Raw genomic sequence first — 115,343 nt, 5'->3', positions numbered from 1 at the left:
AAGTTCTTTAAAATACTCCATAGGAAGAAGAGTAGCTGAAAATATTATAACTGATTTAAACCTATTCATTATACTTTTAAGTATCCTAGATGGATCTAAACAGTTAATTGATAATTCCAAGTTATTTCCATCTGATTTATACAAAGTAGTAAAATCTTCTCCATAATAAGAACATATATTTAAGAATTCATACACATTAAAATATAACTCTAAAAGATTTGAATTCTCTTCACTAGATTTACTCTCATAAATATCTACCTTTTCTAAAAAACCTCTTAAAATTCCATATAAATCACTTGGTTCTTCCTTTTCTACAAGACTTTTAGTTTCTAAATTTTCTAAAACCTTTCTTTTTTCTATTAAATATTTATTAGCCCTATCTAAAGAGTTATATATTCCCTTATCCTTACTTTTAAATTCTCTTTTTAGCTTTAAAAAATCATCTTTAAATATTTTGGAAGAATACATACTTCTTCCCCTATCTAAAAGATTATGAGATTCATCTATTAAAATTGTATAATCCTTGGCTTTTCCTTCTAATATTCCCTTTAAAGAAGCCTGAGGATCAAATATATAATTATAATCACATATTACTACATCACAAAAATTACTTAGCTCAAGAGAAAATTCAAAGGGACAAATATTATATTCCTCAGATAATTTGTTTATATATTCTAAATCATATTCTTCCTTATGCTTTAGTGCTTCCTTTAAAGCAATATTAACCCTATCAAAGTATCCATTAGCATAAGGGCAATATTCTGGAATACACTTTTTTTCTTCCATCTTGCAACATTTTTCCTTTGCAGTTATATTAACACTTCTTAGATTTAATCCTTTTTCTCTCATAATACGCAAAGTATTATTTGCAATTTCTCTTGTGGTAGTTTTAGCCGTTATATAAAAAATCTTGTTAGTTTCCTTAGCTCCTAAAGCTTTTACGGCAGGAAATAATATAGACATTGTTTTCCCCGTGCCAGTAGGTGCTTCTGCAAAACATTTTTTCCCCTCTGTAATAGCCTTATAAACTCTAATAGCTAGTTCTCTCTGCCCCTTCCTATAAGACTTAAAAGGGAAATTAAAACTTTCTATAGAATCATTTCTAAAGTCTATCCATTTTTTCTCTAAAAGTATCCACTCTTTATATTTTTCTATTAAATCATAGAAAAACTCTCTAAGTTCATGAAAACTATATTCTTTCCTTAAAAACTTTGTTCCAAAATCTTCAACATTGTAATAAGTTAACTGTACTATTATTGAGTCTAAATTTTTCTCTTTGCTGTATATATAAGCATATACTTTAGCCTGAGCCCAATGCAATTCATTAAAGTCATAATCTATATCCATTACGTTTTTTGTAGTAGTTTTTATTTCATCAATAATTATTTTTTTATTTTCCTCTAATATTCCATCTGCTCTACCTTCTACCCTTAAAGTAAAATCTTCAAAATCAATATCCTCTTTTAAGGTAACTTCAGCCCTATCCTTTTCAGAATAAGAACTCTGTATTTTCTTGTGTCCCTTTATTCCTTCTAAAGCTCTTACAGATGCTTTTATACGACTATCTATACTCCCTCTTCTTAAAACAAATTCAACTAAGTTTCTTATAGAAATCTTTATTAATTCATTTTTCACTTAAATCACCCATTTTCACTGTGTATATATAAACTCTATCACATAATTAATAAAAATAAAAAGCCTAAAAAAATTAAATTTCTCTAGACTTTTTGTTTTTATTAAGAATTTACTTTTATCTCTTCTTCTAAACCTTGTGATAAATGTTTTTTATAAAATACAATAAAGCATGTTACTGTTGATAGAGCTGCTATTATATCTGCAAAAGGTTCTGCCATAAGAACTCCCATAAGCTTGTTTTCAAAAATCATTGGAAGCACATATATAAATGGTATTAAAAGCACAATTTTTCTAAGTAAGGCTAAAATTAATGATATTTTTGCTTGTCCTAAAGCTAAAAAAGTTTGTTGACAAGCAACTTGTGCACCAAAAAGCAAAATACCTGCAAAGTATATTCTAATACTCCATGAGGTTATCTCCATTAATTGAGGATTATTGCTATTAAAAATCTTTACAAACACATCTGGTAAAATCATTAATGCACTCCACATAATTGTGGTAAATACCATTGATGATACTAAAAGTAATTTAAAGGCTTTTTTTACTCTATAGACTTTATTAGCCCCATAGTTATAACTTATTATAGGTTGTGCCCCTTGAGAAAGTCCCATTAATGGAAGTAATATTATTTGCATTACACTACTCATAATAGTCATTGCTCCAACGGCTAAGTCTCCACCATACTTTAATAAATTATTATTCATACTTATTATGACTAAACTTTCAGTAGCTTGCATTATAAATGGAGAGACTCCTAAAGCCATTATTGAAAATAATATTTTTAATTTTGGCTTTAAGAATTTTTTTCTTATTCTAAGAATACTTTGTTTTCCAAATAAAAAGTATAATACCCATATAGCAGAGGCGCATTGACCAATTATAGTTGCTAAAGCTGCTCCCTTAACTCCCATATTAAATCCAAAGATTAAAATAGGATCTAATACAATATTTATTACAGCTCCTACCATAACTGTTATCATTCCAACCTTAGCAAATCCTTGAGTATTTATAAAGGAATTCATTCCTAAGGCAATTTGAACAAATATAGTACCTATTAAATAAATACCTAAATAATCTAAAGCATATCCTATAGTTGCATCACTAGCCCCAAAGGCCCATAAAATTGGCTCCTTAGACATAAAGAAAAATACTGTTAAAAATAAAGCTAATCCTATAAGTGCAGAAAAACTATTTGTCATTATTTCTTCAGCATCTTCTTTTTTCTTTTCTCCCATTTTAATCGCTGCTAAAGGAGCTCCTCCCATACCAACTAAACCACTAAAAGCAGCGACTATCATTATAATTGGAAAGGCTACCCCAACTCCAGCCATAGCCATATCACCAGATTGCAATCTTCCTATAAACATTCTATCTACTATATTGTATAAAACATTAACAAGTTGAGCTATTATAGCTGGCATAGCTAGTTTAAAAAGGAGCTTTCCAATACTATCCCTTCCTAAATCTGTTTCTTTTTTGCTCATACTATTCACCATTCTTTCCCCTAATTTTATTTATGCTCATGATTTTTTATATGATTCATACAATAACATTTATTACTTCTACATTTTAAACAGTGTCTAAATTCCATATTAGGATTATCTAAATTTATAATGTTTTAAAGAATGACAAATATATTTTCATAAAAATAGGGTTTTTAAATGTATGAATATACTATCTTCTTCATATTGTCCATTTCTTTTTCCATATCAGAAACAAGCTTAAATTGATTTCTAGCTCTATCTAAGTTGTGATTTTCCCTATGTATTTTAAAGTAAACATCTCCATTTAAATAATCCATAAGAAATCTCATTCCACATTCAAAGGTCATAAGTTTAGCTGCAAAAGGTAAATATTCAATTTCCTCTTTTGTAAAGGCATCCCCTGCTGACTCTAAAAACCCTTTTGCAAAATGCTCATAAAAATTTAAATCAAAGTTTACCTTAGATAAATCCACTTCATCTTCTAAAGCAGTTGTAGCTCCAGAACGAATAGAATCTCCAAAATCATATAGTGATAGTCCTGGCATAACAGTATCTAAATCAATAACTGCAATTCCTTCTCCTGTTTCATCATCTATCATTATATTATTAAACTTTGTATCATTATGAGTAACTCTTAAAGGAAGTTTATTTTCTTTTATCATATTTACTAAAACTTTTGTATCTTCAGCACGGTTAATTACAAAATCTATTTCTTCTTTTACCTCCTTTGCCCTTCCTTTTTTATCTTCCCTTACAGCTTCCATAAATACCTCAAATCTCTTTTCTGTATTATGAAAATCAGGGATTGTATCATAAAGCATATCAACATTAAAATCTGATAATTGCTTTTGAAATTTTCCTAAAGCCTTACCAGCTGTATATAAATGCTCAGGTTTTTCAACTATTTGATAGGTACTAGCGCCATGTATGAAATTAAAAATTCTCCAATAATTTCCCTCTTTGCATTTATAGAAACTTTTACCTTCTTTTGTCTTCACTATATTTAAAGTTTCCCTTAAAGGGTCTCCATTTTCTTCTATAATTTTATTTTTTATATGTGAAGTAACATTTTCAATATTCTCCATTAGTTGCTCTGGATTTTTGAATATGTCAGAGTTTACTCTTTGAAGAACATATTTTATTTCTTTTCCATTTTCCCCTTCACAATTTATTATAAATGTATCATTTATATGGCCACAAACATGGCTATCTGATGTTTTTAGCTCTCCCTCTAAATTAAAATTTTCTGCTATGCTTTTAAAATCATAAGTCTTGTTCATTTTATTTAAACTCCTCCCACAAATCATCTGGATAAATTTTTTTAGATAAATTTTTTAAAGAATCCCTAACGCTTTCTTTATCATCTTTATAAGTAACTCCATACCATTGTTCATTTGTTTTTAAAACCTTAACTTTAACTTTATCTTCTTTTATAAGCTCATCTATTGCTGTAGGCAAATAAAACTCCTCTTTACATTTATCTATACTTTTATCTTTTAAAAAATTTAAAAATCTATATTCTAGTTCTGTAAATATGCTAGGTTTTAATCCCCAAATATTCATAGAAACTAAGGTGTTTTTAGGAATATTATAATAATTTCCATTCTCTTCATAGCATATACTATTTCCTTTTTTCATAATTTTTGTTTTTTCTTTAATAGAAATTAAGTCTCCCTTAGAATTCAAATCACATATTCCTCTAGATACACTTCCAAAGTCAGTTAATGTTTTTCCTACCCTAAACCCCACCATAAAGTATTCAGAATCACACTTACTTTTTTTAATTTCTTCACAAAGTACTTTATAAGTTTCTCTTCCATAAAAATCATCAGCATTTATAACTATGAAAGGTTCCTCTATAAAACCTTTGCAACATAAAATTGCATGTCCAGTTCCCCAAGGTTTAACTCTTTTAAATTTCCCTTTAAATTCTTTTTCTAAATTATCAACTTCTTGAAAAACATATTCAGTCTCTATTATATTTTCTATTTTAATCCCTATAGTTTCTCTAAATTTCTTAAAAATATCTTTTTTTATTATAAATACAACCTTTGTAACACCAGCTTTAATAGCATCATAAATGGAATATTCTATTATGGTCTCTCCCTTTGGCCCTATTTTATCAATTTGCTTTAACCCTCCATATCTACTTCCCATTCCTGCTGCCATTATTACTAAAGTAATCTTGTCCAATTTCATCCCCTCACTTTTTAATACTTTTCTCCCCTTAAACCATAAATAAATTTTATAAGTTATTTAACATAGTTAAATTTATTTTACTAAATTTTCTTTTATTTTTCTCTGAATTTTATAAAAAATTAAAATATTGTTAAATATTATACAATTCTATCTTAATAATCATACTATTTTATATAAAATAAAAAAATCTATTTATTTTAGTATTTTTTTTATAAAAATCTATAAGCTAATATAATAGGAAAGGATGTGATTATTTTTGTGGTACAAAAAATCAAAAAATGAAATACTACAGGAATTAGATGTAGATGAAAAAAATGGTCTTTCCTCTACTGAGGCATTAAGAAGACTTGAAAAGTATGGTAAGAATAAACTCGAAACTAAAAAGAAGAAAACTCTATTTAAACAGTTCTTATCTCAGCTTAAAGATGTAATGATTTATATACTAATCATAGCTGCAATAATATCTGCATTTTTAGGAGAAATAAGTGATGCTTTAATAATACTCTTAGTCATAATAATAAATGCAGTTATAGGAGTTATTCAAGAATCTAAAGCAGAAAAAGCCTTAGATGCTTTAAAGGAACTTTCCACTCCTAAAGCTCTTGTTAAAAGGGATGGTTCTTTAAAGAAAATTCTTTCAGAAGATATTGTACCAGGGGATATTGTAATAATAGATGCTGGTAGATATATTCCTGGTGATTTAAGATTAATTGATACAGCAAACTTAAAAATAGAGGAATCTGCTTTTACAGGTGAATCTGTTCCTTCTGAAAAAGATGCTTCCTTTTTACCAGATAAAGAAATTCCTATTGGAGACCAAAATAATATGGCCTTTATGTCTACTCTAGCTACATATGGTCGTGGAGTTGGAGTGGTTGTTGGTACTGGAATGAATACTGAAATTGGTAAAATAGCTAAAATGATAGAACAAGAAGAAAATGATGAGACTCCATTACAAAAAAAATTAAGCGAACTTGGAAAAATTCTAGGATTTTTAGCTGTAGGTATATGTATTCTAATTTTTATTATTTCATTTTTTCAAGGAAGAGATTTACTTGAAATGTTCTTAACTTCTATTTCTTTGGCTGTTGCCGCTATTCCAGAGGGATTGCCTGCCATAGTTGCTATAGTATTAGCACTAGGAGTTCAAAGAATGGTAAAAAAGAATGCAATAATAAGAAAGCTTCCTGCTGTGGAAACTCTTGGTTCTGTAAGTATAATATGTTCTGATAAGACAGGTACACTAACTCAAAATAAAATGACTGTAACCACTGTTTACACAAATGATTCTTATATAAAAGAGAGTGAATTTAATTTAAATGATAATGAATCTAAACTTTTAGTAGATTGTATGGTTCTTTGTAATGATGCCACATACTCAGAAAAAAGCCAAACTGGCGATCCTACTGAAATAGCACTTTTAGAGTCTCCTTTTAAACTTAATATACTAAAAGAAAAACTTGAAAAAGAATTTAAAAGAATAGATGAAATTCCTTTTGATTCTGATAGAAAGTTAATGACTACAGTAAACTTAGTAGATGACAAAAAAGCTCGTGTATTTACTAAGGGTGCCTTAGATTCTATACTTTCAATTTGTAATAAAATATCTGTTAATGGAAAATTACTAGACTTCTCAAAGGAATATAAAGCTAAAGTTTTAGAAAACTCTAATATAATGTCAGACAAAGCCTTAAGAGTTCTTGCCTTTGCGTATAAAGATATATCTAAAGAAAATATAGTTTTAGATTCTTTAGAAAAAGATTTAGTTTTCATTGGCATGGTTGGAATGATTGATCCACCTAGACTAGAGGTTAAAGATTCTATTAAACTATGTAAAAGTGCTGGAATAACTCCAGTTATGATAACTGGTGACCATAAAAATACAGCCTTTGCTATTGCAAATGAACTAGGAATAGCAGAAGATATTTCTCAAGCCATTACTGGTCATGAAATAGATAAATTTAAAGAAGAAGAGTTCAATGAAAAAATTATAAATTACAGAGTCTTTGCAAGAGTGTCTCCTGAACACAAAGTAAAAATAGTTAAAGCCTTTAAGTCTCATGGAAATATAGTTTCTATGACTGGAGATGGAGTTAATGATGCACCTTCCTTAAAGGCAGCTGATATAGGTGTAGCTATGGGCATAACAGGTACAGATGTATCTAAAGGAGCCTCAGATATGATTCTTACTGATGATAATTTTTCAACAATAGTTTCTGCTGTAGAAGAAGGAAGAAAAATCTATCTAAATATAAAAAAATCTATAGTATTTTTATTATCATGTAATTTAGGAGAAATACTAACACTATTTACAGCTATATTACTAAATTGGAATTCTCCTCTTCAACCAATACACATTCTTTGGGTTAATTTAATTACAGATAGTTTTCCAGCTCTAGCTTTAGGAGTTGATAAAACAAAGGAAGATGTTATGAATAACCCTCCTAGAAATCCTAAGGAAAGTATATTTATTAAGTCTGATAAAATTCAACTTATAATAAATGGAGTTTTAATAGGAGGAATAACCCTATTTGCATTTAAATTAGGTGAAAGACTTTATGCTGATTCCTTAATTCATGCCCAAACAATGGCCTTTGTTGTACTAAGTGTATCTCAATTATTTTTATCACTATCTCTAAGAAGTAATATTAAATCAGCGTTCTCCTTAGGAATATTTTCTAATAAATACTTAGTATATTCAATTTTACTTGGAATCTTCCTTCAAGTAATAATAATTTCAATAAGCTTTATTGCTAATATATTTAAGGTTACTCCTTTACTTTTATATGATTGGATTGTGGTTATACTTGTATCCTTAATTCCATTTGCAATAAATGAAATCTTAAAATTATTTAGAAAGTAAAAATAAAAAAGTAAGGTATCACACTATAGATACCTTACTTTTTATTATTTTATATTTTTTCTTAAAAATCTTGGCATAACTCTTAAAAGTTTAGGTGAAATTTCTTCTATATCTTCCTTTTTAATTCCTCCTAGAATTATAATAGCATGAAGATACATAAATGCACCTATAGCTATAATTACTAGTAATATAGCTATGCCTAATATTAAACTTAACTTATCAAAATCTATAAATAAAGATATTACATATTTGCTAAGTATTATTCCTATACCCATGTATATTGATGCTAATAAAGGTTTTAATGCATACTTTAACATTGATATTTTCATCTTTAATGTTTTTTTCATTCTAAAGTGATTAAGTACTAAAGAAATTACGAAAGCCACCATTCCAGAAATTACAGCTCCATAAATATTTATATCTGGATTTGCAACTAAAGTCATATTTAATGTAAACTTCACTACAATACTAAGAGCTAAGGTAAATAATACATAGTAAAATTGACTTACACTTTGAAGTATTACATTTTGCATAAGAACTATTGCCGTTAATGGTATCATAGCGGCACCTATTACCATCATCTTATATCCATTTGAATCTGCAAAAATATATCTATATATATTTTCACTTAATAAAGCTAATCCAAAGGCTGATGGTATTGATAAAAGATATGTAACTCTCATAGAGAAATTAATCTTACTTTTTATCTCTTTTTTATCTTTTAAAGCATATGCTCTTGATATTGCAGGTAATGCCATGTATCCTAAAGAAGTTATAAATACCATTGGAACATTTATTAAAATCTTATATCTTGTTGAAAAATATCCATAAAGTGCATTAGCATCACTTTGAGAAAAGTTAGCTGCATCAACAAGTCTATTACTTACAGTTAACATATCTATTATATTTCCTAAGTTTTGAAGTCCAGTACTAAGAGTTATTGGCAATCCATATTTAAATAAGGTTCTTGCTATTTTTTTACCTGTAATTCTTCTAACTCCAGGCTCTTGTTTTCTCTTAGCCTCTTTTTCAACTCCATATATATTATATATGTATATTAAATATAATACCGCCATTAAGGCTCCAGCAGAAGATCCTACAGTTCCTCCTGCAACCCCTAAAGATACACTTTTCTTTATAAGGAAATATGCACATAATAAACTTAAAAATACATTGGCAACCTGTTCAATAACCGTTGCTATAGCTATTGGTGTAGCTTGAGATCTTCCTTGGAAATATCCTTTATAAGTAACTAAGACTGTTGTTATCATAATTGTTGGTGCTAAGAAAATTATTGGATAAACCATTTGTGGAGTCTGACTCATACTTGCTATAAAATTAGCACTTAACATTAAAACTATAGTAAATATTGTACCAACTACAAGTAAAAATGCTCTTGAAATCTTAAATGCTCTTAAGGCATCTTTGTAATTGCCAACTGCATCTAACTCTGAAACATATTTTGATATGGCCGTTTGTAAACCTACATTTGTTAAAGCATACACAAAAACAAATATATCATAGGTTTTGCCATATATACCCATACCAACACTTCCTACAATTCTAGTAAGAAAAGGTACATAAATTAAAGATAATAATTTAGCAACTATGCTTGCAATAGAAAGTATTGCAAAGCCTTTAGTTATAGACTGCTCTTTCATAAAAATCTCCTATCTTAAAAACTAAATCCTAAATTTAAATACATCCTTCTTTATCTTTTTAAACATTGGAGGTAATCCCTGAGCTATAGTTTTATTTTTTAAGTAATCAAACTTTTCAGGAACCTCTTTAAATGTAACTTTATAAGCATAAAGGAATTGATATGTTAATCCAAACTTATTTTCAAAGAAGGAATTCATTTTATTATCACCATATTTAAAGTCTCCAACAATAGGATTTCCTAAATGAGCTAAATGAGCTCTTAACTGATGACTTCTTCCAGTTATAAGTTCTATTTCTAATAATGAAAAGGCACCATTAGTTTGTAGAACATTAACATCCATTTTTATTTTCTTTGTATCTGGTCTTTCAGTATCATAAACTGTTGACTTATTTAATTCATCATCTTTTGATATATATGCTTCATATTTTCCAGGCTGTATTTTTCCTTTTACTAAAGCACAGTAATACTTCTTAACTTTTCTTTCTCTTATCATCTCGTTAAGTAATTTTAATCCTTCAAAATTCTTACCGAAAAATACTATTCCTGAAGTATTTCTATCTAATCTGTTACAAGATGCAGGAGTAAAAGTTAATTCATTTTCTGGAACATAATCTCCTTTTCTGAATAAGTATGATAATACATAGTCAGTTAAGGTTGGAGCTCCATTCTTTTTATCTGAATGAACTAATACTCCTGGCCATTTCTCAACTAAAAGCATATTTTCATCTTCATATACCACTTGAAGTGATCCTGAATCAACCATTTGGAAATTAGGCTTTTTCTTCTCCTTAGTTACTACACTTTGAAGATATCTTATCTCTATAACATCTCCGTCTAAAAGAGAATACTTTTCTTTTTGCTTCTTTCCATTTACTCTTATATCACCCTTTCTTAGGGCTTTAAATATTGCACTTAGAGGTACATCCTTTAAATATTTTCTTAAGAACTTATCTAATCTCTGTCCCGCTTCATTCGTACCTATCTCTATTTTCAAATTGCTTCACTCCTAATTTAAATCATTTTATAATTACTATTCTATAGATTAATATTAATTTACTCCCTTGTCAAATAATTTAATGCTGCTTTACATTGAATTGAAACTCCAATTGGTAATAAATTCTCGTCTATATCGAATCTACTATTATGAGCTGAATAAATAATATTTCTTTCCTCATTTCTAGCTCCTAAGAAATAAAAAGCTGAATCTCTTTCTAGGGCAAAATATGCAAAGCTTTCAACTCCAAGCTTTGGTGCTTCTTGTTCCTTAACATTTTGAGACCCAATAATTTCTTTTGCAGCTTCAGTTACTAAATCTACAACGGAGCTATTATTATAAAGACATGGATAGCTTTCTTCTATATCTATTTCACATTCACCTCTCATGGCTGTGCAAATAGATGTAGCTATTTCTCTTAGTCTTTCTTTAGCGTAAGCTCTATCTTCTAGGGTCATTGTTCTTATAACACCTTTTAATATAACCTCATCTGGTATTATATTCTGAGCAGTTCCTCCATTTATACTTCCTACTGTAACAACTGCTGGATTTACAGGCTTTATTTCTCTACTTACTATTGTTTGTAATCCTAAAACAACTTGAGAAGCCATAACTATAGGGTCTATAGCCGTGTGAGGATAAGCTCCATGTCCTCCTCTTCCTTTTATTTTTATTGTGAAAGGATTAGATGCTGCATTAACTACTCCTTTTTTTATCATTATTTCTCCGGCATCTAAAGTTTCTTCGACATGAAGGCCTATTATTTTTTCTACTCTAGGATTTTCTAAAACTCCTTCTTCTATCATTATAGGAGCTCCGCCTGTTGTCTCCTCTGCTGGTTCAAAGAGTAACTTAACAGTACCACTAAACTTATCTCTATGTCTACTTAATAATTTAGCTGCACCTAATAATATTGTTGTGTGGGCATCATGTCCACAAGCATGCATTCTTCCTTTAACCTTTGATGAATATGAACAAGTCTTTTTATCATCCATAGGAAGACCATCAATATCAGCTCTTAAAGCTATGCATCTATCTTTTTTAGAGTCATCCTTTAGTGTGCCCTTTATTATGCCACATACTCCTGTTTTAGCAGTTTCTATATATTCAATACCTTCATTAGTTAAAAATTCCTTTATTTTTCCTGAAGTTCTCCACTCTTCAAAACCTAATTCAGGATTTTCATGAAAATCTCTTCTTAAAGCTACAAGTAAGTCTTTTATTTCTTGAGCTTCATCCATTAAATTTATATTCATTTTTAACACCTACTTTTCATTTATAAATAATATATTATATATACTATTTATTTTATATATTTTTGATTATATATTACTATGTTTTTTTCTTCAATTATATTTTATACTCATTTACGAGTATATTATTTAAGTGTATATTGTTTAAAATTATAGTAACAAAGAAAATTTTTCTTTAAAACCTCTAATTTCCTTTGTTACTACACATTTAAACCTCACAAATTATTTTTTCTATTAAATTATTTTCAATCAAAGTTCTTAAAGAAAATTTTTTATTTTCTCCTTGAATAAATTTAATTAAAATAGTATCCTTCTCTATTTTTAAAATTTCACCTATGCCAAAATAATTATGTCTTATGGCATCTCCTTCCTTTAATCCATAATCAGTTATATTACATTGGCTATCTAGATTTGTATTATTTAAAAATATAGATGGATCCTTAAATTTACCTCTTACACTTTTAGGTGCATAAAGATATAAATTATTTATGGCTCTAGTTATACCCACATAAAAAAGTCTTCTCTCCTCTTCTAAATTTTCCATACTATTTTTATGTGGTATTGTTTCATCAACTATATTTACAATATGAACATCATTAAACTGCATTCCCTTTACCCCATGCATGGTGCTTAATATAACAGAGTCTATATTTCCTTTAGAATTTAAGTTTTCTAAATTTTCTTCAACACTTTCTATGTGAGAAAGAAAAGTGATTATAGATTTAAATTCTATAGCTGAACTTTTAAATTCTTCTACGATATCTAATAAATCCTCTTGATTTTGTTTAAATTTAGAGGAATACTCTCTTATATACTGACTATACTCTAAATCACTTAATATAAAATCAATAGCACTATTTAAGGAAATTTTATTTAAATAAGCTATGTCACTTTTTAGCTCCTCAAACTTTCTCATTTGAAATGGATGTACGCCTTCCACATTCATTAATATATCAAAAACATTTTCTTTCTTCTTAGAATTCATCACTCCATAAATAGCGCTTTTTGAAACATATCTAAAGGGTTTGTTTATTATTTTATTAAAATCTTCTTTATTAAATGGATCTATTGAGAGTCTCAAATACGCAATTAAATCTCTACATATAAAATGATTAAAGAAATTATACTCTTTATCTAAAAGCTTAAAGGGAATCTTTTTTCTAATAAAGGCATCAATAAAACTTCTACTCTCCATATTTGTTCTATACAAAATAGCAGTATCAGAATATTTATTACCTAATCTTTTGCTTTCTTCTATTTTTAAAGCAATTATATTTGCTTCCTCAGACTCATTAAAGGGCTTTTTAAGCTCTATTTTCCCTTGATTTTCATTAAAAGCTATTATTTCTTTTTGGTATCTCTCTTTATTATGCTTTATAACATCCTTAGATACCTCCACAATATTTTTTAAGCTTCTATAATTATATTTTAAATAAACCTTCTCACTACCTTCAAAGTTCTCCTCAAAGTTTATCATACATTTAGGAGTTGCTCCTCTAAAGGAATATATACTTTGATCCTCATCTCCAACACAAAAAACTTCATTATTTATAAGTCTTAAAAATTCTAATTGAACTTCATCACAATCTTGAAACTCATCAACTAATATATATTTTATTAAATTTCTATAATATCCTAATATATGAGGATTTTCTTTTAAAAGAGTTACTGCTTTTATTTGTAAATCATCAAAATCTAAAAGTCCTCTCTCATTTTTAAAAGTTTCATATGCTTCATAGCATTTATCAAAAATATCATAAGTCATTGATATTTCTAAATCCTTAGAAGAAACTTTCTTTCTAGATATATTATTTAATACTTCTTTTATTTTTTCATCACTTACCTCTTCTATATAAGATGATAATACTTTCCTTATAATATTATAAGAATCCTTAGACTCTATAAGCCTTATTTCATCCTTATTTCTAAGTAAAATTTTATAAAAAAGTCCATGAAAGGTTCCAAAGAATGGAACAACGCCTTCCTTATGCATTTCTTTAAATCTACTTTTCATATTTTCTGCTGCCGCCTTAGTAAAAGTTATTACTATAACATGTATTCCTTTAACCTTTCTTTCTTCTAAAAGATATTTAATTCTATTTAATATTACTGTGGTCTTTCCTGCTCCTGGTGGAGCTATAACAAGGACACTTTTACTCCTTGCTCTTACAGCTTCATTTTGATATTTATCTAAATTAGACATTATAATTCTCCTAATGTTTAATAAAATTTATTTTAATTATTGACTAAAATTACTCTAGTAAACCATAATATTTATTAACATATATATTGTAATAATTCTAACTACTGGTTACAATAGTTATTGATAACTTATGAAAAGGAGATAATTTTTATATGGATTATAAGTTTGATGTAAAAAACCCTAGAAATCTTACAATGCTAGTTGATTTCTATGAACTTACTATGGCAAATGGATATTTTAAAAATGGCATAGAAAATAAAATTGCCTATTTTGATATGTATTTTAGAAGGGTACCTGATGGTGGCGGCTATTGTATAATGGCTGGTGTTGAGCAATTAATTGAATACCTATCAAATCTAAACTTTTCAGAAGATGATATAGCCTATTTAAAATCAAAGGAATTATTTTGTGATGAATTCTTAGACTTTTTAATAAATTTCAAGTTTACTTGTGATGTTTGGGCAATTCCAGAAGGAAATCCTGTCTTCCCAAATGAACCTTTAGTTATTGTTAAGGGTCCTGTAATACAAGCACAGTTTGTAGAAACTATGATACTTCTTACTATAAATCACCAAACACTTATAGCTACTAAGGCTAATAGAATATGTAGAGCAGCTAATGATAAGACTGTAATGGAATTTGGTTCTAGAAGAGCTCAAGGATATGATGGAGCTATTTATGGAGCAAGAGCTGCTGCCATAGGTGGTTGTGATTCTACAGCATGTACAATAGCTGATCAAATGTTTGATATACCTGCTATAGGAACTATGGCTCATAGTTGGATTCAACTTTTTGGAGACGAATATGAAGCCTTTAAGGCCTGGGCAGTGGCATATCCTGATAACTGTACATTATTAATAGATACTTATAACGTTTTAAAGTCTGGTGTTCCTAATGCTATTAAGGTATTTGATGAGGTTTTAAAACCTTTAGGAAAAAGGCCAAAAGGAATAAGAATAGATAGTGGTGATATAACTTATCTATCTAAAAAATGTAGACAGATGTTAGATGAAGCTGGATATCCAGATTGTAAAATAATAGTTTCAAATTCTCTAGATGAATATATAATAAGAGATGTATTAAGCCAAGGAGCTTCAATAGATGCCTTTGGAGTTGGAGAAAGACTTATAACAGCTAGATCAGAACCTGTTTTTGGTGGAGTTTATAAATTAGTTGCAGTAGAAGACGAAGAAGGTAATATAATTCCTAGAATAAAGATAAGTGAAAATGAAGAAAAAATAACAAACCCTGGATTTAAGAGAATAATAAGAATATTTGATAATAATACTCATACAGCCTTAGCTGATTTAATTCTTCTAAATGATGAAGAAATAGATACTACTAAACCATTAGAGATTTTTGATCCTATTCATGTTTGGAAAAGAAAAACATTAACTAATTATTACGTTAAAGATTTACTAGTTAAAATATTTGAATATGGAAAAGTATGCTACAAAAATCCAACAGTAATGGAAATTAGAGATTACGCTCAAAAAGAGTGTGAAAAACTTTGGCCAGAAATTTTAAGATTTGAAAATCCTCATACTTATTATGTGGATTTATCAAATGGTTTATGGAATTTAAAACATAATTTACTTCATAGATATTCTAGCATATATAAATAGCACTTATATTTTTAAAAAATAAGAGACGCTTCATTAATGTGAAGCGTCTCTTATTAATTTACTTGACTTAAAACTAGATTTGATTTTTCATAGTCATCCTCAAGTAAAAAACTTTTGTCTAAATACATAGAAAATACACACTCTTCTCCTGTGATTTTCTCATTCATTGGACATTCCTTATAACACTTAAATTTCTCCCTCTCATTTGACCAAAATGGACAATACGCCATATTATACTCTCAATCCCCTCTTAAATTAATTATAATATAGTCTTTAACCCTGAATTCTTTATAACTGTAATGTTTGTAAGCTCATTTTGGAAAGCTTTAAGTAAAGCCTTTTCTAAAACTTTTTCGTGATCAAAATTCTCAACGTTTTTACATACAGCAAAAACTTTGTTAGTCTCTCCCATAACATTTTTATAAGTTAATGTAACATTTGGTTTTTCATATAATACATCAACAATTTTTATACCCCATGATAAACAAGCAAAATCTCCATCTTTTTTTAAGAAGCTTAAATCTTTTAATTTTTTAGTTTCTTGATTAGGATCTGTAACAATAATTAATTCATCTCCAACTTTATACTTTGACATAATTAACCTCCTAAGTAATTTATTTATATAGTAAAGTTTACCACTCCTTTAACTTTAAGTAAAGTATTACAAGGTTCTATTTTTCTTTAATTTATTTACATATATTGCTTTTATTGTTTATTATGTATTGATTTTATTTGTAAAAATTTTATATTAATAATTTTTTTATTGAATTCCCCAAAAATTTTTTAAAAAATATAAGATTTTTATAACATATTAATATTAATTTTAATTTCTTTACTTGCAATTATCTTTTTATACAAGTAAAATAGTTAATAGCGTTTAAAAATATTTAAAATAAAATTCATTAAAATAAAAGTATTTTTAGATATATTAAAACTTTTAATACTTTTTATATAAAAAAAAGAACAGTAAAAACTGTTCTTAAAGGAAAATGAAATGAACATGGAAAAACTTTGTTAATTAATTAACAACCTTTAAATAAATTTTATCATAAAAAGGCTATTTTTACAAGTTTTTTTTATTAATTTTCTTAAATAATATTAAATAAAAATCAAGATTATTTCATGTGAAATAGTATTAAAAGATAATCTTTGACATATAATAATTATTATTATATAATATATTTAATTCTTATATATGATAGGGATGGTGGAAATGGACAATATAACTACTATTTTTAAAGAAAAAAAATTAAAACTAACTCCTCAAAGGATTGCTGTTTATAAATACTTAAAGGGTACGAAAGAACATCCGTCTGCTGAGACTATTTACAAGGCTTTACAGGAAGATTACCCTACAATGTCATTAGCTACAGTTTATAAAGCGTTAAAAACTCTTGTAGAAGTGGAATTAATACAAGAAATTAATGTTGGTGAAGGAAACTTTAGATATGATGGTAACTCAAATGATCACTGTCATGTTCAATGTTTAGCTTGTGGTAGAGTTGATGATCTTGAGAATTTAGATTATACTCATCTAAATGAAGAAGCCCAAAAACATTCAAACTATAGAATACTTTCAAACAAAATGTATTTCTATGGAATATGTGAAGAATGTCAAAATAAACATGAATAAAAAAGAGTGGTAATTTACCACTCTTTTTTATATTTAAATATTAATTTTTATAAAATCTATATTTTATAAAAATAAAATTATTTAGCTAATTCATATAAAGCTTTTGCATATATTTTGCTTATTAAAATTAAGTCATCTATTTTAATGTATTCATTTGGTTTATGAATAACATCTGGTTCTCCAGGGAATATTGGTCCAAATGCTACTATATTAGGCATTTCCTTAGCATATGTACCTCCTCCAATAGACATTAATTCTCCTTCTTTTCCAGTTTCCTCTTTATATACATTCTTTAAAGTCTTTATTAAAGGATGATCTGGAGAGAAATATAATGGTTTTTGATGTTCAAAGTTTTCTATTTCTATACCAGTACCTTTTATTCTTTCATTGAAAGGAGTCATCATATCATCTAAAGTCTTAGTTACAGGATATCTTAAGTTTAAAGTAAGTCTTCCTACTTTATCATTTAAATCAATTACTCCAACATTAAAGCTTAATTTTCCTGATGCTTCATCTTGTAATAAGATTCCAAATTTTTCTCCATAGACATCTTCACCTATGTTATCATTTAAGAATTTAACGAAAGCTTTTATATCTTCTTGTGCTAAATTTAATTCTGCTAAAATTTTAATAGTTTGCATTATAGCGTTTCTACCCTTTTCTGGAGTACTACCATGAGCTGAAACACCAAATACTTTTAACTCTATTTCATCATTTTTATGTGATACTTCAAATTTTATATTATTTTCCTTAGCAAATTTTGATATTTCTTCACAAACCTTATTTGCTTCCTTAGTTTTTAATTTTGTTTCACAAAGACTAGCAACTACATTTGATGCTATTCCACCCTTTATACTCTCAACTAATACATCTCCATCAGTTGTTTTTTCTCCAAAAGTTTTAACAATGTCAAAAATAGTGATACCCTTTTCTCCATTTATTATAGGGAATTCTGCGTCAGGAGTAAATCCTGATACTGGAGCCTTTTCATGTTCTAAATAATATTCTATATCCTTGCTTCCAGTTTCTTCATTAGTACCAAATATTATTCTTATTTTCTTTGATAAAGGTAATCCTAATTCTTTTATAGCTTTTAATCCATATAATGATGCCATTATTGGACCTTTGTCATCAGTTGTACCTCTTCCATATATTTTTCCATCATGTATTTCTGCACCATATGCTGGGTAAATCCAATCATCACCTTCTGGAACAACATCTAAGTGTCCTAAAGCTGCTACATACTCTTCTCCATCACCATATTCAGCATACCCTACATGTCCATCTAAATTAACTACTTTAAACCCTAATTTTTTTGAAATTTCTAAGGCGCATTCTAAAGATTTAGAAACTCCTTCCCCAAAAGGCATACCCTCTTTTGGTTCATCCTCAACACTTTTGATTCTAATAATATTTTGTACTGACTCAATTAAATCATCTTTCATTTCATCAATTTTGCTACTTATTAAATTCATTTTTGACACTTCCTCTCATCAACTTTAAGTTAACAAAATATTAATATATATTATTAATATTTTACCACATTTCAACAAAATTTTCTAATCTATTTTATTAAAATGATGAATTAAGAAGTTAAGATATAAACTTTACATACTTAATAATAAAAATAGCAAGCCATTTATATATGACTTGCTATTTTTATTTAAGCAATTACTTCTTTTCTACTCTTTGCTGATTCAAATTTAGTGATTATTAAGTTTAAAATAACACCTATTAAAGCTGCTAAGCTTAAGCCTGATATGCTTACAGCTTCACTTATTTCAATTCCTATAGGCTCTGACATAAATAAGCCTGATAAACCTACAAAAATTATTGATCCCATTAATATTAGGTTAGTTTTATTTAATTTAACCCCTTCATTTTTTATAGTTTTAACTCCCACTAAAGCAATCATTGAGAATAGCATTAAGCTTATTCCTCCCATTACTGATTGTGGAATTGTTCTTATAACCGCTCCAAACTTAGCTATAAAGCTTAGTATTATGGCAAAAACAGCTGTTAATCTTAAAATTGATGGATTATAATTTTTAGTTATAGCTAAAACTCCTGTATTTTCACCGTAAGTAGTATTAGCTGGTCCCCCTAATAAAGATGCAACTAAAGTTGCCAATCCATCTCCTAATACTGTTCTATTTAGTCCTGGATCTTCTATAAAGTTTTTACCTACAACTTGTCCATTAGTAGTTATATCTCCTATATGCTCCATTGATACAGCTAAAATAACTGGTAAAGTTATCATTATTGCTCCAAAATCAAATTTTGGCAATGTAAAGTTTGGTACTGCAACCATTGTACTTTGTTGAATTAAACTTGTATCAACTTGTCCTAAAATTAAACTTAAAGTATATCCTACACAAACTGCTGTTATTATTGCTAACTGTGAAAAAAATCCCTTTCCAAACTTACTTATTATTAATGCTAATCCTAATGTAGTACAAGCTATTAAAACTGAAGTCATAGCTCCTGTTTCTCCAGCTATTAAAGATTTTACCCCAGCCATTTCTAAGGCATTAGGTATAAGATTTAACCCTATAACCATTATCATTGGGCCAACTACCCTTGCAGGTAAAAATCTTTTTATTTTATCTACACCTATTTTCTTTATTCCAAAAGAAATTAATACATAAGCTAATCCTGCAAAGAATATACCTCCTTGTGCATATCTTAAATCTCCATATTTAGATGCAATTACTTGTATTACAGGTATAAATGCAAAGGATGATCCTAAAAATACTGGAACTTTTCCTTTAGTACATAAGTGGAATATTAAAGTACCTATCCCTGCTGTGAATAAAGCTACTGATGGATCTAAGCCTGTTACTAGTGGTACTAGTATTGTAGCTCCAAACATAGCAACTAAATGTTGTAATCCTAAAATTCCATTTTTAAAGTAAGAGAAAATTCCTAATGTTTTAATACTTCCTTGCTCTTTGCTTATTAATTGTTGTGCCATAATTTAAGCCTCCTTATTTTTTCTTAAGGAGAAAGCTCTGCTTCTCCTTTTTTCAGCCTCACGGGACTGATTTAAAAAGGTAAAAATAAAACTTCTTACCAAAGAGATTACAGGCAAGAAGTTAATTCTTTAAACTAAATAAAATTTTTATTTATAATCTAAATAATTAATTCTTGTAGCCTCTCTGGACTATCTTTAAAGAATAGTTTTATTTTATTAGATTATATTTAAATTAATATTATTTTTCAATATATAATTTAGCTTTTTACATTTTATTAATATAATTAATACTTAGTTAATTTGCTCCAAATTTCAGGATGAACTTTTTTAATGTTTATAATTTTAAAAGTTTTACTATCTACAAAAGTTTGTAAAGTTCTGCCTGTAGCTACAAGCTTATTATGATTTTCTCTTTTTACTGTGTATTTTAATGAAACCTTAATAGGTGTTATTTCATCATACTCAGTTTCTATTATTAAGTTATCTCCATATCTTGCTGCATCTATATATTTACATTGAGTCTCTACTAAAGGCATCATAATCCCGTGGTCTTCCATTTCCTTATATGTAATTCCAAATTGTTCTATAAAATCTTCTCTTGCAACTTCAAAATATATATAATAATTGGCATGATGTACAACCTGCATTGCATCTGTTTCAGCATATCTTACTTTAATTTTACTTATACTTTTCATATAAAATACTCCTTATAAAAAAACTTATTTTCATATTGTAATTTTATATTATTTTATTTTGATTTTCAAACCTTTTATAACTTTACATTTTTATTTATATCTAACTAAAATCAACACTAACTTTAAATAATTCCATGTTTATATAATAAAAACTCTGCCTTAAGTTATAAGCTTAAAACAGAGTCATTATCTAAAATAAAAAGTTTATTGTTATATGTCCTTTTGAATTTTCTCCTATTTCACATTCAACACCAAAAACATCTTTTATATTTTTAGGAGTTAAAACTTCTTTTGTTTCTCCTCCATAAACTACTTTTCCTTTATCAATCATATATACTTTATTACAGTAAGCTGAAACTAAATTCATATCATGAAGTGCAGCTAATACCGTTATATTTAACTCTTTAACTATATTCATTATTTCTATTTGATACTTAATATCTAAATGATTTGTAGGTTCATCTAATAAAAGAATTTCTGTTTTTTGTGCTAAGGCTCTTGCTAATAATACCCTTTGTTTTTCTCCTCCTGAAAGATTCAGAAAATCTCTATCCTTATATTCAAGCATATTAACCTTTTCTAAAGCCTCTCTTACTATGTCATAATCTTCTTTATTGTCTAATTGAAAAGTTCTTTTATATGGATTTCTTCCCATAAGAACAATATCTTTAACCTTAAAGCTAAAATTATATTGATTAAATTGGCTTACTACTGCTAATTCTCTTGCCATTGACTTTATGCTAATACTGTCTATTTCTTTACCATTTATGTATATTGCCCCACATTTTTTATCAATTAACTTATATATAGTTTTTAATATGGTTGATTTTCCGCTTCCATTTGGCCCTATAAGCCCAACAAAATCACCCTTATTAACATGAAATGAAACTCCCTTTATAATTTCACTCTTGTTTATAGAAACTTCTAACTCTTCTAATCTTATCATAATCCTTACTCCTTTTCTCTAGTTCCTTTTACCATAAGCCATAATAAGAAAGGGGCTCCTATTACAGAGGTAATTATTCCTATAGGAAGTTCCATATTAGTAATAGCACATCTAGCAATTACATCTGCCCATATAAGAAATATAGCTCCAACTAAAGCACTAAAAGGTAGTAAAGTTTTATGATCCGTTCCAAATATAAGTCTTACAATGTGTGGAATCATAATTCCAACAAAGCCTATAGTTCCACATACTGATACAATAACTCCAGTTATTAAAGATGAAAGTATCATATATATTTTTCTATGCTTTTCAATATTTAACCCTAAGGTAATAGATGTTTCATCTCCTAATACCATTAAGTTTAAATTTCTATATTGAGTAAAGAAGTATATTAGTGGTATAACTGATATTGCTATGGGAAGAACTATATTACTCCATTCCGCTCCAGCCAAACTTCCCATCATCCAAAAGTTAACTGTTCTTATGCCTTCGTTATCCTTTGATAAAAATATTATTAAGCTTGTAAGTGATGAACATATAGAACTTATAACCATACCAGCTAATATCATCTTAAAAGGAGTTATACGCCCACCTATTTTCGCTAAAAAGTACACAAATATAGATGCAATTAAAGCTCCTAAAAATGCTCCTAAGGGTGCTCCAAAGCTTGATAACACTCCTGAAAATCCTATTAATATTGAAAATGTAGCACCTAAGGATGCTCCAGATGACAATCCTAGTATGTAAGGATCACCTAAAGGGTTTTGTATAGTAGCTTGCATAATTACACCAACCATAGCTAAGGCCATACCTGCAAAAGCTCCTAAAAGCACCCTAGGCATTCTCACTCCCCATATTATATCAAATAAAGTACTATTTAATATTTCATCTAAATTTCCAATCTTAATTCCAAAAACCTTATATAAAAACACTCTATAAACATCATAAGGTGGAATATCAACAGCTCCAAAAGATATTCCTAATATTATAGATGATATAAAAAGTAAAATTAACAAAACTGCAATGAAAACTTTTTTGTCTTTTCTCCAACTTAAATTAAACAACCTTATTTATCTCTCCCTAAAATATATTATTAAACTCTAAGAAACTATTTTTAAGCTTAGTTCCTTAGAGTTTATATTTTACTTAATTTATTTTAATAAGTCTGGGTATAATCCCTTTGCTATTCTTTCTATTCCCTCTACAGTTCTTGCACCACCTGCATATGTTTCTGAAAGAGGAGTATATATTATTTTATTTTCTTTTATTGCAGTTACATTTTTTAAAGCTGGATTTTCTAATAATGCTTTTTCTTCTTTGTTATCTTTATTTTGATTTAAGTAATGTATAAGAACTATAGCATCTGGGTTCATTTCTATTATATTCTCAACTCCAACACTACCTGATTCCTTTGCCACATTAGTACCACCAGCTTTTGAAACCATATCTGAAACTAAGGTTTTAGGTCCATAAACTCTATATTTATTTTCTCCTTCACCTTCTATTACTAAAACTTTCATAGGTTCTTTAACTGATTTTATCTTTTCAGAAATATTATTTATTCTTTCTTTCATATCATCAACATATTTAGTTGATTTTTCTTCTATATTAAATATCTTACCTATATCATTTATATCATAATAAACATCATCTAAAGTCTGCTCTTTTGAAATACCAGAGTTTCTTTGAATAAAAGTTTTAACCCCTTTTTCATTCCATGATTCTACAGAACCTAGATTTTTATCTGAAAATACACTTTTCCATCCCATTATTAAATCTGGATTTAAAGCTAAAACAGCTTCCTTACTTGGATATGTTTCTGATAGAACATTTATATTTTTATACTTATCTTCTAATCTTGGAAGTATAGGACTATCCATAAATGATGTTCCAACTAAGGAATCCTGTAAATCTAAATCAAGCATTATTTCTGTAGTAGTTTGATTTGTACTAATAACCCTCTTAGGTTTACTTTCAAAAGTTTCCTGAAATTCCTTTCCACTTTGATCATATGTACTTATTGTTACTGGGTAACCTTCCTCAGTGTTTTTTGAAGCTGTACTTTCCTTTGAACTTCCAGTACATCCTGCTAAAGCTAAGGAAAATACTAACCCTATAGTAGCTAAACCTAAAATTCTTTTTCTTCTCATTTTATCCCCCTGTTATTTCAAAATATTTTTAATGTATTTTACTGTTTCATCTATATCAGAAAAACATCTACCATAATCCACCTTAGGCTTTTCAACTATTATTAATTTAATATTTGAATCTAGTGTAGCCTTTGCTTTTTCTAAAGCTCCTCCTCTTTCACCACTATCTTTAGTTAAAAGAGCCTTTGCCTTGTATTCATCTATAAAAGCCTTATTAAGTTCATAGCCAATAGGGCCTTTTATAGCAATTATATCTTCTATCTTAACCCCTAAATCTATAAGATCATTCATAACCTTTTTTGAAGGTAATACTCTATGAATAACTCTATTTTCAAGAGAAGATTCTAATATCTGCTTTACTCCATTACTTCCTGTGGTATTTAAAATTGGTCCATTAATAGTAGAGTCTAATTCTTTAAGCTTGTCTAATCCACTTATTCTAATAATATTAGGATTGTCTAACTCTTTTAGTACACCATTTCTTTCATATCTTATGTATTCTATGTTTAATTTCTTACATACTTTTATTGTGTTTTCACTAACATTCTTTGCATAAGGATGAGAAGCATCAACTATTCCTTTTAAATTAAATTCTTTAGCAAAATTTAAAAGTCCTTCTTCATCTAAAGGTTTTGTATTCATAAATGCAACAGGGAATTCTTTTAAAAGTTCCCCACCATATTCTGTAGCTGTAGATATAACTATTTTATCTTCAAATCCCTTAAGATTTTGTAAAAACTCTCTTCCTTCTGAAGTTCCTAATATAAGTGCAATCACATTCTCACCCCATTAGTTTTATTTTTTTATTTTATATCCTCTTGGAGTTACAAAATATCCATCTTTAATATAACTTTTTGAGTTTCCTATGATTACTATTGAGAACATATCAACTACTTCATCATTAAAGTCTTTTAAAGTAAATATTTCTTTACTTTCTCCTTCTCTTAAAGCATTTCTAACAACTGCTATAGGAGTTTCCTCTCCTCTAAATTCCTTAATTATATCAACACACTCTCTTAAATAGTGTGGTCTTCCCTTACTCTTTGGATTGTAAAGAGAAATTACGAAATCTCCCTCTGCTGCAAAACGAACTCTTTTCTTTATATCTTCATAAGGAGTCATTAAATCACTTAAACTTATGTTACAGTTATCATGCATTAAAGGAGCACCTAAAACTGATCCTGCTGCACTAGATGCTGTAATACCAGGTATTATTTCAACATTTTCATCTTTTCTCATCTCTAAGATAAGTCCAGCCATACCATAAATTCCTGAATCTCCAGTACTTATTAAAGCAACTTTTTTATCTTTGCTAAGTTCTAAGGCTTCTCTGCATCTTTCCTCTTCTCCACGCATACCAGTTTTAAAGATTTCCTTATCTTTTATTAAGTCTTTAACCATTTCTATATATTTAGTGTAACCAACTATTATATCAGATTCTTCAATAGCTTTAACTGCTCTTAAAGTCATTTCATCTAATCCACCTGGTCCAATTCCAATTACATATAATTTTCCCATTATTATTCCTCCTTATTATGTGGCTTAAGTTGTAAAGTATTATGGTTATAAGCTTATTAAAGCTTTTACTTTTCTACTATACTTTTAAAGAATTTCTAAGGCATTTATCTTAATAGAGTTTTTTCTACCTTTATAAAGCTTACTTCCCTTTACTTTACCTTTTAAGCTCTCCAATAGTTAACGTCATTCCATTTTTCTTTAGTTTATTTACTATAATATTTCCATTCATTAAAAGAACTGCTGGCTCTGATACAGCTCTTACTCCAACAGATTTTTCTACAAAATCACTGCCTTCAAATTCATCTTGAACACTCTTAATCTCATCCTTAGAAAATGTTTCAAAAGGACAATTTAAATATTCACTTAAATCTAAAATAGCCTTTTCCTCTTTTTTCAAATCTATTGATCCTATTTTTAAGACAGCTCTCTTATCAATATTTAAATCCTTAAGTGAATATTTAACAAAATCTATTAACTCTTGTGAAGGCACTCCTTTTCTACAACCTACTCCAAGTAATATATTTTTTCTTATTAATCTTAAAACTCCCTTAAGATTTTCCTCTTCACTTTTTTCCTTATTAGTTATCCAAAGAGTATTGTCTTTTAATAAATATGTACTTTCATAACCTAAAGGCAATTTAATTAAATTATTATCATCTAAAAAATAAACTTTTTTATTGTTTACTAACCTTGAAGCCATGTCTTTAGCCTTTTTTAAATCTTCTATAATAAGATTATTACTTTTAGCAACCATGTCTGGTGCAACTTTATTTTGGTTATCTGTTGCAGTTGTTATAACTGGAATATTATTTAAAACTTTGCTTACTTCTAAAGTTAATTCATTGGCTCCACCAATGTGTCCTCCTGCTAAACTTATAGTAAACTTATTGTTTACATCAACCACAACAATCCCTGGATCCTTATCTTTTTTTACTATAAAAGGAGTTATAGCCCTAACTGCAATTCCTGTTGAACTTATAAAAATAATATTCTTACAAGTTTCAAACATTTCCTGTGTGGCTCCTTTTAAAGAAAAATCTTCACATTTACTTTTATAAATTCCTTTGAAACTAATATTATTTTCTTCAAAAAAATCCTTAAGCTTATCCCCTATAAAGTCTCCCTTTTCAGTAACACTTATTATTCCAATCATATTTATTCAATTCCTTTTCTGAACATATGAGTAAAATGCTTATCATAAAGAAGACTCTTCTCATAATTACAGTCAATGAAATCTCCAACTAATATTTGAGCACATTTATTTATACCAGCTTCCTTAACCTTTTCTGATATATTTTCTAGTGTTCCTATGATTATTTCTTGATCATCCCATGTTGCTCTAGAAATTACAGCTATAGGAACATCTTCTCTTCCATATCCTCTTTTTAATTTTTCAACTACCTTATCAATCATTGATATAGAAAGGAATAATGCCATAGAAGCTCCTATTCCTGCTAACTTTTCTAAATCCTCTGTCTCTGGTACTGGTGTTCTTCCTTCAACTCTAGTTAATATAACAGTTTGAGTTACTGATGGAAGAGTAAACTCTTTCTTTATAGCTGAAGCTGCTGCTGTAAAGGAACTTACTCCTGGTACAACCTCATATTGTATATTGAACTTATCTAGTTCATCCATTTGTTCCTTAATAGCTCCATATATTGATGGATCTCCAGTGTGAAGTCTTACTATTACTTTATCTTCACCATCATTTTCTTTTATAACTTCAACTACCTCTTCTAAAGTCATTGAAGCTGAGTTATATATTTTAACTCCTTCTTTACAAACATCTAAATGTTCTTTGCTTACTAAAGATCCTGCATATATTACAACATCTGCTTTTTCTAATAAATTTCTTCCTCTAACAGTTATTAAATCAACAGCTCCTGGACCTGCACCTATAAAATATAACATTTTATTCTTTGCCTCCTAATAAAATACGATTTTTTATTTATAATTTTTCTCTATTTACTTGCTAGTATTAAAGACATGTAATCTCTATGATTTAAGATCTCTTCTCTAGTTTTTAAAACTTTTTCCCCTTCTCTACCTGCTCTACTAACTAGAACATAATCAAATCCTTTTTCTTCTAAAACATCTAAAACTTCTTCTTCTTTTTTATAAACTTTCATTATTACAACGAACTTTTCATCTTTTATGTCATGTACTCTACCTGCTGGAAGAACAAGTAATGGTTCATTACCTACAACTAATGTTCTATCAACTATGCTAGCTGCAGCACAGAAAGATGTTATTCCTGGAATAGTTTTTACATGGAAACCATGGTCTTCTACATAATTTAATAAATGTATATAAGTACTATAAACATAAGGATCCCCTATAGTTAAGAAACTTACATTTTTTCCTTCTTTAAGTTTTTCTAAAATAAAGTCATAAGCCTCTTTAACTTTTAATTCTCTGTTTTTCTTTCCCATTGGGAAATGTTTAACAGCTATTTCTGTTCCTTCTTTTATGTATTCCTGAGCTGCTATTAATGCTATGCTCTCTCCACCTTCTTCTGCACTTGGTGCTACTATAACATGACTATTTTCAATAGCCTTTACTGCCTTTATTGTTAATAGTTCACTATCTCCTGGTCCTACACCTATTCCATATAATATTGCCATTAATTTTCCTCCTTAAATGCCTTAACAATAAAAATTGGATTATTGCTAATCATCATGTATGTATTTTCTCTATTTTTACTTATGTTAACTAAAGAAATTTCTGTTTTATATTCTAATTTCTTTAAAAATTCTATTGCATTATATGCATTGTTTAAAGTTATAAAGTTTAATACTAAAACTCCATCCTCTTTTAATATTTCATCTGATATATTTATAATTTTTTCAAGGCCTCCACCAGAGCCTCCTATAAATATAGAATCAAATTTTGAGATTTTTTCTTCTTTAATTTCCTTTGAAAGTGATTCCATATGTTCTATAGCATCACCCTCTAAAAGAGTAACATTATTACAATTAAACTTTTTTAAGTTCTCCTTAGTTACTCTTATGGCTTCTTCATCTCTTTCTATAGAAAATACAGATCCCTCTTCTATAAATTTAGAAGCTTGAATAGTAATACTACCAGTTCCACTTCCTATATCTAAAAAATTAGAATCTTTATCTAAATCTAATTTACTAATAGTAAGGATTCTAATATCCTCTTTTGTCATAGGACATTTTCCTCTTATAAACTCTGAATCTTTTATAAACTTCATATATCCTCCAAAGGAAAATTTATCTTTCAATTATTATTACAGATAAATCTCCATAATCCTTTTCGCAAATTTCTCTTGGGCTTCCAATTGTTATATTTTCATCTTCATAAGAAAGATTTTCTCCAACATATATAGTACATTCTATAGAATTTTCTATTAACCTTTTACTTAGCTCAGAAGGAGTATTTTTTTTATCTGTTAACCAAATAGAAAGTTTATTTTCCTTCACAACTTCTATAAAATTTTCTTCTCTTCCATGCATACTTCCAACAAAAGCATCATTCCAAGTCTTATTAACCCTACATGTTAAATATTGAAAAGAACTTATTCCAGGAACAATAGAAACTTCTCCCTCATAATTTTTACATATATAATTTGTAATTCCATAAAAGGTTGGATCTCCTGAGGCAACTATTGAAATCCTCTTTTCCTTATTTTCATTTAGAAATTCTATTATTTCTTTTAAACCTTTTACTCTCTTAAATCTTTCATCATTTATACTATTTAAAAACTTTAAGCTAGAAATTGCTCTTTCAAAACCAACTATATAATCACTTTTTTCTAGTTCCTTAATAACTTTAGGAATTATATAGTCTTCATGGCCTGGTCCTAATCCTAATATTTTAACCAAAAGCCTTCATTCCTTTCTAATTTAAGTTTAATCAAACAAGTTTGAATTTTTAGATTCATATAGTAACTTCATTTCCTTTGATCCATAGTACATAAGAATATTAAAGTTTGCTTCACCATAAGCATATATATCTAATCTCTTTAGTACCTTTTCTCCAATTCTTTCATATAACATAGGAAAATCCTCTCCAAGAAGTCTTACGGCACCTTCACTTGTTTTTTGATCTAAAACTTTTTTTACTAGTTCTAAATCATATCCCATTAAGGTAAGCTCTAGGGCTATAACTTCTAATCTAACATCTGAAACCCTACTATGTGTATTGAAACATCCAAAGGCAATCTTGCTTAACTTTCCTATATGTCCTACTATGGTTAAATCCTTTATTCCTTGAGCTAAGGCACACTCTATAGAAAAACCTACATAATTAGATATAACAACTATATTGTCTTTTTTGTATCCTCTTTCTCTTAAGAATCTTTCTCCCATATTTCCAAATACAAATACAAGATCTTTATTATTTACGGCTTTTTGTCTTATTTCAATTCTTATAGATTCCTTTAAGGCCTCTTCTGACATTGGATAAACTATTCCTGTAGTACCAAGTATTGATATTCCATCAACTATACCTAATCTAGGGTTAAATGTTTTCTTAGCAATCTCTCTTCCTCTTGGAACAAAAATTGTTATTCTAACTCCCTTATCCTTAGGAAGTACACTTAAGACTTCTTTTTTTATCATTTCTCTAGGTACTGGATTTATGGCAGGTTGTCCTTTTTCTACAAAAAGACCCTCTTTAGTTACTACTCCAACGCCTTCTCCTCCACATAGTTCAAAGCCTTCTTCAATTTCTTCTGCCTTTGCAAAGATTTCAAGACCTGAGGTAGCATCTATGTCATCTCCCCCATCTTTTACTATGGAGCAAGATATTGAATTTTTTTCGACCTGTATATCTTGTATTTCTAAATTAAGTTTTATATTTTTAGGAGTATCTATTTCTATAACACTTATGTCTTTTTTATTAAAAAGCATATAAGTGGCGGCTTTAGCAGCAGCTGCTGCACAAGACCCTGTAGTGTATCCACATCTAAGTTTCTTTCCACCGCTTTCTATATACATATCAAACATTTAGATTACCTTCTTTATTACATATCTCTTTTATAATTCATATAAAGTAATGCATTTATTATAGCTGCTGCTACTGTACTTCCACCTTTTCTTCCCTTAACTCTTATATAAGGAATTCCAAGTTCATCTAAATCTTCTTTACTCTCACTAGCCCCTACAAAACCAACTGGAACTGCTACTATAAGCTTTGGATTAGCTTTTCCTTCCTTAATAAGTTCTCTAAGTTTAAATAAGGCAGTTGGAGCGTTTCCAAAAACAAATATATCTACATTTTCCTTTGCTGCAAGTTCAACTCCTGCCATTGATCTAGTTATTTCTTTTTCTTTAGCTAATTTAAATACCTCTTCTAATCCAACATAGCATTCAACTGATGCATTTAATTCTTTTAATGCTCTTTTGTTCATTCCTGATAAAGCCATTGTTGTATCAGTATATATTTTAGCTCCATTCTTTAATGCAGAAACTCCTGCCTCTATAGCACCTTCACTTATTTCTATTAAATCTTGATATTCAAAATCCGCAGTAGTATGTATAACTCTTTTTACTATTTGTAATTCCTCTTCTGAAAAATTATGTTCATGCATTTCAGAACCTATAATTTCAAAACTTCTTTTTTCAATTCCCATAGGGCTTTTCATGTAATCCATTATTTCATTTCCCTTCTATGTTTCTTCTTTTTAGTTTCTCCAAGTCCTTTATATGTACCATTAATAACATCATTAATTCTATCTATGTATAAATTTCCAAACTCTTCGTATTCTCCTAAGCCTTTTAAAATAACATTAGCCTTTATTCCTTCACTTTCAAATCTGCTCTTCCATGAATCTTCTTCATCTGAAGCCATATCATTTTTAGCATGATCTCCAGCTACAACCATTAAAGGAATTATTGTTATTTCTTTTATATCTTTCTTCTTAGCTTTCTTTAAGACATTTGAAAAATTAGGATACCCTTCTACAGTTCCTACAAAAACATCTTCATAGTCCTTATCTATTAAAACAGATTGTAAACATCCATAAACAGCATTTGATGGATGAGCACTACCATGTCCAACAAATACACATGGAGAATTCTTTTCTATTAAATCTTTCATTGTATCTACGAAATATGAATAATCATCTGGACCTGATTCAAAACCTTCATAATGGAATATTGGTCTTCCTATTTCTATCTTTTTAAAGCATGGTTCATATTCCTTTACCATATGCTTTATATAATCAAACTCTTCTCCTGGAATAATATGAAGTGGTTGAACTATAACTTCCTCATATCCTTCCTCTCCTAATTTCTTTAAAGCATCCTCTGGAAATAATACTTCCATGTTATGTTTTTCTTTAAGTTTTCTTACTATCATATGTGATGTAAAACTTCTAAAAACATCATATTCTTTAAAGTTTTCCTGTATTGAATCTTCTATTTTCTTTATAGAATTATTTAATGCGTCTAAATGACTTGTTCCAAAACTTACTACTAATATAGCTTTTTTCATATTTCACCTCTAAAATTTAAAAATAAAAAGCATCTGTGCTACAAAGAACAGATGCTTACAAATCAAAGTAATTATTCCTCAAAATTATGAACAAATAAGTACTAATCTCTTCCCTCCGAAGCTTAGTTCATGATCTTTAGGCAGGTATCCTGACTTAAGGCTTATCCTCATTTCTCCCTTCCCAATTTATATAATCAGTGGTCAAATAGAAACTTGTATCCTATCACAGTAGCGGGGGCTGTAGTGGACTTTAACCACTTTCCCTTTTAATTAAAATCAAACCTAAAAATATAAAATATTATTTTTTTTAATTATAATATATAATCTTAATTATTTCAATATAGGGTAAATTTCTTATTTTTTATATTTGTAGTATAATTAAGTTGTTAATTTTTTCTTACCATATTTTAAATCTTTAAAGGTTAAATTTGTGTTACATTTGACTTTTATGTTATAATTCAGTAATATATGATGAAATACACTTAAGTTGTGGACAGTTTAACTAAAGGAGTGTAGTTTATGCAAAAAAGAATTTTGTCAGCATTAATTGCTATGGCAATTAGTATTTCAGCTACTCATGTAGTTTTTGCTGATACAGTAAATGATAAGAAATCTACTATACAGGAGAATAAAGTAAAATATTCACAATTAGATAATGAAGTTATTTCACTTAACTCTCAAGTGTCAAAACTTAATAATGAAATTGAAGATTTAAATGCTAAGTTAGAAGATAATAAGGCTAAAATGAAAGATACAGAAGAGAATTTAAAAGAGACAGAAAGCAAAGTAAGCACTTTAAAAACTGAAATAGATGAAAAACAATCTGTTTTAGGAAAAAGAATGCGTGCTATGTATAAAAGTAAGGATTCTATGAATCCCGTAGTTTTCTTGCTTAAGTCTGAAGACTTATCAGATTTAATAACAAGAATAGACGCTTTAGCAAGGGTTACAGCTTTAGATAAAAATCTTATACAAAGTTTAGATGAGCAAAAAGATTCTCTTAATAGTGATATTAAAAAGTTAGAGAGAGATAAAGCTGAACTTAAAGAATTGAAAGCTTCAACTGAGGAATCTCTTAAAACCTTAGATAGTAAAAAAATTGAAGAACAAAAGAAAATTGATGAATTAAATAAACAAAAAGAGGCTGTTTTAGAAGTAATTAAAGAAAATGAAATGTCTTTAATATCTCATTCAGTTTCAGTTATAAATTCAAGTTCATCAATTAATGAACTTGAAAGTGCAGTAAGCACATTGAATCAATTAATACCACAACTTAACATTGATTCTGTAAAAGAGGCAGCTAACAATTCTGTACAAGCTGCTAAAAATAAAATTGAATCATTAAAAGCTGAAGAAGCTAAAAAAGCAGAGGAAGCTGCTAAAAATAATGCTGCAAACTCTTCAAATACTACTAGCAGTAATAATAGTTCTAGCCAACCTAGTAGCGATGGCAAGTATAAGAAAACACTTTCTATGGAAGCCACTGCATATAGTGGTGGAACCTTAACAGCTATGGGACTTAAACCTGTAAGAGATCCAGGTGGAATAAGTACAATAGCAGTTGATCCTAGTGTAATTCCTTTAGGATCAAAAGTGTACATCCCTGGTTATGGTTATGCTATAGCATCAGATACAGGTGGAGTTATAAAGGGAAATATTATTGACCTTTACATGAACTCTCATGATGAATGTATATCTTGGGGAAGACGTCAAGTTACATTACACATAGTTGCTTATCCTGGTGAATGGTAAAAAGATAAGACTTTTCGTCTTATCTTTTTCTTATTTTACTTCCAAAATTATTAAATGCCTTTAAAAAAAGAAAAATTACTAAAAATGCTATTATTGCAGTAATAACTACAAATAAAAAGTTTAATAGATCTTTAAAACTTAAACCCACTCCATCTAAGAAATTTCTAACCTTAATACTAACTTTAAAAAAACCCCATAAAATCAAACTTCCAATAATACCTACTGAGGCTGCTGTTAATCCAATCTTTGATCTTTTAAATATACATATTAAGCCTATAAAAGCAAAAGTTATTATTATAAAAATAAATTTCCAATCTAAAAATTCCAAAATCTATTCTCCTAAAAATACTTCTCTATTATTTTACTTAATAAAAGTTTTAATTATTCATTTACTTGTTTAAGATTTTAATTATTTTATTAGGTAAGTAAACTTTATAATTCCTAAAGAAACTCTATAATAATATCCTTATTAAATTTCTTATTTTTTGTAAAGATATGATTTTAATCATAATTATAAAGAATAAAATAGTAATAGCAAAAAAAATAGGAGTCAACTAGACTCCTATTTTAATTAAACTGTAAATCACTTTAATTATTATCCTGCAAAAACAGGTACATCAAATGTGAAATTATTTTCTAAATATAAATCTTGATAACTCCTCATAATATCAGCAATACTTGATGCATACCATGGTGTTGTAGCATATTGATGCCATATATTTGATACATTTTGATTATATCTCATCTTATAAAGAGTATTTTGACTATATCTTGAACTATGAACATAATTTAATGAAACAAATTCTGCAGCACCCTTTATAGCATTTTCAATACTTGTCCAACCTCTATTATAAGCATATGTTGTTCCTAATATTAAAGCTCTATTTGGAAAAACTGATGAATTATCCTTAGCCCCTATTCCAAATAAATTATAAACTGTTACTGGCTTAGATAATTTAATCATATGATATCCTACTAATTGACCATTACCATTATATATAGGTTTACTTTCATCTGCAATTTCAGTAATTGTTACACCCTTTGCAAGTTTACTTGTTCCATTACCTGTTTCGTGTAAACATTGAGCAACTAAGTATATAGGATCTATGTTAAAGGCTTTAGCAGCATTTACAAAAGCTTGTCCTTGTCCTGTTAAAACTCCTTTGTTACTTAATCTACTACTTAATCCACTTACATTAACTGATCTAAATTTATCTATTCTTAAGAACTGTAGCTTATTAGTAGCTTTAGCTGGATTTATATATTTTTCAAATTCTGAGTATGAATAATTTGAAGGATTATTTCTTTGTTGTAATTTTATATATTCGTTAAGTGATACTCCATAATTTGTTTTTGAAGCATTTCCTATATCTAATCCAGGATTAACATTTGAGTTACCATCAAAAATATTTATATAATTTTTAGATGCATAAGCTTCTTGTCCTTTATAAGTTATCTTATAGAAACCATTTTCTTCTCCTATTATTTCAACACTTTCTCCACTATTTAAAATTCCAATAATTTGAGATGAAGTATTAGCTTCTTTCCTTACATTTAATCCTTTAGATGCAGTTACAACACCAGTTTTCTTACTATTTTCAGGGTTACTTGGTTTTTCTGGTTCTGTTACTACCTCGTCTTTAATATCCTTGATATATTCCTTAGCCACATATCCATGAGAACCTTTATATTCTATTTTATAGAATGCCCCTTCTTCTCCTACTATTGTTACCTTTGTGTTTCCGCTTAAGCTTCCTATAACCTTACTGCTTGTACTTGCTCCTTCTCTTACGTTTAAAGAGCTACTTACATTCACTATTCCTGTTTTTTCAGTACTTTCAGGAGTACTTGGTTTTTCTGGAGTCTGTGTACCTTGGTTACTATTACTACTTTCTGTAACATCTTTAACATATTCCTTAGCTACATATCCATGAGAACCTTTGTATTCTATTTTATAGAATGCTCCTTCTTCTCCTACTATTGTTACTTTTGTGTTTCCGCTTAAGCTTCCTATGACTTTACTGCTTGTACTTGCGCTGCTTCTTACATTTAGTGAACTACTTACATTCACTATTCCTGTTTTTTCAGTACTTTCAGGAGTACTTGGTTTTTCTGGAGTCTGTGTACCTTGGTTACTATTATTACTTTCTGTAACATCTTTAATGTATTCCTTAGCTACATATCCATGAGAACCTTTGTATTCTATTTTATAGAACGCTCCTTCTTCTCCTACTATTGTTACCTTTGTGTTTCCACTTAAGCTTCCTATAACCTTACTACTTGTACTTGCTCCTTCTCTTACGTTTAGAGAACTACTTACATTTACTATTCCTGTCTTTTTAGTAGTTTCAGGAGTACTTGGTTTTTCTGGAGTCTGTGTACCTTGGTTACTATTATTACTTTCTGTAACATCTTTAACGTATTCCTTAGCTACATATCCATGAGAACCTTTGTATTCTATTTTATAGAATGCTCCTTCTTCTCCTACTATTGTTACCTTTGTGTTTCCGCTTAAGCTTCCTATAACTTTACTGCTTGTACTTGCTCCTTCTCTTACGTTTAGAGAACTACTTACATTTACTATTCCTGTCTTTTTAGTAGTTTCAGGAGTACTTGGTTTTTCTGGAGTCTGTGTACCTTGGTTACTATTATTGCTTTCTGTAACATCTTTAACATATTCCTTAGCTACATACCCATGAGAACCTTTATATTCTATTTTATAGAAGGCTCCTTCTTCTCCTACTATTGTTACCTTTGTGTTTCCGCTTAAGCTTCCTATAACTTTACTGCTTGTACTTGCGCTGCTTCTTACATTTAGTGAACTACTTACATTTACTATTCCTGTCTTATTAAGAGATCTAACAGCCAAAACTACAGGTTCTGCTTTAGGAGTAGCTTTAGCTTCTTTTTTAGATTCATCAACTTTTTCTTTTTTAACTTCTTCTTGTTTTACAACTTGAACCTTTTCACTGTCTCCATCTTTTGATATGTATTTAGAATAAACATAGCCATATGAATTATTAAACTCTATTTTATAAAATCCATTACTTTCACTTATTATGTTAACTTTTTCTCCACCTTTTAAGCTACCAATAATCCTACTATTTGTAGTAGACGCTTGTCTAACATTTAAAGCTGTATTTATATTAACCTTACCTGTTCCTTCAATTGGTTCTTTTTTTACTTCTGTCTTAACTTCATTATTTTTATATGAAATTAAATTAACATATTTACTAGATACATATGCTCTTCTACCATTAAAATCAATTTTATACCAACCATCAATTGATTTATCTAATACATTTACCTTATCATTTTTATGTAAAGTTCCAATCACTTGACCATTTTCATTTGGGCTAGTTCTAACATTTAATTGATTAGCAGAAATTAAACCAACATTATCTTGATTTAAATTATCTCCTAGTACTCTTATGTCCTTAGCTTCTACATAACCTACAAAATCTTTATAACCAACTTTATACCAGTTATCAGATACCTTGTCTATTATGTTAACTCTAGCGCCCCTAGGTATTGAAGTTATTATTTCATGAGAAGAATCTGCACCTTTTCTTAATCCTAGGTCTTCTGATGAAATAATTTCTCCAAATGAATTTCCTTTAGAAGTATTAATGTTTTTAACCTCATTCACTGGTTTCGCATGTACTTTAGTATTAGTTGTACAAACTATTGCTCCAGCTCCAATTACAGCACCTACTATAAGACAGCTTAATCTATTTCTATTCATGTTACCCTCCTTTTATAAAAAATTAATATTTTATATAAAATCATAAAAAATTCATTATAAATCAATGTTAATTCTAAGGAAAATAATGAATTTCTTATAATTATTACTTATTGCTCATAATCTTTCCAATAATATTATACTTCCTAAATCAAAATTAGCCAATAATTATAAAACAAATCTTTTTAAAATTCCACCTTTTTTGTTTACTAAATTATAATTTTTCTATTTTTTTCTATATTTTATTATACTAAAACATTTTCAACAAAAGTAATATTTGTAATAAAAAAATACACGTCATGCAAATTTAATATTTACATAACGTGTACTCATTTATTAAAACTTTATAATAGACTTATATCTTTCCTAAGCGTTGATATATCTATTATTTGTTCATTCCTTCTTCTACAGCAACAGCAACTGCAACAGTAGCTCCTACCATTGGGTTGTTACCCATACCGATAAGACCCATCATTTCAACATGAGCTGGAACTGATGATGATCCTGCGAATTGTGCATCTGAGTGCATTCTTCCCATAGTATCAGTCATACCGTATGAAGCTGGACCTGCAGCCATGTTATCTGGGTGAAGAGTTCTTCCTGTACCACCACCTGATGCTACTGAGAAGTATTTCTTACCTTGTTCAACACATTCTTTTTTGTATGTTCCAGCAACTGGGTGTTGGAATCTTGTTGGGTTAGTTGAGTTACCAGTGATTGATACGTCAACTCCCTCATGATGCATTATAGCAACACCTTCTCTAACGTCGTCTGAACCGTAGCATTTAACTTTAGCTCTTGGACCGTTTGAGTATGGAGTTTCTTTAACGATGTTTAATTTACCAGTTACATAGTCAAATTTAGTTTCAACATATGTAAATCCGTTGATTCTTGAAATTATGAATGCAGCATCTTTTCCAAGACCGTTTAATATAACTCTTAAAGGCTCTTTTCTAACTTTGTTAGCTTTTTCAGCTATTTTGATAGCACCTTCAGCAGCAGCGAATGATTCGTGTCCTGCTAAGAATGCGAAACATTTAGTTTCATCTCTTAAAAGCATAGCTCCTAAGTTTCCGTGTCCTAATCCAACTTTTCTGTCATCAGCAACAGATCCTGGAATACAGAAAGCTTGTAATCCTTCTCCGATAGCTTCAGCAGCATCAGCAGCAGTTTTACATCCTTTCTTGATTGCTATAGCAGCACCTAAAGTGTAAGCCCATCCAGCATTTTCGAATGCTATTGGTTGAGTTTCTTTAACGATTGTATAAGGATCGATTCCTAAATTTTCGCAAACTACTTTAGCATCTTCTATTGTTTCCATTCCGTACTTTTCTAATACAGGTTGTATTTGGTTAATTCTTCTTTCATAACTTTCAAATAATGCCATTTTATTATCCTCCTTCAATAATGAATATATAGATTATTCGTGTCTTGGATCTATAGTTCTAACAGCTTCGTCAAATCTTCCGTATTGACCAGTAGCTTTTTCCATAGCTTCGTTAGCGCTCATTCCTTTAGCTACCATTTCCATCATTCTACCTAAGTGAACGAATCTGTATCCTATGATTTGATCATCTGCATCTAAAGCTACTTTTGTTACATATCCTTCAGCCATTTCAAGGTATCTTGGTCCTTTAGCTAAAGTTCCGTACATAGTACCTACTTGTGATCTTAATCCTTTTCCTAAGTCCTCAAGACCTGCTCCTATTGGTAGTCCACCTTCTGAGAAAGCAGTTTGGCTTCTACCATAAACTATTTGAAGGAATAATTCTCTCATTGCAGTATTTATAGCATCACAAACTAAGTCTGTGTTTAAAGCCTCTAATATAGTTTTTCCTGGTAATATTTCTGAAGCCATAGCAGCTGAGTGAGTCATACCTGAACATCCTATAGTTTCTATTAAAGCTTCTTCTATGATACCATCTTTAACGTTTAAAGTTAATTTACATGCTCCTTGTTGTGGTGCACACCAGCCAACTCCATGAGTTAAACCTGAAACATCTTTTATTTCTCTTGATTGAACCCATCTACCTTCTACAGGGATTGGTGCTGGACCGTGGTTTGGACCTTTAGCAATTACACACATTTCTTGAACTTCGCTTGAATACATCATATTCATTTCTCCTCCCTAAAAAATAACTTATAGTAAAAATTTACTATATCTATTCCTCTTAACAACTTGGGACTTTTTTCGTCCCTATGGGATATTTAATTACCCTCACGTCTATTTTAACAAAACAATGGCGATGTAACAATATATTTCTAAAAATTTTTCTAAAAAAACTCAATATTTTTTTATTTTATTACAACATTTGAGAATAATTCTCATATTTTTTCCCAAATTATTGAAAACAAATTATATTTTTACCTATTAATCCTTTTCAATAAACATTTTAAAATCTAATATTTTTTAAATTCATAAAATGTGCTTTATATCACATTTTACTAATTTAAAATTTATCTCTTTATAAAAAATATTTCTTTCTACAAAAAACATCCCACTAAATATATTTTCTTCAGTCTTTTATACTATTTCTATTTAATAAGATAAATCTCATGTTATATTCTATGTAATTTAATAAGGTGCATCTCAAAATGAGGTGCACCTTATATTATTATTTGTATTACTATCTTGCAGTTCTTAAAGTTAGGCTTTCTTTACTTGAAACTTCCCCATTTGAATATTTAGCTGCAATCTTAAAGTTATAGATTGTATGTCTATTTAACTTTTTAAATGTATAAGAAGTTTCATCCTTGCCTATTTCAGCTACCTTTTTACCATCCTTATAAAGAATATATCCTTCTAAGCCTTCTGTTGTTTCTGGTTCTGTCCAAGTTACAGTTACATTCTTTTTATTTATTTCTGATGCTTTAAAATCTCTTACTGGATTTACAACAATTTCTGGACTAGTTCCTTCTATTATATTAACTGTTTTTTCAGTTCCTGCAATCTCATGAACTAATCCTTCTCCATCTCCAACTGATGAATTGGTTACACTTAAATTACTTCCTTCTGCTTTAGCTTCTGCTCTTAGGACAACCTTAGCTAAAACTTCTTTAGCTGGCAATGGTTCTCCAGTTAAAGAACTTACAAGCACTCTAACCTTTCCATCTTCTATTTTCTTAGCATTTACAAATACTCCATCATCAGAAATTGCTTCTACATATTCAAAGGCATTTTCATCATAATTTAGTGTAAAATCATAAGCAAAAGCTTCTGCATTTACTAATTCGTCTATACCCACTCCAACTTCTAAGTTTTCTCCAACTTGAACTTCCTCTAAAGCTTCAAGAGATACACTTCCTGTTACCTCAGCATTTTCTTTTAACTTTCCATGAACATTAACCTCTGCAGCAGTAGCAAATTTTCCTCTACCATTTGCTTGATCTGAAACGCTATCTGTAACATCTAATCTTACATATTTAGCATCAACACTATCAAATTCTATAAATTTAATAGCTGCATTATCTTCTAAAGTTCCAGTTTTAACTTCTGTAAAGTTTTCTCCATCTAAACTAACAGATACTTTATACCCTGTTATTCTTCCATTTTTACTATCTTGTCTTGGAGCATATTTAACTTTATTTATTTCATATACATTATCTAATTCTAAAGTTAAATGATGAGGACCTTCATGAGCAGGTGATGACCATTTACTATGCCAGAAAGTATTCATATCACCATCTGAAGCAAAAGAAGCTGGTGCATTTTCCCCTGAAGTCTCTTCTGATGAAGCTGTTATCTTTACTGTTCTTGGATTTATTAATGTTAAATCAAAACTTAAAGCTTCTTGTATAAATGATTGAGCAACCTTTTCAGATATAACTGCAAAGCTACTTAAGGCTGTATTTAATTTATTTTGTGCAATTTCTTTAGCACTTTCATAAGCCTCTGTATCTTCATTTAATTGAGCTACAATCATATCTAATGAAGCCTTATCCCCTTGAGCTAAAGTAATAAGTTCATCAAGTTGTCTTGAGCATTCTTCTAAAGCAACTTCAGGCAAATTCGCCTTTAGATTATTACAAGCTTCTTCCATTCTTGCAAACTCGCCATATAACTCTTCTATAAGAGCACTTGCATCTTCTTTAGAAGATAACTTATTCCATAACTCATCCATTTTTGCTCTAAGCTCTGGAGCATCTTCTCTTCCTGATTTAGCCCAAGTTTTATTGTCCATTCTTGTTGAATGGTTTGCAAATACCTTCATATCTTCTGCTAAATCACCATAAAGCATATCAATTGCTCTATTCCAAGCCTTATTATAATCATAGTTATCCATATTCCAGCTATAGTCCGCAGCTGTGTGTATTGATATTTTTGAAAGCTCAGCATGCTCCATTGGATTTACAGTAAAGAAATCTACATATTGATTTAATCCTTTATCTAATCCATGCATTGGTCCTAAGGCAAGTTTACCTTTAAAATAATCTGTTACTGGATAATTCCACCATACTGCCATATTTCTATTGTATATTCCACTTATAAGTTGTGCATCACTTAAAGGAATTTCATTTGTAACAACTCCAGGGCCAGTCCACATAACTTCTATACTAGGATCAACAGTTTCTGCAAAAATTCTAGTATAAGCTCTAGGTTGTCCATTACTTACCATAGCTCCAGTATCATACTCTGTTGGAACTGTTATTAATGGTTTTACATCCCCTTTAGCCTTTACAAATTCTTCATTAAATCTATTTAAAACTTGAGCATGTTTAGCTGCACTCTTATCTTGAATATCATCCCAATAGATTGCAAAGCTTCTTACTCCCATGTTATATAAAGATTCTGCCTTTGTTATTAAATGTTGAAAATCTTCTTCTCCCGCATCTCCATCAAATCTTATATCTATTCCTGGAGAAATACCAAAAACAAAATCAACCTTATTTTCAGCAGAAGCATTTATAAGTTCTTGCATTCTTTGCATTTCACTTTCTGGATATGGATCTCTCCATTTTTCTCTGTGATATGGATCATCTTTAGGAGCATAAATATATGTGTTTAATTTATTTTCTCCATAAAATTTAATCTGATCTAATCTATCTTGATGTGTCCAAGGAGTTCCATAAAAACCTTCTACAATACCTCTAGCACTAACTGTTGGATAATCAGTTATATTTACTTCTGGTATATTAGATTCCTTAACTAATTGCTTAAATGTTTGAACTCCATAGAAAGTTCCATCTCCATCTTTACCCTCAATAGCTATTTTCCCATCATTTGAAACTAAAGCATATCCCTCTTCTTTTAAATTTTCTGCTGTAGTTCCATTTAAAGCTTCATCTAACTCAGGAATATCATCATCAACCTCACCTATTATAAGGGTAGTTGAATTTGGATCATTTTCACTATTTATTTCTATGTTGTTTGCAGTTAAGAATTCCCTTAAAGCATTTACTGCATTCTCATCTGCCTCTTCCTCACCAACTAAATTTATAGAAGAAGTTATCTTAAATCCATCTCCTACAACCTCTAAATTTTCTGGTGTTGGATTTAAATTTGGAACTAAAACCTGGTTTTCTTCCCCAGTTTTAGGTCCTACAGCTCTTACAGTAGTAGTTATTAAGCCATTTGCAATAAATATACAAGCAAAAGCTGAAGTTAAAAGTCTTTTAAGCATTTTTCTTTTCATAGTCCCCTCCTACTTCAAAATATTTACATTACAATTATAATATCGTTTACAAGTATTGTAAATAGTTAAAAAAATTAGAAGGATAATTTTTTCCTCCCAATTTTTATTATTACCTTTTTGTTCTTAAAGTTAAGGTTTCTTTAAATTTATATCTATAAAATCCCTTATCTCTAACTATACTTGTTTCACTCCAATTAGTTTTTCCCATAGTTTATTAAACTTTCTTATTATAAATAGTTAACATCATTAGATATATTTCTCTCATATTTATATGAACCCCAACTAAGATATTATATTTTTCTTAAACAACCTTAGACATTTCATTAAATTCTTCTACTCAACTAGTTCTTTTATTAAAATTATTACCATAGTCTTGGTGAGAACTATGATGCCCCTCTGATTCATACCCTTTAATAAGCATCATTTGTCCAAAACCATCTAAAGAATTAGTCAACTAAATCATCATTATTTTTATCTCCTGAAATTACAATTCTTGACCAAGGTAATTCAGTTACTCCACTAAAAGTTCCACCATCTGAGTCACTTAATTTCTCCCTATATGTCCATGAACCATTCCAAAGACTTGCTTCTTTAACCCCTTCATTTAAAGTTGTTTGATAATATACTTGTTTCTCATAATCAAGGACATTATTCTCTAAAGATGCAACTAATCCTCCATTATCTAAAAATGCCATAGTCTGATGAACTGGATTCTGATCAACTTCTTTTTCTCTTAAATCATAAAAGTAATCATTAGAACTTAATATTCCATGAGCTCTTGCTGTAGTAATATCTAGATTTTCTTCCTCTTCATTTATGCTTATAAGATTATGATTTGGAATTTGTATTTTATAAATCTTAAACTCCCCCTTTTCATTTATTTCTTCAAACTGAAGTTTAACTGTATTATCAATTATTTTAAAAGATATTGCCATCTCTACATTTATATTTCTAAAATTCAATCTATATAAATAATACTCTCCTTCAATATGGTCATAAATTTTTTCTGAGGTTACTTTAGGTTTAAATCTACTTCCATTTATTAAAAATTCATCCCTTGATTTTCTTGCTCCCTTAAGGATCTTCTCTCCTATTTTATATTGAACTATATTAGGAAATTCTCTATCAACAACTATTTCTAACCCATTACTTTTTAATATTTCAATGCTTAATATTTTTCTAAATTCTATATTCCCTTCTAGAATAAACTTAGGATTTGTAATATCCTTATTGTTAAACTCTAATCCCCTTTTTAGTTTTTCCTTTAAGTCTATAACTTCTCCATCAATATTTTTCTTAGTTGACTCTTTACTAATATAATCCTTTACTCCCTTTGATGATTCTGACGTTAATCCATAAATTGAAGTTAATAAATAAGATTTATATTTTGAAAGATTTTTTCTCATAAATTTATATTGCGCCATAATTTCCCCCTATCTTTCAGTCCTTAAGTTATTTTTTATAAAAAACTTAACAGCTTTTCTCCCTAAGTATAATTTTAAATTTACCATTCACATAATATGTATACTACAATAATTTTACAAATATTACCATATAATATTTAAAAAAGCGTGTATTAAAGTAAATTTTATTTAAAAACCACTTTAATACACGCTCTTTCTATGATTTATTACATATTTTATAATATTTTTCTATTATCTATTGTTATAATATTCTTCACACTTTTTCCAGTTTATTATATCGAAGAAATAGTCTATATACTCTGGACGTCTATTTTGATATTTTAAATAATAAGCATGTTCCCAAACATCCATTGTTAATATAGGAATTAATCCTAAAGAAATAGGAGATGATTGATCCTTAGTTGACATGATTTCTAACTTTCCATCTTTATCACTAACTAACCATGCCCAACCTGAACCAAAGGTAGAGATTCCACATTGTTTAAACTTTTCTTTGAATTCTTCAAAAGAACCAAAATCTCTGTCTATAGCATCTGCTATTTCAGCAACTGGTCTATTACATCCTTTTCCTAAAATGCTCCAGTAGAATTCATGGTTATAAACTCCACCACCTTGATTTACTAAATCAGCCATAATATCCTCTGGCATATCATCTAAATTGCTTAAAATATCGTATAAGCTTTTGCCATAAAGCTCAGGATGTTTTTCTAAAGCTTTATTTAACTTATCTACATAAGCTTGTTGATGTTTGTCATGATGAATTTTTACTGTTTCTGCATCTATTGATGGCTCTAAAGCATCATAAGGATAATCTAAAGGTTTTAATTTAAAACCTTCCCCTTTAGTTGAAGATGATCCACAGTAATCTGGATACATTAATGGACTTTTTTTGTGTTTTAAAAAATTATTTTTCATTTTTTACCTCCTCATATTTGAAATAATTTATTATTATTCTTCCCAATACCTATTTTTATATTTATTTTTTTAATTTAATACTTTGTAAAATCAAAGTTTTAAATATATAATAGCTAATAAAAAATATACCTAAAACAATTATTAAGGTAATAATTAAATTTAATCCATCCTTACTTTGAATTATGTATAAACTGTTTATTGTTCCATTAATAACATTGCTATTCATTATAAATAAAGTTAAGACAATACTTATCCACTTTATGTCTTCAAAATCTAATTTTTCTAGAAAAAGTGCATAAACAATATTAACTATGGCTATTATACTTATTGTTGTTATTAATGTACTCTTTAAAACCCCTTCTTTAAATTGAAATATTTCATTTTTAGTAAGTATCCAAAATACTTCATTTATTATAAATCCTACAATTAAACTATCAACTAAAAAGAATATATTCCTTATATACTTTTTATATATTAATTTTTTGCTTTCAACAAAATTATCTAAACTCTCTTTATAGTCTAGCATAATCATACAAAAAGATAATATACCAACTATATATTTGAAGAAACTCCATTTTAATATGCTAGACATAAATAGTGAAAGAACCACTGAAAGAATCAATAGCTTATGTTCTATAAAATGTTTTTTAAAAGAAAAAAATACCTTAAGCATATTAAGTCCTCCCTTGATGTAACTTATTTCCTTTGTATCTATTCTAACACTTTTATATGAATAATAACATAGGATATTTTCCCTCTTCCAAATTAAAACAATATTTTTAGGTAAGCATATTTTAATTAAAGTCAACTTTTAATAAAGGAAGTAATTATTAGAAATTTAATATTTTTTAATTCATAAAAGGCCTTTATACATGAAAAATATGAGTTTTTTCAATTTTGACAATAAAATTTTGTCGTTTTATAATTGTATAGTTAATGTTTAACAAAAATTTAATTAAAATTTAATAAAGGAGATGATTAGGTGAATAATGCTAATGAAAACTCTAAAAACAATGAAGATTTAGTTTATAAAAACAGATGGTTTATATTAGCAGTATTAGTAATGCAACCATTCATGGCATGTTTAGACAGTAGCATAGTTAATGTAGCCCTTCCAATTCTTCAAAAAGAACTTGGTGCAACTATGGCTGGAACTGAATGGATTGTAAGTTCATATTTAATAATAATTTCTGCATCAATTTTAATCTTTGGTAGATTAGGAGATATGCATTCAAAAAGTTCAGTATTTATAAAAGGGATTTTAATATTTGTTCTTGGATCTTTCCTTTGCGGAATATCCCCATCACTTCCTATTCTAGTATTATCTAGAGTTGTGCAAGCTATTGGTGCCGCTATGTTAATGTCCACTAACCAAGGTATTATAACAGATGTTTTCCCTCCTAAGGAAAGAGGAAAAGCTTTAGGTATCTCTGGTTCCTTTGTTGCCTTAGGTTCTATATTAGGTCCAGCATTAGGTGGATTCATAGTTACATATTTCACTTGGCACTATATTTTCTTAATAAATGTACCTATAGGTATAATTTGCTACATATTCGCTAAAAAATATCTACCAATAAGAATTCCTAAGGAATCTGAGTCAATGGATAAGCCTGGAGCAACAATGTTTTTCATTGCTACAATTCTTATATTTACATCAATATTAATTAGCCAACATTTAGGCTTTACTAGCATATATGTAATCCTAGGATTAATAATTGGACTTATTATTCTTGCTTTATTCTTAATCTATGAAAACAAGATAAAGAATCCTATGCTTCATTTAAGCTTATTTAAAAAGCCAATATTCTCAGTAAGCTTAATATGTGCATTTATTTCCTTTACTGCAATAAATACAATTAATGTTATTCAACCCTTTTACTTAAATGACATTTTAGGCTATAGTCCTGGAAAAATTTCAGTTATAATGACGGCTTATCCAATTGTATTATTTGTTATTGCACCACTTAGTGGAACATTATCAGATAAAATAGGAAGTAAAATACTTACTTTAATAGGATTATTCTTAACAGGAGTTTCAATGATTTTATTATCATCATTAAATAGTAACTCAAGTGAAACATCCATATTCCTTATGTTATCTTTATTAGGTTTTTCAAATGGATTATTCCAATCTCCAAATACAAACCTTATAATGTCCTCTGTTCCTAAGGATAAGCTTGGAATAGCAGGAGGTACTAATGCCTTAATAAGGAATTTAGGTCTTGCCTTTGGAGTATCAGCTTCAACCTCTATTTTATATGCAAAAATGAGTAAGTTAGCTGGATTTAGAGTTTTAGGATCTGTTCCTAATAGACCTGATATATTTATTTCTGGAATGAGATTTGTATATATTTTAGTTGCTATTTCATGTTTTATATGCCTTATAATTTCTGTAATTGAATATATTCAATCTAAAAAAAATAACAAATAACAAAATAAAAGGTGCTGTATCAAAGATTTTATTAAAATCTACTTTGATACAGCACCTTTTTAATTATTACTTTCTTGTATGCTCATTATTCCTTGAGGATTGTTACCAACCTCTAATCTTGCTAAATTGTCAGGATTACTAAAATAAATATTGCCTCCTACAAATACTAAAAGTGCTAAAATTACCACTAATAAAATGTTTTTACTTCTAAAACTCTTCTTCATTAATTCCACCCTCTTAATAAAAATAATAATCTAAGTTAAATATGGTAAGAATAAAGTTCCTAAACCTAAGAAGAAGAAAAATCCACATACATCAGTTACTGTTGTAACAAACACGGCAGAAGCTAAAGCTGGATCTATTTTTAATTTCTTTAAAACAACTGGTACTAAATATCCTGCAAAGGTAGCAGCAGTCATATTTAATATCATAGCTAATCCTATTACTATTCCAATTGCAGGTTTTCCTGACCATAAAACAGCAACTATTGCAGTTACTAATCCAGTGGCAGCCCCTGTTAAAATACCAACTCCAATTTCCTTAAAGAAAATTCTCTTTGCATTTTTAAAAGTTAATTCTCCTAAGGCTATACCTCTTACTATAATTGTTAAGGTTTGAGTTCCTCCATTTCCACCCATACCTGCAACAATAGGCATAAATGTAGCTAAAATTACAACCTTGCTAATAGTTCCTTCAAAAAGTCCAACAGTGGCAGAAGCTAAGAAAGCAGTTATTAGGTTAACAAATAACCATGGTAATCTACTTTTTACAGATTCTTTTACTGTACTATCAACTTTTTCTTCTCCATCTACACCACCTAGACGGTGTATATCTTCTGTTGTTTCTTCTTTTATAATTTCAATAACATCATCAATTGTTATTATACCTAAAAGCATATCTTTATAATCAACAACTGGTATTGTTAAAAGTCCATATTTATCAAATATATTTGCAACCTCTTCTTGATCCATATCAAAAGGAACACTTATGACGTTTTTATTCACAATCTCTGAAATTTTTTCGTCAAACTTACTTATTACAAGTTCTCTTAAAGAAACTACCCCTTGTAATATTCCTAAGTCATCTACAACATATATGTAATAAGCTGATTCAGCCTTTGGAGCTTCTAATTGAAGGTACTCTAAGGTTTCTTTTACACTCATAGTATCCTTTATAGAAATAAACTCTGTGGCCATAACACCACCAGCTGTATCTGGTGCATATGTTAATAATTTTCTTAAATCCTTAGCATCTTGAACTGGCATACTTGAAAGTAATTTACTAGTTTCTTCACGATTTAAGCTTGCCATAAGGTCTGTAAGTTCATCTGAAGCTATTAAATTTAAAACCTTCTTCTTCTTTTCTTCAGGTAAACTTTTTAATATATTTACCTTGTCATCATCCTTCGCAAAATCTATAATATCTGCAATCATATTTTCTGGAAGTTTTTTTATAAGCTTAATATTTTCCTCATTCTCCTCTAAAAGATCAACTATATCAGCTGGATGTATATCATCTAGAGAATCAAATTTATTACTTGGATATTTAGCTAAAATATCCTTTAGCTTTTCTTTTGTTATTCTTTTATTCATATCATTTCCTCTTTTCCTTAAATAAGAGGAATAATAACTATCTATAGGATAATTTGCTCCTTAAAGGTATATAAATGTACCATTCCTCTTATTTTTAATTTTAATCTTAAGTTCCTACTAGGGGGAACGCTTTCCATTCATACCACCTCCAAAATGCAATAAAAGTTTCAAAATATTATTTCTATATATTATATTAAGTATATTAAAACAATTTGTAAATAAAAATTTTCATTCTTTTTTTATATTTTGTAATATTTCATAAAAATAGCTCATAAATATATAGTAATAAAAATTATAATTTAGTAATTTTTAACCTCACTTTTTCTTATTTTACACAAGCATGTAGTGTCTTCTATGAATATTCTTAAACTATATAACCTGTAATTTGTTTCTTTGTGTTGTGATTCTCCTTTTACATTTTATTCATATAACTACATGCAAAATAAAAAGCAGATTAGTTTTTTCTAATCTGCTTTTCATTTTAATTCTATATTCTAAATTTTAATCATAACTCATGTCTAATTTAAATTAAGCAATTAAAATTTTAATATTTATAAAAGCTAAATTCTCTTATCAAGAAAATATGATTTACAAAAAGCAAAAAATTCTCTTGCATACATAGAAGGTACTAAATACCACTGAGTTTTACTTGTATATAAATAAGCCTTATTATATCCATTTCTTTTAGCTAAAAGATTGCTTCTCATAGCATGAAAATCTGTGGTAACTATTAAAATATCTAAGTCTTTTATAGGCTTTCCACTTAAGTTCTCTATGATCTTCTTAGAATAATTTAGATTTTCGTATGTACTAGTTGCTTTATTTTCAAGTACAATTTTATCCTTTGGCACTCCATTTTCCACTAGATATTTTTCCATTGCATAAGCCTCAGTTATGCTTTCTCCAGGACCTTGTCCACCAGATACTACAATCTCTCCATTAAATCCAGTTTTCTCTAAATATTCTATGGTCTTATCTAATCTGTCTCTTAATGTAGCGGTTAAATTTTCTCCCCTTATTCCAGCCCCTAAAACAACTATATAATCACAAGATTTTAAGGATTTTTTAGGATAGAAAATTATTGCTCCCTCTACTATTATAAATATACTTATGCATATAAGAGCTAAAATCTTCATAGGCTTGTACACCGTTTTAAACCACTGTAATTTTAAAAGCTTATTTATAAAAAGTGTGTATAATATAATGACTACTCCTAAAATTAAATAAAAAGAGCTAAAGGTTGTTTTTCCACTTAAAGCATTAACTAAGATGTAATATAATATACATATTATTCCTAAAAAAATTGAAATAAACTTAATAACTAAACTCTTCACATATATCTCCTTTCTCCAGTTCTCAATATAAAAATTTTATCAAAACCTTCCAGTAAACTATATACAATAATATTACAAAAGTAAATATAAAAAATTACTAAGTATCCTTCTACTTTTCATAATAAATTACCTTTTAGAAAATATGTTTATATGAACTTTAATTTAAAATAAGAGTAAAATTTCTAAAAGAAATATGTTTAAATTTACTATTATATGAAATACTATTAGTGTTTAGACTTTTTTAATTTAAGGAGATGTATTTATGAGTAGTAGAACTGGAATAGTAAAATGGTTTAATCAAGAGAAAGGCTATGGCTTTATTTCTTGTGATGAAGGTGATGATGTATTTGTACATATCTCACAAGTGAAGGAAAAAGGACCTGAAAAAGATTTACATGAAGGTGAAAGTGTTTCTTTTGATATAAGCGAAGGTGAAAAAGGCCCAATGGCTACTAATGTTCAAAAGTTATAAAAACTAAGGCTTAAATCCCGTTAAGTTAAGAAGAGATTTAAAGGTTTTAATAAATATTCCGAGTAAATTCACAATATAATTTATGGTGATTACTCGGAATATTTTTATAGGGTTTATTATAATTTTAATAAAGTTTCTTTTAAAAACTCTTACTAACTTCTTATAGAAAATCCTGTGTTTTCTATGCAGTTTTTAATTTCACCCTCACTTGTATGCTCATTAAACATAACTTCTATACTTCCTCTAGCTACATCTACACATACCTTTTGAACACCATCTAAATTTTCTAAAGCATTTTTAACTTGAGTCTTATTTGTAGAACTTCCTAAGCCATCTACTAAACAATGAATTTTCTCCATACTAATTTCTCCTTTCAAAGTAATGTTCAAAAATAGTATGTGTAATCTAAGCTATTAAAACCGTAGTATTATCTGGTATATTATCATATATCCATTTAGCATTATCTGGATTAAGTCTAATACATCCATGACTTAATGCCTCACCAAGCCTACCATCTTTTATATTCTTTCCAGTCTTATCATATAATATTGAGTGATAATAATAGCCATCCACTATTCTTGTAGCATACTTTACTGAATAATCTGCTCCAGAAAATCCTGCCTTTCTTCCATTAATAAAGAAAATTCCTTTTCTAGTAGGTGTAGAAGGTTTACCTACTGTGCTAATCCATTTATACATCCTTATCCACTTATTATTAGACTTCTTATAAACATAGGTATATTTAGTTTTTAAATTAGTTACTAAAAGATAATCAGTACTACTTTCTAGATTATTTGAATTAACAAAGGAATCCATATCACTATTAAAATTTGTATAATTTAAAGATTTATATTTTTTTAAAGCATTACTATCCAAATTAAATCACCTAAGAAATATTAATAATACATTATACTCTTTAGGTGACTTTTAATTTCATATATTATTTTTTAATATTAAAGCTATTATAAAGCTTAATCTTTTATAAAACTTTAATTATTTTTCAAAGGGATAAACAATTCCCCAGTCTTTTCTAACCTTATTCATAATTTTTGTAACATCATATGTTAAATCTATACTATTAGATTCTTTATTTTCCTTTATTCTCTCTTCCATAAAGATAACTTCATAATCTAAGGCCTTTTCCTCTTCTCCACACTCTATAACTTCTACTGCACCATCTAAGTAGTTTATGGTTGCCTTATTAGCTCTTGGGAAATTATCAATTGTTATAAATCCATTGTCACAGGAAACAATTCCTCTCTTAGGCATTTTAGATCTAAAGGCTAGGGATATAGTTGCAACTTCATCTTCCTTTGTCTTTAATATTATTCCAGACTCTTCATCTACACCAGTTTTAGCCTTCTTAACTGTACTTAAGATTTCCTCTGGCATACTAGATAAGAAATATCTTGCAAAAGATAAAGCATAAGTTCCAATATCTAATAATGCTCCTCCAGCTAAATCAAGATTAAAGAATCTGTTATTTTCATCATATTCCTTGAAGCTTCCAAAGGAAACTTGAACCATATTCACTTTTCCTAAGTCTTCATTATTTATCTTCTTTATAACCTTTTCATATAAAGGCATATGAAATAAGGTCATTGCTTCTTCTAAAACTAAGTTATTCTCTCTTGCTATTTTTAAGGCTTCTTCTAATTCTCTTTCATTTACAGTTATAGCCTTTTCACATAGAACATGCTTATTATTATTTAAACTTTTTATAATGTACTCATAATGATTACTGTGTGGTGTTGCTATATACACTACATCTATATCCTTGTCTTTTATAATCTCATCATAGCTTCCATAAGCTTTTTTAACATTGTTTTCTCTTGCAAATTTCTCTGCTCTTTCCTTATTTCTAGAAGCTACTGCATAAACCTCTCCATTAACCCTATTTAAAGCCTGTGCAAAATCTCTAGCTATACTTCCTGGTCCCAATATTCCCCATTTAAGTTTTTTCATATTCTCAGCTCCTCTTTAATATAAAGTATATTATTTAAGCTTATTTTAAACTAATAATCCACTTAAAGCAAAAGTTATTTAAAAATTAAAAGGACCTAAAATTGGTCCTTTTGAAATCATATATTTTATTCTTAATTAAATTTTGTATAAATAAAAATCTCACGATACACCCTATTAAAATACAACTTTTTATTTAATTAAGCTTTTTAAGTTTCTTACAACTATACTTTCATCTACATTTCTGTTTCTTGAACAAACTATAGCTGCTTGTATTACTGTTATTAGTATAGATGTATTTCTTCTGTAAGCAATATATTTATACTCCCAATTATGACTAAACTTCTCTTTAAAGCGTCTTAACCCTTTAAAGGAGTAAAGTGCTTGTCCATTCTCATAGAATTGAAGGGCTAATTTTTCATTCCAGAAAGCATACTTAGATAAACCAACATTTGCTAAAGGAGCCATTCCCATGTTGAATATTTCATAGCCCTTTTCTTTTCCATACTCAATTAAATTTATGAACATAAAATCCATAACTCCCCTTGGAGTATTTTTACTAAATCTCATTAGATCCACTGAGAAGCTTTCATCATCATACATATACATTATATTAGCAAAGGCTTTTATTTCTCCCTCTCGATTCTTTAAAATAGCTATAGGAGCTTTATTTAAATAATCTTCATCAAAGAATCCCACTGAAAATCCTTTTTCTTTTCTTCCATCTAACCATTCATCTGATATTTCTCTTAAGGAATCTAAAAATCCCCTTGAAAAAGGTGGTTCAACCATGTGGAAAGTATAACCTTCCTTAGTCACCTTACTTCTTGAAGTTTTTAAGCTCTTCATTTTATTTCCTACAACTTTAAATTCTTTTACATCAACCTTAGCTTCTTCTCCAATTTTCATAAAATCATATCCATTAGAATGAAGGTAACTTATCATTTCATCATTAACCTGATAAAAAACTGGTGTGTAACCATAATTATCAGCATACTCACAAAACTTTTCTATTTCCCTAAATAGATTTTCATTATTTCCCACAGGATTTCCTAAAACAAAAAGTTTATCTCCATAGACTTCATATTGAATGAAAAGGTCCTTATCTTCATTTAAATAAATATACTTGTCCTTTAAAAATACTAAATGTGTTAGGGAATCACCCTTGTATTCTTCTATTATCTTTTCTACATATTCGCTACATTCATCAAAGGTCTTAACAGGAATTTTTCTTCTTATATTTAAAAAGTAAATAGCTACATATATTACAGTTACTAAAGCAAAGGCTATAAATCCAAATTTATACGCCATCTTATAAGGCATTTTACGAACAATTCCTACATATTTAAGATGTGTTCCAAAGGTAATTAAAATAAAGAAATAAATTGAAAAAGATGCAATTAATATACCTGAATCTATTAAGGTATTTTTACAACTTACAACAAAACTATCCCTGTAGAACATTCTCTTACTTAAATATAAAAGGTAAGCTACAATAATTAAAAATACTAATTCATAAGGATTAATTCCCTTTGTTAAGGATAATATTATTCCTAATATAAATAAAACCATACTTGCTTTGTAAATACTTTTAGCCCTATATTTTAGCATAAGAGCTGCAAGCATTATTAAAAATCCTAATACTACGCTCATTCCAATTGATAAGCCTAATACTTGTTTACCTAAAATTTCTTTTAATAATTTTATCTTTAATAAATATTGAGGTGCTATATTTGATAAAACAATAATAGCTCCTGATATAAATACTAAAGAAACCACTATCTTATAAGCCACCTTAGATACTATCTCATAAGGCAATCCATTAAACTTTTTATTTATTTTCCCACCGAAATCATGTACAAAAAGTAATACACCTATAAGAGCTGGAACTATGTAATAACTTATTCTATAAAGTATTATAACTAATAGGGTTTGTTCTATAGGAATACCTAAGACCTCTAATCCAGTCATAAATGTTAAGTCAAAGGTACCAATTCCCCCTGGAATCATACTGATCATTCCAACAACTGCTGCTTCAATATATATTGGTAAGAAAGTTAAAACACTTATTGATGCTCCTGTTATTCTTAAAGTAGCATAAATTAGAATTATTGTTGTAAGCCACTCTAAAAATGATATGAATATAATACCTAAGGTACTGAAAAACTCTAACTTGTCCTTTGTTTTACTATATTTATAAGCTGAGTAAATTATAAATCCTGGTGCATATAAAGCTATTATTCCTATGGCATATTTTATTATACCTAGGTTATTCCAAGAGGATATTCTAATCCCCATATATGTACAACAAACTATTGATAAGCCTGTTAAGTTTAAGGCTACTATTTTACCAATTTCTTTTAATAATTTCTTTTTATCATCTACATAGTCACCATAAAAATACTGTTTAAAAGCTAAGGATGTAGCTCCACCAAATCCAAGTAAACTTGCAATGGAACTTGCTATCCAAGAATACTTATATAGCTTTCTATTTTTTAATCTTATTCCAACTTTTCTCTTTAAAATAAAATCGTAGAAAGATAAAGGAATGTAAGAAATTATACCTAATGCTGCAATTATTAATAGGTTTAAAAAGTCTAGTTTATTTCTATACATAAAGAAATATTCTGAGTTGAAATTTTTAAATACTGAAGTAAATTCCCTAACTATAAATAGTATTACTACGGAAACGAATGCTATCTTAAAAAATAATTTTAATTTGTCACTTATCTTTATATTTAACTTCACCTTTTGTCCTCCCCATGTTTAAAATCCAAATTTATTATACACTTTACCTTTCTTAATAATCCATTGATTAATATTTCATTTGCATTACAAATCTGTAAGAATTCTATCTTAGAATAAAAATGAAATCAATATAGAAAAGGTTACAATTACCACATTTAACATAACTTAATGTAAAATTTAATATAAATTTAAGAAAAGAAAACAAAAAATACTAGGTAAAAACCTAGTATTTTTTCTACATAAGTTTACTTTGTCTATATTCTAGTGCTTCAGCTAATTTAGTAAATTTTATAGTCGTATTCATTTTTCTATTTACTATTTCTTCTATATCTGACAATTTAACATTGAAAAATTCTTTTCTTAAATTAACCTTATTTAATCTCTTGCTTGCAAAATGATTATGTAACTCCCTTTCTAAAGCAGGAGCATCTTCACTATAAATCATAGCATGTACATCAAATTTAAATGGCACTGATGCATCACTTAATTCTTTAACTCTTTCCATAGGATCAAGTCTTCTTGTTAATCCTATTTTATATATATCTTCACCAAATGAACCTATATTTGATATTACATAAACATATCCAGCTTTTGTTTTCTGAGCCATTGATTCTGCTCTTTTCATTTTTTCTTCAGCTTGTCTTAAATTTTCTTCTAAATTTTTAACTTGTATTTCTAATTTAGCCTTTTCTTCATCATTAGCTTTTTCTAATTCTGCTCTAACTTTTTCTAAAGCCTTTTGATACATTTTTTCTTCTTTCTCAGCTTCTTTTTCAAGCTTGTTAATTTCAGCTTGTACCTTAGCCTCTTCTCTCATTCTTTCTTTTATTTCTCTTTGTTCTTCACGTTCCTCTTGTATCTTAACTAAATACTCATATTGTAATTGCAACTCTTCAACTTTTAATTTAAAATAATCCATATTTATAGATATATTATATGATGAAACTAATTTATTAATTTGTTCTTTGGCTGCCTCTAATCTTTTTCTACTATTATCTATATTAGAAATTGTTAATTTATTTATTATAATATCACATTCATTATTAAATGCTCTTAATATTAACTTGCAAAGATTATTTTCAAGTTTATTTCTTTCTGAATTCTTCAAATCGCTATTAAATATTTTATATAATTCAGAATTGTTAAGTGATTTTCCTGACTTTATAAATTCTTTTTGATTTAATCTATTTAATTTTAACTGCTCATTATACTCTTCTGATAAATCATATTCATATTTTTTCTCAAATACTCCAACTTGAAATGTATATAGCTCTTTTTCTAAATTTTCATAATTTAATATTTCTTCAGATATATTAATTTTATTTGTAACTTCCTTAAGCTCATCATTCAAAACAGCTATCTTTATTTGAAGTTTTCCTTTGACATCTTCTAAATTCATAATATCATTTAATATTTCATACTGTTTTTTGAATTCTTCTATTTTCTGTAATTCAGAAGCTTTAGTATCTTTAATAGATTTTAATTCTTCCTCATTTTTCTTCAATACTTTTTCTAAATCTAAATTACTTAAATTCAAAATATTATTTTTCTTTAAGTAATTAAATAATACTATAGCTATTATTCCAGCAACTACACCACCTAATGGAATAATTGTTGAAGCAAAAGCTATTATTATTAAAATAATAAATAGACTCTTAATTTTTTTATCCATAATATTCTCCTTTTATCCGAACTCTTTTAACATTATATAACATTATTGTAAATAAAAAAAGTTGACTAAAATTTATATAACCTATTTTTGTATTTAAACTTAATCCTCATTATTTTTTCTACTTTTTATTAAGGCTTTGAAATTCATTCCAAACTCATGAATATATAGAATTACCCCTATTGCTGCTGGCAATATGAAATAACTTATCCTATAAAGTATTATTACTAAAAAGGTTTGCTCTATAGGTACTCCTAAGGCTTTAAAGCCATCTATAAAGGTTAAGTCAAAGGTACCAAGACCTCCAGGAACCATGCTAACTATTCCAACTGCTGTAGCTCTTACATAAACATAAAAATATTCTGTAAGCTTTATGTGAGCCCCTGTAATAGCTAATATTAAATATATAAGTAGCATATTTAAGGTCCATTCCATAAAGGATATGCCTACAACCTTTAAGGTGAATCCCTCTTCGTCCTTTTTCTTCTTATAATTATATAGTGAATTTATAATAACCAAAGGAGCATAGGCAGAAACTCCATATACCACATATCTTATAAGCCCTAAATTTTGTATATCTTTAAATTCTAAGAGAATATAAATTATACATAATACAGACAATCCAGTTAAGTTTAAAAATATGATCTTTCCAATTTCTCTTAATAGCTTCTTTTTATCCTTAACATGACTTCCATAAAAATATTGCTTAAAAGCTAAGGATGTAGCCCCTCCAAATCCAAGTAAACTTGCAATGGAACTTGCTATCCAAGAATATTTATATAATTTTATATTCTTAATATCTATTCCAACATTCTTTTTCAAAATAAAATCATAAATAGATAAAGGCATATATGCAATAATACCAGCTATGGCAATTAGAGTTAGCTTAAAAAAATGCAATTTATCTCTATACATATTAAAATAGGTCATATTAAATTCTTTAAACATATTTTTAAATCCAAAGGCCACTAAAACTAATACTACTGCTATAAAAGTTATCTTTAAAAAAAGCTTAACTTTATTATTTACTTTAATTTTCAATTCATTTCTCTCCTTTGCATTTATTAACACATCATTAATATTATTTTACATTAATTTAAATAAAATTCAAAATTAAAAGCGATTTAAAAAAATTTTTAAATCGCTTTTATTAATATAAAATTGTAATATGAAAACTCTCTATACTCTCATTCTCTGCTTATAATCGTTTACATAACTAAAAGAATTTTCTATATTTAAAAAGACATTTTTTAACCTTTCTGAGTTTATTACCATATATTTTGATTTATTACTGCTACCTAAAATTGAGTCATTAGGATATTCAACTATGTATTTTTCCTCATCTATACTATTATTATTTATAACAATTACATCATTGTTTTTTAAAAATATATATAATTTCCTATCACTATCAGTTATTGGTGCAAAGTTCTTTTTTTCCGTAACATCACTTTCATTTAAAACACTTACTACCTCTTCAATACTCTTCTTCTCTAAATCCTTAGGTACATTATGGTAATTTTCATTTCTTTCTTTATTCATATAGTATTTCATTGCCACTACTTCACTTTCCTTCATCTTAAAGGAATTATCTTCTTTAATAAAAATAGAAACAAGAACTCCAAGAATAATCATTATAATCACTATAGGGAATATTACCTTTTTCCCCACAAAATTACCCCCTATCTATTTATGTTCACATCTACTTATATAATACAACATTTTTTTACAATTTTAAAGTTAACATGCATAAATGGGTGTATTTTCTTTTCTTAAGAATATAATCTCACAAAACTCCATTGTATAAGTTTAAAAATCCAAATTAAAACTTTTGACTTTAACTTAACTTTTGAAGCTTTAGTAATATCTTTTAAGTAATGATTATAAATTCTTAGGAAAGTCTATTAATTCTAGAAATATGTTTGTGAGTTTTATTGCTATATTTTGATACCTCTTTTTTGCTATTGTTTAAATAATCAACTAAGGTTATTTTATTAAAATTATTTGATTCTACATTTTTTAAATTTAAATACATATTATTTAAGATTTCACTTTGATCTTCTACTGAAAATAACTTTCCATAATCACCTTCAAAATTAGAATAGATATTTTCCTCTAATCTTTCTTTCAAGTTTAAAATTAACTCCTCTATGCTTTTAATATACTCTTCCTTAAATAAATCTAAGGCGTATAAAAGTTCTATTTCCATTTTATTTTCTATATTTTCATGTCCTATGAAATTCTCTATATCAATTAAAATTTTATTTTTTAAAAATCCCTTGTTGAAAGATTCTATAAGCTTAAAAAATCTCTTATTTAAGGAAGTATAATCAACCTTTTCACATTTATATGAAACAAGGTTATCTGATTTCTTTATTCCTAATTTATTTAAACTTTCAAAAAAACTCTCATGGATTGCTTTTTCATATTTTTTATAAATATTAAATATTTCCTCATTTAAAGAATTTAATTCTAAAATATCATTTTTTATTATATCTACTAGGTCTAAATTAATATCTTCCTTTGAAGATAATTTTATTTCCTTTAATACTACTTTGCTTTTTAAATTAATATTTTCTTTAATTCTTTTAGAAGAACTTTCTAGATAAGTTTTTAATTCTTCTAAGAACTTTTCTTTTAAATCCTTACATTGAATTCCAAAATCAACTCTTAACTCATTGTGATATAAATAATCCCTGTTTAACTCTTCATTATACTCTTTAATAGATTCTAATAATTTATACTTTAAATTTAATAGAACTTCATCTATTAATTCCTCTTCTAAAGATTTAAAATTATCTTTATTTATAGAGTTAAGTTTTATATCTATCTCCTTAAATTCTCTTTTTGATTTCCTTAAAAAAGATTTTATTTTATTATTCTCCCCATTGCTACTTGCACATTTTTCTAAGGATTCTAATTCTATTTTTAACTCCTTTATATATTCTCTTAACTTTAAAATCATTATTAATAGTTTATTTTCCTTTTCATATTCTTTTATATGATTATATAGCTTTAAAAACTTCTCATTTAAACTCTGTGAATTATAAAGTTCCTTATTTTCCTCTTTATCTTTAGAAACTTTTACTTCATATTCTTTAACTAACATTGTTTTCTCCTAAAATAAAACTGCTAAAATGCCTACAATTACTATGCTAATTACTAAAAAGTAATATTTTTTATCTAATTCACTTTTTAACTCTTCATGGAAAAATGGTTCCTCAGGTCCCTTATTCATATTAGATATTTTTCTATCTAAATTATTAACTCTCTCCCCAAGCCTTCTTGTGGCATCTATTACATCAACATTATACTTATCTATGGCACTATTTAATAATTCCATAGAGTTATTCATATTTGTATTTCCCTCTTCTAAAAGGTCCTTTATTTCATTAAACTCTAACTTAACATTATAATTTATCTCTTCAAGGCCTTCCCCCATATATTCCTTAAAGCCTAAAAAATTATCTCTAATTTCACTCTTATCAACCTTTAACCTATTTTCTAGTTTATTGACACAGTTCATAACTCTTAAGCATTCACCTTTTAGCATTTTATCCATCTCTTCAATTTTTTCTATATGCTCCTTAGCTATGCGATTGCTTGTCCTTATCTTTTCACTTAATTCCCTGCCTATTCTTTGTAAAGTAGCTATATTTTCAATTCCTTCTTCTTCTGATAGTTCCCCTATATTTTTATTTATTCCCTCTACTTGCTCCTTTAACCTTTCTATTTCATCATAGGTTTCCCTTGCCTTATCTTTCAAATGGTAAATGTTTTCTTTTGACTTAGTAGATACATCTTCTATATTATTTAAAAACTCATTAGCTTTTTTCTCAAAGGCTTCTTCCCCTTGCTGAACCCCTAAATTAAAGTCTGCTATAGCTTCATCTAATATTACCTTTAAATTATTTTGTAAACTTATTAAGTTATTTCTATTTATTGTAGCAGTTTTTTCTGAAGTACTTGTAAGGGTCTTTATTAAATTTTCTTCCGTAAGTTTTAAATCCCTATAAATAGATTTATCAAAGACTGATTTACTTATTTCTGAAACTAATTCATTAAATTCATCTATTAAGTTATCTTCATTCCTATTCTCCATAACTTCCTCCTACCCCACTACCTAATATGAGTTTATATACTATAAATCTTCATTTATTACTAAATCTCTTCATTAAAAGTCATAAAATTCAAGCTCTCTTTATAATAATTATACTTTATTTACCATATATGTAAATACTTAAATGTGCCTATTTTAAATAATTTACTTTTTATTTATGTATTCCTAACTTTATAAAATTTAATTAAAGAAATAGCCCTATTTTAGTGCTTAATCTAAAATAGGGCAAAAAAATAAGAGGCTTATGAAAACAACTTTTAATAAAACTTACAACATATTCCGAGAATTACTATATTCTTTTCATACTGTTTGTAAGTTTTACTATTAAATTTGATTTAAACCTCTTATTTATATTTATTAGTTTTTATACCTTAGTTATCTGAAAATTTAGCTAAAAGATTTAGTATTTCAGTGTATAACCATATTAAAGTTACCATTAATCCAAAAGCTCCATACCATTCCATGTACTTTGGATATCCATATTGTGAAGCTTTTAGTATGAAATCATAGTCCATTATTAAGCTTGCTGTAGCAATTGCAACAACAAATAGGCTAAATCCTATACCAATTATTCCTGAACCATATATAGGTAAAGTTATTCCAAAGAAACTAAGTACTATTCCTAATAAGTAAATAGCTCCAATTGATATTATGGCTATGAAAACTCCTCTGCTAATTCTTCCAGCTATATCTGGAGTTCTTCTATATATAAGTACTGTAGCAACTAAGCATATGATTGTTAAAAGCATAGCTGGAAATACTATTCCAGGAAACATACTTTCAAAGCATCTTGATATAGAACCTAAAAGAACACCTTCAAAAGCTGCATAGAAAACTGCTGTAAACTGTGCAATCTTTGGTATGAATGATGTTAATAGTCCTAAAATTAATGATCCTCCTAGTGAAACCACTAAAGCACTTTTATAATTCACATCTGGATTTTGAAAAGCTATCCAACTATAAACAAAAGCGACACCTAAAATAGCTGTCATTATTAATATTTTTACTATAGTTCCTCCAACTGTCATGGTTGTTCCATCACTAACAGCCTTTTCAAACCCGGCTGCTAATGCAGGATTTGATTCTCTTCTCATGTTTCTACCTCCTATACAAATGTAAGTAATTTATTATAGTTTAAATTATAAAGTCAAAGTATGTCAAATCTGTTTCATTTATGGCTAAAATGCAAATTAATATTAATTTAATGATTAAATTTAATTTTTATAGTATCTAATTCTTTAAGATTATTATAATCACCTTTCTTTATTTAATATTAATCCTCATCTAAATCATTCCAACTGTGTAAACAATGACTCCAAAGATGCTCCTTTACTATATTTCTACTTTTACATTTTGGACATTCTTTATTTTCCTTAAAAAATAAAATTCTTTTTAACATTCCTATGTTAAAAGTATTCCCACAATTAATACAAATAAAACCATAGGTGCTTAATATCCAAAGTCTAAATAAAAATATTTCTAAAAATACATAAATTAAAAATAAAATAAAACTAAATAAATTCATAGGTATTAATGTATAGGCAATTATGGCTGTTGAAATTACTATAAGGCTAAAAATTAATAAAGTTAATTTATTTTTTTTAAATTTCATATGAAACTCTTCCTTAAGAATTGCTTAGATATTCTCTACTCTTTTTTTCTTAAATAAGAATCAATGGACTTTGCAGCTTTTTTTCCTGCTCCCATAGCAAGAATAACTGTAGCTGCTCCTGTAACAGCATCTCCTCCTGCATAAATTCCCTTTAAGGAGGTTTTTAAGCTTTCTTCATCTACAAGGAGACATCCTCTCTTATTAGTCTTTAATCCCTTTGTGGCATTAGATATTAAAGGATTAGGAGAAGTTCCTAAGGACATTATTACACTATCTACTTCCATAATAAACTCTGAATTTTCAATTTCAATTGGTCTTCTTCTTCCTGAAGAATCTTCCTCTCCAAGTTTCATCCTTATACACTTTATACCCTTTACCCAACCATTTTCATCAGTTAAAATTTCAGTAGGATTAGTTAAAACATCTAAAATAACTCCTTCTTCCTTAGCATGATGAATTTCTTCTAATCTAGCTGGCAATTCCTTTTCACTTCTTCTATAAATTATGTGAGTTTCTGCTCCTAATCTTAAGGAGGTTCTAGCTGCATCCATGGCAACATTTCCTCCACCAACTACAGCAACCTTTTTCCCTAAATTTAAAGGAGTGTGGCTTTCATTTTTAAAAGCCTTCATAAGATTTACCCTAGTTAAAATTTCATTAGCTGAAAAAACTCCATTGGCATTTTCCCCTTTAATCCCCATGAATTTTGGAAGACCTGCTCCAGAACCTATAAAGACAGCCTTAAATCCTTCATTTTCTATTAATTCCTCAATGTCCACAGTTTTTCCAACTACCACATTGTTTTCTATTTTAACTCCTAGTTTTTTTATCTCCTCTATTTCATATTTAACTACATCCTTCTTTGGCAATCTAAACTCTGGAATTCCATAAACTAAAACCCCTCCAGATTCATGTAATGCTTCAAAAATAGTTACTCTATATCCTAGTTTAGCTAGTTCTCCTGCACAGGTTAAACCAGACGGGCCACTTCCAATAACAGCTACCTTCTCTAAAGTCTTATCACTCTTTTTTAAAGGGCTTAATTTATTATTTCTTGCAAAGTCTGCTATGAATCTTTCTAGTTGTCCAATAGCTAATGGTTCTCCCTTTATTCCTAAAACACACTTTCCTTCACATTGAGATTCTTGTGGGCAAACTCTTCCACATACAGCAGGTAAAGCATTATATTTTGATAATTCTTCAAAAGAAGCTGAAAAATCTCCTTTCTTTATGAAAGATATAAAACTTGGTATATTTACAGAAACAGGACATCCTTCCACACACTTAGGGTTTTTACATCCTAAACATCTATTTGCCTCTTCAATAGCCTCTTCTTCTTTATATCCTAGGGAAACCTCCTTAAAGTTTTTACCTCTTTCTATTGGATCTTGCTCCCTAGATTTAACTCTTTTCTTTTTTAAATTACTCATTTTTCAAATCACCTCTACATCCACATCCACCATGACTATGGGTATTTCCCTCTTTAAGTTTTAAGAAAGCTCTTCCCTCTTCTGTTTTGTAGATAGCTTGTCTTCTAATAGATTCATCAAAATCTACTAAATGCCCATTAAATTCTGGTCCATCAACACAAGCGAACTTAACTTCTCCTCCTACTGTAACCCTACAAGCACCACACATTCCAGTTCCATCAACCATTATGGGATTTAAACTTACAGTGGTAGGAATATTCAATTCCTTTGTAAGAATACACATAAACTTCATCATTATCATGGGTCCAATTACAATTGCTCTATTATAATTTATGCCCTTATTCTTAACTAGATTTTCTAAAAGGTCAGTTACTCTTCCCTTAAATCCATAACTTCCATCATCAGTAGCTATATATAGATTTTTAGAAACCTCCCTAAGTTCCTTTTCAAAGATTAATAAATCCTTATTTCTAGCTCCAACTATAACATCTGCTAAAATTCCATGGTTATATAGCCACTTTACTTGAGGATATACAGGTGCAGCTCCAACTCCACCAGCTACAAATAATATTCTTTCCTTTTTTAATTCCTCTAAATCTTCATATATAAAGTCACTTTCTCTTCCTAAAGGGCCAAGAAAATCATGTATATAGTCACCTTCATTATATTTTCCAAGTTCTAAGGTACTAGCCCCAAGGCCTTGAACAACAATGGTTACACTTTTATCTTCCTTATTATAATCAGCTATGGTTAAAGGAATTCTTTCCCCCTCTTCATCTGTTCTAAGTATTATAAATTGCCCTGACTTAGCCTTATTAGCTACTCTAGGTGCTTCTATCTTCATTAAATAAACAGAGTCATTTAAATATCTTTTTTCTAAAATTTTAAACATCTAACTAAACCTCTCCCAAAAAATATTTTATTCTCCCACCTAAAAAATAGGATTGTATCAAAGAACTCATAAAATTTATAACTTTTATCTTTGAGTTTTAACACAATCCTCTTATCTTTACCTTATTTTAACTAGAAAAAATTTATTCTTTAAAAATCCACGTCACTGCCGTAATATGCACAAGTATATAATTTTTCCATAGTTTCATCATCAATCTCCCTTGGATTTGATCCTGTGCATGGATCTAAAACAGCATTATGAGCTATAAATTTAAGGTTAGCTTTAAATTCATTCTCATCTATTCCATACTCTTTCATTGATGAAGGTATATTTAATTCCTTATTAAACTTATTTATTAAATCTATTAGGGCATCTGTTAATTCTCTTTCACTTTCTCCCTTTAATCCAATATGTCTTGCAATGTTAGCATATCTATCTTCACAAGCTTTTCTATTATATTTAATTACATATGCCAAGAAGATAGCATTAGCACATCCATGTGGTATATGGAATACGGCACCTACCTTATGAGCCATAGAATGTACTATTCCTAAAAGGGCATTAGAGAAGGCCATTCCTGCTAAACATTGAGCTTCATGCATTTCTCCCCTAGCTTCCATATCTCCCTTATATGAATTTACTAAGTGCATATTAACCATTTCAATTGCCTTTAAAGCTAAAGGATCTGTAAAGTTTGATCTTAAACTTGCAGTATAAGCCTCAATAGCATGAGTTAAGGCATCCATTCCTGTGTGAGCTACTAACTTCTCTGGCATAGTTTCTGCTAAGCTAGGATCAACAATAGCTATATCTGGAGTTATTTCAAAGTCTGCTAAAGGATATTTAATCTTAGCCTTATAATCAGTTATTACTGAAAAGGCAGTTACCTCTGTAGCAGTTCCAGAAGTTGATGGAATAGCTACAAACTTTGCTTTTCTTCTAAGCTTAGGTAATCCAAAAGGAACAATAGCCTTTTCAAAAGTGAAATCAGGATACTCGTAGAAAATCCACATAGCCTTTGCTGCATCAATAGGTGAACCTCCTCCTATGGAAACTATCCAGTCTGGATTAAATTCTTCCATTTCCTTTGCACCCTTCATAACAGTTTCTACTGATGGATCTGGTTCTACTCCTTCAAAAACCTTTGTTTCCATATTAGCTTCCTTTAAATAACTTAAAACCTTATCTAAAAAGCCAAATCTTTTCATTGATCCGCCACCAATAACTATAAAAGCCTTTTTACCTTCTAAACTCTTTAACACCTCTAAAGAATCTTTTCCATGATATATGTCCCTTGGTAAAGTAAATCTTGCCATACTAATAATTCCTCCCAAAATAATATATTCTTAACAAAAAAACAAAGGGTATGTATCAAATAATCTTTTATAAAACTTACAAACATTATGAAGAGAATATCTAGATGAGCTTTAGAATTTAAATTATTACGGAGAAGATATTACGTTAAAAAGCTGAGACTGTTCGAAGCGAAGCAAGTTTCGAAGCTTTAGTAATATCTTCGTAGTAATGATTATAAATTCTTAGCGAAATCTAGTAATTCTCGGAATATGTTTGTAAGTTTTATTATTATATTTGACTACAATCCCTTTACATTTTATTTATTATTATTTAATTTTATTCCTAAATTCTATTTATTTTCTTTTTTCCATTCATCTAATTGTCTTTGTAACTCAACTTTTATATCTTCTAATCCTGAATCATATAACTTCTTATTTAACTTTTCTAAAGTCTCTTCAGTCTCTACAGAACCTGTGTATAAAGGTTTTATAAACTCTTTAAATGTATTACTTACAGCTGACATTTGAGTTACAACTTTTTCTGTATCAAATTTGAATCCTAATATAGTTGAAGTTTTAGCCTTTTGGTTAAATTCTTCAAAAGCATCCCACTTATCTACTGGGTCACTATCTAAAACATAAGTGTCAAATAAGTTTCCATAGGCCCAGCTTGTAACACTGTATGGACCATTTGGATCTCTCTTTATTTGGTTATCACTAACCTTTTCATAGTGAGTTCCCTCTATTCCAAACATTAATAGGTTTCTTAATGTAGAATCAGTATTTACTAAGTTTATAAGCTCCATAGCCTTTTCTGGGTGCTTAGAAGTTGATGATATAGCAGTCATAGCTCCTGTAGTTGAAGCATTTGTAACATATGGAGAAACTATTGATGAAGTTACAACCTCTCTACCTAAAGCTTGACCCCATCCATTTTCTGCATATGGTTGTCCATCAGCCTTCCACACAAATCTCTTAACTTCATTTTTCATATTACTAACTGCTGCGTCTTGATTTATATATCCTTTTTCATAGAATTCTCTTAATTTAGTGAAAAGATGTTTTAGCTCCTCTGTTTCATACATATTTTTAACTGTTAAGCTTTCATCATCATAGAAAATACCTAGTCCTGATGTTATATCCTCTAATCCTTCTAGTGGAATTCCATCTCCTTGAGTGTAGAATGGCACAAAATCTGGTTCCTTCTCTTTTATAAGTGCAAGCCATGGTTCTAAATCATCAACTGTATGAATATCTTCATATGGAATATTATATTTTTCAACAAGTTCCTTATCAAATACCCACATAGGTGCTCCTGCTATTTCCTTTTGGTTTGGAACTGCATATACATTTCCATCAACCTCTGCACCCTTCCATAGTCTTTCATCAATAACATTCTTTAAGTCTTTTCCATGACTATCTATAAGATCATTTAACTCTAAGAAAGCTCCCTTTCTCGCATTGTCTAAGTATGGGAATGCCCATGAACATGTAAATGCTAAATCGTATTCTTCCCCTGAATTAGCTATTACGTTCATTTTTTGACTATAATCACCAAAGTCAATATGTTTTATGTCTACAGTAGCATTTATTTTATCCTTTATATATTTATTTACTTCTTCCTCTACTACTTCTCCATCTGTTTGTGGTTTACCTATTACATACCAAACTAAATTTACTGGCTCTTCTCCTTCACCCCCACTAGACGAAGCATTTCCCCCTGAACCACATCCAGCTAAGATAGAAGATGTTCCAATTATTCCTCCTAATATTAAAGCCATTAGTTTTTTGTTTTTAAGCATTTTTATTTTCCCCCTTAAAGTAACTAATAAGTCCTCATTATATATATATTGTATAAATTACTTCCCCATTCTTCTTTTTTCAACATTTAACAAAACGTTTACAATAGAATTTAATCAAAAAAATTATAAAATGACCAACTTACTTTTTATTTTTGTAACCATTTCTTTTCATTTAAGAAATAATTACGTAACCTCTAAAATTTAAATTAATATTATTATTTATATAATAGTTTTAACTCCTTATACCCTTAAATATTGCATGTAGGGGCATGTATTAAAAATTATTTTGATACATGCTCCTCTATTTTAAATAATTTTTCCTTTCTTATTTCTAATATTTCTTAAATCCACTTATTATTTTTCTAATTTTACGTATTATCTTAAGAATTTTATTGCTTTTCTTTTCATTTTAATTATCATTTACGAGTATTTCATTTAAAATAAAGTATAAAACCCATAAATAAAATCCTACTCCTAAATTTAAATTAAAATTACTTTTACAATTATTCCATTATTTATTAACATTTCTAATTATGGTATAATTACATGGAAAATTTAAGTATTATATACACTATTTTAAACTTAAGAAAATAGGAGATGATTTTATGGCTGTAGCAATAGTTCAGCAGCAACAACAACCAAATGATAAGATTAATATTGACTTGTCTAATTCTAATGTTGCTGTAGTAAAAAGTAAAAAAGAAACTAATCCCCCTATAAAAGATGAAAAACAATCAAAGGATAAAGATAATTTAAAATCTGATAAAAAAACCGAGCCTAAAGTTGAAGAAAAAAAGCAAGATAAAGGTAACTCAAAGGAAGAAAATAAAGCTCAGGTAAAAACTGAGCCTAAAGTTAAAGAGGATAAAGACACAAAGAAAAGTTCTGAAGAAATTAAAGAAGAGGTAAAAAATCAAAAACCTGTTATAAAAGAAGTAAAATTACCTGTTGAAAAAGATTCAAAGAATTCTTCTGAAAATTTATCTAATAACTCAAGTGACTTTGCTTCAGATGTTAATAGAAGATTATATGAATATGAAAGTGTTAGAAGTAATCAATCTAATGCAATGAATGAAGCTATTCGTCTTCATAATGGAGACCCTAGCAACACTTGTGTTTTCTTCCAAGGTGCTTGTTTAAGAGCAATAGGAGTACCTGTTCCAAGTCATATTGGATACACTTCTAACCTTTGGAATTGGCTTGAAAATAATAACTGGGAAATGCATAGAGATTTTTCAAACATCCAAAAGGGAGATATTATCTTTGCAGGTGAATATCACACAATGTGTTTCATGGGATGGAAGGATAAAGCAAATGGTATTGCCTATGTAATGGGAAATGAAGCCTATACCTATGGAGATGCCTATGCTCATCGTAATTTAAATGGACAAGCTCCTACTAAAGAAAATGGATGGAATAGACAGTATAGAGCTACAAGATACTATAAATATAAAGGAAATTCTTCAAAAAGTAATTCTGACATTGTAAAAACAAATATTGTAACATCAAAACCTGTTAGCTCAAAGGATCATAAATATACAGTTGAAGCCTTAAAGGGTACTGTAACAGCTAAGCAAGATGTTTATATTAATGAAAAACCCTTCCCTACTACTGAAGGAATTAAGCCTGTAGGACTAGCTAATGGAGGAGATAAATTAACTGTAACTGGTAGAGCATCAAATGGATGGTATGAAGTTCTTTATAATGGCCAAAAAGCTTACATAAGTCATAGATATACTGACTTCTTAGAAGAAAAGGAAGCTCCATCTAAGTCATCTGATTCTGTTACTCCTCTTGGCGTAGTTAAAACTAATACTTCAGATAAAAAATCTGATTCTAAAGAAGATAATAAAAAGATAGAAAGTTCTCTTAAAGACAAAGATGAAAAGGTGAACAAGGGAGATAAATCTACTGAAGATAAAAAGGTAGATGAATCTAAGGATAAAGCTACTAATAAAGTGGAATCAAATAAAACTGAACAAGCTAAGCCCGCTGAATCTAGTAAGCCAGTTGAAGAAACTAAAAAAGAAGAATCAAGTAAGCCTTCTGAAACAGTTACAAAAACTGCCTTTATAAAGGCTAATGGTGGTTTATGGCTACATTCTAGTAAGGATACTTCATACTCTTCTAGAGTAACCCTAATGAGTAATAGAGCTAAGGTTAATGTTTTAGAGGAAGATAACTCTTGGTTTAAGGTTGACTATAATGGAAATACTGGTTGGTGTTCAAGTAAATATGTAACTAATCCAGTTTCTTCTCATAGTTCAACTAATAAAAAAGTAGAAGAAAATAAATCTACAGAACCTAAAAAAACTATGGAAGAAAATAAACCTAAGAAAGAAGCTGAAACAAGCAAACCTGCTTTAACAATTGTTAAAACTGCTTCTGTAAAAGCTAATGGTGGACTATGGTTACACTCTTCTAAGGATTCCTATATCTCTTCTAGATTAGCAATTATGGATAAAGGTGAAAAAGTTACAATCTTAGAGGAAAATGGCGATTGGTTTAAGGTTAACTATAATGGTAAAACTGGCTTCTGTGCAAGTAAATACTTAAGTGAACCTACTACTTATGAAAAACAATCTGAATCTAATAAAATAGAGGAAGTTAAAAATACCTCTCCTAGTAAGGCTGTAGAAGAAAGTAAACCTACTGCACCTAAGAAAACTGTGGAAGAAAATAAGCCTAAAAAGGAAACTGAAACAAGTAAACCTACCTTAACAAATATTAAAAGAGCCTCTGTAAAGGCAAATGGTGGTTTATGGCTACACTCTACTAAGGATTCCTATGCATCTTCTAGAATTACCATAATGAGTAATGGAGAAAAGGTTGATATTTTAGATGAAAGCGGATCTTGGTATAAGGTTAACTATAATGGAACTATGGGTTGGTGCTCAAGCCAATTCTTAAGTAACCCAACTGTTATCTCTCAAAGCTCACAAAGTAAGCATGTAGAAGAAAATAAACCAGTTTATGAAAACAAAACAGTTGAAGTAAGTAAACCAGTTACTAGTACAGTAAAAACAGCTTACATAAAAGCTAATGGAGGTTTATGGTTACACTCCTCTAAAGATTCCTATGCTTCTTCTAGAATAAGCATAATGAACAAAGGATCAAAGGTAAGAGTTTTAGAAGAAAGTGGTTCTTGGTTTAAAGTTGACCACAATGGAAATATAGGTTGGTGTTCAAGTGAATTCCTAACTACTCCAGTAACATCACAAGGTAATACTGTGGAAGTAAGTAAAATAGTTAAATCAAATACCAGTGAAGCTTCCCTAAGAGAAGGCCACATAAAGGCTAATGGAGGATTGTGGCTACACTCATCTAAAGACTCCTCTACTTCATCTAGATTAACTGTAATGGGTAATGGTCATAAGGTTGAAATCTTAGAAGAAAGTGGAGATTGGGTTAAGGTTAGATATAATGGAAACACAGGTTGGTGTGCTAAAAAATTTATAGCTTAAAAGAAATTGGTACTTATATAATTAATTTTCAGGGTAATTTATAGCTTTTCTTGCTTATAAATACCCTAAATAAAGGCTATAAAATATATTTTTAAAGGCCCATAATTTAAAAATTCTATTTAAATTATGGACCTATTTTCTCTTTAAAAGCCAAAAACTACTCCATGCCAACTTTTATGCCATATGTATTTAAACTTCTAATTCAACCTTATATATTTCCTTATTGCTTATCGATAATTCTTTCTCTAAATCATAAGCCTTCTCTATTTCATAAAAGATATCTCTATGCTCCTTTAAAAACTTCTTATTTTCCTCTTCAATGTTAATCACAATATCCTTATTTATGTTTAGTAGTTCCTGCTCTTTTTCTGAGAGGCTTTTAGATATTATGATTTCTCCATTATCCCTAAAGCTTATTAAATGCTTATCAAATAAGGAATCATGATTTGGACATAGTAAGAATCCATTAAAGGGATTTAGCTTTTCCTCTGGTGTACTTTTGCTCCAAGGTTTTATATGGCTTGCTATTAAAAGCTCCTTATGAGCTAGTCCACAAATTTTACACTTACTCTCTCTTTTAAATAGTGCTTCTCTAAACTTGTTTTGGTTTTTTCTAGCCTTAACAACTCTCTCTATGACTTCTCCCACTTCATTTATTTCTTCTATGGTTTTGTTTTCAATGTCTATATCTAGCCTTTCTAATTCACAAAGAACATCATGACTATATTTAGTTTTCATTTCCACATCATATTTTATGGCTGTTTCCTTTGTAAATTTCAATCTAGGCACTCTTACACTAAGCTCTTTAGAATCTTCAAAGTCATTTATTTCATTTTTAAAAACTTCCTTCATTTTAGGTATTAACTTATCCCATACAATTCTTATTTTGTTGTTTTTTTCTCTTTCTATTTCCGCTTTGAAATTCTCAGCATTATAAATAAGAGTTATAGACTTTTTTTGTCCATAAATTACATCTTCACACTCAAAAAATTTTCTTATCTCTATAGGTATATGACTTCCCCTTTTAAAAGAAGATTTATCTAAATTTTTAATTACAAAACTTAAATCTTCTTCGTCATATTGCCATGATTTTATTTTTTTCAAATTATACCTCCTAAAAATAATAACACTAGACTAAATTTAATCTAGTGTTATTTACTTTAGTTATTTATTTTACTTAAAAATATTCTTTTTTCATCATTTGTTAATCTATTAAACATAGCAATAACACCATCAACTCTCTGCTCTGCTATTTTAGTTGAAGCTTCTTCTTTTTTTATTTTTATAATTTCTAATGTATTATTCGAAATATAAGAGGGAATATTTTCCATTTTATTTTGCCAATTAATACATTGATCTAGTGACATATTAGAAAAATCAATATAAATATTTTCTTTTTTCCATTTCTCTTCATTTTCTTTTAAATTATTAAGTATATCTTCAATATTTTTTTCTATTAAAGGCAGTAATTTACTTGATTTATATCTTTCTAATAATTTTTTCTTTAAAACATCAAAGTTATTCCAAGTAACTTCTTTACCTTTAATTTCTCTAATATAAAATTTATATTCTTCAATTTCACATTTTAATTTTTTAATCTCTTCTATATCATCACAAATAATTTCTAAGTCTAATACTTTATTTATATCATTTAATAATTTATCTAATTTAGAGTTACAATCTATTTCTTCGCTTAATATTTTTATATCTTCTATAAGAATTAATTGCTTTTCTTCTCTTTCTATTAATATTTTATAAATACTATCTATATCATTTAAAGCAGTATTCTTTATTGAATTTGGCATATCTTCTTTTTCTAATTCATACTTTAATGAACTTAACTGATTCTTTAGATCTCTTATTTCAGTAAATTTCATGTTTATTTTTGTATTAACTGATAGTCTTAATTCATTTATAGTATTAAATAATCCCCTAAATGCCTCTTCTCTTTCTATTCTCTCTATAACTTTATTTATTTTATCTGACAAATTATTTGCTAATTCATCTTCTTTTAATTTCTTTAATATTCTTACCGCTGTTCCTAAATAGCGTTCCTTATATATACTAATTTCAGTTATGTTAAAATCTAATTTTTCTATAAATCTAGGTGCTCTAGATCTAATTACTTCTCTTATTTCTATATCTCTTTTCTTTATTTCATTTTTTATATTGTCACTATATTCATATCTATTGCCTAATTCTTTAGCTAAAATTCTTTGTAAATCACTAATAACTTTAAATGATTTTATTAAATCAAATTGTTTTTTTAAATTTGATATTGATAACTCGATTTCATATAACTCTTCATTTATCTTAGTATTAATTTTCATACCATCTTCTAATCTTTTTTCTGCATTATAATATAAATCTTCCATTTCTACTGGTATGTCTTCTGCTTCATTTATAGCTTTTAACTTTTTATATAACTCACTACAAAGTTCTGGATACTTATTTTTTTCTATGTCTTTAACCAATTTATCTAATTTTTCTTTAGTATCCATCTCATTCATTAAAAACTCACATTTAAAAATAAGTTCTAAATTTAACTTATCTTTTAATATTTTAGCTAAATCAGTTCTTTTTAAATTTTTTCCTACATAATTTAGTCTTATATTTTTATTTTCAACTAATATATATACCATAATTAAATTAATTTGATATAAATTTAATCCATAAGGAGCTTGCATATATTTATTTAATAATGAAAATCCTTTTATTGAATTATTTTTTTCTATATTATCTATAATTTCCTTAGTAATTTCAAAAACTATATTATTTTTAGGAGCTATACTTAAATAATTTTTATCAAATACACCCCATCCAAATGAGAAGTCCTCTCTTAATACAGCATCAAATCTATTTTTAACATCCTGAGTTACTGATGACATAGCTTGTCTATTTTTATATCTTTCAGTAATTAGTATATCTATAACTTGTTTATAATAGTTCTTTGCTTTGACACTTGTCTTCTTATCAAATCCATCAAACATAAATGGAATTGCTTTAGTATATATATCTGAGAAAACTTTATTGCAATATCTAGTTGATCTATAGTTAACTGTAACTAGTCCTTCTTTAGTTATATATGCCCTTTTACTTGCTAATTCAGTAAATGTTCTTACAATCTTTATCTTAGTTTCAGCTACATCCTTTTTGTATAAATTATTATACTTATCTTTCTCTTCCTTATTAAATTTATTTAATATATTTAATTTATTTATATTATCTTTTAGTTCATCTTTAGCATCATTTAAAATTGAAACAATTATACCTAGATCAAAAGCTTCACTATTATTTAATATTTCTTTAACTTTATCAATATTATAACTCTTAGAATCACAATAAACCCATAGATAAATCCCTCTTGACTTTTCTCCATCTATAGCTACTTTAACTCTTGAAATTAAAGATTTAATATAACCTTCTGTTAATTCGTTTATATCTATAAAGAATTTTTCATAATTCCACTCTTGAGTTTTTATTCCTTTTAACTGTGAAAATTCAACTAAAAAATTTTCATCTAAAGAAAGATCTGCTCTTACGGAAGGATCTTCTATTTTAATTGAATCGTCTCTAGTTACTACTTTATATTTAAAAAATGTTTTTTTATAATCATTTATACTACTTCCAGTTGATATAAATTCGTATCTATTAATCTTAGAATCATATGATATAATTCCAAACTCATCTTCTAGTTCCTTTAATGTTTTATCAACATCTTTTCTTATTCCTGTTATATATTCTATTCCACTTAAATTATCAGCTTTATCAAAAAACTTAAATTTTCCTATATTACTTATTAAAATACCTCTAAGAACATCTAATTGTTTTTTAGATAATTTCTCTTCATATTGAGTTATTATATTTTTATACATTATACAATGCTGACTATTTTGAATTCCTTTTTCTTCTGCTCCTAAAAGCTCATTAAAAAATTTTGATTCTATAAGCTCTGTTGGATATATTTGAACTAGTTTATCTCCAAACAGTTCCTCATTGCTATATTTTTCAAAAATTTCTTCTGCAAAGGTTAAGGTTGATCTTTGCTGCATCCAATCTGAAGAGTTACATAATAGCCATACTGTTAAGGGATTTAGTGGATAAGTTCCTTTAGCTATTATTTTATTAAATAAACTTTCATTTTTCCAAACTATATTACTATTAGGTAACCATCTATTTATTGAATTAAATATATTATTATAATATTTAGATAAAACTCCGTCTATTCTACTACCTATTATAAGCTCATATTGTTTTTCATCTTTTTTATTTATAAGATTAGCTAAAATAGTTTCTAAATTAGATGATATGTATAATTTTTCACTAGTTTCATATCTTCCTACATATCTTATTATATTATTTGAGTTTTCTACTCTAGTTAAATATGCATTTAAATCTGATTGAATTAATCCAATAAACATAACATTCTTATTAGAATTTTGAATAGCCTCAAACATCTGTTGTAATCCTGATTCACCAGCTAAAGTTCCTACCGCACCAGCATATTCTATAAATCTACCAAATTCATCAAATAATATTATGATATTTTCAAAAAAATTATTTTCCACACAAAGATATTTATTAAGCTTATTTATTATTTCACCTGCTGATACACCTTCATCCCATTTAATGTAATTACTAGTAATTTCTTTATAAACTTCATTAATTATATTAAATGCCTTTATATCTCCTTTTAAATTTTCTAATAATTCCTTTTTTAAATTCTTACTAAGATTATATTTTGTATTATTTTTAGAATAATATTTAAACCTATCTTCAAACTTTTCATAATTTTTTTCTACAAAATGTTCTGCAACTTCATAGGCTTTAGTCATATCTTCTAAAAATGAATCATTAACTCCCTGCTCTTTTAAAGCTAATTTAGCCACTTTTAGCATTTGATAGTTTAAATTAAAATCATTCATACCATTAAGTGTAAGTAATAAATTTTTTCCTCTTAAAGTTTTAGATATATAATCATAAGAACTATTATCTACATCTTTTATTTTATTTAAAACTATTTCTCTTTCATTATTTTCTTCTCCTAAAAGCGTTGCTAAGGTCACACCTAAATGAGATTTTCCAGTTCCATACCCTGCTATTGTTAAAAGGAATCTATTACTTTCTTTATCCTTATATAGTTTTTCTACTATTCTTTTGACATAACTTGCAGTATCAATTAAATTTTTTCTTTCAACTCCATGATAATCTTTTCCGTGAAAAACATAACTTTTAGATACATCTTTTCTCTTTGCTTCATCATAATACCAGTCTATTTGAACAGCACCATCAAAAAAAGCATCTCTATTAAACTTTAAAATATCTTTTATTTTCATAATTTTCACCCCTAAATTAACATAGAATATAAATCAAATTTTATATCATCTGAGTTTTCTAATTTTATAATTGTTAAGGGACTTAATTGCTTATTTAATTTTATAATGTTATACTGCTCTAATAACTCTAGGGCTTCTAATATTTTATCATAGTCAAAACCATATGAAATTCCCCATTTCATATCATTTAAAACCTCTAATACTGTTATCTCTTTTCTATCTGGATATAGTTCTTCCCATGTTTTTAATAAAGTATATCCATATACATATACATTTTCAATTAATACTGAACACTTATTAAATGATATATTATCTGAATTTTCATCTATTAATTTTAAATCTGAAAAATCATTTTTATAAGTACCTATAATAGGTCCCATTTCAATATTATTTTTATTAAAATAGATTTCCATATCTCTCTTTAAGTCTGATTTTGATATAGATCTATTACCAGAATACACTTTAAATAGGTAGCACCATTGAGGTGCACCTAAATTTTTATCTGTTAAGTTATAATTCATAATACTTTTTGTTACTTTTTCTATAAGAAAAGGATCTTCTGCAAAAATAATTTTTCCTAAATCAGTACTACTTAACTTATAAATACAATTTTCAACTTCGTAATCTATTAGTCCCATATAAGATGCATATATAATACTTGGCTTTACTTTTCCACTTGATACTCCTGAAGGTATTCCTGTTATTTTGCTTATTTCTAAAATTTCTCCTTCATAATACTCCTGAGCTAATTCTAATATTTTAGATATATACTTTAAATCCGGTGCAAAAGATTCATGAAACCTTAAATTTTTATCATAAATTGCCATTTTTTCTTTCCTCCAAACTGCTTACTTTTATTATCTTTGGTGAATATCTAATTAGTCTTTCACCATTAGGTTGTTTCATTTGACCAGATATTACGCATTCGCCTTTCCCTAAAAACTTCAATTTTTCTTCCCATATTTTAGCTTCTTTTGTATCGCTATCTATAATCCTAGCAATATCTTTTATTTCTGTCTCTGGTGGTGCAAAATATATTTTCTGAGCTGCTTGTTGTAATCTTCCAATTTCATCAATGTCCATCTGACCTTTTAAAAACTGAGTAGCATACCATCCTGAAACACCAAATTTTCTACCTTCAGTTAATATATATCCACTAGGAGAAGTCTCACTATGATCTAAGTTTTGAGCTTCATCTAATACAACTACAAAAGGATTGTCTTCACTTCCAAACCTTCTTGCATAATTCCATATATCCCATAAAATTAATGTTGTTAATAAGGTTTGTACATCTCTAGTATATCCTGTTAATTGAACTATAAATACATCTCCATCTGATTTTATAAGTTTTTCCCATGAAAACTCACTGTTGTTATCAAAAGCTTTTGTATCTAAAAATACTTGTATTTTACTTAATGTAGTTTTAGCTTCCTTAGTTCCTAATTCTTCAAGTTCTTGTGCTAATATTGAAAAGTCCATTTTATCACCAAACTTCTCTAATCCATTTCTTGTAGCTGTATAAAGATTACTAAATTGTTGATCTCCTAAAGAATATACTGATTTAAATGTTTCAGCTATTCTTCTAGCTATATCTATGTCTTCTTCATCCTTAGTAAATCCACTTATAGATATTTTTTGTCTTTTAAATGGATTTATATCAAACTTTTCAAACATAACTATTTTTTGCTTTAATCTTTCCCCTAAAAACTCTCTAAATATAGGATCTAATTTATCTTCTCTAAAACCATCAGTGTAATCAAAGATTATCGCAGGAACCCCTTGCTTAGTTAATTCATAGAGTAAACATTGAATACAATAAGTTTTACCAGTACCAGATCTACCACTTATAAATAAATGTCTGTTATTTAAATCCTTATTTCCATATTCCCAATAAATATTTTTATTAGTTCTTTCCTCTTTTCCAACTAAGACCCTAATATCCTTTAGCTCTTTATAATCACCATTCTTTCCACTTAAAATCTCTACATTCTCATTATTTAATTCATTATTATTTTCTTTATAAATTTCCTTTTCCTTGTTATCTAATTGATTTCTAACTTCTACTTCTTCTATATAACCTTTTTCTTTATCTATATTATCGGCTTCTAATTTTTCAAATAAAGAATCCATATCATCTAAATCTTCTATTACTTCCTCTTCAAACACTTGATTTTCTTCTCTCTTCTCTTCTGGTAATAACATCTTTTTAATATATAGTTGACCACATTCTATTATCCTTATATCTGAAGTTATATGTTCTACATCATCTATATCATAAACACAATTGTCTATACATGTTATTTCCCTTGAATTTATCCAATAAGCAAAAACTTTACCGCTCCAATTTATTTTATATCTTCCATTTAAGACACCTTCTATTTTATTTATAACTCTTTCATATTTTTCATCATCTTCATCTATATTTATCTTTGAAAATATAAGAGCTCTATATAACTGATTACTCCAATATCTCTTGCTTGTTTCTATAGATTTATCCCAAATTTTGCTTAAAGATAAAATACCTTTCTTAACTTGAGTTATTGCCTTGTTCTTCTTTACATTGTCTTCATTCCCCATTTTACATTCAATAACCGTTGCATTTATTTTAAGATTACCATATTCATCACAAAAGTCATCTTTTTTAATTTCTAACAATAATAAATCGGGTCTTATTTTATCCTCATCATTTTCATTTATTACCAATTCCTCAAACCAATGCATATGAGAATCTAAATTCAAAAGAATCCTTACTACATACTCATCATCACAAGATGGTATATTTAAATATTGAAGGGTTATTATATAAGAAAGAAAACTATGAATTGCAAAATCACTACTATTTAAGGCTTTTAATATCTTTCCCCCATCTAATTCTTCAGCAGTTTTTATGCAAAAATCAGCTACTAAATCTAATGTATTTTCGTCATTACTCCAACTTCTAAAATGCTTTCTTAATCTATTTTTAAGTTTAATCTTAATATCTTCTAAAATATCATTTCTAGCAGAAACTGTAACATTTAGTTCTCCATAATTTCCTTTTCCAGTAGTAAATCCAACAATATGTCCTTTATTTTTATTAGATAATATTTCCTTATCTATACTTTCATCCATACATACTACCCATTTAGCACTATTGTGGATATTTTGAAGCAATTCATTTTTTCTTTCATCTATGGCTATTTCCTTTACAACCTTAAATTCACATTCTTTACTACTAGGATTTTTTATCCTATTTAATAATTGAGTATGCTCATATTCTAAATCAAATTGAGACTGTGTTATGTTTATAGCTCTTTTATTAGCACTTTTAGATAGTGGCAATGGAGGAAATACCATAGGATATTTTGAGGCATCATTATTTTCTTCGTAATCTCCCTCAAAAACCTCTCTTAATTCAACACTTTTTGTTTTCAAAATATTACCAACAAATATTATATCTTGTTGTTTAAGAGTATCATCTAAACTTTCAACTATATGTTTACTTTCAAAATCTTTATTTATAACAAATGTTTTAATATTTATATTATCCTTTTCAGATAATTTATTATCCAACCAATATTTAAGATAATCTACACCATTTTTTTCATTTTTATCTCTTATTATTGTTAACTTTATATTTATACCTTCATCAGAAAAATTCTTAACAACTTCATTTATTCCTGAAACTATATATTGTAGACTTTCTGGATTTAACATTGTTATTTTTATGCCATCTGCTCTTGTTGGAAAAATTTTTATATAATCTATAATATTTTCTGATATTATTAATGATTTTGGAGATGATTTTAAAATATCACTAATATTAATTTCGTCATCTTCTATTATAAGACTATTATATCCATTTAATATTTCTTCTGATTTATAATCTAAATCCTCATATATAGCATAATTAGCTATAACTTTTTCTGAAGTAAGTAAATTTTTATTTCCAAATAAAGCATCTGCTCCCGTTGTTATTTCTGATAATTGTATCATTTTTATAATTTTATTTTTTAATTTACTGCTATCTACTTTTTTATCAATACTTGAAAGTAATATATCCTTTATACTTTTTCTAATGAATATTTGTTGATCTACTAATTTTTCTAACATTATAGGATGTATTGGTGGCATAATGACATTATCATATTCTTTGTCTTCAATTCCATCTTTATTTGATTTTCCTATATTAAATAAGTTTAATAAAATAAATATTTTCTCTTTTTCAATAGTCTTAAAAGATTTAAAATTTAAATTAACAAACTTTATTAAGTTATAATATTTGAAGATAAATTTATATATTTTTGAATCTTCATTTTTAATTTCATAAAAGAATCCATTCTTAAATATATCTTCGCTCATTTCTTTGAATAAATATTTTAAAGTTGTTACCTGATTATCAACACTTGATATAAATTTAACTTTCTCTTCAATTTCAGAGGTAATTATTTTTATCTTACTTTCTAATAATTTATTTAAAAATTCATCTTCGTTTTCAAAACCTATAAGCTCATTTAAATTTTCACAATACCACCCTAAAGGTATGTTATCCACTGAACATAGTTCATTATTAATTATGTTTTTACATAGTAAAAACTGTGTTTTCCATGAATTTATTGGATTAAATACCCATTGCCATTCATTTTCATATAAATTAGTTGTTAAATACTCTCCATTTCCTGCTTCTTCTTTTTTACATACTAATACTTTAATATTTATTTTTGAGGCAACATTTATATTTTTAGACCTGCTTATGTCTATAGATTCTATACCTTCTATCACAGCATCATTTTCATCTTTAATCTCTAATCTCCTATTTGAAAAAGGATCCTTGTCATCTAAATATTTTATTTCTAAATTTTCGTCGCCAAACTCAAAATTTTCTTTATTTATAAAATCTAGTATTCCTCCTAGATATGCTGATATGGATTTATATTCCTCTAAAAGTTCATCATTATCAATACAATTTCCTAATGTTATGCTCTCTATATTAAATATAATTTCATTTGGGAAGTTATTGTTTTCTTTTTTATATTCATTTAAACTATCTAATATAATTTCTGAATATATTTCAATAGGGTTACCTGAAATTTTATTTACTTTCTCTTTTTTCCCTTTAGAAGATCCTTCTTCTTTAACCTTTAATTTTAAAATTTCATTTACAATGGCAAAATCTATTTGCATTAATTTTTTTCTATTTTCTTCAAAATTTATTCCCTTTATAAAGTCTATTAATACATTAGAAAACTCTTCAAAATCATCAAAAACTTCTGTGTCTACAGGAAATTTCAAATCATCCTCTATAGAATTATTTTTCTTAAATTCCTCTAATTTTGATTTGATTTTATTTATTTTGCCCTTATTAGGATAAGAGGTTTTATACTCTTTTCTATTTACAAAATTATAAGCTTTCTTTATTACATCTGCTGCCTTAGCTGATTTTCCTTTTAATTTATTAAAGGATGGTCTTATATTATTCATACAAGGTAAATCCCAATACTTAGGTATTAAATCAAATATAAATTCAATAATCTCATCTACAATTTTAAAAGTTTCACCCTCTAAATTTTCAGCAATGTTGCTTACTTTTATTAAATCTATTGGAAAAATTGAAAATATCTCATCAAATATTCTATTTATTGCTTTTTTTACCTCATTACTATCTTTTATATTAACGCCTGAATTTTCTATAACTTCTTTAAAATAAGCGTAATATTTATCTTTTTTTAAGCTTTTTATTATTGTTTGAGGATTTATAGTATAAAAATCTGCTAATCCTCCCTTATCTTGAACAAGTTCTGTTCCCATTAATAAAACTAATTTTGTTGTGGCATTTTTATTATCTGTAGCAATTCCATTTCTCCATTTAGTCATTGCTCCATCAAAATCAACAAAATTATTATTCTCTAAAAATTTAATACTTTCTAAAATTTCTAACTCATCATTATTATTGTATTCTTTTTTGAATTCTTCAAATTTTTCTCTTGATAATTTTGCTTCAAAATCTAAATTGCTATTTTTGAAATACTTACATATTTCTTTATATATAATAGGACTTTCTATCCCCTCTAACTTTATTAAATTAATTTGCTTTTTCTGTTCTTGCTTTTCAATTTCATCTTCTATACTATTTATAAAATATTTCATTAACCCACCTACTTTTAATTTAAATATGGATTTTCAACTATTGATGTAGCATCTGATAAATCTCTTAAAAAATTACAACGCTTTAACATTTCAGATAATGCTTTTTCATTTTCATCAAGGCAAGAAAAATCACTAATTGGTTCTACAATAAGATCTTCCATAGCCTTTTTATATTCGTTTCTACCTATTATAATTCCAAAATGTTCATATAGTTTTTCTATAAATGTTGTTAAAGTTAATTTTCCACCTGGTTTTATTATTGAGACCACTAAGAATTTTAGTATATTCTCCTGTAGAGTAAATCTCATACCACTTCCCTTTAAAGGTACTAAAACCCCTATATCTTTAGCTAATTTTCTACATAACTTATAACTATCATCTATAGCATATTTAAATTTACTATCTTTATCATCTATATCATATTTTTCTGTTTCATAAATCCTATTTGATATTGCATTTGTCATATCATCTTCAAGGGTATCATAAGAATTAGATGCTATCTTTTTTAACTCCTTATTTTTACTAAAGTTATATGTCATGTCTACTACCCAAGCTTGTCTTGTCTTTTTTCCAATATAATATCTAGCTTCACTATGCATAAGATTTATTAGCTGAAAAACGATTCCTTTAGATAGAATTTCAATTTTTTCAAAAGGATGCATATCACTTTTTAAAAAATTAGTTATTTCTGCAACAGTATAATCCTCTCTTTTTCCAAATTCAATTGGTATAAATCCTAACTTTTTAGTTATTTTTTTCTCTAAAATAATACCTTCATACTTTTCTTTTATACCCTCAACCCAAATTTTATGAATAGTATCACTTAAGGTTTCTATTTGTTTATATTCATTTAATTGTTTTTCTAATAAATTTGTTAATTCTTCTCTATACTTTGGATTTTTAATTAATCCTCTTAAAACATGAAGATAATAAACCTCTCCACCTCTAGCCATAAAATTATATCTATTAGTTTGACACTCAGTGTCTACCTTCCCGTATTCAAAGTCAATTCGACCTATTTCAAAGGCTTTATCTAGATCTCTTCTCTCTTTTTTTCCAATCATAGTTTCAGGTAAAATCATACTATTGCAAATAGGCAAAAAACTTTGTGCATACCAAGATCTATTTTTTGTTACTCCACTAAAGCCTAATAATAATTTTTCTATAAATTTCACCACATCTTTTTTACTATAATCACAAGAAATATCAATTTTATCTTTTATAAAATTAATCATTTCATAGTAAGCATCATCATCTATCTTACTTCTTGATTCATCCTTACTATTCATATAAAAAACAAATCTCTTTAAATCTATTTTAGACTCTGGAAAAAACTCTATTTTCTCAAGCTTTTCCTTATCTACTAATGGGAAAAACGCTTTAGTAATTTTCTCCCCTTCTCCTTCTACATATAATTTTTTTTCAGATATAACAACTTGTAAAAATTCTAGTAAATATTCATCAACATTCTGATCACTTTTAAATCTATGTCCAAAAATATCACTTTGAACAATTGAATCCTTACTATTATTACCTATATCTTTAAATTTAGGAAAATTACCCATAACTTTACTCCTATTCAACTTCAATTTCTAAACCTGCTATTTCTAACTCTGTTATTTTTATACCAGTTGCTGTTTTAATTAATATTTCTAACTTATTATTTTGTTCATTATCTTTAAAATTTTTAATAAGCCAAGAATCTAATTTAGCAATACCGCATGTTATCATAGGTGATGCTTTTGTTTCTATAGCTCCATTTAAAATCGAATTGAAATATTCTATTAATTGATAATTTAACAAGTATTCACTGTCACTATTTCTTTTTTTTAAATAGATTTCATTTTTATACTCAATGTCATCAAATTCATTTTTTACACTTTTTGATACAATCTCTAATTGCTTTTTATCTACCTCTCCAATTACTAGCATAACACTTTGGTATGTTTCATCATGCCTTTTTAGAGTTAAGTATAGTTTTTTATCATTATCATCTCCACCATCAAATTTTAGTTTTCTTAAGGAATTAAAAACTATATCTTTTAACTTTCTTAAATCATTTTTTTCTTCTTTTCCAGTTATACAATTTTTATATAAAGTAAATGTTTCTCCAAAAACTTGATTCATTAAGTCATCACATTCTTCTAAACCAAATACCAAAAAGAATCTCCTTATACACCTTCTTATCTTAATCGCTTTTTCTCTATCAAAAATTTTATCTATTCCATTATTCTCGTTGCAATCTCTCTCATATTTAGACCATCTATCCTTAATTACATTAGCAACTTCTTCTGGCATCATTTTGTAATCATTTTTTACAAATAGATTATAATCTTCATCAAGAGATATTTTATCTAAATTTAAACTTTTAAGTTTTCTTATAGCTTCTATCTGGTTGCTATTTTCATCTTCTTCTATACCATGATATCCAAATAAATTATTTGCTAAATTATATATATATTTATAGTAATCTTCATTGAATATATCCTTGTTAATATAATCACAAGATTTATTAGCTGTAATCATAAAAGTAATATGTGCTATCATTTGTCTTATAGTTAATCTTTGGTCACTTTCATATAACCATCTGTAGTAGCTTTTTATAAATTCACTTATTCTATTTTTATGATTTTCAATTAATTTTTTATTGAAATTTATATGACAAACTTTCTCTTTTCCGCAATTTTCACATTCACACCATAACGTTTCATCTATAATTTTCTCTAAAATTTCATCAACAAAATCAATATTATCAATTCTCGCAAGATTTATTATTGAAAATTTTTTATCTTGAACCTCTAATTCTTTATACTCATTTTTATCTAATTGAGTTATTACATCAGATTCTAAATCAGAATTTATCTTCTTTAAGGTTTTTATTAGTGGTCCCGTATTACTTATAACAATTGCTGTTGCTTCTTTATCTGGCATTTCCAAAGCTTCATTTATTAATTTTTCTTGAGTACTTTCTTCAAGTTCACTCATATCTTTCACATAAAAAACCTTGTAATTACTATTCTCTAAAAAATCATATTCCTTTAACCCCTGATCTTTTATTAAATCTAATTCTTTTAATATCTGTGCTAATATACTTGTTTTTCCATCACCAGCATGTCCAGTTATAAAAAAAACTTTATGTTCATTATTTTTTATAGATTCTTGTATAAAATATCCTAACTTTCTATCAACATGTATCTTTTTATAAAATTTATTAATAACTTGTGATTCTGCCAATGCCCCAGTTGAATTACCATCTACATTATTCATTGAATTTAAATAATCTACAAATTTACGTGTCATTAATTCATCCCCCATAGTCTAAAGTAATTCTTCTAATGCTTCTGATAATTTATCAATATCTTCTTCTGTATTAAAATAACCTAAACTTACTCTAACCATTCCATACTTAGCATTATCCCCTAAAAATGCACCAACTCTAGGTGCACAGTGATGTCCTGCTCTAACACATATATTAAAATCCTCATCTAATATACTTGCAACTTCTTCAGCCTTGTATCCTAATAAATTAAAGCTTATTATCCCAATGTGCTTTTTATTATCTTTAGGTATATATAATTCAATATTCTTTAATTTTTTTAATTTTTCAACACAATACTTAGTTAATTCAAATTCCTTTTCTTTTATATTATTACTTTCAATCCATTTTATTCCATTATATGTGCCAAAAATTGCTTCAATATTGTAACTTCCTGGTTCATATCTATATGGTAATTCTTTTGGCATATGTAAGTCTGTTGAATTTGAACCGGTTCCTCCAGTTGAAAACATCTTTAATTCATAGTCTGAATTATATATATATCCACCTATTCCAAATGGACCATACATAGTTTTATGCCCTGCAAAAACTAAAAAATCTATATCAATATTTTTCATATCAATATTAATTAATCCTAAAGCTTGAGAAGCATCTACAATTACTAAGGTATTTTCTGTTTTTGCTATACTTATTATTTCTTCTATAGGCAATATTAAACCTGTTGTATTACTAATTTGTGAAAGTAATATTACATCTGCTTTATTCTTAACAATCATTCTCTTAAATTCATCTTCTTTTAATTCTAATGTTATATTATCAAATGGTATCATTTCTATATTTATTGATATTTCATCTTTAATCTTCTCTAATGTCCTCATTATTGCATTATGTTCAAAAGGACTTACATAAATATTTGTAATTTCATTCCAATTCAATCCATTTAATATTTGATTTATGGCAATTGTTGCCGATGGTTGTATTATTACTTTACTAGAATTATTCAAATTAACTAAATTTATGATACTTTTTCTAAATTCATCTATTACATTAGTTGCTTTTTTAGCTAAACTATATGATCCTCTGCCAGCATTAACACCAAATTCTCTAATACATTTATTTACTGCATCATAAACGCACTCTGGTTTTGGAAATGTGGTTGCCGCATTATCTAAATAAATAGTTCTTTCCAACATCTACACCTCTTTTTGTTTTAGGGCAATATTTTATATTGCCCTACTAATTTACTAAATAAACTTCTCTAATAAACCAATTAAGATTGTCCTTTTTTCATCATCGGTTATAGATGATCCATATTCTTCAATTGTCTCTTCTAATTGATTTATAAGAGTATTTCCCAAAACACTTATATCTGTTTTCTTAAATATTTTTTCATGCTTTGTACCATTGGCATTTGAAACTAATGTTATAACATCTGAATTTTCTTCCTCTTTTACTTCTTCTAAATCCTTTATTTTTTCTAAACAAGTATCTAAAGTTTCTAAATATGATTTTATTGTAGTATCATTCCAATCACCTATAGTTAATCCTGTTAATATTACTGATAGCTGATCAATTATTATTTCCTCATTATTAGTACTAAGCTCTTTTCCATACTCTATCAATTTATTTGTTACAACATCATATAAATAATCCTTCTTATACTGTTGCAAGCTATTAATCCATAATTTAATCGATTGACTTAAACTTCCATTATAGTCTAAAGTTAATTTATTTTTAGTTATATTAGATAATTCATATTTAACTTTTATACACCTATTATCTAAATAATATTTTATTTCATTTAATCTTTTTAGAGCCTCATATAAATCTTCTGTTCCACATATATTAGGTAAGTCCACAAATATAAAACTTCTTATATTTATATCATACTTTAATAATTCTTTTCTAAGTTTAACTATATCTCTATCTATTTTTTCATCTGAATTAAACTTTAGTTCATGTATTCTAGTAAATTTATCTAAAGATTTAATCCAATCTTGCATTGCATAAACTACTCTTTCATACTTATTTGTTTTTATAATATTTGATGCCTCAAATAGCTTTTCTAATCCTAAAAAGTACTCATCTTTTTCTTTAGTTCCTTTATCAATTTCTATAAAATACATATTTGGATTCTCATTTATATTGTTTATAGTATTTGAATTTAAAGGAACTTCTTTTAAGGTTCTTTCTCCTGTATATAAAATAATTTCGTCTTTAAACCCTGATAATACAACAGTCAAATATATTGGTATTATACCTTTTCTCATACCAAATCCATGAGATGTACCCTCTAATATTTCATATATATCTTTAAATGACTTTTTCTTCCCTTCTGAATCAATCAGTTCTTTTTTCAAAACTTGCAATACTAAATCTATATCTTTATCTACTTCAGAATCTGTAAATAATCCCTTATTAGTTAGAGTTGCCCTTGCTATAGTTACCTCAGGACCATTTCCTGTAAAATCTAAGTTTCCTGATAATATTCCATCTATAATTTTATTTCTAGCTTTTAAAATTATAGATGAGATTTTTCTTTTATTTATCATTTCATTATTTATTTTTGGTGTACAATTATATATATTTTCACATATTTTTGATATTTTTCTATTAAGATCACCAATACTATTTACATTTAATATATCTCCTTGCCAATAAATATCTGATTCTCCTATCTCAATATCAAATACTTTTGCTATATTATTTTTTATTATATCTAATAAATCCTCTTCTAAAATATCTAAATATTCACTTAATATTTCATTTTCCTTTAATAATTCTTCATCTTCTTTTAAATATCTTACACTTAGTAACTCTAACACATCATTCTCAAAACCTATTGGCTTCTTTGGAACATTTAATATTAAATTTGTAGCATAATTATATTTACTTATATTACCTATGAAATTTTGTAAATTTTCACAATTCTTTTCTATAACATTTAATATAATTCCATCTGAATTCTCTTGACTTATTAGTTCGTTTATATCACTATATGTTAATAATTCATCTAAAGTTATAAATTTATGTCTAAAAAATCTTGTCATTGAATATTCATCATTATATTTTTTAGCTGTTATATATCCTAAAGTTTCTATTTTTTCTAGTTCTTCCGCTAAATTTATATTTCTAAACCTTGTATTTATTACATCATTTATTTTCTGATTTATGTCAATTTTAATGCCTGGCATAAAATCTAATGTATTATTACTTTTTCTTTTAATTAAAATACCTTTAGTTACTAAATTATTTACTGTAAAATCTACATCTAAGTTTAAAAAGGCACTTTTTAGAGTAACTTTTGTTGACGATAAAACTTCTTCTGCATCTATAATTTTTATAATAGCTAAACCTTTTATTATTTTTTCCTCATCTAAGCTCTCTGATTTCTTTAATGCAGCATCACATTTCATCCATACTTCTCTTATTTTTTCATTAAATATTTCTTTTTTAAAAAGTTCTTCAAAGTAATTATATAAAACATCTATCTCTAATAAATTTCCCACTTCATTTTTTGATAAAAAATCTGATAGTGTATTTGAGCCTCTTTTTGAAAGAAAAGTAAATAATGTTCTTTCATTTTGTGCTACTTTCTCACTTATACTTGGTAAAACAAACACCGTGATTGGATTTAATGGAAATGCATTTATAGCTATATTGTTTTTATATGATTCGAAGTTATATAAATCCTTAAACATATAAAATCCTCTTTCATACACCTCTAATAACTCATTATTTTTATTAATTATAGATTTTATTTTCTCTTTATCTGATATTATTGTGTTTCCTATTAATTCATAGTTTTGCTTTGATGAAGTTGTAAAATAAATTTCTTTAAATCTACCTTCTATAGCTCTCCACATATCTATTTTATTAGATGGTATTTTGCTTATATATTCATTTATAGATTTGTGAGTAATACATGCTAAATGAATTTGATTTTCCTTTGTTCTATTACATAATTCAGCTATATCTTGTAGCACTTTCATATCTTTAGCATTATTTCTATCTGTACTTGCTTCTATAAATTTACTAAACTCATCAAAAACCATAAATATTCCTTTATATCCATATTGCTCACATATTTTATAGTTAAACTCTTCTATTATTTTAACTACATCTGTGTTCAACATAGGATTATATTCTACCCCTGAGCTTATAATAGGATATATATTTACAAAAATTTGATATGCACTACTACTATAACTTTCTAATTCTTTTATAAATTGATCTACTGTAATATTAAATTTACTTAATTCTTTTTCTAATATATTTAATGTATCTTTATAAGATTTTTTCCATAAGTTTATTAAATCTATTACTGATGTAAAATATGTATTTAATTCAATTTCTTCTAATCCATATTTTTCAATAGCTTGTTTTAATGACATTAAGAATGATTGTTGTAAATCTTGACTATTACTATTTATTATTAATGGTAAAAATCTAGTTTTATTTTTTGTTAAAGCTTTTATTAAATCTGCTGTTTCTTCATCTATAACTCTAATCTTCTTTACTAAGTCATTTATTATAGTTTTATTTTCTGATGATATTAAAGCCATTAAAACAAGAGCTAAGTGACTTTTTCCTTTTCCATATGGACCTATAAGAACAGTTGTCTTATCTGTTGAATCTAACATAATACTTGTTAAATATTCTTTTAAAATTCTAATACTCTGTTTTGTAGGTATATATCCCTTAACTTTATCTAAATTATCTATATCATACTGTAAATTTATAGAGTATTGAAAACTTTTATTTAAGCTAATTATATCTCTGTATTCCATAAAAAATTCCTCCTACTCTTTATCGTAATATTGATTAAGGATATTCTTATTAGTTTTAACATAAACAGTATTTAATCCAGCTGTTCTATTTATTTCTATATAACCTTGCTTTTCTAGTATATCTAAATATTCATTCACTTCATTTCTATCTAAGTTAAACACTTTCCCTATATTATTTTCTTCTTCTATCAGTCTATCTATAGTTGTACTTCCTTTTTTACTTCTGTCATTTAATACATATAAAATTACTAATGGATTTAATTTAGATTTATTTATCTTTAGTTTTGTATATACATACTTATCAAATCTGTTTTTCTTTCTTTCTAATATATTTAGTTCAGAAAAAGGACATATTAGATTTTCCTCTGGATTAAGATTTTCATTATCTGAATAATATGTTTTTAATAAACATGTACAGTCATCATTAAGTGACTTTACTGAAAACTCCCCTTCACCTACTAGTCTTGTATATTCTAAATTTAGGAAATTAAACAATTCATCTTTTGAAAATTCTTTAACATCAAAGTTGTTAAAAACTAAGTTCCAAGTAGTTGCTGAATTTTGATTTTTAACTAACATGTAATGTAATATCCATAATGTAAATCTTTCTTCTATATATAAATCTTTTTCATATATTATTTTTCCTAAATTACTTAATATATATTTTGTTTTTCTATTTTCTCCTACTTTGCTTTCTACAAGCCCTAATGTAGTAATCCAATATTTTATTGCAGAAACCATATTGCTTCCTACCCCTAAAATATCTGCTGCATTCTTATCTGAAAATACATATGGATTTATCTTTATTTCTTTTAGCCCTTTAGTTATCCAGCCCTCTCTTAAATAAAAACTCCCATGTCCTTTTATCCTTATCTTTTTTTTGCCTTTTATATTTGGCATAATCTTATTCACCTCTTTTTGTAATAAGCACTTTTCTCATATAACATCCACCATCAAAGTGTGATACACATTCCCCACACCTTTTACATTTGTCATCATATATTTTATATGATTCACCTGTTTTAAATACTATTTCATTTTCATGAGCAGCTTTTTTTACTTTTACTGCATCATGTTTACACACACTTTCACATGCTAAACAACCTAAACACATTTGATATTTCGTTATTTGACAATCTACTTTACTCTTTGCTTCTTTTAAGCTTCTACATTTAAATGGTAACTTTATTATTGAAATTTTAAGATTCTTACTTCCGATTCTGCCTTGCAATCTAAGAATAGGATTATTGTTTTTATCTACTATATAAACTTCTCCCAATCTATTATTACCCATATCTTTATTTACCCATCCAAATGGTTTAAAGAATTCATATAATTCTTCTGTTATTTCTTTTTTTAATTCATAATTTATAGCTTCTGCTTCATCTGCACAAGGTTTAAATTTGACAAATGTTTTTTCACTATATTTAACACCATTTCCTCCTTGTCTAGCTTTCCAATTTCCACCATCTATATATTCTTCTGGATCTGGTTTACCAACACTTTTAGCAAATCTTATAAGTTGATTCCTCCATTTTTCATGTTCTTCTGGCATATATATGCTTGCTAAATATTGAGACCATGTGCTGTTATTTGGACAACACCAACAACCAACCCTAGAATATCCTAATCTATAAGCATCATTAAAATCTATCTTTGTAGTTAATAAATATAACCATATATCAAAGTCATACCAATCTATTATTGGCGAAGCAACCTTTTGCTTTGTTATTTTAGGACTATCTGAAGTTCTATCATATTTACTTCTACTTACAGACTCACTTCTTCTTATTCCATAAAAAGTTAATACTTTTGTTTTATCTTTAAATATAGTGCTTATTTTTTTAGTAATTGCACCTGTTTTAAATATAATACAGCACCATCTCATAACTCTACTTGGAGGACCTATAACATCACAAAGATCATAAAAGTTTTTCTCTTTATTTTTTGCTGATAATAATGGTGTTCTTATATTATTTTTTTTAAACCTATTTGCATAAACCATTGTCATTGGAAATTCCAATGTAGTATCTCCAAAAACATGAATTATTTCTGGTTTACCTAATGCTTTTATAACAAGATCGCTAACAACAGTAGAATCTTTTCCACCAGAAAAGGATACAAACATCTCATCATCATTATATCCAGCTTTTTGATCTATTATATAATCTGTAGCTTCTGTAACAATGTTATTGTATCTATCTTTATTTACTTCAATAAATCTATCTATATATTTATTAAAATTTTTATATGTAACTTTATTATCTTTTTCATTTTCTTGCAATTCTTGTATAACTTTTTTAGGAGATTTAACCATTAAATCCTTAACTGTTAAATTTATTTTTTTACCATCTACTATATATCTATTTCCTTGTCCATTCCATACAGAACACTTTGAAAACTTAAATGGCTCTCCTATTAAAACTTCCAAAAGAAGTCTTTCTTCAGGAAATACAGGTCTTATATCTGTAGAAATATATTTTCCTTTACCTCCACAACATGTACAAATTTCATCATATGTTGGAATATTACAATTTTTGCACCAAAATATTTTTGACTTTCCTATTGTTCTTTCATTACAAATCGGACAAGTACTTGTGCTACACTCTAAATTACATTTTTCACACACATAATTTATCATTATTTCACCTAATTTCTTTACTTTAATTAATTCTTAATAATTCACCTTCATTTTTTTGCACTATTTTCTATTTATTTTTTATTTATGCATTTTTTCCCTATAATATTTTATAATATTAAAATGTTAAGTGCAAGAAATTAAAATTCCACCTTTTTATATTTCACATAATATAACATTTATTTTGTTTTTATATAAAATATAATTTTAATAACGCCAACAATTACAAGTATGCTTTCCACTAGCACTTACACTTACTCTACTTGTTGCCTTTCCTCTTATAAATTTACAATCTGGAGTTTTGTGAACATAGCTGTTTCCACTAGCTACATACCCATAGTCTGAGGTTGCTTGTGGCTTATTAGGATCACTACTTGGACTATCATAGCCTGTTCTATGGTCATGACTAGCCGTACCCCCATTTGGTTTAAATGTTCCATTATTTTTATTATTTGATTGATTATTTTTACTACTTGAATTACTACTATTTGAAGACTCTCTTTTTGCTTCTTCTCTCTTTAACCTTGCCTTTTCTGCCTCTTCTTTAGCTTTTCTCTCTGCTTCAGCTTTGACTATTTTTTCTTGTTCCTCTTTTTCAGCTTTCTTCTTTAAAAGCTCATTATAAACTTCTTCTTTTTTAGCTGTTTCAGCTTTTAAGTTTTCATAAGAACTTTCAAGCTTTTTATAATTATTTTCTTCTAACTTATACTGATCTTCATTAATAGTATTATTATTTAATTCAACCTTTAAATTTTTATATCTCTCTATTGTTTCTTTATATTCACTTTCATTTATTCCCAATTCTTTTAAAGCATCACTTTGAAAATTTTTATTATTATTTAAACCACTATTAATAATAAAATTTATAAGAATTATAAATATCCCTGGATAAACTATATAATTTAACTTTTCATTTCTACTAAATCTTTTCATATTTTTAAAACCAATTGCTATGGATGGTAAAACTAAAAGTATAAAAAATTCCCTTAATAAAAAATTGCTCCCATCTTCTTTAATAAAAAAAGTAACTATACTGAATAAAATAAGAGATCCATAGTATACAGTCATAACTTTCTTGTATTTTCCATTTACTCCTGGTAGCTTCTTAAATAATTTCTTTAAATCATTTTTCATACTAAGTTATTCTCCCATCTCTCTTTTTAGCTCATCTATCTTTTTATCTAAAGCCTTTGAAGTATTTTCTTCATAATCAGAGTATTCCTTGCTTAACTCATCATACTTATTTTTAAGTTCCATATAAGAATCTTTTCTTTCCTTTGCCTTGTTATTTTCTAACTCTAAAGCATTACAATCGTTTTCAGTCTTTATGTATTTTTCTTTAAAGTCTTCTTTATTCTCTTTATAAATACTTTTATTAAGAGATATAATTAATAAACATCCTATAAATAAAATAATAGGAACTTTAAAAATAGAAATTTTCTCCTTTAATAAACTTTTCATTTTATTTCCCCCTTAAAAATATAAATTCTCATATATATTTGCATATTTATAATTTTAAGTCAATAAAGTTTAAATTAAATTCAAAAAAATATAAATAATTTAAAAAATTAAATATAATCATCTGGCATTTTAATTTTTATATCTCTTCTTGTATTCCTCATAATTCCTTCTAGCTTCTATTTCAGATTTCATTGCTTCATTAAAAAGCTCCTCCTCTGATTTAAATAGTTTAGCTATTTTACTCTTACTATTTTTAAACTGGTTAAAATCAACATCATTAAGAATTTTATCTATATAAAATTCCCCATTCTTTTCAACTATATAGGCTGTATAATCATCCATTCCACCTGATATGGTATCACTATTTTTGTCAAACTTTATCTCAAATTCTCTATGAAATTTTACCCTATATTCATTATCAGGCTCTTTTACAATACTTCTTATAGAAACCTTTGACATCTTCAATTCACTTTCTAAATTATACTTAAGTGTAGAATTAAAAGTTAAATTATATGTCTCTGCAACTTCCTTATTAGAAATTATCTCTTCACAATTAACCTCTTCCTTAGAATAATCAAAATCAACAAACTTAACTAAGAGTTCTTCAACAGGTTCTTTAATCCTTTCATCATAAGTAAGATCAATCCCTATGTTTTTATAATCCTTCATTTCCTTCTTAGCAATAATAAAAAATGATAAAGCTAAAAAAACTCCTAAACTTAAAATTGAAATAGTTACCCCAATTCCCTTTTTCATATCATATTCTTCCTTTTCTTTTATTCTCTTTTCTAACTTTTACTCATATTTTATATCTATTTTCCCCTTAATGTATAACAAAATTGTTAATTATACCCATCAAATAATAGTATTAAACTCTCTTATTCACCTCTAAATTGAACTTTCAATGTTTTTTTGAATGACTTTCACAAGTTTATGACGGACTTTCAAAAAGTCCGTCACACTCTAAAGCATTGATATGACTAGCTTTAGCCAGGCTTTGCCAGACTTTAGCTATTTTTCACTCACTATATATAGGGTATTTAATAAATGTGTTTTTTTTATACTATTTTTTTATTTTCCCTATTATATAGGAGTAAAAAAAGTCCGTCACTTCCGTCAAAACCCTTGGTATCACTAAGAAAACTCTGGCTCAAAACCCGTCACAAGTCCGTCACAACTCCGTCACTAAAGCATAAAAAGCTATATTTTCTCCTTTAGATAAATGTAAAAGTCTATAAATACTCTCCTATTTCCTAATTAACACCTTTAAAATTTATGTAAATGTTGTATAATGATAAAATAAAGAATTAAGAGTTAAGGGAGATCTTATTATGAACAATTATTTGACAGAGGAAAACGTTAGAAAGTTAAGAGAAGAGTTAGACTATAGAATGTCTGTTGTTAGAGCAAAGATTGCGAAAGAGAAACTTGAGGCAGCAGCCCATGGTGATAGATCAGAAAACGCTGAATATAAAGAGGCTTGTAGAAACTATAGAGAAAATGATAATAGAATACAATACCTTTTAACTATGATTTCAACAGCAATAATAGTTGATGAAGAAAGTAATGATAAATCTATACTAGGTCTTAACAGCAAAGCTAGAATAAAATTTGTTGAAGATGATGATGAGGATGTTGTTACTTTAGTTACAACTATGGATTTAGATTTAGAAAACATGTGTATAAGCATAGAATCAGATTTAGGAAAGGCCCTAATGGGTAAAAAGGTTGGAGATATAGTAGAAGTTGAAGCTCCTGGTGGAAACTATACTGTAGAAGTATTAGAAATATTATAATAGACTTAGCTTAAAGTGGATAATTTTATTTGTCCACTTTTTTTCTTCTTTACCTAATCTTTTAACAATAGACTTTTTTTAAATGTTCTATTTTTAAAACTTCTATCTTATAATGTATTTATTACTAATTTTTAGAAAAATAAGGAAGGTTTATTTTATGAAAAAAGATACTATTCTTGGTGCTTCTATTGGCTCTACTGACTTTCATTATCTTCAAAAGGATTATGATGAAATAAAAAAATTAAACTTAAATACTTTGACTGAGGTAGCTTGGATAGGAGATGAACTTAATTCTAAAATTGTTATGTGGACAAACTCCTCTCCTGTTAATAATGTTACCCTTTCTTCAAGTGACTTTATAAATGAAAATAGGGATTTAATCTCTTCAAATAATATTAAGATTTCTTGGCTTAAAGAAACCTTAGCTAACATAGGACGTAGTAATCCTTCTGCTCCTCTTGAACCTTTCCCAGATATTATTCATAATTCTGGTTCACTAAATATAGAAGAAAATAAAATAGCCTCTGCTTGGATTAATATAAAAATTCCTAGGAATGCAAAACCTGGAATTTATAATGGTTCTATTGAAGTCACTGCTGATGAATTAGAAAAAGCCTATACTTTTGATTATTCCTTTGAAGTTTTAAACTTAGTACAACCTCTTCCAAGGGAAACAAATACTCAAATTGAGTTTTGGCAACATCCTTACACCATAGCAAGGTATTATAAAATATCCAAAGAAGATTTATTTACAGAAAAGCATTTTAAATATTTAAGAGATAATCTTAAAGAGTATAGAAATATGGGAGGACGTGGTGTTATAGCTACTATAGTTCATGAAGCTTGGAATCATCAATCTTATGATAGTGACCCTTCAATGATTAAGTGGAGAAAAAACTCCTATGGCACCTTTGAATTTGACTACTCTCACTTTGATAAGTGGATTCAACTTAATATAGACTTAGGAATTCTAGATCCTGAAAAGGGCTTTGGCCAAATAAAGTGTTACAGTATTGTCCCTTGGAATAATAGAATTCAGTACTTTAATGAGGCTACTAATAAAGAAGAAGCCATAAATCCAAACCCTGGTGGTGATCTTTGGATAAACATTTGGACACAATTTTTAACTTCATTTATGTCTCATCTTGAAGAAAAGGGTTGGTTTAACATAACTTATATTTCAATGGATGAAAGAAGTATGGATGATTTAAAAGCTTGTGTTGATTTAATTGAAAGCATAACAAATAACTCTTATGAGCATTTTAAAATTTCTTCTGCTATGGATTATGAAAGTGGAAATGACTACTCCTTCTTAGATAGAATAGATGATATATCAATTGGATTATCCCATATAAATCATAATTCTAATGATATGAAAAATATGTCTAATCATAGACAAGAACTTGGATTATTAACTACAATATACACCTGTACTGGAGATTATCCAAGTAGTTTTACCATAAGTGATCCTATAGAAGGTGCTTTTACTATGTGGTACTCCCTATATCAAAACACCAATGGCTTTTTACGTTGGTCATGGGATGGTTGGGTTGAAAACCCTTTAGAAAATGTTTCTTATAAATATTGGGAACCTGGAGACCCTTTTCTTATATACCCAGCAGAAAAGGATAGTATAGGTAAAACCTTTTACTCTACTCCTAGATTAGAAAAATTAAAAGAAGGTATAAGAGATATAAACAAAGCTAAATATCTTATGGAAAAGGCTCCAAACTTAAAAAATTCTATAGAAAATTTAATTAACTCTCTAAAAAGACCTAATAAAGGAGAAAATGCCTATGGCTCTGCAGTAGCAGCTTCTAAGGAAGATAGAGATTTAACTATCTCAGAAACAAATAGAATGAAAAAAGGCATAAATAACTTTGCAAGAGAGTTTATTTCATTAACTATGGAAACCTTGTAGTTAATCTACTTAGAAGTTTTCACCCTTTAGCAATCAATAAAAATAGACGTGTATCAAAGTAAGTTTTATTATTATACTTTGATACACGCCCCTTTTATACAACTTATTTTTTATTTAAAAGATTATTCTCCTAAGATCTTATCCATAACTATTTGGATATCAGCTTTATCTACTACTCCATCTTTGTTTATATCAGATTTTTCACTTAAAGCATTTCCTGATATAACCTCTCCTTGATATTTAGATACTATTGATAAATCTCCTACATTTATAGAACCATCCTCATTAATATCTGCTGACCCTTCAGATTCTTCTAATACATAATTTACGGTATAGATGTTTTTATCTCCAGATTCTGAACGAGCAATGATTATTGATTTATTATTATGAACTGGTAATATAGTTACAGCCATATTTTCTTCCCCTGAAGCTTCTACAGTTTTAGGTAATTCTTTTAAATTAACTGTGTATTCATTAGTATCAGGATTAAATCCTTCTAAGGCTTCTCCATCTAATTTTATTTCAGATAATTTATTACCTTCATTAGCACTTACTTGTGGTACATACTCATATACTGCAACCTCTGATAATCCAATACACTTACCTACTTCAGGTTGTTGCATATAAACACGAATACTATCAGTATTTATTACTTTATCTAAGAAATAAGTTGTTTCTCCAGCAAGGTATGATACCTCTGTTGTATTTGAATGAGTAACTACCTCATATTCACCAGCTTCATTTTTATAACTTATTTCTACTTTCTTAGGAATTCTTCCATAAATATTATCAGTAAATAACCATAAATCTAATCTATCGATATTATATTTATTTTCCCAATCTAATTGAACATATGCCCCTTTAGGTTCACCATTTACAGTTAAATCTCTTTCATTCCAGTTTGTCCAACGTTCTCTTGTATCTGTACCATTATTAGTTATTCCATTATTAATAGAATTTAAGTTATCAGCTGTAGAAACGCAACTTTGACTTAAAGCAGGAACATCTTTGTTAGAAGAATTATTTATAGCTAAGTTAGCAGCAGCTTTTAAAGCCTCAACTACACGTACTGTTGAAGTAACAGTATATGTCTTACCTAATAAGGATACTTCTCCTAAAACTTCAACTGTTGTATTAGGCTTAGAGAAATCTACACCCTCTAAATTCCAATCCACTTTAAACTCTTCACTTTCATTTCCATCTGCTAAATATCCTTTAACAGTCTTAGGAAGTGTAGGAGTTTGTCCAGCATAAGTAAATGTTGAGTAATTTTCCATTGAAACCACATCACCAATTACATGGACATTTACATTTACAGCCACATCTGTTCCTTCTAATTTACCATTTACCTTAAATACTTGAGGAGTATTTAATTGTGATTCATCATAATCATTCCATGAAATATTAAAAGTCTCAGTTGTTCCATCACTATATCTTCCTTCTACTGTACTTGGTAACTCTGGCTTTTCATTTAAATTAACATAGTAATCTTTAACTATTTCATAAGATTCTAAGAACTTATCTTCTCCAGCATTATTTACAGTATTAATTTCTATAGATTGAGATTGTAATCCCTCACCTGAAACATTTAATCTTATATTTCCAGCATCCTTAGTTGATTGAACTATTACTAAGGCCTTACCACTTAATGCTTTTCTAGAAGCTTCTGTATCGCTTGTAGGTTTATAAGAATCTGTATCAGTTTGATCTCCATTGTCAACACCTACAATCTTTCCATTCCCTTCTAACTCAAAATTTAATCTATTCTCTGCATTTTGAACTATATTGCCATTTTCATCAACAATATCTACAGTAATATAAGATAAATCATATCCATCTGAATCAATAGTATCTCTATCTGCACTTAATCTTACAGTAGAAGCCTCTCCAGTTGTTTTTACTGTATTTCTTCCCTCTGTATTTGTGATTTCATTTCCTTCTTTGTCATATGCCTTAGCAGTTAATGTACCCTCTTCATAAGGAACATTAAAGACTGGATATAATGAATCATTTCCAAAAGTATAGTATTTATATCCTGCATCAGTTGTATGCTCAGTTGAAGTTTGCTCCCCAATCTTTTCATCATTTAGATATAATTCAACTTTGTGAGCATCAGTAAATACGTTTACTTCAACATTTCCATTTTCTATAACTATATCTTCTCTGTTCCATGTTGGAAGTACATGTAATGTATTTACATCATCATTCCATTGACTTTGATATAAATAATAAATATCTTTTTCAAATCCTGCAGTATCAACTATACCAAAGTAACTTGATTTTGGAGCTGCTCCATTTCCTCCACCAACTGTACCTGTACCAGTACCATTCCAAGGAGTAGGCTCTCCTATATAGTCAAATCCTGTCCAAACAAATTCTCCAGCATTATAATCATTTTTGATTACAAACTTCCAAGCATCACTAGCTGAATGTCCCCAACCAACTCTTGTTTGATTATTATCATACTCTGAAATACGATGATTACTATAATCTATTCCCTTTGTTTTATAATATCCTCTAGTGTGTATTGCACTACTAGTTTCAGAAGCATATAATGTCCAATCTGGATGCTTTGCTCTTTGCTGTGCAACCTGTGCTTCATTTGCATAGTTAAATCCAACTAATCCACCATTGTCATCAACCACCTCTGAAATAGCCTCTGCTGTTCTGTCTCCATTTTTAGTTCTATTATCTCCTATAGTAACATGTCTTGTTTCATCCTCATCCTTAATCCAATCAATTATATTTTGAGCTACGTTAGTATAATTAGATGCACTTCCACTAATTCCTTCTAATACCTCATTACCTATTGACCACATTATTATAGATGGGTTATTCTTAGAGTTTTTAACCATAGATCTAGCTTCAAACTCTCCCCATGTCATTTCTGGAGAACCATTTAAAATTTCATTATCTTCTCCTATTACTTCATTAAAATACTTAGAAAAGTCATTTACATTTCCGTTCTTTGGATTTGTCCATGTATCAAATGCTTCATTAATAACTAATAAACCTAAACGATTACAAATTTCTAATAACATTTCACTAGCAGGGTTATGAGAAACACGGATTGCATTTACTCCCATTTCCTTCATTTTCTCCATTTGACGTTCTACTGCACGATAATAAGATGCTGCTCCTAAAGCTCCTTGGTCATGGTGCATACAAACACCTTTTAATTTCATATTTTCTCCATTTAAAGAGAATCCAGTATCTTTGTCAAAATTATAATATCTAAAACCAAAATCAGTAAAATAAGTATCTATAACTTTTCCATCTACTAATACTTCACTTTTTACCTTATACACATTTGGATTATCAACTGACCATAAATCTGGATTATTTACAATAGCAGTTTGATTGAAAGTATAACTTTCATTAGCTCCTATACTTTGTTCATTTATTACTGCCTCGCTAACTTCTTCTCCCTTAGAATTTACTACTGTACTTTTTACAGTAACCATAGAATTGTCTTTGGACTCGTTTTCAACTATAGTCTCAATAGTTACATCTACATCTCCATCTTTTTGCTCTTCAAGTTTTGGAGTAGTAACTGTTGTTCCTGCATGGGCAACATGAATAGAGTCTGTTACACTTAAAGTTACATCACGATAAATTCCACTTCCAGAATACCATCTACTAGTTGGTACTGGATTAGATACCTTAACAGCAATTATATTTTCAGTTTGTCCATCACATATTAAAGCTTCAGTAATATCAAAGGCAAAAGAAGTGTATCCATAATTATGCTCACCAACCTTTTTACCATTTACATATACTTCAGCATTCATATATACGCCATCAAAGTTTAATGTAAAATCCTTACCATTATACTTTTCAGGAATTACAAAGGCTTTACGATACCATCCAGTTCCTCCTAATAAGAATCCACTTTCAGCTTCCCCTTCAACAGTAAAATCTCCTTCAATACTCCAATCATGAGGTAAGTTTAGTCCTCTCCATGAAGAATCATCAAAGTCTACCCCTTCAGCACCAGAAGGATCTCCCTTAAAAAACTTCCAGTTTTGATTGAATATTGTTGATCTCTCTCCATCTTTTATGAATCCAACATTTACTGTTTCAGATTCAGGAATTTGTCTTGTTTCAGCCATTACTAAAGTAGGTGCTAAGGTTAAAGCAAATGCAATTGCTGCTCCTAAAGCTGTCCCCCTTTTGTTAAATGATTGCATATTAATTTCCCCCCTTATTAAATATACATATAAGCTATTTTACTTATTTTAACTTATATGTATAATAATACCATTAAGTAAATTCATGGTAAAGTCATAAAAACTTTTTAACTATTACAAAATAATTTATCATTATAAATTATTTATTTAGTAGTAAATAATAAAAATTATAACTAAAAAACACATTGAATTTCTCAATGTGTTTTTATTCTATTAAGTTTAATTAAGCTTTATTCTTATATAAAACCCTAAAGTTCTTTAGAAATTTTCTTTATTTTCTCTGTTAAACCTAGTAAATCTTTTCTTACTTCAGAAAAGCTAGCACTTACTAATTTTTTATCCTTAACAACAATCTTACCATCAACAACTACTAATTCTACATTACTAGGATTAGCAGAATATACTATTGTTGCATAATAATCATATATAGGTTGCATATTTACTGATTTTGTTTCTATTAAAGTTAAATCAGCTTTTTTACCAACCTCTATAGATCCAACTTCTTTATCAATTCCTAAAACTTTAGCTCCACCTATGGTTCCCATTTCTATTAAATCTATTGATGGTAGTAAAGTTCTATCTTTATTAAATAATTTATGAATTTTTCCCACTTGTGACATCTGGCTTAATATATCTAAAGTATTTCCACTCATAGGACCATCTGTTCCAAGTCCAATATTTATTCCTTTTTCTCTCATCTTTAATATTGGTGCTATTCCTTTAGCGCCTTTAGAATTTGCCCCTATATTATGAGATATATTAACATTATTCTTCTTTAAAATTTCTATATCTTCTTCATTAACTAAAACTGCATGGGCCGCTATAAAATTAGAGTCTAAAACCCCAAGCTTATCTAAATAAGAAACTGGAGTAAGATTATATTTATTTTTATATTCCTCTAACTCATAGTCCATTTCTGCTAAATGCATAGTTATAGGAACATCATATTTTTTACTAATTTTATATGCTTCCTTTAATGATTCCTCTGTATTTGTATAAGGTGCATGAGGAGCTATTCCTGGAGTTATCAAATCATCATTTTTCCATTTTTCTATAAATTTTATGGAATAATCTATCCCTCCAAAAGCCTTTTCTGAATCTGGCGAAGGAAAATCTACTATTGTCTCACAAAGCACTCCTCTCATATTTAATTCTTTAGCAGCTTTCGCTACCTCATCTTCAAAATAATACATATCACAAAAGGTAGTTACTCCACCTAATAACATTTCTGCTATAGCATACTTTGCTCCTATATAAGTCAATTCTTTATCAACTAATCTTTGTTCTAAAGGAAATAAATATCTCTTTAATCTATCCTTACAATCGTCAGCTAAACTTCTAAAAGGAACCATAGACCCATGAGTATGACAATTTATCATACCTGGCATTAATATTCCCTCTTCACCATCTATTACCTCAACTTTATATCCACTTCTTTTTAATTTTTCTTCTGTCCTTACATCAGTTCCAACATATACTATTTTATTTTTTTCAAAAACAACTAAACCATTTTCTATAATTTCTTTATGTTCATTCATAGTAATAACTGTAACATTTTTTATTAAAGTTACTATTTTACTCATATTATCCCCTCCAAAATCCACCTAAAATATAGCTAAAAATAAGAGGCTATATCTACTAAGATACATCCCCTTACTTTCCTTTTATATTACTTTGCGTAATTAAGTTAAAGCTAACTAAATAAAAATCAATAATCACTTAATATAGACTTTATTTGAATAAAGAAACAATACTACCTTTTTTAACATCTATTAACCCTTTATCTGTTATCTTTAATGCAGGACTAACAGGTAAAGATAAAGTGCTAAATGACATAATTTCATTCATATGATTATATCCTAAATCTCTCATGGCACTCCTAACTTCCCCTAGCTTTTCTCCTATGATTTCAATAGGTTCATCACTGATTATTCCACCTATTGGTAACTCTAATTTAGCAATTACTTCATTATTTTTTGAGACTACATATCCTCCCCTAGAATTTATAACCTCATTAGCCGCTATAGTCATATCACTAATATTTCTTCCCATTACCATAAGGTTATGATGATCATGAGCCCAAGTAGTTGCTATTGCTCCCTCTTTTATAATTTCTCCTTCTACTAATCCAAAAGATATATTATTATTTTTACCATATCTCTCAAAAACAGCAATTAATGCACAGCTACTCTTTTCCCATTGTAAAATATTATTATAAACATTTAAAGTTACTTCTCCCTCTTCTGTAAAAGTAGTATTCTTTAAGACTTTCATAGTTCTACAATTTACTTTATTTTTATACTTATTTGGTACTTTAACCTCTAAACTTTCTTTAGTAATATTATTTAATTCTATACTATTATAAAATCTATAATCTAATTTGCTTTTATCTTCAAAAAACTCTTCTTTTAACCCCTTATCTCTATTAAAAACCATTTCCCCATTTTTATAAACTTCATATATATTAAAATCTTCTATACTATCTAACAATATAAAATCTGCTAGCTTTCCAGGTGCAATTGTTCCTCTATCTAAAAGATTCATTCTTCTAGCTGGTGTATATGTAGATGCATATATTGCATTCTCTATAGACATTCCAAGCTTTACGGCTTCCTTTAAAATCTCATCAAGATGCCCCTTAACTAATTTATCTGCCATTACATCATCTGTTACTAATGCAAAATGCTCATATAAATTATTTTCAATCAAAAATTTTATATTCTCTAATGTCATTGATTTATGTTGCATCTCTATAAACATACCATTTTGAATTTTTTCTTGAAGGGATCCAACTGACTGCTGAGTATGATCCCCATTAACCCCTCTATAAATATAAAGTGATAAATCTACTCCTTGTATTTTAGGACAATGCCCTTCTAAAGGTATATTTTTTTCTTTACTTATATTTATTATTTTATTTATATTAGAATCATCATCTTCTATTAAGTCTTTAAAGTTCATTACTTCTCCAAGACAAATAATATTATCATACTCTAATAATCTTTTTACCTCATTGTGAGTTATTTTCTCCCCTGTTGTCTCTAGTGAACTTGAAGTTGAAGGTACTGAGCTAGGTATGCCATAAAATATATCTAGATTCCCCTTAAATTTAATAAATTCTTCTATACCTCTTATCCCAAAAACATTAGCAATTTCATGAGGATCAGCTACTACTGTAGTGACCCCATGTTTTATTGCCGCCTTAGAAAATTCCCTTGGAATAGTCATAGAACTCTCTATATGCATGTGTATATCTATTAATCCAGGAATTATATATTTGCCTTCCCCATCTATTACATTTTCAGACCATAATCTATCTTCATATCCTTTCCCTATATGAAGAAATTTCCCCTTATTTATTAAGACATCACTTTTTATGAATTTTTTAAAATAACTATTATATACCTTTAAATTTTTAATAATTAATTCTACTTGCATTTCACTACCTGCAAACTAGTTCATTATTCTGTTCCAGTTATTAACCCATTGATCCATTACTGAATTAACAAACTTAAAGTCAATTACCTTAGCATTATCAACCACTGGTCCATATGTTAAGTTTTTAGTTTCTTCTTCACTTAATTTAACTTCTTTATTAACTGGTGATTCATTTAAAGCTTTAGCAGTTTTCTCCTGAACTTCTTTGCTTAATGCATAGTTAATAAATTCATAAGCTAAATCTTTATTTTTAGAATTCTTATTTATATTTATTGTATTAAAGTTTAAGTAAGTTCCTGACTCAGGTATTACATTTATAACCTCTGGTTTAGCTTTTGAAATTGTTCCAAAAGCAAAGTCTGATGCTACAGCAGCTACTATTTCACCATTTGAGAACATATTAGCTAAATCTGAAGATTTACTATAAGTTTTAACAACATTTGGTTTTAAAGCTTCTAATTCTTTAAATGCAGCTTCTCCATTATCAGTTTTAACATCTACTCCTGCCTTTTCTGCTGCTATTTCTACCATTGCTGGACCATTAGTTGTTGTAATATCTGGTATAGCTATTTTATTTTTAAGTTCTGGTTTCCATAAATCTTCCCAAGAATTTATTTCAATTCCTGCTGAAGGATCTACAACTATTCCTATACTATTTAATGTATATGCTGGTCCATATCCTGCCTCTACTGTAGATTTAGCCTTTTCATTCATCTCACTTGCATTAGGAATCTTTGAATAATCTAATTTATCGAATATACCTGCTTCTACTCCTTGCTCTGCAAAAGATTCTGCTAAATAAGTTATATCTATTTGTGAGTTAGGATTATTTTTTATCTTAGTTAATCTTTCTGAGTTATTACCTATATCTAAAACTATTTCCACACCATGTTCTTTAGCAAATGGTTCAAATACTGTCTCCTTTAATACATCTTCATTTAATCCCCAAGTTGAAACTACTAATTTTTTTCCTGCCTCTGCTCCTTCTGTTTTTCCACATCCAACTAAAGATGTCCCTAGTACTAATCCTGTTAATAAGGTTGCTAAAATTTTCTTTTTCATAAGATTCTCCTTTATAAACATATTTTTTATATTTAAGTTTTATAAAATTACTATTTTATCCACTGGTAATTGAAGTTTTATATTTTGTCCCTTTTCATATATGCCGTCATTTTCACTATTTACAATTAGATTCCCAAGTTTTGTTTTAATATCATATTGGTATGCCTTTCCTAAGAAAGTTCTAACCTCTATAACTCCATCTACAGTGTTTTCTAAATCCTCTTTTACAATCTTTATATCATCTGGTCTTATAGTTGCTTTTACTTCGTTCTTATCCTTAACCTTGTTAACTTTTAAGTTAATTCCACTCTCATTTTTGTATGTATCTTCTGATACCTTTATTAAATCTATAAAGTTTTCAAAACCTACAAATCTTGCAACAAACTCTGTTGCTGGATTTGAATAAATATTTTCTGGAGTATCAAATTGTTCTATTACCCCTTTATTTAAAACTGCTACTTTATCTGAAATTGAAAAACATTCTTCTTGGTCATGAGTTACGAATAATGTTGTTATTCCAAGCTTTTGTTGAAGTTTTCTTATTTCAACTCTCATTTTTAATCTTAATTTAGCATCTAAGTTGCTTAAAGGTTCATCTAGTAATAAAAGACTTGGCTCTATTACTAAGGCTCTTGCTATGGCAACCCTTTGTCTTTGTCCTCCAGATAATTCCTTTGGATACCTCTTTGCTAAATGACTCATATCAACAACTTTTAATATATCATCAACCTTTTTTCTTATTTCTTCTTTGCTCATCTTTTTCATCTTTAATCCAAAGGCTACATTTTCTTCTACTGTTAAGTGAGGAAACAATGCATAGCTTTGAAAGACTAATCCAAAGTTTCTATTATGAACAGGTATATTTGTATAGTCTTCATCTCCTAATAAAAACTTTCCTGCTGTTGGTTCTATAAATCCAGCTACAACCCTTAATGTTGTTGTCTTTCCACACCCACTTGGTCCTAAAAGAGAAACTAATTCTCCTTTTTTAACTTTTAAATTTAGATTTTCCAATATATTATTTTTCTTATCATAAGAAACATTTATATTCTGTAGGTTTATTAAATCCATGTTTTCATCCTCCAAATAAATTTTTAACTTAAATTCTATCCTGCAAAATTATTTAATCCTAATGTTTTTTCTAATATGTACATAATTCCAATAGTTAATATCATTAAGATTACTGATAAAGCTGATACTGTTGGATCATAATTATATTCAACATAGTTCATCATAGTTGTAGGTAATGTGCTTACTCCTGGTCCAGTTAGAAATATAGATACTGGAACATTATTAAATGAATTTATAAAAGCCAACATAAATGCTGCCATTACCCCTGATGTTATATTTGGTAAAACTACTTTAAAGAAAGTTTGTGATTTTTTACATCCTAAGCTCATAGCTGCTTCCTCTATGGAATAATCAAACCCCTCTAAACTTGATCCTACAACTCTTATGATGTAAGGAATTATTATTAAAGTATGTCCAATAAACAAACTAGCATATACTGATAAGTTCATCTTTACCAATAAAAACTGAAACAATGAGAATCCCACTACTATTCCAGGAACTATTAAAGGCGAAAAGAAGAAACTCTTAAGAATATCTTTTCCTTTGAAGTTATATCTACTTAATCCATAAGCCGCCGGCATTCCTATAACCAAAGCTGATAATGTAGATACTGTAGATATTAAGAAGCTTGTCCCCATACTTTTTATAAATGACTCAGATTTAAATACTGTAATAAACCATTGCAAACTAAATCCTTTTGGAGGAAATGCTATATAATTTTCTGTTCCTATACTAGTCATGGCAATAATTACTAGCGGTGCAAATAGAAATATATAAACCAAAACAACGAAGGTTGTTAATACTTTGCTCTTCTTCACTTTAAGAAACCCCTCTCTTATCTAATCTTGATGCTAGGAAGTTAATCCCCTTTATTACTATTAAAGTGACTACAATCATTATTGTTGCTACAACTGCGGCCCCTTGCCAATCACCTAATGTCATAGTTTTTTGGTATATTAAAGTTGCTAAAACCGTATTTTTATTTCCTCCTAATAATTGAGGTGTTGTGTAAGCTGTTAAGGAACCTGTAAATACCAAAACTGTTCCAACTATTAATCCTGGTAAGCTAAGTGGAAATACAACTTTAAAGAATGCTTTTAATCTATTAGCTCCTAAACTTTCTGCTGCTTCTAATAAGTCATTATCTATATTTTCCATAACTCCTACTAGGGAGATAATCATAAGTGGTAAGAAAATATAAATTGTACCTATTATAATAGCTCCTTCTGTATATAGTAGTGATAATGGCTCTTGTATTAAATTAAACTTCATTAATAAACTATTGATTATTCCATTTTTTCCTAAGATACTCATCCAAGCAAATGAACGAACAACTGAATTTGTTAATATGGGAAAGACTGTTAAGGCTATAAGAAAACCTCTCACCTTTTTAGAAACTCTTGATATGTAATAAGAAACTGGCACACCTATAAACATGCAAATTATAGATGATACTAAAGATATCTTAATGGTTCTCCAAAATATTGACATCATATAAGAATCTGTGAAAAATTCTTTATAGGCACTAAACATACCACCATTTGTATTAGTGAAAGTAGGAATTATTACATCTACTAATGGAACTATCATAAAATATGCTACTAATACTATGCAGGGTATAAATAATAAATACTGGCTTATTTTCCTCATGTTTTTCCTCCGTCTCTAAGTGCTGTATCTTTACTCACTGTTTTTAATTTCTACATAATTTAATTTTATTCTACTTTTTATTGCGTATATTGTCAATATAATATAAAATAATATTCGTAAATTATATTATTTTAATACCTTTAAATTAATCAAATTAAAAATTTATTCATATTCCAATAAAAATCACGAATATTATACAACCATAGAAAATCCCTATAATAATAAATAAAATCCATATATAAACACAAAAAGACAATAATCATATATATTTTTCAATATGATTATTGTCTTAAATATGGTATTTAAATAAAAAATTTTAAGTTATTGTTAACTTATATATGTAAACTTATACATAGTTTTAAATCTCTTCTTAGTTTAAAATACAATTTAGACCAAACTTATAAAACATAGATAACCTATTTCTAAAATTATCTCCTCAAAGCCATCATTTAAGAACTCTATAACAGCATCTTTATTATTTTCAATAACTCTTGAAAAAGTAATAATATTATTCTTTATCTCTTCCCTTTGTATTTTTTCATCATTAATACAATAATTTAAAAATACAGAATATCTTGTTAATAAATATTCTAATATAATTAATTGGAAAGAAATTATCATATCTTCCATATCATCACTTGTACAATTACTAAATATCTTAGATATAATACATTTTTTAAGTAAATCTTCAAATTCTTTAAATGATTCTTTATATTTCTCCCACTTTTCACTTAAAAGATTTATATTAGTATTTTCAGCAAAATCAGATACTCTTTCTAGTACACACTTTAGATTAGAAATACTCTTATAATTTTCTATAATATCTAAAAACAGAGAGTTTACTTCCTCTAATGATTCACCTTTATTTATTTTTATTTCATTATATAGATAAATCACTTCTTTTATGTACTCTATGTTACTATACTTTTCTAGTTCATCTAAGAAAATATCTTCACTAGTATAACTTTCATTTTCTAATATATTTAACAACATCTCAAAACCTAAAAGTAATTTTTCTTCTAAGGAAAATCCCTCTTCATACATTATATTTATTAAAGTATCCCTCAATTTAAGCTCTAATGGTATATCTTCTTTATTTATTTTTTCCAATTGATTTATTATAATCTCACTATCTATATTATCTAATATTTCCATAACTTCTGGACATGAACATGATAAAGAAAGCTCTTTTCTATATTCAAACTCATTACTTATTCTTGGAAATGTACTACAAGTTTTAGATAAATACTCTTCCCCTTTACACTTAACTATATTACACAGTCCCTTACAATCTAAAAAAGAACACGCTTCAAAGGTATCTTTGTTTATAAAGTATAATTTTTCCCCATTAACTTCTCTCACTTTTACATTATTTAAAAGGTATTTAGAATGTTCTTTATTATTTTTCCATTTTTCATATGTATCCTTATCTATATCAATATCCCATCCTTCACAACAAGTGAATTTACAGCTATCAGCTATACACTTAAAATCATCATAACCTGAAAGTTTCTTAATAATCTTTTCTTCATTCATATAATTTCTCTCCATATTTTCATTATATTAGTTAAAAGTCTAATTACTCTAATAAATGTAATTATAGCACACTTTCTAATTTACTATTTTTTACTATACTATTCTTATTCCTATAATAAAAAATCTACCAGACAATAAAACTAAAGTCTGATAGATTTTAAAATAAATATATTAAATATAAAGAAACATATCTTATATTTACTCTTCACTACTAAATAATCCAGCTCCCTTAAGTATATCCTGTTCTAAAAATAGACTTGTAACAGCTTGGTTATAATCAACTACTTTCTGAGCTTTCTTTATTTTCTTAGCATATTTTTTATTATTTGAGAACATATATATCATATATCCCCATAGCTCCTTCATTCTAAACATTGCATTTCTATCTTCATTAAATACTTCTCTGTACTTACTAAATATTTCATCATGAAACTCTTTTAATACCTTTTTGTCCATAAACTCATTGTTTAAAATTTCATTCATTAAGGCTGGGTTAGCTAAGACCCCTCTTCCTAACATTATTTTATCCACTTCTTTGAATTCTTCAACCAATTTATTATGATCCTCTAAGGTAAAAATATCTCCATTATAACAAACTGGATTCTTACTTAAAGAAATTGCATCTTTAAAAACCTCTAAATTAGGTTTATTTCCATAAAAATCTTGTCTTGTTCTAGGATGAATAATAAGCTCCTCCATAGGATACTTATTATAAATTTTTATAAGTTCATAAAATTCCTCAGGCTTATCCATTCCTAATCTAGTTTTTATTGAAATTTTTATGTCATCTATTTTAAATATTTCTTCTAAAAACTTATCAAGTTCTTCCTTGTGAACTAAAAAACCTGACCCTCTTTTCTTACCAACAACTGTTCCAGAGGGACATCCTAAGTTTAAATTTATTTCATTATATCCTAAATCCTTAAGCTTTTTAGCTGTTAAAATAAACCCTTCTGAATCATTGGTAAGTATTTGTGGAACTAAGTTTATTCCTTTATTATTCTCTGGCAAAACATCTCTTAATTCCTTAGTTTTAAGACTTTTACTACTATTTGGAACAACAAAAGGGGCAAAGTATTTATCAATTCCGCCAAAAAACTTTTCATAAGAATTTCTATATATAAATCCAGTAATCCCTTCCATTGGTGCTAAATAATACTTCATTTGTTTCTCCTTTTTTTAAAGATTCTAGAAAATATTATAACAGGCTTTTTTCTTCTTATCCACTTAGTAATTAAAGTATTTTTATGTAAATTTCTTTAATTAGCTATTCACTTTCTTCTATGGAAATTGCATAACTCTTATCTCTTATGTAAAATTCTTTTATTAAAAATATAAGTATTATCAGGGTAGCTAAAATATCATCTAAGGGTTGTGAAATCCACACTCCATTTAGTCCATATACTCTAGGTATTATAAATACAATAGGTATAAATAGTATAACTTGTCTTAATAAACTTAAAAAAATTGACTTTTTAACATTTCCTATAGACTGAAAATATACTGCCCCTAAGATTGAAACCCCTAAGGTGGGTAGGGCAATTGTATATATTTTTAACCCATTAAGTGCTATATTTATTAACTCCTTATCCTTTGTAAATATATTAATAAACTCCCTTGGATAAATTCTAATAAGTACAAGGCCTAGAGTTAAAATTAAAGTTGCAATTATTATAGTCATTAATAGAGTTTTTTTAGCACGTTTATACTCCTTCGCTCCATAATTATATGCAACTATGGTTTGCATTCCTTGGCTCAGTCCAAAGACTGGCATCAAAAACAAAAGATATATAGATGTTATTGAAGTCATTGCACCTATAGCTAAATCTCCACCATAATCCTTAAGCACTCTATTTGTTATTAAATGTATAAATCCTGCTGCAAGCTCCATAAAAAACGGAGTTAAAGCAATTAAGATTATTGCCCTTAAAATATTCTTATTTAATATCTTTCCTTTAATCCTTAACTTTAAGTTTGACTTTCCTAAGGTAAAATAATACATTGTCCAAAGAAAAACTATGAATTGACAAATTATAGTTCCTAAGGCAGCTCCCTTAATTCCCATATGAAATAAGAATATAAATATTGGGTCTAAAATTATGTTTAAAACACAACTTATTATCATGATTTTACCAGCTAACTTTGGATTTCCCTCAGCTCTTATTGCATTATTAAGAGCAAATCCAGGAAAGTTAAACCATGCCCCTATAAGTATTACCCTCATATAATCCTTTGCATATATAATAGTTTCCTTACTTGCACCAAAAAAATATAGTATTTTTTCTAAAAATGAGAATCCAAAGATCATAATGATTAAAGCAACAACTATGGATAATATAAAAGTATTTCCTAATATTCTTTCAGCTTCTTCCCTCTTTTCTTCCCCTAGCTTTATTGATATATTAGTGCTTCCACCTACAGATATGGCAACGCAGAAAGCACCTAATATTGTAAACAAGGGCATA

The 115,343-nt window shown here is 27.8% G+C and carries 85 protein-coding genes and 1 riboswitch (2 of these 86 running past the window's edge); of the genes, 9 read left to right on the top strand and 76 right to left on the bottom strand.

The genetic code is table 11. The features are described from left to right. The 4 genes from I6G60_RS09430 to I6G60_RS09415 all read right to left on the bottom strand — a co-directional run. Window positions 1–1,635, bottom strand: partial view of an ATP-dependent DNA helicase gene (locus I6G60_RS09430; RefSeq protein ID WP_003456445.1) — the 5' portion only. It extends 711 nt beyond the left edge of the window; only the first 1,635 of its 2,346 coding nucleotides appear in the window; its start codon is at window positions 1,633–1,635; the stop codon falls past the left edge of the window. Window positions 1,636–1,736: 101 nt separating this feature from the next. Further along, window positions 1,737–3,131: an MATE family efflux transporter gene (locus I6G60_RS09425; protein ID WP_111744195.1), complete on the bottom strand. Its 1,395-nt coding sequence runs from the start codon at window positions 3,129–3,131 to the stop codon at window positions 1,737–1,739. 161 nt (window positions 3,132–3,292) lie between these two features. Then, window positions 3,293–4,399 (bottom strand): phosphotransferase enzyme family protein, encoded by a 1,107-nt coding sequence (locus tag I6G60_RS09420; RefSeq protein ID WP_003456622.1) that lies wholly within the window; start codon window positions 4,397–4,399, stop codon window positions 3,293–3,295. 1 nt (window position 4,400) lies between these two features. Further along, window positions 4,401–5,312 (bottom strand): nucleotidyltransferase family protein, encoded by a 912-nt coding sequence (locus I6G60_RS09415; RefSeq protein ID WP_003456596.1) that lies wholly within the window; start codon window positions 5,310–5,312, stop codon window positions 4,401–4,403. 262 nt (window positions 5,313–5,574) lie between these two features. On the opposite strand from I6G60_RS09415, the gene I6G60_RS09410 reads away from it, so the two are divergent. Further along, entirely contained in the window at window positions 5,575–8,181 is a 2,607-nt protein-coding gene (locus I6G60_RS09410; RefSeq protein WP_110034753.1) for a calcium-transporting P-type ATPase, PMR1-type, read from the top strand. Window positions 8,182–8,225: 44 nt separating this feature from the next. Here the strand turns inward: I6G60_RS09410 and I6G60_RS09405 are convergent, their stop codons facing one another. From I6G60_RS09405 to I6G60_RS09390, 4 genes are all read right to left on the bottom strand, one after another. Next, the gene (locus tag I6G60_RS09405; RefSeq protein WP_003456652.1) at window positions 8,226–9,842 is read right to left on the bottom strand and encodes a putative polysaccharide biosynthesis protein; all 1,617 of its coding nucleotides are present in this window, start codon (window positions 9,840–9,842) and stop codon (window positions 8,226–8,228) included. A 21-nt stretch (window positions 9,843–9,863) separates the two neighbouring features. Further along, a complete protein-coding gene (locus I6G60_RS09400) occupies window positions 9,864–10,838 on the bottom strand; it encodes an RluA family pseudouridine synthase (RefSeq protein WP_049039428.1) in 975 nt (324 codons plus the stop codon). 59 nt (window positions 10,839–10,897) lie between these two features. Continuing rightward, window positions 10,898–12,094 (bottom strand): M20 metallopeptidase family protein, encoded by a 1,197-nt coding sequence (locus I6G60_RS09395; RefSeq protein WP_057231438.1) that lies wholly within the window; start codon window positions 12,092–12,094, stop codon window positions 10,898–10,900. Between the two features lie 205 nt (window positions 12,095–12,299). Continuing rightward, window positions 12,300–14,294 carry an ATP-dependent helicase gene (locus I6G60_RS09390; protein ID WP_096071546.1) on the bottom strand — a complete coding sequence of 665 codons (1,995 nt, stop codon included), beginning with the start codon at window positions 14,292–14,294 and terminating at the stop codon, window positions 12,300–12,302. 152 nt (window positions 14,295–14,446) lie between these two features. On the opposite strand from I6G60_RS09390, the gene I6G60_RS09385 reads away from it, so the two are divergent. Continuing rightward, a complete protein-coding gene (locus I6G60_RS09385; RefSeq protein WP_003456574.1) occupies window positions 14,447–15,919 on the top strand; it encodes a nicotinate phosphoribosyltransferase in 1,473 nt (490 codons plus the stop codon). Window positions 15,920–15,972: 53 nt separating this feature from the next. Here I6G60_RS09385 and I6G60_RS09380 read toward each other — a convergent pair whose 3' ends face one another. Then, window positions 15,973–16,149, bottom strand: coding sequence for a hypothetical protein (locus I6G60_RS09380; RefSeq protein ID WP_003477834.1), 177 nt, complete (start codon window positions 16,147–16,149; stop codon window positions 15,973–15,975). A gap of 29 nt (window positions 16,150–16,178) precedes the next feature. Then, window positions 16,179–16,514, bottom strand: coding sequence for a hypothetical protein (locus I6G60_RS09375; protein WP_003452838.1), 336 nt, complete (start codon window positions 16,512–16,514; stop codon window positions 16,179–16,181). A 618-nt stretch (window positions 16,515–17,132) separates the two neighbouring features. Between I6G60_RS09375 and perR the strand changes: the two genes are divergently transcribed. After that, window positions 17,133–17,552, top strand: a complete 420-nt coding sequence (gene perR / locus I6G60_RS09370; protein ID WP_003456471.1) for a transcriptional regulator PerR — start codon at window positions 17,133–17,135, stop codon at window positions 17,550–17,552. A gap of 77 nt (window positions 17,553–17,629) precedes the next feature. Here the strand turns inward: perR and pepV are convergent, their stop codons facing one another. The 16 genes from pepV to I6G60_RS09290 all read right to left on the bottom strand — a co-directional run bounded on the left by pepV (window position 17,630) and on the right by I6G60_RS09290 (window position 32,297). Further along, a complete protein-coding gene (pepV, locus tag I6G60_RS09365; protein ID WP_003456485.1) occupies window positions 17,630–19,027 on the bottom strand; it encodes a dipeptidase PepV in 1,398 nt (465 codons plus the stop codon). A gap of 188 nt (window positions 19,028–19,215) precedes the next feature. Next, window positions 19,216–20,526 (bottom strand): uracil-xanthine permease family protein, encoded by a 1,311-nt coding sequence (locus I6G60_RS09360; protein ID WP_003477835.1) that lies wholly within the window; start codon window positions 20,524–20,526, stop codon window positions 19,216–19,218. Window positions 20,527–20,810: 284 nt separating this feature from the next. Next, window positions 20,811–21,221 carry an acyl-CoA thioesterase gene (locus I6G60_RS09355; RefSeq protein WP_003456483.1) on the bottom strand — a complete coding sequence of 137 codons (411 nt, stop codon included), beginning with the start codon at window positions 21,219–21,221 and terminating at the stop codon, window positions 20,811–20,813. Between the two features lie 190 nt (window positions 21,222–21,411). Continuing rightward, the gene (locus I6G60_RS09350; RefSeq protein WP_003456463.1) at window positions 21,412–22,167 is read right to left on the bottom strand and encodes an ABC transporter ATP-binding protein; all 756 of its coding nucleotides are present in this window, start codon (window positions 22,165–22,167) and stop codon (window positions 21,412–21,414) included. Window positions 22,168–22,172: 5 nt separating this feature from the next. After that, window positions 22,173–23,231: a FecCD family ABC transporter permease gene (locus I6G60_RS09345; RefSeq protein WP_003456533.1), complete on the bottom strand. Its 1,059-nt coding sequence runs from the start codon at window positions 23,229–23,231 to the stop codon at window positions 22,173–22,175. 87 nt (window positions 23,232–23,318) lie between these two features. Beyond that, window positions 23,319–24,317: an ABC transporter substrate-binding protein gene (locus I6G60_RS09340; RefSeq protein ID WP_003456650.1), complete on the bottom strand. Its 999-nt coding sequence runs from the start codon at window positions 24,315–24,317 to the stop codon at window positions 23,319–23,321. 12 nt (window positions 24,318–24,329) lie between these two features. Further along, entirely contained in the window at window positions 24,330–25,094 is a 765-nt protein-coding gene (locus tag I6G60_RS09335; RefSeq protein WP_003456657.1) for a cobalt-precorrin-6A reductase, read from the bottom strand. An 18-nt stretch (window positions 25,095–25,112) separates the two neighbouring features. Further along, complete coding sequence (cobJ, locus tag I6G60_RS09330) at window positions 25,113–25,835, bottom strand: precorrin-3B C(17)-methyltransferase (RefSeq protein WP_003477836.1); 723 nt, start codon at window positions 25,833–25,835, stop codon at window positions 25,113–25,115. Between the two features lie 154 nt (window positions 25,836–25,989). After that, window positions 25,990–26,988 (bottom strand): cobalt-precorrin 5A hydrolase, encoded by a 999-nt coding sequence (cbiG, locus tag I6G60_RS09325; RefSeq protein WP_003456627.1) that lies wholly within the window; start codon window positions 26,986–26,988, stop codon window positions 25,990–25,992. A gap of 2 nt (window positions 26,989–26,990) precedes the next feature. Continuing rightward, complete coding sequence (gene cobM, locus I6G60_RS09320; RefSeq protein WP_003452074.1) at window positions 26,991–27,746, bottom strand: precorrin-4 C(11)-methyltransferase; 756 nt, start codon at window positions 27,744–27,746, stop codon at window positions 26,991–26,993. Window positions 27,747–27,796: 50 nt separating this feature from the next. After that, entirely contained in the window at window positions 27,797–28,459 is a 663-nt protein-coding gene (locus I6G60_RS09315) for a cobalt-factor II C(20)-methyltransferase (RefSeq protein WP_003456602.1), read from the bottom strand. Then, entirely contained in the window at window positions 28,459–29,052 is a 594-nt protein-coding gene (gene cbiT, locus I6G60_RS09310; RefSeq protein ID WP_003452120.1) for a precorrin-6Y C5,15-methyltransferase (decarboxylating) subunit CbiT, read from the bottom strand. Before cbiT ends, I6G60_RS09315 begins: the two co-directional genes overlap by 1 nt. Before the next feature lie 19 nt (window positions 29,053–29,071). After that, entirely contained in the window at window positions 29,072–29,683 is a 612-nt protein-coding gene (cbiE, locus tag I6G60_RS09305) for a precorrin-6y C5,15-methyltransferase (decarboxylating) subunit CbiE (protein WP_003456587.1), read from the bottom strand. A 27-nt stretch (window positions 29,684–29,710) separates the two neighbouring features. Further along, a complete protein-coding gene (cbiD, locus tag I6G60_RS09300; protein ID WP_003456440.1) occupies window positions 29,711–30,808 on the bottom strand; it encodes a cobalt-precorrin-5B (C(1))-methyltransferase CbiD in 1,098 nt (365 codons plus the stop codon). Window positions 30,809–30,825: 17 nt separating this feature from the next. Further along, window positions 30,826–31,455, bottom strand: coding sequence for a precorrin-8X methylmutase (locus I6G60_RS09295; RefSeq protein ID WP_003452122.1), 630 nt, complete (start codon window positions 31,453–31,455; stop codon window positions 30,826–30,828). Continuing rightward, the gene (locus I6G60_RS09290; RefSeq protein ID WP_003452057.1) at window positions 31,455–32,297 is read right to left on the bottom strand and encodes a sirohydrochlorin cobaltochelatase; all 843 of its coding nucleotides are present in this window, start codon (window positions 32,295–32,297) and stop codon (window positions 31,455–31,457) included. Before I6G60_RS09290 ends, I6G60_RS09295 begins: the two co-directional genes overlap by 1 nt. 122 nt (window positions 32,298–32,419) lie before the next feature. Further along, a riboswitch (cobalamin riboswitch) is annotated at window positions 32,420–32,598 on the bottom strand. Between the two features lie 218 nt (window positions 32,599–32,816). Here I6G60_RS09290 and I6G60_RS09285 point away from each other — a divergent pair. Continuing rightward, the gene (locus I6G60_RS09285; protein WP_003456592.1) at window positions 32,817–34,049 is read left to right on the top strand and encodes a 3D domain-containing protein; all 1,233 of its coding nucleotides are present in this window, start codon (window positions 32,817–32,819) and stop codon (window positions 34,047–34,049) included. A 19-nt stretch (window positions 34,050–34,068) separates the two neighbouring features. On the opposite strand, the gene I6G60_RS09280 is transcribed toward I6G60_RS09285, so the two are convergent. From I6G60_RS09280 to I6G60_RS09240, 9 genes are all read right to left on the bottom strand, one after another. Continuing rightward, entirely contained in the window at window positions 34,069–34,377 is a 309-nt protein-coding gene (locus I6G60_RS09280; RefSeq protein ID WP_003456488.1) for a hypothetical protein, read from the bottom strand. A gap of 267 nt (window positions 34,378–34,644) precedes the next feature. Beyond that, window positions 34,645–37,794 (bottom strand): SH3 domain-containing protein, encoded by a 3,150-nt coding sequence (locus I6G60_RS09275; protein WP_025648763.1) that lies wholly within the window; start codon window positions 37,792–37,794, stop codon window positions 34,645–34,647. 382 nt (window positions 37,795–38,176) lie between these two features. Next, on the bottom strand, window positions 38,177–39,178 hold the full coding sequence (locus I6G60_RS09270; RefSeq protein WP_003452142.1) for a GGGtGRT protein: 1,002 nt from the start codon (window positions 39,176–39,178) through the stop codon (window positions 38,177–38,179). Between the two features lie 33 nt (window positions 39,179–39,211). Beyond that, window positions 39,212–39,904, bottom strand: a complete 693-nt coding sequence (locus I6G60_RS09265; protein WP_003477845.1) for an iron-sulfur cluster assembly scaffold protein — start codon at window positions 39,902–39,904, stop codon at window positions 39,212–39,214. Between the two features lie 514 nt (window positions 39,905–40,418). Continuing rightward, complete coding sequence (gene nagJ, locus I6G60_RS09260; protein ID WP_197925264.1) at window positions 40,419–43,424, bottom strand: O-GlcNAc hydrolase NagJ; 3,006 nt, start codon at window positions 43,422–43,424, stop codon at window positions 40,419–40,421. A gap of 337 nt (window positions 43,425–43,761) precedes the next feature. Next, a complete protein-coding gene (locus tag I6G60_RS09255; RefSeq protein ID WP_243283791.1) occupies window positions 43,762–43,845 on the bottom strand; it encodes an endo-alpha-N-acetylgalactosaminidase family protein in 84 nt (27 codons plus the stop codon). A 25-nt stretch (window positions 43,846–43,870) separates the two neighbouring features. Continuing rightward, complete coding sequence (locus I6G60_RS09250; protein ID WP_164786773.1) at window positions 43,871–44,848, bottom strand: hypothetical protein; 978 nt, start codon at window positions 44,846–44,848, stop codon at window positions 43,871–43,873. Window positions 44,849–45,079: 231 nt separating this feature from the next. Next, window positions 45,080–45,763: a superoxide dismutase gene (locus I6G60_RS09245; protein WP_164786772.1), complete on the bottom strand. Its 684-nt coding sequence runs from the start codon at window positions 45,761–45,763 to the stop codon at window positions 45,080–45,082. 61 nt (window positions 45,764–45,824) lie between these two features. After that, the gene (locus I6G60_RS09240) at window positions 45,825–46,436 is read right to left on the bottom strand and encodes a hypothetical protein (protein WP_011010339.1); all 612 of its coding nucleotides are present in this window, start codon (window positions 46,434–46,436) and stop codon (window positions 45,825–45,827) included. 309 nt (window positions 46,437–46,745) lie between these two features. Here I6G60_RS09240 and I6G60_RS09235 point away from each other — a divergent pair, with 309 nt between their 5' ends. Next, the gene (locus I6G60_RS09235; RefSeq protein WP_197925262.1) at window positions 46,746–48,194 is read left to right on the top strand and encodes an MFS transporter; all 1,449 of its coding nucleotides are present in this window, start codon (window positions 46,746–46,748) and stop codon (window positions 48,192–48,194) included. 59 nt (window positions 48,195–48,253) lie between these two features. Here the strand turns inward: I6G60_RS09235 and I6G60_RS09230 are convergent, their stop codons facing one another. From I6G60_RS09230 to I6G60_RS09220, 3 genes are all read right to left on the bottom strand, one after another. Beyond that, window positions 48,254–48,418 (bottom strand): hypothetical protein, encoded by a 165-nt coding sequence (locus I6G60_RS09230; RefSeq protein WP_003452100.1) that lies wholly within the window; start codon window positions 48,416–48,418, stop codon window positions 48,254–48,256. 30 nt (window positions 48,419–48,448) lie between these two features. Then, window positions 48,449–49,786: a magnesium transporter gene (mgtE, locus tag I6G60_RS09225; RefSeq protein WP_003452139.1), complete on the bottom strand. Its 1,338-nt coding sequence runs from the start codon at window positions 49,784–49,786 to the stop codon at window positions 48,449–48,451. Between the two features lie 560 nt (window positions 49,787–50,346). Next, complete coding sequence (locus tag I6G60_RS09220; protein WP_003467364.1) at window positions 50,347–51,120, bottom strand: YdcF family protein; 774 nt, start codon at window positions 51,118–51,120, stop codon at window positions 50,347–50,349. Between the two features lie 262 nt (window positions 51,121–51,382). Between I6G60_RS09220 and I6G60_RS09215 the strand changes: the two genes are divergently transcribed. Beyond that, a complete protein-coding gene (locus tag I6G60_RS09215; protein WP_003452066.1) occupies window positions 51,383–51,592 on the top strand; it encodes a cold-shock protein in 210 nt (69 codons plus the stop codon). A gap of 152 nt (window positions 51,593–51,744) precedes the next feature. Here the strand turns inward: I6G60_RS09215 and I6G60_RS09210 are convergent, their stop codons facing one another. The 15 genes from I6G60_RS09210 to I6G60_RS09140 all read right to left on the bottom strand — a co-directional run bounded on the left by I6G60_RS09210 (window position 51,745) and on the right by I6G60_RS09140 (window position 69,122). After that, window positions 51,745–51,951, bottom strand: a complete 207-nt coding sequence (locus I6G60_RS09210; protein ID WP_003467361.1) for a heavy-metal-associated domain-containing protein — start codon at window positions 51,949–51,951, stop codon at window positions 51,745–51,747. Window positions 51,952–51,997: 46 nt separating this feature from the next. Then, window positions 51,998–52,468, bottom strand: a complete 471-nt coding sequence (locus tag I6G60_RS09205; RefSeq protein WP_003456429.1) for a L,D-transpeptidase — start codon at window positions 52,466–52,468, stop codon at window positions 51,998–52,000. Between the two features lie 117 nt (window positions 52,469–52,585). Continuing rightward, the gene (locus tag I6G60_RS09200) at window positions 52,586–53,557 is read right to left on the bottom strand and encodes a Gfo/Idh/MocA family protein (protein WP_049039227.1); all 972 of its coding nucleotides are present in this window, start codon (window positions 53,555–53,557) and stop codon (window positions 52,586–52,588) included. Window positions 53,558–53,746: 189 nt separating this feature from the next. Then, complete coding sequence (gene mprF, locus I6G60_RS09195; protein ID WP_110077454.1) at window positions 53,747–56,302, bottom strand: bifunctional lysylphosphatidylglycerol flippase/synthetase MprF; 2,556 nt, start codon at window positions 56,300–56,302, stop codon at window positions 53,747–53,749. 235 nt (window positions 56,303–56,537) lie between these two features. Further along, complete coding sequence (locus I6G60_RS09190; RefSeq protein ID WP_003456581.1) at window positions 56,538–57,974, bottom strand: DUF4041 domain-containing protein; 1,437 nt, start codon at window positions 57,972–57,974, stop codon at window positions 56,538–56,540. Window positions 57,975–58,073: 99 nt separating this feature from the next. Then, the gene (locus I6G60_RS09185; RefSeq protein WP_197925261.1) at window positions 58,074–59,012 is read right to left on the bottom strand and encodes a flippase-like domain-containing protein; all 939 of its coding nucleotides are present in this window, start codon (window positions 59,010–59,012) and stop codon (window positions 58,074–58,076) included. A 138-nt stretch (window positions 59,013–59,150) separates the two neighbouring features. Next, on the bottom strand, window positions 59,151–59,642 hold the full coding sequence (locus tag I6G60_RS09180; protein WP_025648754.1) for a hypothetical protein: 492 nt from the start codon (window positions 59,640–59,642) through the stop codon (window positions 59,151–59,153). 220 nt (window positions 59,643–59,862) lie between these two features. Beyond that, complete coding sequence (locus tag I6G60_RS09175; protein WP_164818884.1) at window positions 59,863–61,080, bottom strand: hypothetical protein; 1,218 nt, start codon at window positions 61,078–61,080, stop codon at window positions 59,863–59,865. A 9-nt stretch (window positions 61,081–61,089) separates the two neighbouring features. Continuing rightward, a complete protein-coding gene (locus I6G60_RS09170) occupies window positions 61,090–62,073 on the bottom strand; it encodes a hypothetical protein (protein WP_025648752.1) in 984 nt (327 codons plus the stop codon). Between the two features lie 389 nt (window positions 62,074–62,462). Beyond that, window positions 62,463–63,185 carry a Bax inhibitor-1/YccA family protein gene (locus tag I6G60_RS09165; protein ID WP_025648751.1) on the bottom strand — a complete coding sequence of 241 codons (723 nt, stop codon included), beginning with the start codon at window positions 63,183–63,185 and terminating at the stop codon, window positions 62,463–62,465. 179 nt (window positions 63,186–63,364) lie between these two features. Then, complete coding sequence (locus I6G60_RS09160; protein ID WP_025648750.1) at window positions 63,365–63,703, bottom strand: FmdB family zinc ribbon protein; 339 nt, start codon at window positions 63,701–63,703, stop codon at window positions 63,365–63,367. Between the two features lie 35 nt (window positions 63,704–63,738). Continuing rightward, window positions 63,739–65,133 (bottom strand): NADPH-dependent glutamate synthase, encoded by a 1,395-nt coding sequence (gene gltA, locus I6G60_RS09155; protein WP_197925260.1) that lies wholly within the window; start codon window positions 65,131–65,133, stop codon window positions 63,739–63,741. Beyond that, window positions 65,126–66,025 (bottom strand): sulfide/dihydroorotate dehydrogenase-like FAD/NAD-binding protein, encoded by a 900-nt coding sequence (locus I6G60_RS09150; RefSeq protein ID WP_096071533.1) that lies wholly within the window; start codon window positions 66,023–66,025, stop codon window positions 65,126–65,128. Before I6G60_RS09150 ends, gltA begins: the two co-directional genes overlap by 8 nt. Window positions 66,026–66,174: 149 nt before the next feature. Continuing rightward, window positions 66,175–67,341 carry an iron-containing alcohol dehydrogenase gene (locus I6G60_RS09145; protein ID WP_197925259.1) on the bottom strand — a complete coding sequence of 389 codons (1,167 nt, stop codon included), beginning with the start codon at window positions 67,339–67,341 and terminating at the stop codon, window positions 66,175–66,177. A gap of 329 nt (window positions 67,342–67,670) precedes the next feature. Beyond that, the gene (locus I6G60_RS09140; RefSeq protein WP_003473421.1) at window positions 67,671–69,122 is read right to left on the bottom strand and encodes an ABC transporter substrate-binding protein; all 1,452 of its coding nucleotides are present in this window, start codon (window positions 69,120–69,122) and stop codon (window positions 67,671–67,673) included. Between the two features lie 605 nt (window positions 69,123–69,727). Here I6G60_RS09140 and I6G60_RS09135 point away from each other — a divergent pair. Next, on the top strand, window positions 69,728–72,586 hold the full coding sequence (locus I6G60_RS09135; RefSeq protein ID WP_197925258.1) for an SH3 domain-containing protein: 2,859 nt from the start codon (window positions 69,728–69,730) through the stop codon (window positions 72,584–72,586). Between the two features lie 189 nt (window positions 72,587–72,775). On the opposite strand, the gene I6G60_RS09130 is transcribed toward I6G60_RS09135, so the two are convergent. The 13 genes from I6G60_RS09130 to I6G60_RS09070 all read right to left on the bottom strand — a co-directional run bounded on the left by I6G60_RS09130 (window position 72,776) and on the right by I6G60_RS09070 (window position 96,970). Then, window positions 72,776–73,690: an HNH endonuclease gene (locus tag I6G60_RS09130; RefSeq protein WP_197925257.1), complete on the bottom strand. Its 915-nt coding sequence runs from the start codon at window positions 73,688–73,690 to the stop codon at window positions 72,776–72,778. Between the two features lie 56 nt (window positions 73,691–73,746). Further along, on the bottom strand, window positions 73,747–77,922 hold the full coding sequence (locus I6G60_RS09125; RefSeq protein WP_197925256.1) for a hypothetical protein: 4,176 nt from the start codon (window positions 77,920–77,922) through the stop codon (window positions 73,747–73,749). 11 nt (window positions 77,923–77,933) lie between these two features. Then, window positions 77,934–78,749, bottom strand: a complete 816-nt coding sequence (locus tag I6G60_RS09120; RefSeq protein ID WP_197925255.1) for a hypothetical protein — start codon at window positions 78,747–78,749, stop codon at window positions 77,934–77,936. Next, window positions 78,736–84,048 (bottom strand): ATP-binding protein, encoded by a 5,313-nt coding sequence (locus I6G60_RS09115; RefSeq protein ID WP_197925254.1) that lies wholly within the window; start codon window positions 84,046–84,048, stop codon window positions 78,736–78,738. The genes I6G60_RS09120 and I6G60_RS09115 overlap by 14 nt, the downstream gene beginning before the upstream one ends. Window positions 84,049–84,062: 14 nt before the next feature. Further along, window positions 84,063–85,613: a hypothetical protein gene (locus I6G60_RS09110; RefSeq protein WP_197925253.1), complete on the bottom strand. Its 1,551-nt coding sequence runs from the start codon at window positions 85,611–85,613 to the stop codon at window positions 84,063–84,065. A gap of 10 nt (window positions 85,614–85,623) precedes the next feature. Beyond that, window positions 85,624–87,348 carry a hypothetical protein gene (locus I6G60_RS09105; protein WP_197925252.1) on the bottom strand — a complete coding sequence of 575 codons (1,725 nt, stop codon included), beginning with the start codon at window positions 87,346–87,348 and terminating at the stop codon, window positions 85,624–85,626. Between the two features lie 18 nt (window positions 87,349–87,366). After that, the gene (locus tag I6G60_RS09100; RefSeq protein WP_197925251.1) at window positions 87,367–88,518 is read right to left on the bottom strand and encodes an aminotransferase class V-fold PLP-dependent enzyme; all 1,152 of its coding nucleotides are present in this window, start codon (window positions 88,516–88,518) and stop codon (window positions 87,367–87,369) included. A gap of 51 nt (window positions 88,519–88,569) precedes the next feature. Beyond that, the gene (locus tag I6G60_RS09095) at window positions 88,570–92,115 is read right to left on the bottom strand and encodes a hypothetical protein (protein ID WP_197925250.1); all 3,546 of its coding nucleotides are present in this window, start codon (window positions 92,113–92,115) and stop codon (window positions 88,570–88,572) included. 12 nt (window positions 92,116–92,127) lie between these two features. Beyond that, the gene (locus I6G60_RS09090) at window positions 92,128–93,015 is read right to left on the bottom strand and encodes a DUF4007 family protein (RefSeq protein WP_197925249.1); all 888 of its coding nucleotides are present in this window, start codon (window positions 93,013–93,015) and stop codon (window positions 92,128–92,130) included. Between the two features lie 4 nt (window positions 93,016–93,019). Next, a complete protein-coding gene (locus I6G60_RS09085; protein WP_114651394.1) occupies window positions 93,020–94,756 on the bottom strand; it encodes a phosphoadenosine phosphosulfate reductase domain-containing protein in 1,737 nt (578 codons plus the stop codon). Between the two features lie 204 nt (window positions 94,757–94,960). Then, a complete protein-coding gene (locus I6G60_RS09080; RefSeq protein ID WP_197925248.1) occupies window positions 94,961–95,887 on the bottom strand; it encodes a cell envelope integrity protein TolA in 927 nt (308 codons plus the stop codon). A gap of 6 nt (window positions 95,888–95,893) precedes the next feature. Beyond that, window positions 95,894–96,214 (bottom strand): hypothetical protein, encoded by a 321-nt coding sequence (locus I6G60_RS09075; protein ID WP_142420302.1) that lies wholly within the window; start codon window positions 96,212–96,214, stop codon window positions 95,894–95,896. A 129-nt stretch (window positions 96,215–96,343) separates the two neighbouring features. Continuing rightward, window positions 96,344–96,970 (bottom strand): hypothetical protein, encoded by a 627-nt coding sequence (locus tag I6G60_RS09070; RefSeq protein WP_197925247.1) that lies wholly within the window; start codon window positions 96,968–96,970, stop codon window positions 96,344–96,346. A 575-nt stretch (window positions 96,971–97,545) separates the two neighbouring features. On the opposite strand from I6G60_RS09070, the gene I6G60_RS09065 reads away from it, so the two are divergent. Continuing rightward, window positions 97,546–98,010: a GreA/GreB family elongation factor gene (locus I6G60_RS09065; RefSeq protein ID WP_148335862.1), complete on the top strand. Its 465-nt coding sequence runs from the start codon at window positions 97,546–97,548 to the stop codon at window positions 98,008–98,010. A gap of 157 nt (window positions 98,011–98,167) precedes the next feature. Beyond that, entirely contained in the window at window positions 98,168–99,931 is a 1,764-nt protein-coding gene (locus tag I6G60_RS09060) for a DUF4091 domain-containing protein (protein WP_197925246.1), read from the top strand. Window positions 99,932–100,053: 122 nt separating this feature from the next. Here the strand turns inward: I6G60_RS09060 and I6G60_RS09055 are convergent, their stop codons facing one another. From I6G60_RS09055 to I6G60_RS09010, 10 genes are all read right to left on the bottom strand, one after another. Continuing rightward, window positions 100,054–104,121, bottom strand: a complete 4,068-nt coding sequence (locus tag I6G60_RS09055) for a glycoside hydrolase family 2 TIM barrel-domain containing protein (protein WP_197925245.1) — start codon at window positions 104,119–104,121, stop codon at window positions 100,054–100,056. Between the two features lie 248 nt (window positions 104,122–104,369). Further along, the gene (locus I6G60_RS09050; RefSeq protein WP_003467374.1) at window positions 104,370–105,704 is read right to left on the bottom strand and encodes an amidohydrolase; all 1,335 of its coding nucleotides are present in this window, start codon (window positions 105,702–105,704) and stop codon (window positions 104,370–104,372) included. A 148-nt stretch (window positions 105,705–105,852) separates the two neighbouring features. Continuing rightward, window positions 105,853–107,559: an adenine deaminase gene (locus I6G60_RS09045; RefSeq protein WP_003467253.1), complete on the bottom strand. Its 1,707-nt coding sequence runs from the start codon at window positions 107,557–107,559 to the stop codon at window positions 105,853–105,855. A 15-nt stretch (window positions 107,560–107,574) separates the two neighbouring features. Next, entirely contained in the window at window positions 107,575–108,621 is a 1,047-nt protein-coding gene (locus I6G60_RS09040; protein ID WP_060670449.1) for an ABC transporter substrate-binding protein, read from the bottom strand. Between the two features lie 39 nt (window positions 108,622–108,660). After that, window positions 108,661–109,692 (bottom strand): ABC transporter ATP-binding protein, encoded by a 1,032-nt coding sequence (locus tag I6G60_RS09035; protein WP_078233793.1) that lies wholly within the window; start codon window positions 109,690–109,692, stop codon window positions 108,661–108,663. A gap of 35 nt (window positions 109,693–109,727) precedes the next feature. After that, window positions 109,728–110,510: an ABC transporter permease gene (locus tag I6G60_RS09030; protein WP_003467290.1), complete on the bottom strand. Its 783-nt coding sequence runs from the start codon at window positions 110,508–110,510 to the stop codon at window positions 109,728–109,730. 1 nt (window position 110,511) lies between these two features. After that, window positions 110,512–111,342: an ABC transporter permease gene (locus tag I6G60_RS09025; protein WP_003462513.1), complete on the bottom strand. Its 831-nt coding sequence runs from the start codon at window positions 111,340–111,342 to the stop codon at window positions 110,512–110,514. A gap of 387 nt (window positions 111,343–111,729) precedes the next feature. Next, window positions 111,730–112,878 (bottom strand): flagellin lysine-N-methylase, encoded by a 1,149-nt coding sequence (gene fliB, locus I6G60_RS09020; protein WP_003467170.1) that lies wholly within the window; start codon window positions 112,876–112,878, stop codon window positions 111,730–111,732. A 198-nt stretch (window positions 112,879–113,076) separates the two neighbouring features. Continuing rightward, window positions 113,077–114,042: a tRNA dihydrouridine synthase gene (locus tag I6G60_RS09015; protein ID WP_197925244.1), complete on the bottom strand. Its 966-nt coding sequence runs from the start codon at window positions 114,040–114,042 to the stop codon at window positions 113,077–113,079. 103 nt (window positions 114,043–114,145) lie between these two features. Continuing rightward, a protein-coding gene (locus I6G60_RS09010) for an MATE family efflux transporter (protein WP_003467272.1) crosses the window boundary here: on the bottom strand, window positions 114,146–115,343 show its 3' portion. Its footprint extends 173 nt past the window's final position; 1,198 of the gene's 1,371 nt are visible here — the last part of the coding sequence; the start codon falls outside the window, past its right edge — the gene reads right to left on this strand; its stop codon occupies window positions 114,146–114,148.

It is taken from the genome of Clostridium perfringens, from assembly GCF_016027375.1.
Taxonomy (GTDB): domain Bacteria; phylum Bacillota; class Clostridia; order Clostridiales; family Clostridiaceae; genus Sarcina; species Sarcina perfringens.
Note: the sequence above shows the minus strand (reverse complement) of the source record. Positions and strands in the feature narration are given on the sequence as shown.

What these genes read in the sequence shown, in the direction of transcription:
- I6G60_RS09425 (WP_111744195.1), bottom strand. Translation starts at nt 3,131, where the DNA reads ATGGTGAATAGTATGAGCAAAAAAGAAACAGATTTAGGAAGGGATAGT.
- I6G60_RS09420 (WP_003456622.1), bottom strand. Translation starts at nt 4,399, where the DNA reads ATGAACAAGACTTATGATTTTAAAAGCATAGCAGAAAATTTTAATTTA.
- I6G60_RS09405 (WP_003456652.1), bottom strand. Translation starts at nt 9,842, where the DNA reads ATGAAAGAGCAGTCTATAACTAAAGGCTTTGCAATACTTTCTATTGCA.
- I6G60_RS09395 (WP_057231438.1), bottom strand. Translation starts at nt 12,094, where the DNA reads ATGAATATAAATTTAATGGATGAAGCTCAAGAAATAAAAGACTTACTT.
- I6G60_RS09390 (WP_096071546.1), bottom strand. Translation starts at nt 14,294, where the DNA reads ATGTCTAATTTAGATAAATATCAAAATGAAGCTGTAAGAGCAAGGAGT.
- I6G60_RS09385 (WP_003456574.1), top strand. Translation starts at nt 14,447, where the DNA reads ATGGATTATAAGTTTGATGTAAAAAACCCTAGAAATCTTACAATGCTA.
- I6G60_RS09380 (WP_003477834.1), bottom strand. Translation starts at nt 16,149, where the DNA reads ATGGCGTATTGTCCATTTTGGTCAAATGAGAGGGAGAAATTTAAGTGT.
- I6G60_RS09375 (WP_003452838.1), bottom strand. Translation starts at nt 16,514, where the DNA reads ATGTCAAAGTATAAAGTTGGAGATGAATTAATTATTGTTACAGATCCT.
- perR (WP_003456471.1), top strand. Translation starts at nt 17,133, where the DNA reads ATGGACAATATAACTACTATTTTTAAAGAAAAAAAATTAAAACTAACT.
- pepV (WP_003456485.1), bottom strand. Translation starts at nt 19,027, where the DNA reads ATGAATTTAATAAGTAGCAAAATTGATGAAATGAAAGATGATTTAATT.
- I6G60_RS09360 (WP_003477835.1), bottom strand. Translation starts at nt 20,526, where the DNA reads ATGGCACAACAATTAATAAGCAAAGAGCAAGGAAGTATTAAAACATTA.
- I6G60_RS09355 (WP_003456483.1), bottom strand. Translation starts at nt 21,221, where the DNA reads ATGAAAAGTATAAGTAAAATTAAAGTAAGATATGCTGAAACAGATGCA.
- I6G60_RS09350 (WP_003456463.1), bottom strand. Translation starts at nt 22,167, where the DNA reads ATGATAAGATTAGAAGAGTTAGAAGTTTCTATAAACAAGAGTGAAATT.
- I6G60_RS09340 (WP_003456650.1), bottom strand. Translation starts at nt 24,317, where the DNA reads ATGAGAAGAAAAAGAATTTTAGGTTTAGCTACTATAGGGTTAGTATTT.
- cobJ (WP_003477836.1), bottom strand. Translation starts at nt 25,835, where the DNA reads ATGGGAAAATTATATGTAATTGGAATTGGACCAGGTGGATTAGATGAA.
- cbiG (WP_003456627.1), bottom strand. Translation starts at nt 26,988, where the DNA reads ATGATTGGAATAATAAGTGTTACTGAAAAGGGAGACTTTATAGGGGAT.
- cobM (WP_003452074.1), bottom strand. Translation starts at nt 27,746, where the DNA reads ATGTTATATTTTATAGGTGCAGGTCCAGGAGCTGTTGATTTAATAACT.
- I6G60_RS09315 (WP_003456602.1), bottom strand. Translation starts at nt 28,459, where the DNA reads ATGGCAATATTATATGGAATAGGTGTAGGACCAGGAGATAGTGAACTA.
- cbiT (WP_003452120.1), bottom strand. Translation starts at nt 29,052, where the DNA reads ATGAAGTTTATAAAAGATTCAGAGTTTATAAGAGGAAAATGTCCTATG.
- cbiD (WP_003456440.1), bottom strand. Translation starts at nt 30,808, where the DNA reads ATGTTTGATATGTATATAGAAAGCGGTGGAAAGAAACTTAGATGTGGA.
- I6G60_RS09295 (WP_003452122.1), bottom strand. Translation starts at nt 31,455, where the DNA reads ATGGATTACATGAAAAGCCCTATGGGAATTGAAAAAAGAAGTTTTGAA.
- I6G60_RS09290 (WP_003452057.1), bottom strand. Translation starts at nt 32,297, where the DNA reads ATGAAAAAAGCTATATTAGTAGTAAGTTTTGGAACAAGTCATTTAGAC.
- I6G60_RS09285 (WP_003456592.1), top strand. Translation starts at nt 32,817, where the DNA reads ATGCAAAAAAGAATTTTGTCAGCATTAATTGCTATGGCAATTAGTATT.
- I6G60_RS09275 (WP_025648763.1), bottom strand. Translation starts at nt 37,794, where the DNA reads ATGAATAGAAATAGATTAAGCTGTCTTATAGTAGGTGCTGTAATTGGA.
- I6G60_RS09270 (WP_003452142.1), bottom strand. Translation starts at nt 39,178, where the DNA reads ATGGCATTATTTGAAAGTTATGAAAGAAGAATTAACCAAATACAACCT.
- I6G60_RS09265 (WP_003477845.1), bottom strand. Translation starts at nt 39,904, where the DNA reads ATGATGTATTCAAGCGAAGTTCAAGAAATGTGTGTAATTGCTAAAGGT.
- nagJ (WP_197925264.1), bottom strand. Translation starts at nt 43,424, where the DNA reads ATGAAAAGAAAAATGCTTAAAAGACTTTTAACTTCAGCTTTTGCTTGT.
- I6G60_RS09255 (WP_243283791.1), bottom strand. Translation starts at nt 43,845, where the DNA reads ATGCTTATTAAAGGGTATGAATCAGAGGGGCATCATAGTTCTCACCAA.
- I6G60_RS09250 (WP_164786773.1), bottom strand. Translation starts at nt 44,848, where the DNA reads ATGGCGCAATATAAATTTATGAGAAAAAATCTTTCAAAATATAAATCT.
- I6G60_RS09245 (WP_164786772.1), bottom strand. Translation starts at nt 45,763, where the DNA reads ATGAAAAATAATTTTTTAAAACACAAAAAAAGTCCATTAATGTATCCA.
- I6G60_RS09240 (WP_011010339.1), bottom strand. Translation starts at nt 46,436, where the DNA reads ATGCTTAAGGTATTTTTTTCTTTTAAAAAACATTTTATAGAACATAAG.
- I6G60_RS09230 (WP_003452100.1), bottom strand. Translation starts at nt 48,418, where the DNA reads ATGAAGAAGAGTTTTAGAAGTAAAAACATTTTATTAGTGGTAATTTTA.
- mgtE (WP_003452139.1), bottom strand. Translation starts at nt 49,786, where the DNA reads ATGAATAAAAGAATAACAAAAGAAAAGCTAAAGGATATTTTAGCTAAA.
- I6G60_RS09215 (WP_003452066.1), top strand. Translation starts at nt 51,383, where the DNA reads ATGAGTAGTAGAACTGGAATAGTAAAATGGTTTAATCAAGAGAAAGGC.
- I6G60_RS09210 (WP_003467361.1), bottom strand. Translation starts at nt 51,951, where the DNA reads ATGGAGAAAATTCATTGTTTAGTAGATGGCTTAGGAAGTTCTACAAAT.
- I6G60_RS09200 (WP_049039227.1), bottom strand. Translation starts at nt 53,557, where the DNA reads ATGAAAAAACTTAAATGGGGAATATTGGGACCAGGAAGTATAGCTAGA.
- I6G60_RS09190 (WP_003456581.1), bottom strand. Translation starts at nt 57,974, where the DNA reads ATGGATAAAAAAATTAAGAGTCTATTTATTATTTTAATAATAATAGCT.
- I6G60_RS09175 (WP_164818884.1), bottom strand. Translation starts at nt 61,080, where the DNA reads ATGTTAGTTAAAGAATATGAAGTAAAAGTTTCTAAAGATAAAGAGGAA.
- I6G60_RS09170 (WP_025648752.1), bottom strand. Translation starts at nt 62,073, where the DNA reads ATGGAGAATAGGAATGAAGATAACTTAATAGATGAATTTAATGAATTA.
- I6G60_RS09165 (WP_025648751.1), bottom strand. Translation starts at nt 63,185, where the DNA reads ATGAGAAGAGAATCAAATCCTGCATTAGCAGCCGGGTTTGAAAAGGCT.
- I6G60_RS09160 (WP_025648750.1), bottom strand. Translation starts at nt 63,703, where the DNA reads ATGAAATTTAAAAAAAATAAATTAACTTTATTAATTTTTAGCCTTATA.
- gltA (WP_197925260.1), bottom strand. Translation starts at nt 65,133, where the DNA reads ATGAGTAATTTAAAAAAGAAAAGAGTTAAATCTAGGGAGCAAGATCCA.
- I6G60_RS09150 (WP_096071533.1), bottom strand. Translation starts at nt 66,025, where the DNA reads ATGTTTAAAATTTTAGAAAAAAGATATTTAAATGACTCTGTTTATTTA.
- I6G60_RS09145 (WP_197925259.1), bottom strand. Translation starts at nt 67,341, where the DNA reads ATGGCAAGATTTACTTTACCAAGGGACATATATCATGGAAAAGATTCT.
- I6G60_RS09140 (WP_003473421.1), bottom strand. Translation starts at nt 69,122, where the DNA reads ATGCTTAAAAACAAAAAACTAATGGCTTTAATATTAGGAGGAATAATT.
- I6G60_RS09135 (WP_197925258.1), top strand. Translation starts at nt 69,728, where the DNA reads ATGGCTGTAGCAATAGTTCAGCAGCAACAACAACCAAATGATAAGATT.
- I6G60_RS09125 (WP_197925256.1), bottom strand. Translation starts at nt 77,922, where the DNA reads ATGAAAATAAAAGATATTTTAAAGTTTAATAGAGATGCTTTTTTTGAT.
- I6G60_RS09120 (WP_197925255.1), bottom strand. Translation starts at nt 78,749, where the DNA reads ATGGCAATTTATGATAAAAATTTAAGGTTTCATGAATCTTTTGCACCG.
- I6G60_RS09115 (WP_197925254.1), bottom strand. Translation starts at nt 84,048, where the DNA reads ATGAAATATTTTATAAATAGTATAGAAGATGAAATTGAAAAGCAAGAA.
- I6G60_RS09110 (WP_197925253.1), bottom strand. Translation starts at nt 85,613, where the DNA reads ATGGGTAATTTTCCTAAATTTAAAGATATAGGTAATAATAGTAAGGAT.
- I6G60_RS09105 (WP_197925252.1), bottom strand. Translation starts at nt 87,348, where the DNA reads ATGACACGTAAATTTGTAGATTATTTAAATTCAATGAATAATGTAGAT.
- I6G60_RS09100 (WP_197925251.1), bottom strand. Translation starts at nt 88,518, where the DNA reads ATGTTGGAAAGAACTATTTATTTAGATAATGCGGCAACCACATTTCCA.
- I6G60_RS09095 (WP_197925250.1), bottom strand. Translation starts at nt 92,115, where the DNA reads ATGGAATACAGAGATATAATTAGCTTAAATAAAAGTTTTCAATACTCT.
- I6G60_RS09090 (WP_197925249.1), bottom strand. Translation starts at nt 93,015, where the DNA reads ATGCCAAATATAAAAGGCAAAAAAAAGATAAGGATAAAAGGACATGGG.
- I6G60_RS09085 (WP_114651394.1), bottom strand. Translation starts at nt 94,756, where the DNA reads ATGATAAATTATGTGTGTGAAAAATGTAATTTAGAGTGTAGCACAAGT.
- I6G60_RS09080 (WP_197925248.1), bottom strand. Translation starts at nt 95,887, where the DNA reads ATGAAAAATGATTTAAAGAAATTATTTAAGAAGCTACCAGGAGTAAAT.
- I6G60_RS09075 (WP_142420302.1), bottom strand. Translation starts at nt 96,214, where the DNA reads ATGAAAAGTTTATTAAAGGAGAAAATTTCTATTTTTAAAGTTCCTATT.
- I6G60_RS09070 (WP_197925247.1), bottom strand. Translation starts at nt 96,970, where the DNA reads ATGAAAAAGGGAATTGGGGTAACTATTTCAATTTTAAGTTTAGGAGTT.
- I6G60_RS09065 (WP_148335862.1), top strand. Translation starts at nt 97,546, where the DNA reads ATGAACAATTATTTGACAGAGGAAAACGTTAGAAAGTTAAGAGAAGAG.
- I6G60_RS09060 (WP_197925246.1), top strand. Translation starts at nt 98,168, where the DNA reads ATGAAAAAAGATACTATTCTTGGTGCTTCTATTGGCTCTACTGACTTT.
- I6G60_RS09055 (WP_197925245.1), bottom strand. Translation starts at nt 104,121, where the DNA reads ATGCAATCATTTAACAAAAGGGGGACAGCTTTAGGAGCAGCAATTGCA.
- I6G60_RS09050 (WP_003467374.1), bottom strand. Translation starts at nt 105,704, where the DNA reads ATGAGTAAAATAGTAACTTTAATAAAAAATGTTACAGTTATTACTATG.
- I6G60_RS09045 (WP_003467253.1), bottom strand. Translation starts at nt 107,559, where the DNA reads ATGCAAGTAGAATTAATTATTAAAAATTTAAAGGTATATAATAGTTAT.
- I6G60_RS09040 (WP_060670449.1), bottom strand. Translation starts at nt 108,621, where the DNA reads ATGAAAAAGAAAATTTTAGCAACCTTATTAACAGGATTAGTACTAGGG.
- I6G60_RS09035 (WP_078233793.1), bottom strand. Translation starts at nt 109,692, where the DNA reads ATGGATTTAATAAACCTACAGAATATAAATGTTTCTTATGATAAGAAA.
- I6G60_RS09025 (WP_003462513.1), bottom strand. Translation starts at nt 111,342, where the DNA reads ATGAGGAAAATAAGCCAGTATTTATTATTTATACCCTGCATAGTATTA.
- fliB (WP_003467170.1), bottom strand. Translation starts at nt 112,878, where the DNA reads ATGAATGAAGAAAAGATTATTAAGAAACTTTCAGGTTATGATGATTTT.
- I6G60_RS09015 (WP_197925244.1), bottom strand. Translation starts at nt 114,042, where the DNA reads ATGAAGTATTATTTAGCACCAATGGAAGGGATTACTGGATTTATATAT.